This window comes from Pseudomonas sp. GW822-FHT06B12, assembly GCF_058799675.1.
This window is the reverse complement of the sequence record NZ_JBXALR010000005.1, coordinates 284,430-397,661: the sequence shown is the minus strand read 5'-3', so window position 1 is coordinate 397,661 and position 113,232 is coordinate 284,430. Positions and strand designations below refer to the sequence as shown.

General features: G+C 59.3%; 102 protein-coding genes and 1 pseudogene (2 of these 103 running past the window's edge). 51 read left to right on the top strand and 52 right to left on the bottom strand.

Features of this window, described 5'->3' with window-relative positions; translation table 11 throughout:
• The 4 genes from ptsP to AC1RKH_RS14170 all read left to right on the top strand — a co-directional run.
• Positions 1–1,927, top strand: the 3' portion of a protein-coding gene (gene ptsP / locus AC1RKH_RS14185) for a phosphoenolpyruvate--protein phosphotransferase (RefSeq protein WP_493062499.1). 935 nt of this gene lie to the left of the window's left edge; 1,927 of the gene's 2,862 nt are visible here — the last part of the coding sequence; the start codon falls outside the window, past its left edge; it ends in the stop codon at positions 1,925–1,927.
• A complete protein-coding gene (pfkB, locus tag AC1RKH_RS14180) occupies positions 1,927–2,868 on the top strand; it encodes a 1-phosphofructokinase (protein ID WP_493062498.1) in 942 nt (313 codons plus the stop codon). The genes ptsP and pfkB overlap by 1 nt, the downstream gene beginning before the upstream one ends.
• 11 nt (positions 2,869–2,879) lie before the next feature.
• Positions 2,880–4,619: a PTS fructose-like transporter subunit IIB gene (locus AC1RKH_RS14175; RefSeq protein WP_493062497.1), complete on the top strand. Its 1,740-nt coding sequence runs from the start codon at positions 2,880–2,882 to the stop codon at positions 4,617–4,619.
• A gap of 184 nt (positions 4,620–4,803) precedes the next feature.
• Positions 4,804–6,345 (top strand): alkaline phosphatase D family protein, encoded by a 1,542-nt coding sequence (locus tag AC1RKH_RS14170; RefSeq protein WP_493062496.1) that lies wholly within the window; start codon positions 4,804–4,806, stop codon positions 6,343–6,345.
• A 115-nt stretch (positions 6,346–6,460) separates the two neighbouring features.
• Here AC1RKH_RS14170 and AC1RKH_RS14165 read toward each other — a convergent pair whose 3' ends face one another.
• A complete protein-coding gene (locus AC1RKH_RS14165) occupies positions 6,461–8,992 on the bottom strand; it encodes a PepSY domain-containing protein (protein ID WP_493062558.1) in 2,532 nt (843 codons plus the stop codon).
• Between the two features lie 144 nt (positions 8,993–9,136).
• Positions 9,137–11,461: a TonB-dependent receptor gene (locus tag AC1RKH_RS14160; protein WP_493062495.1), complete on the bottom strand. Its 2,325-nt coding sequence runs from the start codon at positions 11,459–11,461 to the stop codon at positions 9,137–9,139.
• A 207-nt stretch (positions 11,462–11,668) separates the two neighbouring features.
• On the opposite strand from AC1RKH_RS14160, the gene AC1RKH_RS14155 reads away from it, so the two are divergent.
• The 4 genes from AC1RKH_RS14155 (at position 11,669) to AC1RKH_RS14140 (ending at position 16,617) form a co-directional block, all read left to right on the top strand.
• Positions 11,669–12,349, top strand: a complete 681-nt coding sequence (locus AC1RKH_RS14155; RefSeq protein ID WP_493062494.1) for a Fe2+-dependent dioxygenase — start codon at positions 11,669–11,671, stop codon at positions 12,347–12,349.
• Positions 12,350–13,108 carry a tetratricopeptide repeat protein gene (locus AC1RKH_RS14150; RefSeq protein ID WP_493062493.1) on the top strand — a complete coding sequence of 253 codons (759 nt, stop codon included), beginning with the start codon at positions 12,350–12,352 and terminating at the stop codon, positions 13,106–13,108.
• Positions 13,109–13,474: 366 nt separating this feature from the next.
• Positions 13,475–15,694 carry an alpha-xenorhabdolysin family binary toxin subunit A gene (locus AC1RKH_RS14145; protein WP_493062492.1) on the top strand — a complete coding sequence of 740 codons (2,220 nt, stop codon included), beginning with the start codon at positions 13,475–13,477 and terminating at the stop codon, positions 15,692–15,694.
• Between the two features lie 44 nt (positions 15,695–15,738).
• Complete coding sequence (locus tag AC1RKH_RS14140) at positions 15,739–16,617, top strand: hypothetical protein (protein ID WP_493062491.1); 879 nt, start codon at positions 15,739–15,741, stop codon at positions 16,615–16,617.
• A gap of 43 nt (positions 16,618–16,660) precedes the next feature.
• Here the strand turns inward: AC1RKH_RS14140 and AC1RKH_RS14135 are convergent, their stop codons facing one another.
• From AC1RKH_RS14135 to AC1RKH_RS14115, 5 genes are all read right to left on the bottom strand, one after another.
• The gene (locus AC1RKH_RS14135; protein ID WP_123584808.1) at positions 16,661–17,824 is read right to left on the bottom strand and encodes a type III PLP-dependent enzyme; all 1,164 of its coding nucleotides are present in this window, start codon (positions 17,822–17,824) and stop codon (positions 16,661–16,663) included.
• Between the two features lie 470 nt (positions 17,825–18,294).
• The gene (locus AC1RKH_RS14130; RefSeq protein WP_493062490.1) at positions 18,295–19,452 is read right to left on the bottom strand and encodes an osmoprotectant ABC transporter ATP-binding protein OsmV; all 1,158 of its coding nucleotides are present in this window, start codon (positions 19,450–19,452) and stop codon (positions 18,295–18,297) included.
• Positions 19,449–20,102: an ABC transporter permease gene (locus tag AC1RKH_RS14125; protein WP_493062489.1), complete on the bottom strand. Its 654-nt coding sequence runs from the start codon at positions 20,100–20,102 to the stop codon at positions 19,449–19,451. Before AC1RKH_RS14125 ends, AC1RKH_RS14130 begins: the two co-directional genes overlap by 4 nt.
• A gap of 9 nt (positions 20,103–20,111) precedes the next feature.
• Positions 20,112–21,005, bottom strand: coding sequence for a glycine betaine ABC transporter substrate-binding protein (locus AC1RKH_RS14120; protein WP_493062488.1), 894 nt, complete (start codon positions 21,003–21,005; stop codon positions 20,112–20,114).
• A gap of 23 nt (positions 21,006–21,028) precedes the next feature.
• On the bottom strand, positions 21,029–21,745 hold the full coding sequence (locus AC1RKH_RS14115; protein ID WP_493062487.1) for an ABC transporter permease: 717 nt from the start codon (positions 21,743–21,745) through the stop codon (positions 21,029–21,031).
• Between the two features lie 352 nt (positions 21,746–22,097).
• Between AC1RKH_RS14115 and AC1RKH_RS14110 the strand changes: the two genes are divergently transcribed.
• Positions 22,098–23,681 carry a peptide chain release factor 3 gene (locus AC1RKH_RS14110; protein ID WP_123424238.1) on the top strand — a complete coding sequence of 528 codons (1,584 nt, stop codon included), beginning with the start codon at positions 22,098–22,100 and terminating at the stop codon, positions 23,679–23,681.
• A gap of 323 nt (positions 23,682–24,004) precedes the next feature.
• On the top strand, positions 24,005–24,235 hold the full coding sequence (locus AC1RKH_RS14105) for a hypothetical protein (RefSeq protein ID WP_493062486.1): 231 nt from the start codon (positions 24,005–24,007) through the stop codon (positions 24,233–24,235).
• Between the two features lie 120 nt (positions 24,236–24,355).
• Here AC1RKH_RS14105 and AC1RKH_RS14100 read toward each other — a convergent pair whose 3' ends face one another.
• The 10 genes from AC1RKH_RS14100 to AC1RKH_RS14055 all read right to left on the bottom strand — a co-directional run bounded on the left by AC1RKH_RS14100 (position 24,356) and on the right by AC1RKH_RS14055 (position 37,963).
• On the bottom strand, positions 24,356–25,327 hold the full coding sequence (locus AC1RKH_RS14100) for a peptide ABC transporter ATP-binding protein (protein ID WP_123424242.1): 972 nt from the start codon (positions 25,325–25,327) through the stop codon (positions 24,356–24,358).
• Complete coding sequence (locus AC1RKH_RS14095; RefSeq protein ID WP_493062485.1) at positions 25,327–26,295, bottom strand: ABC transporter ATP-binding protein; 969 nt, start codon at positions 26,293–26,295, stop codon at positions 25,327–25,329. Before AC1RKH_RS14095 ends, AC1RKH_RS14100 begins: the two co-directional genes overlap by 1 nt.
• 10 nt (positions 26,296–26,305) lie before the next feature.
• Positions 26,306–27,217, bottom strand: coding sequence for an ABC transporter permease subunit (locus AC1RKH_RS14090; RefSeq protein WP_123424243.1), 912 nt, complete (start codon positions 27,215–27,217; stop codon positions 26,306–26,308).
• Between the two features lie 10 nt (positions 27,218–27,227).
• A complete protein-coding gene (locus tag AC1RKH_RS14085; RefSeq protein ID WP_054594031.1) occupies positions 27,228–28,238 on the bottom strand; it encodes an ABC transporter permease subunit in 1,011 nt (336 codons plus the stop codon).
• 74 nt (positions 28,239–28,312) lie between these two features.
• Positions 28,313–29,908, bottom strand: coding sequence for an ABC transporter substrate-binding protein (locus tag AC1RKH_RS14080; protein WP_493062484.1), 1,596 nt, complete (start codon positions 29,906–29,908; stop codon positions 28,313–28,315).
• A 78-nt stretch (positions 29,909–29,986) separates the two neighbouring features.
• Positions 29,987–31,399 (bottom strand): OprD family porin, encoded by a 1,413-nt coding sequence (locus tag AC1RKH_RS14075; RefSeq protein WP_493062483.1) that lies wholly within the window; start codon positions 31,397–31,399, stop codon positions 29,987–29,989.
• Positions 31,400–31,569: 170 nt separating this feature from the next.
• The gene (locus tag AC1RKH_RS14070) at positions 31,570–33,171 is read right to left on the bottom strand and encodes an ABC transporter substrate-binding protein (RefSeq protein ID WP_493062482.1); all 1,602 of its coding nucleotides are present in this window, start codon (positions 33,169–33,171) and stop codon (positions 31,570–31,572) included.
• Positions 33,172–33,473: 302 nt separating this feature from the next.
• Positions 33,474–35,099 carry an ABC transporter substrate-binding protein gene (locus tag AC1RKH_RS14065; RefSeq protein ID WP_493062481.1) on the bottom strand — a complete coding sequence of 542 codons (1,626 nt, stop codon included), beginning with the start codon at positions 35,097–35,099 and terminating at the stop codon, positions 33,474–33,476.
• Positions 35,100–35,357: 258 nt separating this feature from the next.
• On the bottom strand, positions 35,358–36,959 hold the full coding sequence (locus AC1RKH_RS14060; RefSeq protein ID WP_493062480.1) for an ABC transporter substrate-binding protein: 1,602 nt from the start codon (positions 36,957–36,959) through the stop codon (positions 35,358–35,360).
• Positions 36,960–37,246: 287 nt separating this feature from the next.
• On the bottom strand, positions 37,247–37,963 hold the full coding sequence (locus AC1RKH_RS14055) for an SIMPL domain-containing protein (RefSeq protein ID WP_493062479.1): 717 nt from the start codon (positions 37,961–37,963) through the stop codon (positions 37,247–37,249).
• A gap of 209 nt (positions 37,964–38,172) precedes the next feature.
• On the opposite strand from AC1RKH_RS14055, the gene AC1RKH_RS14050 reads away from it, so the two are divergent.
• The 4 genes from AC1RKH_RS14050 to AC1RKH_RS14035 all read left to right on the top strand — a co-directional run bounded on the left by AC1RKH_RS14050 (position 38,173) and on the right by AC1RKH_RS14035 (position 42,750).
• Positions 38,173–39,435, top strand: a complete 1,263-nt coding sequence (locus AC1RKH_RS14050) for an ATP-binding protein (RefSeq protein ID WP_123424250.1) — start codon at positions 38,173–38,175, stop codon at positions 39,433–39,435.
• Positions 39,428–39,988, top strand: coding sequence for a response regulator transcription factor (locus AC1RKH_RS14045; protein ID WP_103315781.1), 561 nt, complete (start codon positions 39,428–39,430; stop codon positions 39,986–39,988). Before AC1RKH_RS14050 ends, AC1RKH_RS14045 begins: the two co-directional genes overlap by 8 nt.
• 96 nt (positions 39,989–40,084) lie before the next feature.
• Positions 40,085–41,812, top strand: coding sequence for an ABC transporter ATP-binding protein/permease (locus tag AC1RKH_RS14040; protein ID WP_493062478.1), 1,728 nt, complete (start codon positions 40,085–40,087; stop codon positions 41,810–41,812).
• Between the two features lie 188 nt (positions 41,813–42,000).
• Positions 42,001–42,750 (top strand): FadR/GntR family transcriptional regulator, encoded by a 750-nt coding sequence (locus AC1RKH_RS14035; RefSeq protein ID WP_493062477.1) that lies wholly within the window; start codon positions 42,001–42,003, stop codon positions 42,748–42,750.
• A gap of 166 nt (positions 42,751–42,916) precedes the next feature.
• On the opposite strand, the gene AC1RKH_RS14030 is transcribed toward AC1RKH_RS14035, so the two are convergent.
• On the bottom strand, positions 42,917–43,108 hold the full coding sequence (locus AC1RKH_RS14030) for a hypothetical protein (RefSeq protein ID WP_493062476.1): 192 nt from the start codon (positions 43,106–43,108) through the stop codon (positions 42,917–42,919).
• 14 nt (positions 43,109–43,122) lie between these two features.
• Positions 43,123–44,742 carry a phospholipase gene (locus AC1RKH_RS14025; RefSeq protein WP_493062475.1) on the bottom strand — a complete coding sequence of 540 codons (1,620 nt, stop codon included), beginning with the start codon at positions 44,740–44,742 and terminating at the stop codon, positions 43,123–43,125.
• 236 nt (positions 44,743–44,978) lie between these two features.
• Here AC1RKH_RS14025 and kdgD point away from each other — a divergent pair, with 236 nt between their 5' ends.
• The 5 genes from kdgD (at position 44,979) to AC1RKH_RS14000 (ending at position 51,540) form a co-directional block, all read left to right on the top strand.
• Positions 44,979–45,890 carry a 5-dehydro-4-deoxyglucarate dehydratase gene (gene kdgD, locus AC1RKH_RS14020; RefSeq protein ID WP_493062474.1) on the top strand — a complete coding sequence of 304 codons (912 nt, stop codon included), beginning with the start codon at positions 44,979–44,981 and terminating at the stop codon, positions 45,888–45,890.
• Positions 45,891–45,950: 60 nt separating this feature from the next.
• Positions 45,951–47,396 carry an aldehyde dehydrogenase family protein gene (locus AC1RKH_RS14015; protein ID WP_493062473.1) on the top strand — a complete coding sequence of 482 codons (1,446 nt, stop codon included), beginning with the start codon at positions 45,951–45,953 and terminating at the stop codon, positions 47,394–47,396.
• Positions 47,397–47,490: 94 nt separating this feature from the next.
• Complete coding sequence (locus AC1RKH_RS14010) at positions 47,491–48,849, top strand: MFS transporter (RefSeq protein ID WP_493062472.1); 1,359 nt, start codon at positions 47,491–47,493, stop codon at positions 48,847–48,849.
• 11 nt (positions 48,850–48,860) lie between these two features.
• A complete protein-coding gene (gene garD / locus AC1RKH_RS14005) occupies positions 48,861–50,414 on the top strand; it encodes a galactarate dehydratase (protein ID WP_493062471.1) in 1,554 nt (517 codons plus the stop codon).
• A 184-nt stretch (positions 50,415–50,598) separates the two neighbouring features.
• Entirely contained in the window at positions 50,599–51,540 is a 942-nt protein-coding gene (locus AC1RKH_RS14000) for an AEC family transporter (RefSeq protein ID WP_493062470.1), read from the top strand.
• A 142-nt stretch (positions 51,541–51,682) separates the two neighbouring features.
• On the opposite strand, the gene AC1RKH_RS13995 is transcribed toward AC1RKH_RS14000, so the two are convergent.
• The 6 genes from AC1RKH_RS13995 to gatC all read right to left on the bottom strand — a co-directional run bounded on the left by AC1RKH_RS13995 (position 51,683) and on the right by gatC (position 56,923).
• Positions 51,683–52,075, bottom strand: coding sequence for a carboxymuconolactone decarboxylase family protein (locus tag AC1RKH_RS13995; RefSeq protein ID WP_493062469.1), 393 nt, complete (start codon positions 52,073–52,075; stop codon positions 51,683–51,685).
• Positions 52,072–53,139, bottom strand: coding sequence for a calcium/sodium antiporter (locus AC1RKH_RS13990; RefSeq protein ID WP_493062468.1), 1,068 nt, complete (start codon positions 53,137–53,139; stop codon positions 52,072–52,074). Before AC1RKH_RS13990 ends, AC1RKH_RS13995 begins: the two co-directional genes overlap by 4 nt.
• Positions 53,140–53,188: 49 nt before the next feature.
• Positions 53,189–53,563 carry a septal ring lytic transglycosylase RlpA family protein gene (locus AC1RKH_RS13985; protein ID WP_123424261.1) on the bottom strand — a complete coding sequence of 125 codons (375 nt, stop codon included), beginning with the start codon at positions 53,561–53,563 and terminating at the stop codon, positions 53,189–53,191.
• Between the two features lie 148 nt (positions 53,564–53,711).
• A complete protein-coding gene (gene gatB, locus AC1RKH_RS13980) occupies positions 53,712–55,157 on the bottom strand; it encodes an Asp-tRNA(Asn)/Glu-tRNA(Gln) amidotransferase subunit GatB (protein ID WP_123424262.1) in 1,446 nt (481 codons plus the stop codon).
• Positions 55,158–55,167: 10 nt separating this feature from the next.
• The gene (gene gatA, locus AC1RKH_RS13975; protein WP_493062467.1) at positions 55,168–56,619 is read right to left on the bottom strand and encodes an Asp-tRNA(Asn)/Glu-tRNA(Gln) amidotransferase subunit GatA; all 1,452 of its coding nucleotides are present in this window, start codon (positions 56,617–56,619) and stop codon (positions 55,168–55,170) included.
• A gap of 16 nt (positions 56,620–56,635) precedes the next feature.
• Positions 56,636–56,923 carry an Asp-tRNA(Asn)/Glu-tRNA(Gln) amidotransferase subunit GatC gene (gene gatC, locus AC1RKH_RS13970; RefSeq protein ID WP_019691880.1) on the bottom strand — a complete coding sequence of 96 codons (288 nt, stop codon included), beginning with the start codon at positions 56,921–56,923 and terminating at the stop codon, positions 56,636–56,638.
• Positions 56,924–57,133: 210 nt separating this feature from the next.
• Between gatC and mreB the strand changes: the two genes are divergently transcribed.
• The 8 genes from mreB to tldD all read left to right on the top strand — a co-directional run bounded on the left by mreB (position 57,134) and on the right by tldD (position 68,340).
• A complete protein-coding gene (mreB, locus tag AC1RKH_RS13965; protein ID WP_002555108.1) occupies positions 57,134–58,171 on the top strand; it encodes a rod shape-determining protein MreB in 1,038 nt (345 codons plus the stop codon).
• A 143-nt stretch (positions 58,172–58,314) separates the two neighbouring features.
• Positions 58,315–59,421 carry a rod shape-determining protein MreC gene (mreC, locus tag AC1RKH_RS13960; RefSeq protein WP_259740216.1) on the top strand — a complete coding sequence of 369 codons (1,107 nt, stop codon included), beginning with the start codon at positions 58,315–58,317 and terminating at the stop codon, positions 59,419–59,421.
• Complete coding sequence (gene mreD / locus AC1RKH_RS13955) at positions 59,421–59,903, top strand: rod shape-determining protein MreD (RefSeq protein ID WP_123424265.1); 483 nt, start codon at positions 59,421–59,423, stop codon at positions 59,901–59,903. Before mreC ends, mreD begins: the two co-directional genes overlap by 1 nt.
• Positions 59,904–59,950: 47 nt before the next feature.
• Entirely contained in the window at positions 59,951–60,568 is a 618-nt protein-coding gene (locus AC1RKH_RS13950; RefSeq protein ID WP_493062466.1) for a Maf family protein, read from the top strand.
• A gap of 45 nt (positions 60,569–60,613) precedes the next feature.
• Positions 60,614–62,071, top strand: coding sequence for a ribonuclease G (gene rng / locus AC1RKH_RS13945; protein WP_123424267.1), 1,458 nt, complete (start codon positions 60,614–60,616; stop codon positions 62,069–62,071).
• A gap of 69 nt (positions 62,072–62,140) precedes the next feature.
• On the top strand, positions 62,141–65,944 hold the full coding sequence (locus tag AC1RKH_RS13940; protein ID WP_493062465.1) for a YhdP family protein: 3,804 nt from the start codon (positions 62,141–62,143) through the stop codon (positions 65,942–65,944).
• Positions 65,945–66,032: 88 nt separating this feature from the next.
• Complete coding sequence (locus AC1RKH_RS13935) at positions 66,033–66,893, top strand: carbon-nitrogen hydrolase family protein (protein WP_493062464.1); 861 nt, start codon at positions 66,033–66,035, stop codon at positions 66,891–66,893.
• Positions 66,894–66,897: 4 nt separating this feature from the next.
• Entirely contained in the window at positions 66,898–68,340 is a 1,443-nt protein-coding gene (tldD, locus tag AC1RKH_RS13930) for a metalloprotease TldD (protein ID WP_493062463.1), read from the top strand.
• Between the two features lie 93 nt (positions 68,341–68,433).
• On the opposite strand, the gene yjgA is transcribed toward tldD, so the two are convergent.
• Complete coding sequence (gene yjgA / locus AC1RKH_RS13925; protein WP_123424271.1) at positions 68,434–68,958, bottom strand: ribosome biogenesis factor YjgA; 525 nt, start codon at positions 68,956–68,958, stop codon at positions 68,434–68,436.
• A 108-nt stretch (positions 68,959–69,066) separates the two neighbouring features.
• Here yjgA and pmbA point away from each other — a divergent pair, with 108 nt between their 5' ends.
• Positions 69,067–70,413: a metalloprotease PmbA gene (pmbA, locus tag AC1RKH_RS13920; protein ID WP_493062462.1), complete on the top strand. Its 1,347-nt coding sequence runs from the start codon at positions 69,067–69,069 to the stop codon at positions 70,411–70,413.
• A gap of 69 nt (positions 70,414–70,482) precedes the next feature.
• Here the strand turns inward: pmbA and AC1RKH_RS13915 are convergent, their stop codons facing one another.
• The 10 genes from AC1RKH_RS13915 to AC1RKH_RS13870 form a co-directional block, all read right to left on the bottom strand.
• Complete coding sequence (locus AC1RKH_RS13915; RefSeq protein ID WP_123424273.1) at positions 70,483–70,761, bottom strand: HPr family phosphocarrier protein; 279 nt, start codon at positions 70,759–70,761, stop codon at positions 70,483–70,485.
• Positions 70,762–70,776: 15 nt separating this feature from the next.
• Positions 70,777–71,634, bottom strand: a complete 858-nt coding sequence (gene rapZ / locus AC1RKH_RS13910; protein WP_493062461.1) for an RNase adapter RapZ — start codon at positions 71,632–71,634, stop codon at positions 70,777–70,779.
• Positions 71,635–71,636: 2 nt separating this feature from the next.
• Entirely contained in the window at positions 71,637–72,101 is a 465-nt protein-coding gene (gene ptsN, locus AC1RKH_RS13905; protein ID WP_123424275.1) for a PTS IIA-like nitrogen regulatory protein PtsN, read from the bottom strand.
• Between the two features lie 12 nt (positions 72,102–72,113).
• Complete coding sequence (gene hpf, locus AC1RKH_RS13900) at positions 72,114–72,422, bottom strand: ribosome hibernation-promoting factor, HPF/YfiA family (RefSeq protein WP_123424276.1); 309 nt, start codon at positions 72,420–72,422, stop codon at positions 72,114–72,116.
• A gap of 109 nt (positions 72,423–72,531) precedes the next feature.
• A complete protein-coding gene (locus AC1RKH_RS13895) occupies positions 72,532–74,025 on the bottom strand; it encodes an RNA polymerase factor sigma-54 (RefSeq protein WP_493062460.1) in 1,494 nt (497 codons plus the stop codon).
• 183 nt (positions 74,026–74,208) lie between these two features.
• Positions 74,209–74,934, bottom strand: a complete 726-nt coding sequence (lptB, locus tag AC1RKH_RS13890) for an LPS export ABC transporter ATP-binding protein (RefSeq protein WP_123424278.1) — start codon at positions 74,932–74,934, stop codon at positions 74,209–74,211.
• Positions 74,934–75,479: a lipopolysaccharide transport periplasmic protein LptA gene (gene lptA / locus AC1RKH_RS13885; protein WP_123424279.1), complete on the bottom strand. Its 546-nt coding sequence runs from the start codon at positions 75,477–75,479 to the stop codon at positions 74,934–74,936. The genes lptB and lptA overlap by 1 nt, the downstream gene beginning before the upstream one ends.
• Positions 75,466–76,038, bottom strand: a complete 573-nt coding sequence (gene lptC, locus AC1RKH_RS13880; RefSeq protein WP_123424280.1) for an LPS export ABC transporter periplasmic protein LptC — start codon at positions 76,036–76,038, stop codon at positions 75,466–75,468. Before lptC ends, lptA begins: the two co-directional genes overlap by 14 nt.
• A gap of 7 nt (positions 76,039–76,045) precedes the next feature.
• The gene (locus AC1RKH_RS13875) at positions 76,046–76,570 is read right to left on the bottom strand and encodes a KdsC family phosphatase (protein WP_123424281.1); all 525 of its coding nucleotides are present in this window, start codon (positions 76,568–76,570) and stop codon (positions 76,046–76,048) included.
• On the bottom strand, positions 76,570–77,544 hold the full coding sequence (locus tag AC1RKH_RS13870; protein ID WP_123424282.1) for a KpsF/GutQ family sugar-phosphate isomerase: 975 nt from the start codon (positions 77,542–77,544) through the stop codon (positions 76,570–76,572). Before AC1RKH_RS13870 ends, AC1RKH_RS13875 begins: the two co-directional genes overlap by 1 nt.
• 276 nt (positions 77,545–77,820) lie before the next feature.
• On the opposite strand from AC1RKH_RS13870, the gene AC1RKH_RS13865 reads away from it, so the two are divergent.
• From AC1RKH_RS13865 to hisC, 10 genes are all read left to right on the top strand, one after another.
• Entirely contained in the window at positions 77,821–78,630 is an 810-nt protein-coding gene (locus AC1RKH_RS13865; RefSeq protein ID WP_071551801.1) for an ATP-binding cassette domain-containing protein, read from the top strand.
• Positions 78,630–79,427: a lipid asymmetry maintenance ABC transporter permease subunit MlaE gene (mlaE, locus tag AC1RKH_RS13860; RefSeq protein WP_123424283.1), complete on the top strand. Its 798-nt coding sequence runs from the start codon at positions 78,630–78,632 to the stop codon at positions 79,425–79,427. Before AC1RKH_RS13865 ends, mlaE begins: the two co-directional genes overlap by 1 nt.
• Positions 79,427–79,894, top strand: coding sequence for an outer membrane lipid asymmetry maintenance protein MlaD (mlaD, locus tag AC1RKH_RS13855; protein WP_123424284.1), 468 nt, complete (start codon positions 79,427–79,429; stop codon positions 79,892–79,894). Before mlaE ends, mlaD begins: the two co-directional genes overlap by 1 nt.
• Before the next feature lie 11 nt (positions 79,895–79,905).
• Positions 79,906–80,565: an MlaC/ttg2D family ABC transporter substrate-binding protein gene (locus AC1RKH_RS13850; RefSeq protein WP_493062459.1), complete on the top strand. Its 660-nt coding sequence runs from the start codon at positions 79,906–79,908 to the stop codon at positions 80,563–80,565.
• Entirely contained in the window at positions 80,562–80,867 is a 306-nt protein-coding gene (locus AC1RKH_RS13845) for an STAS domain-containing protein (RefSeq protein ID WP_493062458.1), read from the top strand. The genes AC1RKH_RS13850 and AC1RKH_RS13845 overlap by 4 nt, the downstream gene beginning before the upstream one ends.
• 114 nt (positions 80,868–80,981) lie before the next feature.
• Positions 80,982–81,233, top strand: a complete 252-nt coding sequence (locus AC1RKH_RS13840; protein WP_019691904.1) for a BolA family protein — start codon at positions 80,982–80,984, stop codon at positions 81,231–81,233.
• A gap of 22 nt (positions 81,234–81,255) precedes the next feature.
• Positions 81,256–82,521, top strand: a complete 1,266-nt coding sequence (gene murA / locus AC1RKH_RS13835) for a UDP-N-acetylglucosamine 1-carboxyvinyltransferase (protein ID WP_123424287.1) — start codon at positions 81,256–81,258, stop codon at positions 82,519–82,521.
• Positions 82,522–82,645: 124 nt separating this feature from the next.
• On the top strand, positions 82,646–83,281 hold the full coding sequence (gene hisG, locus AC1RKH_RS13830; RefSeq protein WP_071551796.1) for an ATP phosphoribosyltransferase: 636 nt from the start codon (positions 82,646–82,648) through the stop codon (positions 83,279–83,281).
• 126 nt (positions 83,282–83,407) lie between these two features.
• Positions 83,408–84,733, top strand: a complete 1,326-nt coding sequence (gene hisD / locus AC1RKH_RS13825) for a histidinol dehydrogenase (protein ID WP_493062457.1) — start codon at positions 83,408–83,410, stop codon at positions 84,731–84,733.
• A 2-nt stretch (positions 84,734–84,735) separates the two neighbouring features.
• Complete coding sequence (gene hisC / locus AC1RKH_RS13820) at positions 84,736–85,788, top strand: histidinol-phosphate transaminase (RefSeq protein ID WP_493062456.1); 1,053 nt, start codon at positions 84,736–84,738, stop codon at positions 85,786–85,788.
• A 123-nt stretch (positions 85,789–85,911) separates the two neighbouring features.
• Here hisC and AC1RKH_RS13815 read toward each other — a convergent pair whose 3' ends face one another.
• Together AC1RKH_RS13815 and algW are read right to left on the bottom strand one after the other, a co-directional pair.
• The gene (locus tag AC1RKH_RS13815; protein WP_493062455.1) at positions 85,912–86,652 is read right to left on the bottom strand and encodes a DUF4198 domain-containing protein; all 741 of its coding nucleotides are present in this window, start codon (positions 86,650–86,652) and stop codon (positions 85,912–85,914) included.
• Positions 86,653–86,790: 138 nt separating this feature from the next.
• Positions 86,791–87,945, bottom strand: a complete 1,155-nt coding sequence (gene algW / locus AC1RKH_RS13810) for a Do family serine endopeptidase AlgW (protein ID WP_493062454.1) — start codon at positions 87,943–87,945, stop codon at positions 86,791–86,793.
• A gap of 102 nt (positions 87,946–88,047) precedes the next feature.
• Between algW and AC1RKH_RS13805 the strand changes: the two genes are divergently transcribed.
• The 3 genes from AC1RKH_RS13805 to cysN all read left to right on the top strand — a co-directional run bounded on the left by AC1RKH_RS13805 (position 88,048) and on the right by cysN (position 91,918).
• Complete coding sequence (locus AC1RKH_RS13805) at positions 88,048–88,806, top strand: Nif3-like dinuclear metal center hexameric protein (protein WP_123424290.1); 759 nt, start codon at positions 88,048–88,050, stop codon at positions 88,804–88,806.
• A 286-nt stretch (positions 88,807–89,092) separates the two neighbouring features.
• Positions 89,093–90,010, top strand: a complete 918-nt coding sequence (gene cysD / locus AC1RKH_RS13800) for a sulfate adenylyltransferase subunit CysD (protein ID WP_493062453.1) — start codon at positions 89,093–89,095, stop codon at positions 90,008–90,010.
• Between the two features lie 9 nt (positions 90,011–90,019).
• The gene (gene cysN, locus AC1RKH_RS13795; protein ID WP_493062452.1) at positions 90,020–91,918 is read left to right on the top strand and encodes a sulfate adenylyltransferase subunit CysN; all 1,899 of its coding nucleotides are present in this window, start codon (positions 90,020–90,022) and stop codon (positions 91,916–91,918) included.
• 185 nt (positions 91,919–92,103) lie between these two features.
• Here the strand turns inward: cysN and yihG are convergent, their stop codons facing one another.
• The 3 genes from yihG to AC1RKH_RS13780 all read right to left on the bottom strand — a co-directional run bounded on the left by yihG (position 92,104) and on the right by AC1RKH_RS13780 (position 95,509).
• A complete protein-coding gene (yihG, locus tag AC1RKH_RS13790; RefSeq protein ID WP_493062451.1) occupies positions 92,104–93,009 on the bottom strand; it encodes a 1-acylglycerol-3-phosphate O-acyltransferase, YihG family in 906 nt (301 codons plus the stop codon).
• The gene (gene pta / locus AC1RKH_RS13785) at positions 93,010–95,109 is read right to left on the bottom strand and encodes a phosphate acetyltransferase (protein ID WP_493062450.1); all 2,100 of its coding nucleotides are present in this window, start codon (positions 95,107–95,109) and stop codon (positions 93,010–93,012) included.
• Positions 95,110–95,170: 61 nt separating this feature from the next.
• On the bottom strand, positions 95,171–95,509 hold the full coding sequence (locus AC1RKH_RS13780) for a DUF3565 domain-containing protein (RefSeq protein ID WP_493062449.1): 339 nt from the start codon (positions 95,507–95,509) through the stop codon (positions 95,171–95,173).
• Between AC1RKH_RS13780 and AC1RKH_RS13775 the strand changes: the two genes are divergently transcribed.
• The 3 genes from AC1RKH_RS13775 to AC1RKH_RS13765 all read left to right on the top strand — a co-directional run bounded on the left by AC1RKH_RS13775 (position 95,478) and on the right by AC1RKH_RS13765 (position 97,847).
• Positions 95,478–95,963, top strand: coding sequence for an FKBP-type peptidyl-prolyl cis-trans isomerase (locus tag AC1RKH_RS13775; RefSeq protein ID WP_123424295.1), 486 nt, complete (start codon positions 95,478–95,480; stop codon positions 95,961–95,963). The two genes, AC1RKH_RS13780 and AC1RKH_RS13775, sit on opposite strands and share 32 nt — an antisense overlap.
• Positions 95,964–96,088: 125 nt before the next feature.
• Positions 96,089–96,571 (top strand): glutathione peroxidase, encoded by a 483-nt coding sequence (locus tag AC1RKH_RS13770; protein WP_123424296.1) that lies wholly within the window; start codon positions 96,089–96,091, stop codon positions 96,569–96,571.
• A 172-nt stretch (positions 96,572–96,743) separates the two neighbouring features.
• Positions 96,744–97,847 (top strand): NADH:flavin oxidoreductase, encoded by a 1,104-nt coding sequence (locus tag AC1RKH_RS13765; RefSeq protein ID WP_493062448.1) that lies wholly within the window; start codon positions 96,744–96,746, stop codon positions 97,845–97,847.
• A 137-nt stretch (positions 97,848–97,984) separates the two neighbouring features.
• Here the strand turns inward: AC1RKH_RS13765 and AC1RKH_RS13760 are convergent, their stop codons facing one another.
• Positions 97,985–99,184, bottom strand: a complete 1,200-nt coding sequence (locus AC1RKH_RS13760; RefSeq protein WP_493062447.1) for a glycosyltransferase family 4 protein — start codon at positions 99,182–99,184, stop codon at positions 97,985–97,987.
• 40 nt (positions 99,185–99,224) lie between these two features.
• Positions 99,225–99,980 (bottom strand): sulfate transporter CysZ, encoded by a 756-nt coding sequence (gene cysZ / locus AC1RKH_RS13755; RefSeq protein WP_493062446.1) that lies wholly within the window; start codon positions 99,978–99,980, stop codon positions 99,225–99,227.
• Positions 99,981–100,311: 331 nt separating this feature from the next.
• On the opposite strand from cysZ, the gene trxB reads away from it, so the two are divergent.
• Complete coding sequence (gene trxB / locus AC1RKH_RS13750) at positions 100,312–101,274, top strand: thioredoxin-disulfide reductase (protein ID WP_145022184.1); 963 nt, start codon at positions 100,312–100,314, stop codon at positions 101,272–101,274.
• A gap of 186 nt (positions 101,275–101,460) precedes the next feature.
• On the opposite strand, the gene AC1RKH_RS13745 is transcribed toward trxB, so the two are convergent.
• The 6 genes from AC1RKH_RS13745 to AC1RKH_RS13720 all read right to left on the bottom strand — a co-directional run bounded on the left by AC1RKH_RS13745 (position 101,461) and on the right by AC1RKH_RS13720 (position 104,748).
• Complete coding sequence (locus AC1RKH_RS13745; RefSeq protein ID WP_493062445.1) at positions 101,461–101,799, bottom strand: HopJ type III effector protein; 339 nt, start codon at positions 101,797–101,799, stop codon at positions 101,461–101,463.
• Positions 101,792–102,088, bottom strand: coding sequence for a DUF1244 domain-containing protein (locus AC1RKH_RS13740; protein ID WP_123424303.1), 297 nt, complete (start codon positions 102,086–102,088; stop codon positions 101,792–101,794). Before AC1RKH_RS13740 ends, AC1RKH_RS13745 begins: the two co-directional genes overlap by 8 nt.
• Before the next feature lie 97 nt (positions 102,089–102,185).
• Positions 102,186–102,557, bottom strand: coding sequence for a dihydroneopterin triphosphate 2'-epimerase (folX, locus tag AC1RKH_RS13735; protein ID WP_123424304.1), 372 nt, complete (start codon positions 102,555–102,557; stop codon positions 102,186–102,188).
• Between the two features lie 2 nt (positions 102,558–102,559).
• Entirely contained in the window at positions 102,560–103,135 is a 576-nt protein-coding gene (gene folE, locus AC1RKH_RS13730) for a GTP cyclohydrolase I FolE (protein WP_123424305.1), read from the bottom strand.
• A 23-nt stretch (positions 103,136–103,158) separates the two neighbouring features.
• Positions 103,159–103,869, bottom strand: coding sequence for a dihydromonapterin reductase (folM, locus tag AC1RKH_RS13725; RefSeq protein ID WP_493062444.1), 711 nt, complete (start codon positions 103,867–103,869; stop codon positions 103,159–103,161).
• Between the two features lie 75 nt (positions 103,870–103,944).
• Positions 103,945–104,748: a SirB1 family protein gene (locus AC1RKH_RS13720; protein ID WP_493062443.1), complete on the bottom strand. Its 804-nt coding sequence runs from the start codon at positions 104,746–104,748 to the stop codon at positions 103,945–103,947.
• Between the two features lie 184 nt (positions 104,749–104,932).
• On the opposite strand from AC1RKH_RS13720, the gene AC1RKH_RS13715 reads away from it, so the two are divergent.
• From AC1RKH_RS13715 to AC1RKH_RS13700, 4 genes are all read left to right on the top strand, one after another.
• Positions 104,933–105,952: a Glu/Leu/Phe/Val dehydrogenase family protein gene (locus AC1RKH_RS13715; protein WP_493062442.1), complete on the top strand. Its 1,020-nt coding sequence runs from the start codon at positions 104,933–104,935 to the stop codon at positions 105,950–105,952.
• A 101-nt stretch (positions 105,953–106,053) separates the two neighbouring features.
• On the top strand, positions 106,054–107,148 hold the full coding sequence (gene pdhA / locus AC1RKH_RS13710; RefSeq protein WP_493062441.1) for a pyruvate dehydrogenase (acetyl-transferring) E1 component subunit alpha: 1,095 nt from the start codon (positions 106,054–106,056) through the stop codon (positions 107,146–107,148).
• A complete protein-coding gene (locus tag AC1RKH_RS13705; protein WP_493062440.1) occupies positions 107,141–108,130 on the top strand; it encodes an alpha-ketoacid dehydrogenase subunit beta in 990 nt (329 codons plus the stop codon). The genes pdhA and AC1RKH_RS13705 overlap by 8 nt, the downstream gene beginning before the upstream one ends.
• A gap of 16 nt (positions 108,131–108,146) precedes the next feature.
• Positions 108,147–109,256 carry a dihydrolipoamide acetyltransferase family protein gene (locus tag AC1RKH_RS13700; protein ID WP_493062439.1) on the top strand — a complete coding sequence of 370 codons (1,110 nt, stop codon included), beginning with the start codon at positions 108,147–108,149 and terminating at the stop codon, positions 109,254–109,256.
• A gap of 163 nt (positions 109,257–109,419) precedes the next feature.
• Here the strand turns inward: AC1RKH_RS13700 and AC1RKH_RS13695 are convergent.
• Positions 109,420–109,659 (bottom strand): annotated as a pseudogene (locus AC1RKH_RS13695) (YebG family protein); the annotation flags it as partial.
• A gap of 273 nt (positions 109,660–109,932) precedes the next feature.
• On the opposite strand from AC1RKH_RS13695, the gene AC1RKH_RS13690 reads away from it, so the two are divergent.
• Positions 109,933–110,433, top strand: coding sequence for a phosphate-starvation-inducible protein PsiE (locus tag AC1RKH_RS13690; protein WP_054595739.1), 501 nt, complete (start codon positions 109,933–109,935; stop codon positions 110,431–110,433).
• Here AC1RKH_RS13690 and AC1RKH_RS13685 read toward each other — a convergent pair.
• Both AC1RKH_RS13685 and AC1RKH_RS13680 read right to left on the bottom strand, forming a co-directional pair.
• Positions 110,430–110,747, bottom strand: a complete 318-nt coding sequence (locus tag AC1RKH_RS13685) for a DUF3509 domain-containing protein (RefSeq protein WP_493062438.1) — start codon at positions 110,745–110,747, stop codon at positions 110,430–110,432. The two genes, AC1RKH_RS13690 and AC1RKH_RS13685, sit on opposite strands and share 4 nt — an antisense overlap.
• A gap of 244 nt (positions 110,748–110,991) precedes the next feature.
• Complete coding sequence (locus AC1RKH_RS13680; RefSeq protein WP_493062437.1) at positions 110,992–112,368, bottom strand: L-serine ammonia-lyase; 1,377 nt, start codon at positions 112,366–112,368, stop codon at positions 110,992–110,994.
• A 135-nt stretch (positions 112,369–112,503) separates the two neighbouring features.
• Here AC1RKH_RS13680 and AC1RKH_RS13675 point away from each other — a divergent pair, with 135 nt between their 5' ends.
• Positions 112,504–113,232: the 5' portion of a LysR substrate-binding domain-containing protein gene (locus tag AC1RKH_RS13675; RefSeq protein WP_123424317.1), read on the top strand. The gene runs 219 nt beyond the window's last position; 729 of the gene's 948 nt are visible here — the first part of the coding sequence; it begins with the start codon at positions 112,504–112,506; its stop codon lies beyond the right edge, outside the window.

Here is a 113,232-nt window from a genome sequence, read left to right as displayed (position 1 = left end):
CGAGATCCGCGTACGCATTGTCGATGGTCAGGACAGCGCGGTGTCGGTGAAGAGCTTGAGCAAACTGCTCAGCCTCGGCGCCCGTCGGGGCCAGGTGCTGGAGTTGATCGCCGAGCCGAGCATTGCCGCCGATGCCTTGCCAGCGTTGCTGGCGGCTATCGAAGAAGGTCTGGGCGAAGAAATCGAACCCTTGCCGACTGCGAGTGCACCGAGCGAGGTCATCGCCGAAATCACTGACGTCGTGGTTGCTCCAGCCTCGGGCAGTGTGATTCAGGCCATCGCCGCTGCACCGGGGATTGCCATTGGCCCTGCGCATATCCACGTGCTGCAACCGATCGATTACCCATTGCGTGGCGAGTCCACGGCCATCGAGCGCGAGCGTCTGAAAGCTGCCCAGGCCGATGTTCGTCGCGATATCGAAGGGTTGATCCAGCGCAGCAAGGCCAAGGCCATTCGCGAGATTTTCATCACCCACCAGGAAATGCTCGACGACCCGGAACTGACCGACGAAGTCGACACTCGCCTCAAGCAAGGCGAGAGCGCTGAAGCGGCGTGGATGGCAGTGATCGACGCGGCAGCCAAACAACAGGAATCCTTGCAGGACGCCTTGCTCGCCGAACGTGCAGCGGACTTGCGCGATATCGGTCGGCGGGTGCTGGCGCAGCTGTGCGGGATCGAAACCCCGAGCGAACCGGATCAACCGTACATTCTGGTGATGGATGAAGTCGGTCCATCGGATGTCGCCCGTCTTGACCCGACGCGGGTGGCCGGCATTCTCACCGCGCGTGGTGGCGCCACCGCTCACAGCGCGATCGTCGCTCGGGCTCTGGGCATTCCGGCGCTGGTCGGTGCGGGCGCGGCGGTGTTGCTGCTGGCGCCGGGCACGCCGTTGCTGCTCGATGGTCAACGCGGTCGGCTGCATGTCGACGCCGATGCTGCGACGTTGCAGCGTGCCGTCGAAGAACGTGACAACCGCGAACAACGTCTGCAAGCGGCAGCGGCCCAGCGTCACCAACCGGCGCTGACCACGGACGGCCACGCGGTCGAAGTGTTCGCCAACATTGGCGAAAGCGCCGGTGTGGTCAGCGCGGTGGAGCAGGGCGCTGAAGGTATTGGTCTGCTGCGCACCGAACTGATTTTCATGGCCCATCCGCAAGCGCCGGACGAAGCCACTCAAGAGACCGAATACCGTCGGGTGCTCGATGGCCTGGCCGGGCGGCCGCTGGTGGTGCGGACCCTCGATGTCGGCGGTGACAAGCCGTTGCCGTATTGGCCGATTGCCAAGGAAGAAAACCCGTTCCTCGGCGTACGCGGGATTCGCCTGACCCTGCAACGTCCGCAGATTATGGAAGCGCAGTTGCGTGCCTTGCTGCGTGCCGCCGACAACCGTCCGTTGCGGATCATGTTCCCGATGGTCGGCAGCATCGATGAATGGCGTCAGGCGCGGGACATGACCGAGCGGCTGCGTCTGGAAATCCCCGTGGCCGACCTGCAACTGGGGATCATGATCGAAGTGCCGTCGGCGGCCTTACTGGCGCCGGTCCTGGCCAAAGAAGTCGATTTCTTCAGCGTCGGCACCAACGACCTGACCCAATACACCCTGGCCATCGACCGTGGTCACCCGACCCTGTCGGCTCAGGCCGATGGCTTGCATCCTGCGGTCTTGCAACTGATCGACATCACCGTGCGTGCCGCCCATGCCCATGGCAAATGGGTGGGGGTGTGCGGGGAACTGGCGGCGGACCCGCTGGCTGTGCCGGTGTTGGTTGGCTTGGGTGTGGACGAATTGAGCGTTTCGGCGCGCAGTATCGGCGAGGTCAAGGCACGGGTCCGTGAGCTGAGTCTTGCGCAGGTAAAACATCTGGCCCAGCAGGCTCTGGCCGTGGGCAGCGCGAATGAAGTGCGCGCATTAGTGGAGGCTTTGTAATGGCCAAGATCCTAACCCTGACCCTTAATCCGGCGCTGGACCTTACCGTTCAGTTACCGCGTCTGGAACCTGGTCAAGTCAACCGCAGCGACGCCATGCACACCCATGCCGCCGGCAAGGGCGTGAATGTGGCGCAGGTGCTTGCGGACCTCGGGCATCAGCTGACGGTCAGCGGCTTTCTCGGTGAGGACAATCTTCAGGCGTTCGAAGCGTTGTTCGCCCGCCGTGGTTTTGTCGATGCGTTTATCCGCGTGCCGGGGGAAACCCGCAGCAACATCAAACTGGCGGAAGCCGACGGGCGCATCACCGACCTCAACGGGCCGGGGCCGCTGGTCAATGAGGTCGCGCAGCAGGCGTTGCTCGATCGTCTGGATCAGATTGCTATGGGCCATGATGCGGTGGTGGTCGCCGGCAGTTTGCCACGAGGCGTCAGTGCGCATTGGTTGCAGGGGCTGTTGCTGCGCCTCAAGTCCAAGGGTTTGAAAGTCGCCCTGGACACCAGCGGCGAAGCCTTGCGCGCAGGTCTGGCGGCTGGCCCGTGGCTGATCAAACCCAACACCGAAGAGTTGGCCGACGCGCTGGACTGCGAGGTGGTTTCGGTAACCGCCCAAGCCGAAGCGGCGAGCCGCTTGCATGCTCAAGGTATCGAACACGTGGTGATTTCCCACGGTGCCGACGGCGTGAACTGGTTCAGTGTCGGTTCGGCGATGCACGCCACGCCACCCAGAGTCAGCGTTGTCAGCACGGTGGGCGCAGGCGATTCGTTGCTGGCGGGCATGCTCCACGGTTTGCTCAGTGCCGATACGCCTGAGCAGACCTTGCGCACCGCCACGGCGATTGCCGCGATGGCGGTCACCCAGATCGGTTTCGGTATCGGCGACGCCGCGCAACTGGCGCAGCTCGAACAGGGCGTGCGTGTGCGCCTCCTGACAGAACAATAAGAGGGTTGGTCATGAAGTTAGCCATTGTTACTGCCTGCCCGAATGGCATGGTCACGAGTGTGCTGTGCGCCCGTTTGCTCGACGCAGCGGCGCAGCGTCAGGGCTGGATGACGTGTGTTGAAGTGCACGACGCCGCGCACCCGGAACGCCAATTGTCCGCCGCGACGCTCGAGGATGCCGAGTGGGTGCTGCTGGTCAGCACCGGAACTGTGGAGATGTCGCGGTTTGTCGGCAAACGGGTGTTCCAGAGCACGCCGTCCCAAGCCCTGCAAGACGTCGATGCGGTGCTGCGCCGTGGTGCGGAAGAAGCTCAGGTGTACGTCGCACCGCAAGCCGTCGTCGAGCCAGTAGCCGTCAGCAAAACCGCGCCGCGCCTGGTGGCGGTCACCGCCTGCCCGACCGGTGTCGCTCACACTTTCATGGCTGCCGAAGCCTTGCAGCAAGCAGCCAAGCGTCTGGGTTATGACTTGCAAGTGGAAACCCAGGGCTCGGTCGGTGCGCGTAATCCATTGAGCCCGCAAGCCATCGCGGATGCCGACGTGGTGTTGTTGGCGGCGGACATCGAAGTCGCTACCGAGCGTTTCGCCGGCAAGAAGATTTACCGCTGCGGCACTGGCATCGCCCTGAAGCAGGCCGAAGCCACACTCAACAAGGCCTTGGCCGAAGGCACGCAAGAAACCGCGTCGACCGGCGCCAAAGGCCCGGCCAAGCAAGAGAAAACCGGGGTCTACAAACACCTGCTGACGGGCGTCTCGTTCATGCTGCCGATGGTGGTGGCCGGTGGTTTGATGATTGCGCTGTCGTTTGTCTTCGGCATCACTGCGTTCAAGGAACCGGGCACGTTGGCGGCGGCACTGATGCAGATCGGTGGCGATACCGCGTTCAAGTTGATGGTGCCGCTACTGGCAGGTTACATCGCCTACTCGATTGCTGACCGTCCGGGCCTGGCGCCGGGGATGATCGGCGGTCTGTTGGCGAGTACGTTGGGCGCCGGTTTTATCGGCGGGATCATTGCCGGTTTCATCGCCGGTTACGCGGCACAAGCGATCAATCGTTATGCGCGCTTGCCGCAAAGTCTGGAAGCGCTGAAGCCGATCTTGATCATCCCGTTGCTGGCGAGTTTGTTCACCGGTCTGGTGATGATTTATGTGGTCGGTAAACCGGTCGCTGGACTGCTCGAAGGCCTGACTCATTTCCTCGACAGCATGGGCACCACCAATGCGATTCTGCTGGGGGTATTGCTCGGCGGCATGATGTGCGTCGACCTCGGTGGGCCGATCAACAAGGCCGCTTACGCGTTCTCGGTAGGACTGTTGGCGTCGCAAAGTTATGCACCGATGGCCGCGACCATGGCTGCCGGCATGGTGCCGCCAATTGGCCTGGGCATCGCCACCTTCATCGCCCGTCGCAAGTTTGCCCAGACCGAGCGTGAAGCCGGCAAGGCAGCCTTGGTGTTGGGGTTGTGCTTTATCTCCGAAGGGGCGATTCCGTTCGCCGCCAAGGACCCGTTGCGGGTGATCCCGGCGAGCATCGCCGGTGGTGCGTTGGCCGGTGCGCTGTCGATGTATTTCGGCTGCAAACTGATGGCGCCTCACGGTGGGCTGTTCGTCATGTTGATCCCGAATGCGATCAATCATGCGTTGCTGTACTTGCTGGCGATTGTTGCCGGGAGTTTGCTGACGGCGGTGGTCTATGCGCTGGTCAAGCGTCCGGAAGTCGTCGAGTTGGCATTGGAACCGGCCAACGCCTGACATCTACCCCTGTGGGAGCGAGCTTGCTCGCGATAGCGGTCTAGCAGGCAGCATCCCTTCTGAATGTGATGGCCTCATCGCGAGCAAGCTCGCTCCCATAAGGGGACCAGTGGCACTGGTGGACTTTTGTGTCATGCCTGATTCACACAGCCATGTTTAAGTTTTCCTTTTCAGGGAGAACACCATGAGCGAATTCGACTTGGGACGCCGTCGAGTGATGCAGGCCGTCGGTGCCGGGTTGTTGTTACCCGGCCTGGCTCCGGCGGTGATCGCCTCGGTCAAGGATCGTCCACAGCTTACCGATGGCGTGCAGTCCGGCGATCTGCTGGGCGACCGGGCGATGATCTGGAGCCGCAGCGATCGCCCGGCGCGGATGGTCGTGGAGTGGGACACTCGCAGCCTGTTCAGCAACCCTCGGCGTTTTGTCTCACCGTTGGCCGATGCCCGCACCGACTTCACAGCCCGGGTCGAGCTGAGCGGATTGCCCGCCGATCAGGCGATTTTCTATCGCGTGTACTTCGAAGACGCTCAAAGCGGTGTGGCCAGCGAACCTTGGTTCGGTCACCTGCGCAGCGTGCCGCAGACCCGTCGCGACATCCGTTTTGTCTGGAGCGGCGACACTGTCGGTCAGGGTTTCGGAATCAACCCGGACATCGGTGGCATGCGGATCTACGAAGCCATGCGCCTGCGCCTGCCGGACTTTTTTATCCACAGCGGCGACACCATCTACGCCGATGGCCCGGTGCCGGCGCAACTGACCACCGAAAACGGTCGGGTGTGGCGCAACATCACCAGCGAGGCCAAGAGCAAAGTTGCGGAAACCCTCGACGAGTATCGCGGCAATTATCGCTACAACCTGATGGACGAAAACATCCGCCGCTTCAACGCCGAAGTGCCGCAGATCTGGCAGTGGGACGACCACGAAGTGGTGAACAACTGGTCGCCGGGCAAGCAGCTCGACGAGCGCTATCAAAGCAAAGATATCCACAGCCTGGTCGGCCGCGCACGGCAAGCCTGGCTCGAATACGCGCCGATGCGCTTGCAGGCTGCCGACAACGGTGGGCGGATCTATCGCAAGCTCGGTTACGGGCCGCTGCTGGATGTGTTCGTGCTGGACATGCGCAGCTATCGCGAGGCCAACGATGACAACCTGGGCGGCGAAAAAGCCTTCCTGGGGCGCGAGCAACTAGAGTGGCTCAAGCGTGAACTGAAGAACTCCGGCGCGCAGTGGAAAGTCATCGCCGCCGACATGCCGATTGGCCTCGGCGTGCCGGATGGCGAAGTCAGCCCCGGCGTACCGCGCTGGGAAGCAGTGGCCAACGGTGACCCTGGCCCGGCTCAGGGCCGCGAGCTGGAAATCGCTGAATTGCTGGGTTTCTTGCGGGCGCAGCAAGTGCGCAACTTCGTCTGGCTGACGGCTGATGTGCATTACTGCGCCGCTCACCATTACCACCCGGATCGCGCCGCGTTTCAGGATTTCGAGCCGTTCTGGGAGTTCGTCGCAGGGCCGTTGAATGCCGGCAGCTTCGGACCCAATCCACTGGATAAAACCTTCGGCCCCGAAGTGGTATTCGAGAAAGCCCCGCCGGCGCAGAACACTTCGCCGTTTGCCGGATTTCAGTTTTTTGGTGAAGTACAGATCGACGGCCAGACCGCCGAAATGAGCGTCATTCTGCGTGATCTGGATGGGGTGGCAGTGTTTGAGCAGAAGTTGCAGCCGGTTTGAGAGCGGGTTGGTGTGGGAGCGAGCTTGCTCGCGATAGCGGTCGGACAGACAACATCAATGTTGAATGTTGAACCGTCATCGCGAGCAAGCTCGCTCCCACATTGGGTTTGTGTTGTCAGTAAACGTCGCGTCGGTAGCGGCCTTGCTCGATCAACCGCTCGACTTCATCAACACCGAGCACCTCGTTGAGCACCTGATCCACCCCCGAGGCCATCCCTTTCAGGCTGCCGCAGATGTAGATCGATGCACCGTCCGCCAACCACTTTTTCAGCTCGATGGCTCTTTGGCGCAGGCGATCCTGAACGTAGATCTTCTCGGCCTGATCCCGCGAAAACGCCAGATCCAGGCGCTCCAGGTCTCCGGCGATCAACCATTCCACCAGTTCATCACCGCAGAGGAAGTCATGCTCGCGATTGCGTTCACCGAACAGCAGCCAGTTGCGTGTCTGGCCCTCGGCTATTCGCGCCTTGAGCAAGCTGCGCAGGCCTGCCAGCCCGGTGCCGTTGCCCAGCAGAATCATCGGCACGGGCGTTGTCGGTAGATGGAAACCGCTGTTGCGCCGCACCCGCAGACTGATGGCGCCACCGAGTTGCGCGTATTCGGTCAGCCAGCCGGAGCCGACGCCCAGATTGCCATCCGCATGACATTCCTGACGCACCAGCAGTTCGAGCACGCCGTCGGCGGCAATCGAGGCGATCGAGTATTCGCGCATGGCCAATGGCACCAGCGCGTCGACCAACGCCTGAGCGTGCAAGCCGACCAGATGCACACGATTCTCCGGCAACTGACGGCTGGCCAAGGCGTGTTCCAGGGGTTCCTGCAAGCCATCGAGTTGCACCCGACTGTTGCCGGCGATGCCCAGCCCTTCAAGGAACTGTTCAATCGCTCCCCGGCAGTTGCGCGGCAGCACTTCAACCAGGTCGCCGGCCAGCCAACTGCTGGTGTCGGGCGCCGTCAGGCCCAGCAGGTAAACGTCGGCGCCGCTGCTGTCGGGGTTGAGCAGTTCACGCTTGCTCAAGGTCCAGTTGCTGTAGCTGGGGGCTTTCCAGGTATCGACTGGCGGCTGTCCGGTCAGTTGACCGAGTTGCTGTTGCCAATGGCGCAGGGCGTAAGGGTCGCCGCTGTCGACTTCCACCGGGGCAAACAGCGTGGTGCCACCGTGTTCCGCTAGCCAGGTGTGCAGGCGTTTGGCGAAGCCGCAGAAGTGTTGATACTGCCGATCACCGAGGCCAAGCACCGCGTAGTTCAGGCTCGAAAGGCTCAGAGCCCGACCGAGCACCTTGCGCTCGAAACCACGGGCGCTGTCCGGTGCTTCGCCGTCGCCAAAGGTGCTGACCACAAACAGCGCGTTGCTCGACTCATGCAGATCCTGCTCGCTCACAGCCGCCAGCGGTTGAACCTTTACCGGCAACCCGGCAGCTTGCAACTGGCTGGCGGTCTGCCAGGCCAACTGTTCGGCAAAACCGCTCTGGCTGGCGAAACCGATCAGCCATGCCGGGGTATCGCTGGTGGTGTGCACCAGGTCCTTACGGGCGTTTTTGATCTGATGTTTCTTGCGCCGACGATCCAGGTACAGCAACCAACCGGTGATGAAAAACAGCGGCATGCTCAGCGCCGCGAGCATCAGCACAATTCGCCCGACGAGGCCGAAATAACTGCCGACGTGCAGCGCGTAGATACTGGTCAGCAGTTGCGCCTTGAAGCTCTTGTCGCTGTAACGGTCATGGCGGCTGATAACACCGGTGGCCGGGTCGAGGGTGATCTGGTTCAGCGCCCGGTCGTGGGGCGAGTTTTTCAACAGATAGAACACGGTCGCCGGTTGTCCGGCCACCGGTGGCATGCGCACGTTGTAGGCGCTCAGGCCTGGGCCGGCGGTGCTGTAGATACTGCTCCAGATCGCGTTGTAATCGGCGGTCGGCGCGGGGCCGGCCGGTGGCGGGGCACCACGACCCTGCCTGACGCGCTCGTTTTGCGGCGCGTCGGACAACAGTTTGCTCAGGCCCTTGTTGTACCATTCATAGGACCAGGACAACCCGGTCAGCGCTGCCAGCAAATACACCAGCAAGCACCAGGTACCGGCGACCGAGTGCAAATCCCAGTTGAAGCTGCGACCTTTCTTCGCCCAGTCGAGGGTCAGCCAGGCACGCCAACTCGCGACCTGACGCGGCCAGCGCAGGTAGAGCCCGGACAGGCAGAAGAAAATCAGAATCAGTGTGCAGGCACCGGTGATTTGCCGGCCGGTGTCGCCCATCGCCAGAAAACGGTGCAGTTGCAGCATCAGACCAAAGAAATCCTGGCCGACGGCGTCGCCCATGTAATCGCCGGTGTACGGATCGACGTAGCGCATCTGGCCACGGCGCTCGCCCGGCGGCGGGGTGAAGAACACGCGTGCAGCAAAGCCGCTCTCGGTTTCGACCCAGAGCATCGCGACTTTCTTGCCTTCAGTGGCTTCGACCCTGGCCACCAGATCGGCCGGCGGCAGCACGCCGGCGACCTGCTTCTCAACCTGCAGGACCTGCGGGTTCAGCGCCCGCAGGATCTCATCCTGAAACGACACCGCCGCACCGGTAATGCCCATCAAGGCCAGCACCAGACCCGCGCTGATGCCGAAGAACCAATGCAGCTGGAACAGGGTTTTCTTCAACACGTCGACCGCCTTGTTCGTCTGAAACTGTTTGTTCAATAAAATCTCAAGGCGCGCATTATGCCGTGAGTTGTCGAGAAACATTCCTTTTTACACACAAAAGCCCCGCTCACCTGAATGGGCGGGGCTCGGCGACTTCGTTCTTTATCAGAAGTGGAAGTTGGTGCTCAGCAATGCCGTGCGGCCCGGCGCCTGGTTGGCGAAGTGAGTCGCGAAGGCTTTGTCGTAGTAGGTCACGTCGGTCAGGTTTTGCAGGTTCAGTTGCAGGTCGACGTTTTTGCTCAACTTGTAGCTGGCCATCGCGTCGTAACGAACGTAGGAATTGACCATGGTGGTGTTGGCCACACTGCCGAACACGTCATCGACGTAGAACGCACCGCCACCCAGGGTCAGCTTCGGCGTGACGTTGTAAGTCGTCCACAGGCTGGCGCTGTTTTTCGGGGTGTTAGGCAATTGGTTGCCATCGGTGGCGTGGTTCAGCGGGCCGCCATCGACTTGCTCGCTGTCCATGTAGGCGTAGCCGGCGAAGACTTGCCATTTGTCAGTGATCTTGCCGTTTGCCGACAGTTCGATACCTTGAACGCGGGTTTTGCCGGCGTTTGCGTAGGAAGTGGTATCAACCTGTACGCGTGCATTCTCTTTCTCGGTACGGAACAGGGCGGCGGTCAACGACAGACGATCGTTGAGCAGGTCCCACTTGGTGCCGACTTCGTAGTTCTTGGTGGTTTCCGGCTCCATGTCGCTGCTCAGCAGGTTGCCGTTGCGATCCGTGGTCCCCGACAGCGGGTTGCCGTCCATGCCTTCGCCCAGGGTGTTGCCCGGTGGTGTGGCCGAGGTTGCGTAGGACGCATAGATGCTGCCGTTTTCAGCCGGTTTGTAAACGACGCCCAACTGACCGGTGACGAACTCGCTGGTGTCAGCGCCTTTGGCAGTGGTGGCACCTGCCGCAGTGAAGGTCTTGTATCGGGTGTCGAAGTGGTCGTAACGCAGGCCCATGTTCACCAGCCATTGCGGCGACAGTTCCAGGGTGTCGAACACGTACAGGGCACGGGTGTTGGCGGTGGTGTCAGTGCCGGCGTAGTTGCGTGAAATCGCGCCGTTCCACGGATCATTCGGGTTCGGGTTGGCCAACGAGGTGCAGTTGTAGCCGCTGGACGCGCCGATCATCGACGGCGTGCAGTTGCTGCTCGATGTAGCGGGCGATCCCGGCGTGGTATCGGTATTCACGTTGTACGAGGACTTCTCGCCTTCTTCACGGGTGAACTCGACACCGGTGGAGAAGCTGTTCTTGAAGCCGGCGATGTAGAAGTTGCCAAACAGATCGGTCTGGTTGGTGGTGGTCGCCACGTTGCTGACACGGGTGTTGGCACGACGCCAGACGCTGCCGTTGTTCACGTTACCCTTGCTGTCGTCCGGCTGGGTCAGGATGTAATCCTGCATGCTGGTGCCGTGGCGCAGGGTGTTCTTGATGGTCAGCGCGTCGGTCAGGTCGTGCTCGATGGCGAAGGTCGCGGTGTCAGTACGGGTCTTGCGGAAGTCGCGGTCGGTCAAGCCATAGAAGTTGCTGCTGTCGCCGCCAGCGTAAGGTTTGTCCGGGTTGCTCTTGGTGCGATCAGCGGTCTTGCCCGAAGCGGGTACGGTGTACGGAATACCCGAATCCGGCAGGTCATTGCTTTGCAGATGGTAGTAGTCGAGGTTGACGCGGGTGTCGGTGCCCAGGCCGAAGGCCAGCGAGGGCGCGATGCCCCAACGGTCGTAGTCGACTTTGTCGCGGCCGGCGACGTTGCTTTCGTGGCTCAACAGGTTCAGGCGGCCAGCGGCGGTATCGCTGAACTGGTAGTTGCTGTCCAGGGTGTAGCGCTGGGTCTGGTCCGAGCCCCAGGTGAAGCCACCGTCGAATGAATCGCCCAAGTGCGCTTTTTTGCTGACCAGGTTGATGCTGCCACCGGCTGCGCCACGACCGCCAATCGCGGAGTTCGGGCCTTTGCTGACTTCGATCGACTCAACGGCAAAGATTTCACGGCTCTGGGAGCCGGTGTCACGCACGCCATCCAGGTACGTATCACCCTGAGCGTCGAAGCCGCGAATGAACGGACGATCGCCTTGCGGGTTGCCGCCTTCACCGGCACCGAAAGTGATGCCTGGAACAGTGCGCAGCGCATCCTGCATGTTGAGGGCGCCAGTGTCCTTGAGGACCTGTTGTGGAATCACGGTCACCGAACGCGGGGTATCAATCAGCGGCGCGGTGTACTTGGGCGAAGAAGCTTTTTCGACCTGGTAGGAGGTTGAGTCCTGGGCTTCACCGGTAACGCTGGTGGCATCCAGGGAAATCGCATTGCGCGGCGCTTTTTCGTCAGTCTTTTCTGCGGCGAATACCATGTGTGCTGCAGAGCTGGCAGTGATTGCCACACCCATTGCAGAAGCGAGTAAACGCGGTGAACTGACCGTTGATTGTGGTAGCTGGCGTGACATTGTGAATTCCCCTCCCCAAGGATTTGAGGCCGCGGAATATAGGGTAAACACGTATTTGTATCAATTGAGATATATTGCTATTTGCATCAAATTTACATTCTTTACAATTTTTCCTTACGGTTTTTGCGGACTCGTTCGTCATGCCGATTTTACATAGTCAATAAGAATCAATACCATTGGCGTCCCTTTGCCCTCAGGTATCGCCCCATGCTGCTGCATATTCCCGGCTTGTTCTCCCGTGAAGAGGTGCAGCGCATTCGCGAGGCTCTGGAGCAGGCTGACTGGGCGGATGGCAAGATCACCGCAGGCTTTCAATCGGCCAAGGCCAAGCACAACTTGCAGTTGCCGGAAGGCCACCCGCTGGCCCAGGAAATCGGCGCGGCGATGCTTGAGCGGTTGTGGAAACATCCTCGATTCATGTCAGCGGCGTTACCGCACAAAGTCTTCCCACCGCTGCTCAACTGCTACACCGCAGGTGGTAGTTTCGATTTTCATATCGACAACGCCGTGCGTCAGCCCAAGGGCAGCATCGAGCGCGTTCGCACCGACCTGTCGTCCACGTTGTTCTTCAGCGACCCGGACGAGTACGACGGTGGCGAGCTGGAAATTCAGGACACCTTCGGTACCCAACGAGTGAAATTGCCGGCCGGCGATCTGGTGCTCTATCCAGGCACTAGCCTGCACAAGGTCAACGCAGTCACTCGCGGTACACGTTATGCCTCGTTCTTCTGGACCCAAAGCCTGGTTCGCGAAGATAGCCAGCGCGCCTTGCTGTTCGAGATGGACGAGGCGATCCAGCAATTGACTCAGGACCTGCCGGATCATCCGTCGTTGATCCGCCTGACCGGCACCTATCACAACCTGCTGCGCCGTTGGGTCGAGGTGTAAGTGACGGACTTTCGTTTGCACCGCGAGGAAGTCCTCGACGGCGAGCGGCTCAGCGCCATGCTCGAAGAAAGCCCGGCCCGTGCGGCACAGGCGATTCTGCTGGCGGCTGGCGAGGGTGAGGTTGAGGCGCAAGCGTTGCTTGGGCAGATCCTGCTCGACGGCCGGGGCATCGCCCAGGATCAACCGCTGGCCGTACGCTGGTTTGGAATCGCTGCCGGTCAGGGGCACCTGATGGCGCGCAACATGCTGGGTCGTTGCCTTGAACATGGCTGGGGCTGTGCAGCGGATGCTTCAGTGGCTGCGCGGCATTACCGGATGGCGGCGCTAGCGGGGCTGGATTGGGCGATGTACAACCTTGCCAACCTGCTCGCCACCGGACGCGGGATAACAGAGAACCAAGCGCAAGCCCTGGCGTTGTATCGTCACGCCGCAGAGCAGGGCCACGCCAAATCCATGAACTTGTTGGGTCGCTATCTGGAAGAGGGACATCACTGCCCGCAGGATCAGTTTGCGGCTCGGGAATGGTATCGACGCTCGGCCGAGGGTGGGGATTTTCGTGGTCAGTTCAGTTATGCAGCAATACTGGCCGATGAAGGGCGGATCGAAGATGCGCTGGGCTGGTTGCGCAAGGCACTGGCCGGGGGAAACGTGAGCTTCTTGCGGGTGAGCATTGAATCATTGCTCAGCGCAAATCATCCACACATCCGCGGGATGGCTGATGCTTATCGGCAGCGGCTATCTCAGGTGCTTGCGTTTTAACGGTAGAGGGTTGCTACTCACTGTCTGGGTAGCGAAATTTCGCTTTATCAAGAATATTGCACGATAGAGAGCGTTACCCGAACAGGTTAACGCAGTCGTCGGCTGTGCGTAATGTTTGGCGATAAGCCTGCGGTTGTCGCTAACTTAACTGAGTCGGCGTCGTTAAACGAATTCAATTGCCCTGAGTTGAAATTCGATCGTTGTATTGGTTGTCTTGAATTTTAATATTTATAGGCTTGTTGGTGTTCGTTGCGGTGAACTAAGGTGGGTGTTCGCGATGTGCGTATTGGCTCGGAGGAACCGGCTAATTAGCGTCGTGAATAAAGTGAACTTAAATTAAATTCCGAAGAAGACAAGGAGTCTCTGATGGAGCTAAAAACCGATAACAAGGTGGTCGAGGCCGCGGCCAAAGCGCCCCTGGTATTTGTAAACGCATCGCTGGGTGAGGGTGGGGAATACAACCGGGAACCCGGAATGCAGTTGACCAAAGAGCAGATCATCAGTTTAAGGAAGTATGAAACCTTAGGTCTGTCTCTTCCCGTTAAGCTATCAGATGTCGTTGCCTATTTAAATTATGGTGTGGGTGATGGGGGCGGCACGGGGCTTACTGCCAGTGATTTTCTACACACATTCACCACGACATATAACCATGCCAAGCGCTGGTCGCCATTGCGCGAGCAAATAATGCTGACAGGCACCGACCTCAAGATTTTTGCCGGCAGCATTATCCGGACGGGTAACGGAATTGTAGAGGTTTATGACGACCTCAAAGCGTCGAAATACCTGGATGATTATGATATCAATACGCCGGAGGAGTACCTGAAGCTGAAACTCCGGATTCCGGATCTTCCCGATCTTGCTTTGCCTCCGGGAGATGTTCCGGAAATCAAGGACTACCTCAATGACTTGCTGGCGAAGGTCAGGCAATGCCATGAAAAGGCCGAGCGTGTCAGAAAACAATTGGACAGTTTTGGCACCGACATGCGCGAGAAAGTACTGCCGGAAATAAAGCTGAGATTGGAATTTGTTTCAAGGAATACGTATCAGGCCGATATTAAAGTTCTGCAAAAAGAGATCGATCAGCGCTCGGCGGAAATAGACGAACTCAACAAACAATATGATCAACTGGTTCAGGAAGCGATTAAGGCGGCAGCGACCCTCAATATTGGCGGGTTGATTCTCGGCATCTATCAGGGTGTCAAGGCTGAGCAGATACGCAGTCAACGTAATAAACTGAAGGAATTGCAAAAAGCCGCTAATCAAATTATGGCCAGCAAAAACCAGACGCTGAGTTCCTTGAACAAGGTGCGTGATGATCTTCAAAACCTGAGTTACGTTGCAATCGAAGCTGAGGTCGCGACTCAAAATCTTATGTTGGTGTGGAATGCATTGAGTACCTACATCACTGCCTCCGTAAAAGAGGTCGATATGCTGGATGAAGCGACTTCTTTGAGACGGTTTAAAAATCAGATAATCAGTATCGTTGCTCCGTGGGAGCAAATAAAGGTGAGCTCGGATCAATTGCTTGCTGTGTTCGCAGAGGCTGATAAGGAGCATGCGGGTAATTCTTTAGATTTTTGGAGCAAGATGGTCATGAGTTTGCTATTTAATGATTCGTATCACGCCGCTTTCAATATGGAGAGCTTGCGTGGTCATAATGCCGGGGTGCAACGAACGAACACGTCTGCGCAAATGCTCTTCGAACAATTCGATTACCTGCCCGGCACAGTCGGAGTCATGAATGATCTGACGCTCGCTATCAACAGGACAACATTCGAACTGCGTAATCAGGCTCAGACAACCCACATCCATTTGGAGCGTGCCGAGAAAAAACTCAAAGCCTATCAGGCGGAGCTGGATTATCCGGACGATGTGGAGGAGGTTCATGAGGATATGGAGGCGGAGCTCAAAAATGTATTCAATAAAATATCCGCACAAGCGGAAGATTTAAAAAGTATTCATAAGAGTGTTAGCGTCCCCTATGACAGGGACGCCTCGCAAGGATGGGTCGTTACACTGCAGCAGGATCGGGCATTTACTGAAGAACTCAAGATTAAAGCCGATGAAAAGCTAGCTGAACTGAGCGAGCAGATGAAGTCCGTTTCCGAAGCGATTGACTTGATCGGAAAAGCCGGTGTCGAAAAAATCGGTGAGGAGGCGAAGTTATCGCTGGAAAATTTGAAAGCCCTGGGCTTGGCGCCGCCGCAAATTCAAATCGCCTTGTTGGCCATTGATACGCTTAAAAAATTGATCTCTGGTATTGGGGAGGCCATTTCTTATCTCAACATGCTGGCGGCGTACAGCCGTCTCACGGAGAGAGCGGGTGACCTGAGGGTGCAGTTGCAAAAACACACCAAAGATATCGCCCAGGTTGATGGGAAGATTGAATTGGTAATGACGCTGGACAAGCTGGACGATGAGCGCTGGGGATACGTGAATGAATTCTCGAATCTGATTGGCGACTTTGAAAAGCTCACCCGCGACTTCAAGCAAGACACGTCGCTGCCCGTCGAAGAGCGGACGGAGACGGCGATCGCCCGGATCGTAGACACTATTAAATACCTGAAGTCCATTCATCAACAATAAGGAGTCGGGGAGGTGGGTGTACGCCCACCTCCCCAAGAGGGAGTATGAATACACGTGTATATGAGTTTACGGTGGCGCAGCGGCGCGTGTTAGATCGTTACACCCATTTCCTTGCTTCCCTGCACCCGACATTCAACGGTATACCGGTTGTGTTTGAGCGCCGTAGAAGGAGCGGCCATCAACTTGCGGTTCTGGCCAAGGATTCGCGTTTGAGCAATGCTCAGTTTAATGAACGATATCTGCAAGAATTTTGGGGGCGTACTGAAGAAGCCTGGCGTCTATACAAAGATTATGTTGAAGACCTCGAAACGTTCACTCGAGAGTCTTTGGAATTAACCGGGAAGACCTCCAGGAATGAACCGGTTGGCCAAGTGGATTTCCAGTTGTACAGTTTGTCCAGATCCACGATCTGGAAGTTGTTTCCGCCCAAAAATGTACCGGACTTGATTCACGAGTTGGCGCTTCGATTTTATGATCTGAGATCTGCAGTACGACAACTGAAGTATACAATCGTCGAAACGTATAACGAGTCATTTGGACTCAAGTCGGTATTCACGAGTGCAATGGACCATCGATCCTGTCTTTGCCATTCAACGCCGACTGTCGTGCAGGAGTTGTTTCGCGAGTCTGACACTACACCTGCCTGGGACATCAATTATTCTTCCAGGGATGCTTCGGTCAGGGCGGCAGAATATAAGGCCGATATTGCAGCGTTATTCCATGGATTCGTTTCTGTGAGCTCGCAGATGGGGCTGTTCATTGAAGAGCTCTATCAACGTATCGATGGTGCAATCAATGAGCTCTTGCGAGCAAAGGGTGTATCCAGACTCGGCGAATTAAATTTCAAGCTGGGCGCTGCTATGGAGGGCGCTAATGAAGGTATGGCAATGATGAGTCACTTGGAAGCATGGCTACGTAAATAAAAAAAAGGCCCATGTTTTCATGGGCCTTTTTTTACGGTATCGCTTATACGTAAAACGACTTCAACGGCGGGAAGCCATTGAACTCAACAGCGCTGTAGCTGGTGGTGTACGCGCCAGTGGACAGCCAGTACAGGCGGTCACCGATGGCCAGGTTCAATGGCAGGCCGTACTTGTAGTTTTCGTACATGATATCGGCGCTGTCGCAGGTTGGGCCGGCAATCACCACTTCTTCCATCTCGCCTTTCTTTTCGGTCCAGATCGGGAACTTGATGGCTTCGTCCATGGTTTCGATCAGGCCGGAGAACTTGCCCACATCCGTGTACACCCAGCGCTCGACGGCAGTGCGGGATTTGCGCGCGACCAATACCACTTCGCTGACCAGGATGCCGGCGTTGGCGATCAGCGAACGGCCTGGCTCAAGGATGATTTCCGGCAGGTCGTCACCGAAGTCTTCCTTGAGGAAACGGATGATTTCTTCGGCGTAGGTTTCCAGGCTGTTGGTGCGGGTGATGTAGTTGGCCGGGAAGCCGCCGCCCATGTTGATCAGCTTGAGGTGGATGCCGTCTTCTTCTTTCAGACGCTCGAAGATCACTTTGACCTTGGCGATTGCCGCGTCCCAGACGCTGATGTCGCGCTGCTGCGAGCCAACGTGGAAGGAGATGCCGTAAGGCACCAGGCCCAGATCGCGAGCGAGGATCAGCAGGTCCATGGCCATGTCGGTCTGGCAGCCGAATTTACGCGACAAAGGCCAATCGGCGGTGGTCGAGCCTTCGGTCAGGATACGCACATAGACTTTCGAACCCGGTGCAGCCTTGGCGATGTTGCGCAGGTCGGCTTCGGAGTCGGTGGCATACAGGCGCACGCCCTTCTCGAAGAAGTAGCGAATGTCCTTGGATTTCTTGATGGTGTTGCCGTAGCTGATGCGGTCCGGAGTCACGCCGCGACCCAGCACCTTGTCCAGCTCGTAAATCGAGGCGATGTCGAAGCTCGAACCTTTCTCTTTCAGCAGGTCGATGATCTCGACGGCCGGGTTGGCCTTGACCGCGTAGTAAACCTTGGCAAATTCGAAACCGGCGCGCAGGTCGTCATAGGCCTGGGCGATCATCGCGGTGTCGATAACCACGAACGGGGTTTCTTGCTTGTCGGCGAAAGCCTTCATTTTCTGAAAGGTTTCACGCGCGAAATAGTCTTCGACATTGATCGACATACTTGGGAGCTCCTAATGGCAAACGGGTAAAAACAATGGGTGCAAATGAACGTCCTCCGTATCCCCACTTTGGTTCGCCTACTTCCCAAGGCATGTCGCCGAAAGCAAAAAGGTCAACCTGGCGCTGCGCCGCGGGTGACCTTGCTGTCTCGTCGTCAGTACTTGAGCCGGATGGATCGTTTCCAGCATGGACGTTCGGCGCGAACTTTAGGACTTGAGCGGCTTGAGATCAACAAAAAATGTCGCGTTTTTGCACGCTTCCGTCGTGCGGTCCTGGTCAGTCACTTGTGTAACCGACCTGGATGACAGTGTGATGTTCCCGTTGGAGGGATATTTTGGGTGTTTCGGTGAGAGTTGTGGTGCCCCTAATCGCGAGCAAGCTCGCTCCCACACTGGATCTGTGGTGTGCATGCAATCTGTGCATCAACACACATCTCCTGTGGGAGCGAGCTTGCTCGCGATGGCGTCCGTCAGGCCAACGCTACTTCGGCAGGCGACACAATGCTGGTCTTGCCGCCACGCGAACGCCCGGAACTCAAGTACTCGGCAATCGACTCCTGCGTGACTTCACCGAGGAACACCCGCTCGGCGTCCATCACCGGCAGCCACGAGCGGTTGAACTCGTACATGCGCGACAGCAGGATCCGCAAGTGCTCGTCATAGGCCGCCGTGGCGTTGAACTCGCGCAGGTATTGCGCGCAGGTGCCGGTCTGACGATGCAGATCGCGGCGGCGCACGTAGCCCAGGGCCTTGTTGTCGGCGCAGGTGACCACCACGTAGCGGCGGTCGAGTTCGTCCATCAACTCCAGCGCTTCGGCCACCGGTGTTTCCGGGCTGACCGACGGTGCGTTGTCCGCCGCGTCTTCGGCCTTGACCAGCAGCAGGCGCTTGAGCGTGCTGTCCTGACCGACGAAGTTGCTGACAAAGTCATCCGCCGGGTGCGCGAGCAGGGTGTCCGGGTGGTCGATCTGGATCAGCTTGCCGCCACGGAAGATCGCGATCTTGTCGCCGAGCTTGATCGCTTCGTCGATGTCGTGGCTGACCATGATCACGGTCTTGCCCAATGCCCGTTGCATCTCGAAGAACTCGTTCTGGATCATCTCGCGGTTGATCGGGTCGACCGCGCCGAACGGTTCATCCATCAACAGCAGTGGGGCGTCTGCGGCCAGAGCGCGGATCACACCGATCCGCTGTTGCTGACCACCGGACAGCTCACGCGGGTAGCGACTCAGATACTGCTTGGGTTCCAGCTTGATCATGCTCATCAACTCGCGGGCGCGGTCGTGGCATTGCTGTTTGTCCCAGCCGAGCAGGCGCGGAACGATGGTGATGTTTTCCTCGATGGTCATGTTCGGAAACAGACCGATCTGCTGGATCACATAACCGATGTTGCGGCGCAGGGTTACGGCGTCCAGGTCAGTGGTGTCTTCGCCGTTGATCAGGATCTTGCCCGAGGTCGGTTTGATCAACCGGTTGATCATCTTCAGCGTGGTGCTCTTGCCGCAACCCGATGGCCCGAGGAACACGCAAATCTCGCCTTCATTGACGGTCAGGTTTACCGAGTCCACGGCTTTGATGTCTTTGCCGTTGCTGTGAAAGGTTTTACTGAGGTTTTGAAGTTCGATCATTTGAGTAATCCTTTTGGAGTCAGCGAGCGTTGCAGCCATTGCAGAAGCAGGTCGGCGAAGATCGCCAGAAGACTGACCAGCACTGCACCGACGATCAGCATCGACATGTCGCTGCGGCTGATGGCAGCGAGGATGAGTACGCCCAGACCACCGGCGCCAATGGTTGCGGCGATGGTCATCACCCCAATGTTCATCACCACGGCGGTGCGTACACCCGCGAGGATCACCGGCACCGCAATCGGCAACTCGACCCTGCGCAGGCGCTGGCCGAAGGTCATGCCGATACCGCGCGCGGCTTCGCGAATACCGGGTTCGACGCCAGTCAGCGCCAGGTAGGTGTTACGCATGATGGGTAGCAGGGAATACAGAAACACCGCGGTGATCGCCGGCATCGGCCCCAGGCCCTGGCCGAATTTCGAGTAGAACGGCAGCAGCAGACCGAACAGCGCAATCGACGGAATGGTCAGCAGCACCGTGGCGCTGGCTTGCAGAGGACCGGCCAGCGCTGGGAAGCGTGTCATCAGAATGCCCAGCGGCACACCGACCACAATTGCCAGAGTCACGGCAATGCCGACCAGGGTGATGTGTTGCCAGGTCAGGTGCAGGACGAGTGGCCAGTCCAGGTGGGAAAAGGCGTTGAGAAATTCCATGGCTTTTCCTCAGTTGATGGGGTGCTGGCGCAAGAAATCTGCGGCCACGGCGGAAGGGCTTTCGTGGTCGACGTCGACCCGCGCATTGAGCTGGCGCATGGTTTGGTCGTCGAACAGTTGGGCCAGCGGTTTGAGTTGTTCGGCCAATTGCGGGTGGGCGTCGAGGTAGGTTTGACGCACGACTGGCGCGGCGGTGTAGTCCGGGAAGTAATGCTTGTCGTCTTCCAGCAGTTTCAGCTTGAAGGCGTTCAAGCGCCCGTCGGTGGTGTAGACCAGGCCGGCAAATACCTGGCCATTGCGCAGCGCCGTGTAGACCAGCCCGGCGTCCATCTGGCGGATGTTGTTGCGGGTCAGGTTCATGCCGTAGAGCTTGACCATGCCTTTGAGGCCGTCGGAACGGTTGGCGAACTCGGTGTCCAGCGCCACCAGGTGGTTGGTCTTTGCCTCAGCGCTGAGCACGTTGTTCAAGTCGCTGATGCTGTTGATTTGCGGATACTCATCGGCAACGTTCTTCGGCAACGCGAGTGCATACGTGTTGCTGAATTTCGACGGAGCGAGCCAGACCAGCCCCTTTTTTGCGTCGAGTTCCTTGACCCGCGCGTAGGACTGTTCGCTGTCGAGCTTCTCAGTGACATGGTTGTAGGCCACCAGCGACACGCCGGTGTATTCCCACATCAGGTCCAGTTGGCCGTTTTCATGGGCACTGCGGGCCAGACTGCTGCCCAGACCTCCCGTCACCTGGACGTCGTAACCCTGGGTGCGCAGGTATTGGGAGGTGATTTCCGCGAGCAGGGTTTGTTCGGTGAACACCCGGGCACCGATGCGAATCAGCGGCTTTTCGGCGGCTTGGGCAAATCCTGCGCACAGCAGGACGCAGCCTAGTAACAAGCTAAATGTCTTCATGATTATTCCTTCGCTCAGCCGGATTAGGACTGAGGTAAACCGCGTTCCAGCCAGAGGCGGCTGGCCAGTGTCACCAGACCGTCGAGCAGCAATGCCAGCAGGGCGGTGCAGACTGCGCCGAGTATCAGTTGCGGCTGATTGTTCAAGGCAATGCCGGGGAAAATCAGGCTGCCCAGGCTATTGGCGCCGATCAGGAACGCCAGCGGTGCGGTGCCGACATTGATCGCCAATGCCACGCGCACGCCGCCGATGATGATCGGCACGGCGTTCGGCAGTTCGACCCGCCAGAGCACCTGACTCGGGGTCATGCCGATGCCGACGGCCGCTTCCTTGAGTGAACCCTGAACGTTTTTCAGGCCTTCGTAGGTGTTGCGCACGATGGGCAACAGGGACGCGAGGAACAACGCGAAGATCGCAGGGCCGCTGCCGATCCCGAGAATCCCCAGGGCAATGGCCAGTACGGCGAGAGGCGGGACAGTGTTGCCGATGTTGAAGAGTTGCATGAAGCGTTCGGCGCGTCCGACCATGGTCGGGCGGCTGAGGAAGATACCGGCGGGGATGCCCACAACGAGGGCGGCCAGCATGGAAGCGAGGACTAGAATCAGATGAGCTTGCAGGTAAAACAACAAATCGTCGCGGTACAGTTCGATCGTGTTGATGCCGATCCAGTGGATCAGCAGGGCCAGAAGGGCGACGACAACCGCTCCTCCTGTCAGCCCTTTGCCATAGCGAATAGCCACAGGCGGACTCCTTTATTTCAGTCGGCGAACAGTTTTTCGTGTGGCAACGCCATGCCTGGCTGCCGAAAAATGATCGCGAAAAGCAGCTCGTTCAATACCGGTAAAACGGCATCGGATCGAGCCATAAGCGCAGCCTTGTCAGGCTGACTTGCTGATATTTCAGCCCCTGACGACAGGTCGTAACAGGGGAGTGGACGCCTCCACGGTTTAAAAGGTTCCCACGTTAGACACTATTTAGCCACCCCGGCCGCCTCACCTCTCGGCAGCTGCTACAGGGCGAACGGTGGTCCGTAGATGTCGTTTTGAGCTATACTCGCCGCCCTTTTTTGAATCACCTGCCAGGCGATTTCCCATGACCAAACAGGCCGCCGAAGTCGCGAAACGCCGCACTTTCGCCATTATTTCCCACCCCGATGCGGGTAAGACCACCATCACCGAGAAGCTCTTGCTGATGGGCAAGGCGATTGCGATTGCTGGTACGGTGAAGTCTCGCAAATCCGACCGCCATGCCACCTCCGACTGGATGGAAATGGAAAAGCAGCGTGGTATTTCCATTACCACGTCGGTCATGCAGTTCCCGTATCGCGATCACATGATCAATCTGCTCGACACCCCGGGCCACGAAGACTTCTCCGAAGACACCTACCGCACCCTGACGGCGGTCGACTCGGCATTGATGGTTCTCGACGGCGGTAAGGGCGTAGAGCCACGGACCATCGCCCTGATGGACGTTTGCCGTCTACGTGACACGCCGATCGTCAGCTTCATCAACAAACTCGACCGCGACATTCGCGACCCGATCGAACTGCTCGACGAAATCGAAGCCGTCCTGAAGATCAAGGCTGCGCCGATCACCTGGCCGATCGGTTGCTACCGCGATTTCAAAGGCGTGTATCACCTCGCCGACGACTACATCATTGTGTACACCGCGGGCCACGGCCACGAGCGGACCGAGGTGAAAATCATCGAGAAGCTCGATTCCGATGAAGCCCGCGCGCACTTGGGTGACGAGTACCACCGCTTCGTCGAACAGCTGGAACTGGTGCAGGGCGCCTGCCACGAATTCAATCAGCAAGAGTTCATGGACGGCCAACTGACCCCGGTGTTCTTCGGTACCGCATTGGGCAACTTCGGGGTCGATCACGTGCTCGACGCCGTGGTCAACTGGGCGCCGAAGCCGCTGGCCCGTGTCGCCAACGAGCGTACCGTGGAGCCGGTGGAAGAGAAGTTCGCCGGTTTCGTGTTCAAGATCCAGGCGAACATGGACCCGAAACACCGCGACCGCATTGCCTTCATGCGTATCTGCTCCGGCAAGTACGAAAAAGGCATGAAGATGCGCCACGTGCGCACCGGCAAGGACGTACGGATCGGTGATGCGCTGACCTTCTTCTCCTCTGAGCGTGAGCAACTGGAAGAAGCGTTTGCCGGCGACATCATCGGTCTGCACAACCACGGCACCATCCAGATCGGCGACACCTTCACCGAAGGCGAAACCCTGGGCTTCACCGGTATCCCGCACTTCGCCCCGGAACTGTTCCGCCGCGTACGCCTGAAGGATCCGCTGAAATCCAAGCAACTTCGCCAGGGCTTGCAGCAGCTGGCCGAAGAGGGCGCGACCCAGGTGTTCTTCCCGGAACGCAGCAACGACATCATCCTCGGCGCCGTCGGTGTGCTGCAGTTCGATGTGGTCGCCAGCCGCCTGAAAGAGGAATACAAGGTCGAATGCGCCTACGAGCCGATCACGGTCTATTCTGCGCGCTGGATCGATTGCAGCGATAAGAAGAAGCTCGAAGAGTTCAGCGTCAAGGCTGTGGAAAACCTTGCGATTGACGGCGGCGGTCACCTGACCTACCTGGCCCCGACCCGGGTCAATCTGGCGCTGATGGAAGAACGTTGGCCGGACGTGAAATTCCGTGCGACGCGTGAGCATCACTAAGCACTGAACAGCTACGCCGAAAGCCCCGATGCGAAAGCTTCGGGGCTTTTTTATGAGAGAAAAGATCGCAGCGTGCCGCAGCTCCTGCGAAACGTGCGTACATCCGAAGGCTGCGATCTTTTGATTTTCAATCCAGCCGAAATAGCTTTTTGGCCTAACCATTATTCCAAACCTGTCTTTTGGCAAAAGGCAATTGGCGACCATCGTTAGTGTCCTATCTGGTCAATCCCGTCTATCCAGACTAGATTTCAGACAGCGCTGCGGTCGTTGGAACTACGATCCGCAGCTATCCGTGATTCACCTACGAAAGGATGGAATCAGCTATGAGCATTTTTCAACGCATGGTGTTACTGATCAAAGTGCTGGTGTTGCTGTCGGTGGGCACTTCGGCAGCGTGGGCGAGCAGCGGCGCGGTGCAGGACCAGGGTTTTTGGGCCGCAAAAAGTGTGCAGGGCAGTGGCTTGATGGTCGCCACTGGTGATCAGAGTCAGGGTGACAGTAAAGGCGATGAGGACCCGTCCTCCGACGATTCCGAAGACGATACCCAGGGTTAAGGATTCTTAAGGATTCAGGCAAAAGAAAACCCCTCTTTCCGGACTGATGCGCAATCGGAGAAGGAGGGGTTTGGTTAACACATTGAAAGCGCCCCGAGAGGGCGCTTTTTCATGCCCGGCTTAGACGACGAATTGCTCGGCGTAATGGCAGGCCACCTGGCGGCTGTCGAGTTGGCGCAGGGCCGGCTCTTCTTTGCTGCACCGTTCAGTGGCGTACGGGCAGCGCTTGTGGAAAGCGCAGCCGGACGGCGGGTTCAGCGGGTTCGGCAGTTCGCCGACGATCTTGATTTTCGGCTTGGTCGGATCCGGGTGGATCGTCGGTGTGGCCGACAGAAGGGCCTGGGTGTACGGGTGCAGAGGACGGGTGTAGATGTCTTCTTTCGGGCCCATTTCCACCGGACGGCCGAGGTACATCACCAACACTTGGTCGGCGACGTGACGCACCACCGCCAGGTTGTGGGAGATGAACACGTAGGCGGTGTTGAACTCTTGTTGAAGATCCATGAACAGGTTCAGCACCTGAGCCTGGATTGACACGTCCAGCGCCGAGGTCGGTTCGTCCGCGACCAGCACTTTGGGTTGCAGCATCATGGCGCGTGCCAGGGCGATCCGCTGGCGCTGACCGCCCGAGAACATGTGCGGATAACGCTGGTAGTGCTCAGGACGCAAGCCGACCTGTTTCATCATCGCCTGGACTTTTTCACGGCGCTCGGCCGCGGAAAGCTTGGTGTTGATCAATAATGGCTCTGCAAGCTGATCGCCGATTTTCTGCCGTGGGTTCAGCGAGGCGTAAGGGCTCTGAAAGACCATCTGCACATCTTTGCGCAGTTGTTTGCGTTCGGCCTTGTTGGCACCGGTGACTTCTTGCCCGGCGATTTTCAACGAGCCCGAAGACGGCTCTTCGATCAACGTCAGGGCACGGGCCAGGGTCGACTTGCCGCAACCGGACTCGCCTACAACAGCGAGGGTCTTGCCGGCTTCGAGTTCGAACGACACGCCATTGAGTGCGCGTACCAGCGCGGTGCCTTTGAACAGGCCGCGGGAGACTTCGTAGTGACGGGTCAGGTCACGGGCGGTGAGAACGACGGCCATTACGCCACCTCCTGATTCAAAGGATAGAAGCAGCGGGCGAGGCTGTTGCTTTTCGGGTCCAGGCCTGGACGTTGTTGACGGCAGCGGTCCTGCACGTACGGGCAGCGCGGCGACAGCAGGCAGCCTTGCGGACGGTCATAACGGCCGGGAACGATGCCCGGCAGCGTGGCCAGGCGCGAGGAACCCAGGCTGTGCTCGGGAATGGCCTTGAGCAGCGCTTCGCTGTACGGGTGCGCAGGGATGTCGAATAACTGCGGCACCTGACCGACTTCTACTGCTTGGCCGGCGTACATCACGCACACGCGCTGAGCGGTTTCGGCCACCACGGCGAGGTCGTGAGTGATCAGCACCAGACCCATGTTCTGCTCTTTTTGCAGCGCCAGCAGCAGGTCCATGATCTGCGCCTGAATCGTCACGTCCAACGCTGTGGTCGGTTCGTCGGCGATCAGCAGTTTCGGTTCGCCGGCAATCGCCATGGCAATCGCCACGCGTTGGCTCATACCGCCGGACAGTTGATGCGGGTAGGCATCCATACGGCTTGCGGCGCCCGGGATTTCGACTTTTTCCAGCAGCTCGATGGCGCGCTTACGGGCGGCCTTGCTGGACATTTTCAGGTGCAGACGTAGCACTTCTTCGATCTGGAAACCGACGGTATAGCTCGGGTTCAGTGCGGTCATAGGGTCCTGGAAGACCATGGCCAGGTCTTTGCCGACGATTTGCCGACGCTGACGGTTGCTGAGCTTGAGCATGTTCTTGCCGTCGAAATTCAGGGCGTCAGCGGTGACGATCCCTGGATGTTCGATCAGGCCCATCAGCGCCATCATGGTCACGGACTTGCCGGACCCCGACTCGCCAACGATGGCCAGGACTTCGCCCTTGTCCACGGAAATGTCGAGGCCATCGACCACCGGAACGGCGTTCTTGTCGCCGAAGCGAACGTTGAGATTCTTGATTTCTAACAGTGACATTTGAATCTCCTCAGGCGGCGTTCTTGAGTTTCGGGTCCAGCGCATCGCGCAGGCCGTCGCCCATCAAGTTGATTGCCAGCACGCTGAGCAAAATGGTCAAACCAGGCAGGCTGACGACCCACCAGGCGCGTTCGATGTAGTCGCGAGCCGAAGCCAGCATGGTGCCCCACTCAGGGGTTGGCGGTTGTACGCCAAGGCCGAGGAAGCCCAGTGCCGCGGCATCGAGAATCGCCGAGGAGAAGCTCAGGGTCGCCTGAACGATCAGTGGTGCCATGCAGTTGGGCAGCACAGTGACGAACATCAGACGTGGCAGACCGGCACCGGCCAGGCGTGCGGCGGTCACGTAGTCGCGGTTCAGTTCGCCCATCACCGCGGCGCGGGTCAGACGAACATAGGACGGCAACGAAACCACGGCGATGGCGATAATGGTGTTGATCAGGCCAGGGCCGAGGATGGCGACGATCGCCACAGCCAGCAGCAGGGATGGCAGGGCCAGCATGATGTCCATCAGACGCATGATGGTCGGGCCCAGCAGGCGCGGGAAGAACCCGGCGAACAGACCCAGCAGGATCCCCGGAATCAGCGACATGACCACCGACGACAGGCCGATCAACAAGGACAGGCGCGAACCGTGGATCAGACGCGACAGCAGGTCGCGACCCAGTTCATCGGTGCCGAGCAGGAACTGCATCTGCCCATTTGCCAGCCAGGCTGGCGGGGTCAGCAGGAAGTCGCGGAACTGCTCGCTCGGGTTATGCGGAGCTACCCATGGGGCGAAAATCGCGCAAAAAATAACCAGCAGCATGAAGAACAGGCCGGCAACGGCACCCTTGTTCTTGGAGAAGGCTTGCCAGAACTCTTTGTACGGGGACGGGTAAAGCAGGCTTTGATCGACTGCTACGGTAGACGTTGGAGTACTCATTCGTAGGGTCTCAGCGCTGGTGACGGATGCGTGGGTTTGCGAAGCCATAAAGAATATCCACTACAAAGTTGACCAGAATCACCAGGCAGGCGATTAACAAGATTCCGTTTTGCACCACTGGGTAGTCCCGGGCGCCAATGGCTTCGATCAGCCATTTGCCGATACCGGGCCAGGAGAAGATGGTTTCGGTCAGAACCGCACCGGCCAGCAATGTGCCGACTTGCAAGCCGACCACGGTCAGTACCGGGATCAAGGCGTTGCGCAGGCCGTGAACGAACACCACGCGCGACGGCGACAGGCCTTTGGCCCGGGCGGTGCGGATGTAGTCTTCACGCAGGACTTCGAGCATCGAGGAGCGGGTCATCCGGGCGATCACCGCCAACGGGATAGTGCCGAGCACGATGGCCGGAAGAATCAGGTGGTGCAGGGCGTCGAAGAACGCGCCAGTGTCATTGGCCAGCAGGGTGTCGATGAGCATGAAGCCGGTTCTTGGCTCGATGTCGTAAAGCAGGTCGATCCGTCCGGACACCGGGGTCAAGCCCAGGGAGACCGAGAAGAACATGATGAGGATCAGACCCCACCAGAAGATCGGCATCGAATACCCGGCAAGGGAGATGCCCATTACCCCATGGTCGAATAGGGACCCTCGCTTCAGCGCCGCGATCACCCCGGCCAATAGCCCGAGAACGCCAGCGAACAGCAAGGCCGCCATGGACAGTTCCAGAGTTGCCGGGAACAGCGAGGTGAACTCGGTCCATACGCTTTCACGGGTACGCAGGGATTCACCCAGGTCACCGTGGGCCAGTTTGCCGATGTAGTCCAGATACTGGGCGTACAGCGGTTTGTTCAGACCAAGGCGTTCCATTGCCTGAGCATGCATTTCGGGATCGACCCGACGTTCTCCCATCATGACTTCCACGGGGTCGCCGGGAATCATGCGAATCAACGCGAAAGTCAGCAGGGTGATGCCGAAGAACGTGGGGATCAATAATCCCAATCGGCGGGCAATAAAACTAAACATCTTCTGGTGTACCTCATCAGCCGGTTAGGCGTTCCCGGCAGCGTTGGGGTCAACGTTGCCGGGCGTTTTCTTATCTACTTCACCTGGGTGGTGGCGAAGTTATTAGTGGTAAGGGGGCTAATGTGGTAGCCCTCTACGTTGTTGCGCATTGCGGTGAACATGCGGGTGTGGGCCATGCTGATCCATGGCTGGTCCTGATTGAAAATCAGTTGGGCCTGTTCATAGAGCGCTGTGCGTTCGGCAGGGTTTACTTTAGCTCGGGCTTCATCGATTAGCGTCTGAAACTTCTCATTGCACCAGCGGGCGTAGTTTTCGCCGTTCTTCGCTGCTTCGCAACTGAGGTTAGGCGTCAGGAAGTTATCCGGGTCGCCGTTGTCGCCCGCCCATCCGGCAGAAACCATGTCGTGCTCGCCGTTTTTGGCGCGCTTGAGCATTTCGCCCCATTCCATGACGCGAATGTCGAGCTTGATCCCGACCTTGGCCAGGTCCGCTTGCATCATCTGTGCGCCGAGCATCGGGTTCGGGTTGGTCGGGCCACCACCGTTACGGGTGAACAGGGTCAGCACAGTACCCTCCGGCACGCCCGCTTCCTTGAGCAGGGCGCGGGCCTTGTCGAGGTCACGGGGTGGGTTTTTCAGGTCGTGGTTGTAGCCCAGCAGCGTCGGCGGGTACGGGTTGACCGCCACCGTGGCGTTATTTTTGCCGAACAGCGCGTTGACGTAGGCTGCCTTGTCGAAAGCGATGTCGATCGCCTTACGGACCCGCACGTCGCTCATGTATTTATGCTGGGTGTTCATGGCGATGTAGGAGACGGTCATCGCGTCCATTTCATCGACGTTCAGGTTGGTGTCTTTCTTGATGCTCGGGATGTCATCGGGCTTGGGATACAGTGCGACCTGGCATTCGTTGGCCTTGAGCTTTTGCAGGCGCACGTTGTTGTCGGTGGCGATGGCCAGGATCAGCGCGTCTGCCGGTGGCTTGCCGCGGAAGTACTCCGGGTTGGCCTTGAAGCGGACCTGAGCGTCCTTGGCGTAACGCTGGAAGATGAACGGGCCGGTGCCGACCGGTTTGCTGTTCAGGTCGCCGGTCTTGTCGGCCTTGAGCAGTTGGTCAGCGTACTCGGCGGAGTAGATCGAGGCGAACGCCATGGCAACGTCTGCGAGGAATGGCGCTTCGCGGCGGGTCAGAGTGAATTTGACCGTGTTGTCGTCAACCTTCTCGACACTTTTGAGCAGTTCCTTGAAACCCATGCTTTCAAAGTACGGGAAGCCCACGCTCGACTTGGTGTGCCACGGGTGTTTCGGGTCCAGCTGACGCTGGAAACTCCAGACCACGTCGTCGGCATTCATGTCGCGGGTCGGCTTGAAGTAATCGGTGGTGTGAAACTTGACGCCTTTGCGCAAGTGGAACGTGTAGGTCAGACCGTCCTCGCTGATGTCCCAAGAGTCGGCCAGTGCCGGAATCACCTCAGTGGTACCGGGCTTGAAGTCCGCCAGTCGGTTGAAGATGGTTTCAGCCACCGCATCGGCTGTGACTGCAGTCGTGTACTGGACCATATCGAAGCCTTCCGGGCTGGCTTCGGTACAGACCACCAAGGGTTTGGCCGAGGCGCCGATAGCGACACTCAGCAGCGCGGCGGCGATGGCCGCACGTAGGGGAAGCATTTTCATCAAGAGCCCTCTGCAATCGGTTGAACAGGAAAAAACCAGACGGCCAACTCGTCATGAGTCAGCCGTTTGGCAGCGTTTTTACAAAATGTTGAACGGGATGGTGGTCACGAGACGGAACTCGTTGAGACTGCCGTCAGCCTGGTTTTCGCTCGCACGGTGCGCGGTGTAGGTCGCGCGAACTGTGGTGGCCTTGAGTGGACCGCTCTGTACGGCGTACGAAGCACCGATGCCGTATTCATAGTGGTGCTCGCCATCCATGTTTTTCACGTCATAGGCGGTGCCGGTGTAGTGCGTACCGTCGATGCCCCAGCCGCGAGCCTGGTAGATGTTGAACTTCAGGCCTGGCACACCGTATTCAGCCATGTTCAGGCCATAGGCGATCTGGAAGGACTTCTCGTTCGGGCCGTTGAAGTCCGAGAGCAGAGAGTTAGCCAGGTAAATGCCGTTGGTTTCGTGCAGGTAGTCGAAGTACTCGTCACCGGCAATTTGCTGCCAGGAGAACGTCAGGCTGTGAGCCTGGTGGGTCAGACCGAACGACACGGAGTAGGCATCGTTGTTGATGTTGCCCATTTCCTTTTTGCCGGTGTCGAGGGTCTTGTAGTAGTTCAGGCCGGTGGTCAGGCCCAGCACCGAGCTATCGCCCAGTTCGTGGGTGGCGCCGAAGTAGTACTGATTCCAGAAGTCCTCGACGTTCGCGACGTACAGGCTGGTCTTCAGGCTTTTGAACGGCTGATAGTTGAGACCAGCGGTGTTCACGCGATCGGTTTCGGCCTTGTTGTTGGTGTACTCGGTACGGAATTTCGACAGGCTCTCTTCGGTCCGCGGGGATACGCGGTCAAAGGATCCTGCGTCGAACGACAGGTTGTTCAGCTCTTCGCTGTGCAGGCTCACACCCTCAAAGCTCGAAGGCAATGCACGGTTACCGATGGTGTCGACAATCGGAGTGCTGAAATTCTGGCGACCGGCGGTCAGCGTCGTGTTCGATACGCGGAACTTGACGTTGGCCAGGCCCAGTTTGCTCCACTGGCCTTGGGCATCGCCGCCTTCTTTGGTCAGGGTACGGTTGTTGCCTGCGCCTGGACGAGAGCCCGGTGCACCGCCGTTGTTGGACGCCAGGTCCTTGTGATCACGATCCAGTGCCACGGCGTTGTAGGCAGCCACTTCAGTGCTGACACCGATGGTGCCCTGAGTGAAGCCGGAGTTGTACTTGACGATCGTGCCCTGAACCCAGTTGATACGGCGGTCGGTTGGCGTCGCCACACCGTCTTTGAGGTAGGTGAACTTGCCGCCACGTTTCAGTTGTTCGTTGGCGTACCAGTTACGCGTGCTGCCGTCGATCTTCTGACCTTCGACAAAGCCTGTTGCATCGGCTTGCGCGCTGCTGGTGTTGACCGTAACCGGGGTGAATTCCTGGCTCTGGGTTTCTGCGTAAGCCGTGGCGGTGACGCTGCTGATGGCCAAGGCCAATATCGCGGTGCTGCTCAGTCTCATGGGTGAAGCTCCTTTCTTTCTTTTTTTAATGCCGGTCTTTTTTGGTGATCCGGCTATTTGGTTTTGAACTCATTCACGCATCGCAAACGTTTGCATTTGGCGTGTTCGCCGAATTCAGGCAACACCTTTGCGCGAGGGCGAAAATCGCCCTCAGGGTTCTGGTTAATCAGTTATTGGTCGATGCTGACACCCGAGAAAACGTTACGGCCGAAGGGGCTGACCTTGAATCCTTCGACTTTGGCGCTCAACGGCTGGTTAACCGTCGAGTGGGCGACAGGGGTGATCGGCACTTGCTGCTTGAGCAATTGCTGAGCCTGTTTGTAGAGCACCGTGCGTTGCTCGCGGTCGGTGACAATCTTGGCCTGCTTGATCAGCTTGTCGTATTGCGGGTCACACCACATGGAGTAGTTGTTGCCGCCAATCGCGTCGCAGCTGTACAGGGTGCCCAGCCAGTTGTCCGGGTCCCCGTTGTCGCCGGTCCAGCCGATCAGGCTGACGTCATGCTCGCCATTCTTGGTGCGCTTGATGTACTCGCCCCATTCGTAGCTGACGATCTTCACTTTCAGGCCGATTTTCGCCCAGTCCGACTGAAGCATCTCAGCCATCAGCTTGGCGTTCGGGTTGTATGGACGCTGCACGGGCATCGCCCACAGGGTGATCTCGGTGCCTTCCTTGACCCCGGCAGCCTTGAGCAATTCCTTGGCTTTTTCCGGGTTGTAGGCGGCGTCTTTGATGGTTTCGTCGTAGGACCACTGGGTCGGTGGCATGGCGTTGACCGCCAGTTGGCCGGCACCTTGGTACACCGCCTTGAGAATCCCTTGCTTGTTCACCGCCATGTCCAGCGCCTGGCGCACTTCGAGCTGGTCGAAGGGTTTATGCCGCACGTTGTAGGCGATGTAGCCGAGGTTGAAACCAGGCTTCTCGATGAGCTGCAGCTTGGGGTCGTTTTTCAGCGCGTCGACATCGGCCGGGCGTGGGTGCAGGGTGATCTGGCATTCGTTTTTCTTGAGCTTCTGCACGCGCACCGACGCATCGGTGTTGATGGCGAAAATCAGTTGGTCAAGCTTGACCCGGCTCGGGTCCCAGTAGTGTTTGTTGCCGGTGTAGCGGATGTTGGAATCTTTCTGGTAGCTCTTGAACACGAACGGCCCGGTGCCGATCGGCTTCTGGTTGATATCGCTCGGCTTGCCGGACGCGAGCAACTGGTCGGCGTATTCGGCAGAGAGAATCGAGGCGAAACTCATGGCGATGTTCTGAATGAACGCGGCGTCTACCGAGTTCAGGGTCATGACCACGGTCAGCGGCCCGGTCTTCTCGACCTTGGCGATGTTCTTGTTCAGGCTCATCCCGTTGAAGTATGGAAACTCGGTCGGGTAAGCCTTACGGAATGGATGCTCGGCATCGAGCATGCGATTGAAGGTGAACAACACGTCGTCGGCGTTGAAATCGCGGCTCGGCGTGAAGTACTTGGTGCTGTGAAATTTCACCCCTTCGCGCAGGTGGAACGTGTACTTGAGACCATCCTCGGAAATATCCCAACGGGTGGCCAGGCCCGGTACGACACTGGTAGCGCCTTTTTCGAACTCGGCCAGCCGGTTGTACAACGGTTCGGCGGCATCGTTGTCGGTTGCAGTGGTGTACTGCGCGGTGTCGAAACCTGCCGGGCTGCCTTCGGAGCAAAACACCAGGCTGTTGTTGGCGGCCTGGCTGATTGACGTGGCGGCCAACAGGCTAGTGCCCAGCAATGCGGATAAAACCAAGGTATGACGCATGACGCTCCCTCTCTTTTTAGGTGTTAAACAGTGCGTCATCGTCCCGTCCTGGGACGTGCAGACATCACTGATCCAAAGCCATGGGTTCAGCAGTTGCCAGCCGCAGCGAAAAAACGGCCGTACCCCGACGGTATGAGTCGAAGGTCAGGCGGTAAATGCGTAAGGCCTGAAAAACAGGTAGGAAAAGGCGACACGTCCTAAACCCGCTGCAGTAGTCCGCAGTGGTTTGGGAAGTAGGCGAATTCCAGCTGTCTTGGCAGATAAGGCAGCGGCGACGTCAAGGACGTCGCCGTTGCAAAACCCTATTTGCTGACGCTGACGCCGTAGAAGGAGTTCAAGCCAAATGGGCTGATCTTGAAGTCCTGCACGTTGTCGCGCATGGGTTGGAACACCGTCGAGTGAGCGATAGGTGTCATTGGAACGGCGTCTTTGAGGACGTGTTGCGCCTGTTTGTACAGTTCGGTGCGCTTGGCCTGATCGGTAGTGCGCTTGGCTTCTTTCACGATGCCGTCAAACTTCTTGTCACACCACTTGGAGAAGTTGTTGCCCTGCAGCGAATCGCAGCCGAACAGCACGTTCAGCCAGTTGTCCGGGTCACCGTTGTCGCCGCTCCAGCCAATCAGCATCGCGCCGTTTTCGCCGCCTTTGGAGCGCTTGATGTACTCGCCCCACTCATAGGTCACGATCTTGGCCTTGATACCGATCTTGGCCCAGTCGGACTGCAGCATTTCAGCCATCAGTTTGGCGTTCGGGTTGTAAGGACGCTGCACCGGCATCGCCCACAGGTTGATCTCGGTGCCTTCCTTGATGCCGGCTTCCTTGAGCAGCTCTTTAGCTTTCTCAGGGTTGTACGGCGCATCCTTGATGGTGGTGTCGTAAGACCACTGGGTTGGCGGCATGGCGTTGACCGCCAGTTGACCCGCACCCTGGTAAACCGAGTCGATGATCTGCTGTTTGTTGACAGCCATGTCCAGTGCCTGACGCACTTTCAGTTGAGCCATCGGGTTCGGCTGATCGCTGCCCTTGATCTTGTCCATCACGTTGTAGGCGATGTAACCCAGGTTGAAACCAGCCTGGTCAGGCACCTTCAGAGTCTTGTCTTCTTTCAGCGCCTTCAGGTCGGCCGGGCGTGGGAACAGAGTGATCTGGCACTCGTTCTTTTTCAGCTTCTGAATACGCACCGACGGGTCGGTGGTGATGGCGAAGATCAGGTTGTCGATCTTGACGTCGTCAGGCTTCCAGTAGTCCTTGTTCCCGGTGTAGCGGATGTTGGAGTCTTTCTGGTAGCTCTTGAACACGAACGGACCAGTGCCGACCGGCTTCTGGTTGATGTCGGCGGCTTTGCCTTCCTTGAGCAGCTGGGCAGCGTACTCGGCGGACTGGACCGAAGCGAAGCTCATGGCCATGTTCTGGATGAACGCGGCATCAACTTCTTTGAGGGTGAACTTGACGGTGTGCTCGTCGACTTTGTCGATCTTGGTGATGTTGGTGTCCATCCCCATGTCGGTGAAGTACGGGAATTCGGTCGGGTAGGCCTTACGGAACGGGTCATCCTTGTTAATCATGCGATTGAAGGTGAACAGCACGTCGTCGGCGTTGAAGTTACGCGTCGGCTTGAAATACGGTGTGGTGTGGAACTTGACGCCTTCACGCAGATGGAAGGTATAGGTCAGGCCATCCGGGGAAATGTCCCAGCTGGTGGCCAGGCCAGGAACAACGGCGGTGCCGCCACGTTCGAACTGGCTCAAACGGTTGAACATGGTTTCTGCAGAGGCGTCGAAGTCGGTTCCGGTGGTGTACTGACCAGGGTCGAAACCGGCCGGGCTCCCTTCGGAGCAAAACACCAGGTTAGTCGCAGCTTGGGCGAAAGGTGCGCTAGCTAACAAGCTTGCGCCGACTAAAAACGGAATGACCGCGTGTTTAAGCATGGTGGCCTCATGATTTGTTGTCATTTTTGGAATTAGAGGACGACCTCGTGAGTCGACCTGCGGATACTTATGCAGGGCCCATACCCAATGCAAGATGCCGAATGGCTACAAGCCTTAAACAGTGGCACGAACGTACCTTAATGTCGCATATGTATAAATGTTGACGCATTTGACCGTTTGCAGTCGTTTTTTTCGGTGCAAACGACGCACCATAGAGGTGCGTCCTGGGCGCTTGGCGCACCCGGCCGGAGCGTGGTGTTACTTATTTATACCTACGCCATAAAAGGGTGTGAGGCCAAACGGGCTGATCTTGAAGTCCACGACTTCCTTGCGCAGTGGCTGGAACACCGTCGAGTTCGCAATCGGGGTGATGGGCACCTGTTGCTTAAGGATTTTCTGTGCCTGTTGGTACAGATTGACCCGTTGCTGTTTGTCAGTGGACACCTTGGCGTTCTGGATCAATTTGTCGTAAGCCGGGTCGCACCACTTGGCGTAGTTGCTACCTTTCACCGCGGCGCAGCTGTAGAGCACGCCAAGCCAGTTATCCGGGTCACCGTTGTCGCCGGTCCAGCCGTAGATCATCGCGTCGTGCTCGCCGTTCTTGGCGCGCTTGATGTACTCGCCCCATTCATAGCTGACGATGTTGGCCGTGATGCCGACCTTGGCCCAGTCCTGCTGGATCATCTGCGCCGACATCCGCGCATTCGGGTTGGAGGCGCGTTGCACGGTCATCGCCCACAAATTGATGGTGGTACCGGGTGCAACCCCTGCTTCTTTTAGTAGCGCACGGGCTTTGGTCGGGTCGTAGGGGGCGTCCTTGATGTTCGGGTCATACGACCATTGCGCCGGCGGCAGGGCGTTCTGCGCCAGTTGCCCGGCGCTTTGGTAGACGGCCTTGATGATTGCGGGCTTGTCGATCGCCATGTCCAGCGCCTGGCGAACCTTGAGCTGATCCAGCGGCGGGTGGGTCACGTTGTAGGCGAGGAAACCGAGGTTGAAGCCGGCTTGCTTGAGCACCCGCAGATTCGGGTCCTGCTCCATCACTTCGATGTCGGCCGGGCGCGGGTAACCGCTGACCTGACATTCGCCGGTCTTGAGTTTTTGCAGGCGCACGGCGGCGTCCGGGGTGATCGAGAAAATCAGGTTGTCGAGTTTCACGTCCTCGGGTTTCCAGTAGGCGCGGTTGGCGCTGTAACGGATCTGCGAGTCCTTCTGATAACGCTTGAACACAAATGGCCCGGTACCGACCGGCTTCTGGTTGAGGTCAGCGGCCTTGCCCTCTTTGAGCAACTGCGCGGCGTACTCGGCGGACTGGATCGACGCGAAGCTCATCGCCAGGTTCTGCACAAACGCGGCGTCAATGTTGTTCAGGCGAAAGCGCACCGTGTGCTCGTCGACCTTGTCGACACTTTTGATCGTGGTGTTCAGGCCCATGTCGGTGAAGTACGGCGACTCGGCGGGGTAGGCCTTGCGAAAGGCATTTTCGGGGTCGAGCAAGCGCTGGAAGGTGAACAGCACATCGTCCGCGTCGAAATCGCGGCTCGGCGTGAAGTAGTCGGTGGTATGAAACTTCACCCCTTCGCGCAGGTGGAAGGTGTAGCTCAGGCCATCGCTGGAAACCTCCCAACTCGTCGCCAGCCCCGGCTCGACTTCGGTGCCGCCACGTTTGAATTGGGTGAGACGGTTGAACACTGTTTCGGCCGACGCATCGAAATCCGTGCCGCTGGTGTACTGGCTGGGGTCGAAGCCGGCAGGGCTGGCTTCGGAGCAGTAGACCAGGGTGGTTGTAGCCTGGGCGAATGGGGCGATGGTGGCGAGGATGAAGGCAAGCAGAAGCGGTTTGACGGTGATTCTATCCATGGAGTCCCCGAGGGTTTGGCGGCGGCTTTTTCTGGAGAGTAGCGTTGTTGATGGGGGACGCGGAAATATCCGTTTGTTAGGGGGACCCCTCTGTTATGGCATACACAGCGAGGCACTGGTCTTGTAGTCGACTGTGGCGCTATCGGTATCTACGCACCTCTGATGAGCGCCAAATCTCCCGTAGGAGCTGCCGCAGGCTGCGATCTCTTGATCTTCGGCATCCTTGCAAACGCCAAAAGATCAAAAGATCGCAGCCTGCGGCAGATCCTACAGGTGATCTGAGCGGATTACGGCATCAACACTTCAATCGAACCATCGGCGGTCATGCTGACCTGGCTGGTGCCGGCTTCGACTTCCGGGGTCACCGGTGCCGAGTCCATGCCCGCGGCTTTCATCATCATTGGCGCGCGCAAGTAAGGCTGTGGATATCCGTTGCTGTTGAGGTTCAGGTTGACGATTTTGTAACCCTTGCCGCCCAGTGCATCGGTGGCCAGTTGGGCGCGGGCCTTGAAGGCAGTGACGGCTTCTTTGAGCAACGCATCTTCGCTGGCCTTGCGGGTCGGGGTGGCGATGGCGAAGTCCATGCCGCCCATTTTCAGGTCGGTCAGCAGTTCGCCGGTGAGCTTGGACAGCGCAGCGAAGTTCGAGCTTTCCAGGCGCAGTTCGGCGCGTTCACGCCAGCCAGTGATTTTCTGGCCCTTGGTGTCGTAGATCGGGTAGCTGTGACGGCTGCCCTGACGCAGAGTGATGTCTTTGACCTGTTTGGCCTGGCCTAGCGCTTTGTTCATGGTGGTGCTGACGTCGGCGGCGAGTTTCGCCGGGTCGGTGTTTTGTTCTTCGGTGTAGAGGGTCACGATCATCAGGTCGCGGGCCACTTCCTGGCTGACTTCGGCGCGCAGGGAAATCTGGTTGTAGTGAAGTTCGTCGGCGGCCAATGCCGGCAGGCTGGCGAGGGTACCGGCACTGAGGGCGAGAAGGGCGGCGCTGCGGCGCAATGTGTTCATGAAAGCTCCTTGGATGATGCGCAGGGGTTGTGGTCCGAACCTGCGTGAAACCATCAGACTCTAGCTTTTATTGTCGGGTTCAGCCGGTTACAACTTCTATACAGATGATCCGGGCCGAAGCTGTGGCGCTTTGCCGCACTTTTGCCTGTCGGGGCCCTCGCTTGGTTATACTCGACGCGATCCGCCTGGAGCGCTCATCAGGAGAGCTCATGCTCGCCCCCGTACAACTGCTTTCCGCGACTCGCCAGAACCTCTGGCGACTGACATTCATCCGCACCCTGGTGCTGGCCGCCCAGGCCGGTTCGGTGGGGCTCGCCTACTGGTTCAACCTGCTGCCGCTGCCGTGGTTTCAATTGGCGGCGACCCTCGGTTGTTCGATGCTGCTGTGTGCCTTTACCGCGATCCGCTTACGCACCTCGTGGCCGGTGACCGAGCTCGAATACGCCGTGCAACTGGCCTGCGATCTGTTTATCCACAGCGCGCTGCTGTATTTCTCCGGCGGTTCGACCAACCCGTTCGTGTCCTATTACCTGGTGCCGCTGACCATCGCCGCCGTCACGCTGCCGTGGCGCTATTCGGTGGTTCTCTCCGGCATTGCACTGGCGATGTACACCTTGTTGCTGGCGCAGTTTTACCCGCTGGAAACGTTCCCGATGTACCGGGAAAAGATGCAGATCTACGGCATGTGGCTGAGTTTTGCCCTGGCCGCGGCGGTGATCACTTTTTTCGCCGCGCGGATGGCTGAAGAGCTGCGTCGTCAGGAAGAACTGCGGGCGATTCGCCGTGAAGAAGGCCTGCGCGACCAGCAACTGCTGGCCGTTGCGACTCAGGCTGCCGGTGCCGCCCACGAATTGGGTACGCCACTGGCGACCATGAGCGTGCTGCTCAAGGAAATGCAGCAAGACCATCACGACCCGTTGCTGCAAGATGACTTGAGGGTGCTGCAGGATCAGGTGAAGCTGTGCAAAGAGACCTTGCAGCAGCTGGTTCGCGCTGCCGAAGCCAATCGTCGGCTCGCGGTGGAGATGCAGGGCGTCAGCGTCTGGCTCGATGAAGCCCTCAACCGCTGGCACCTGATGCGTCCCGAAGCGACCTATCGCTTACGGCGTCTGGGGCTTGGCGATGAACCACGTCTGGCGCCGCCGCCGGACCTGACCCAGGCCTTGCTGAATTTACTGAACAACGCCGCCGATGCCTGCCCCGAAGGGCTGGAAGTGACGCTGAACTGGGATGCCTTCGAGCTGACCATCAGTATTCGCGACCATGGCGCCGGTGTGCCGCTGGCGATAGCCGAACAGATCGGCAAGCCGTTTTTTACCACCAAGGGCAAAGGTTTCGGCCTGGGCCTGTTTTTGAGCAAGGCCAGCGTGACACGCGCTGGCGGCTCAGTGAAACTCTACAGTCATGAGGAAGGCGGTACGCTCACCGAGCTGCGCCTGCCCCGTGTCGCCCGAGGAGACGAACATGAGTGACGAGATTCAAGTCGAAGGCGAAGACCTGCCGCATTTGTTGCTGGTAGACGACGACGCAACATTCACCCGCGTCATGGCCCGCGCCATGAGCCGCCGTGGCTTTCGGGTCAGCACCGCAGGCTCTGCCGAAGAAGGCCTGACCATCGCTCAGGCCGATCTGCCTGACTTTGCCGCGCTGGACCTGAAAATGGACGGCGATTCGGGCCTGGTGCTGCTGCCCAAGCTGCTCGAACTCGACCCGGAAATGCGCGTGGTGATCCTCACCGGTTACTCGAGCATCGCCACCGCCGTCGAGGCGATCAAGCGCGGCGCCTGCAACTACCTGTGCAAACCGGCCGACGCCGACGACGTGTTGGCGGCGCTGCTGTCCGAGCACGCCGACCTCGACACCCTGGTGCCGGAAAACCCGATGTCGGTGGACCGCCTGCAATGGGAACACATCCAGCGCGTGCTCACCGAGCACGAAGGCAACATCTCCGCCACTGCCCGCGCCTTGGGCATGCACCGGCGCACTCTGCAGCGAAAACTGCAGAAACGCCCCGTTCGCCGCTGAACCGGCGCTGAACGGTTATCAGCAGACCTCGCGATAACCCGGGCCGATCATCTATGATCGGTTCGTGCCTGTTCTTTTCTTTATCGAGTCTGAACCATGAATCAGAACGCTGAATATTCCGCGGTCAACGACGCTGTGCGCGGGCAGTTTTTTCGCCGTGTCTGGCAGATGATCACGCCGTACTGGCACAGTGAGGAGAAGGGCAAGGCCTGGACGCTGCTGATCGCGGTGATTGCGCTATCACTAATCAGCGTGGGGATCTCGGTGTGGTTCAACACCTGGTACAAGGATTTCTACAACGCCCTGCAAAAAAAGGACGAAGCGGCCTTCTGGCAACTGATCCTGTATTTCTGCGCGATTGCGGCGGTGGCGATTGTCGGCGCGGTGTACCGGCTCTACCTGACTCAGATGCTGACGATTCGCTGGCGGGCCTGGCTCACCGAGAAGCACTTCGCCCGCTGGCTCGGCGACAAGAATTACTACCAGCTGGAGCAGGGCGGTTACACCGATAACCCGGACCAACGGATTTCCGAAGACCTCAACAACTTCACTTCCAATACCCTGGCTTTGGGGCTGGGCCTGATCCGCAATATCGTCAGCCTGGTGTCGTTCTCGATCATCCTGTGGGGCGTGTCGGGCAGCATCGAAGTGTTCGGTTTGACCATTCCCGGCTACATGTTCTGGTGCGTGGTGGTCTATGCGGCAGTCGGTAGCTGGCTGACGCATTTGATCGGTCGCCGTTTGATAGGTCTGAACAACCAGCAACAACGCTTCGAAGCCGACCTGCGTTTCTCCATGGTGCGGGTTCGTGAAAACGCCGAGAGTATCGCCTTGTACAACGGCGAACAGAACGAACAGCAGCGCTTGAGCACACGGTTCGGCAAGGTCTGGCACAACTTCTGGGACATCATGAAAGTGTCCAAGCGCCTGACCTTCTTTACTTCCGGTTACAGCCAGATCGCGATTATCTTCCCGTTCATGGTCGCGGCGCCGCGCTACTTCGCCGGCAAGATCGAACTCGGTGAACTGATGCAAATCAGTTCGGCCTTCGGCAACGTCCAGGAGAGCTTTAGCTGGTTTATCAGCGCGTACTCGGAGCTCGCCTCGTGGCGCGCCACCTGCGACCGTTTGCTGAGTTTCCGTCAGGCCATGAGCGAAAATGAAGAGCGCCAGCCGGCCATTGATGTGCAGCATCAGGGCGATGAGCTGAAGGTGCAGCATGTGGGCCTCGACCTGGCCGACGGTCGTCATTTGTTGACCAACGCCGACATGACCGTGGAACAAGGCGACCGGCTGATGCTCAGTGGTCGTTCCGGCAGTGGCAAAAGTACCTTGCTGCGGGCGATGGGCGGGCTCTGGCCTATGGGTCACGGCAATATTCGCCTGCCGGCCGCGCGCTATCTGTTCCTGCCGCAAAAGCCGTATCTGCCGATTGGCAGCCTGCGTGAAGCCCTGAGTTATCCACTGTCTGGCGACACCTACCCGCACGAGCGCTATGTGCAGGTGCTGGAGGCCTGCCGTTTGCCGCATCTGGTGTCGCGTCTCGACGAAGCCAATCACTGGCAACGCCTGTTGTCGCCGGGCGAGCAGCAACGTCTGGCCTTTGCCCGTGCGCTGCTTTATGCGCCGCAATGGCTGTACATGGACGAAGCGACCTCGGCGATGGATGAAGAAGATGAAGCGTCGCTGTATCAGGCGTTGATCGATCACTTGCCAGGCCTGAGCATCGTCAGCGTCGGGCATCGCAGCAGTCTGAAACGCTTCCATCCACGGCATGTGCGCATCGACAGCGGCCATCTGCTGGAGCAGACCGTTACCGCCTAAACACCATAAACCCCTGTGGGAGCGAGCTTGCTCGCGATGACGGTCTGACATCCAGCATCAAAGTGTCTGACACTCCGCTATCGCGAGCAAGCTCGCTCCCACAGGAGATGATGTTCTCAGGCAGTGATCGTACAACCGCGCTGCGCTATGATGCGTGCTTAACCGTTTGCTTGAGATAGACGTTCACCATGGAAAACCCGATCGACGCCCCTCGCTTACCCCGCAAGCGCCGCAGCCTCGCGCAGGAACTGGTGACGGTGCTGTCCGAGCAGATTCGCGACGGCATGCTCAAGCGTGGCGACAAGTTGCCCACCGAGTCGGCGATCATGGAGGCTCATGGCGTCAGCCGCACCGTGGTGCGCGAAGCGATATCGCGTTTGCAGGCGGCAGGGCAGGTTGAAACCCGTCACGGCATCGGCACGTTTGTGCTCGACACGCCGAGCCCAAGCGGCTTCCGCATCGATCCAGCCACCGTGGTGACCCTGCGTGATGTGCTGGCGATTCTGGAGTTGCGCATCAGCCTCGAAGTCGAGTCCGCGGGCCTTGCTGCACAACGCCGTAGCCCCGAGCAGTTGGCCTTGATGCGCGCAGCGCTGGATGCCTTGAACGAAAGCGCAGCCCACGCAGGCGATGCGGTAGCGTCGGACTTCCAGTTCCATTTGCAGATTGCCCTGGCCACCGGCAACCGCTACTTCACCGACATCATGACCCACCTGGGCACCAGCATCATTCCGCGCACCCGGCTCAATTCCGCGCGTCTGGCCCATGACGACCAGCAGCACTACATGAGTCGTCTGGCCCGCGAGCACGAAGAAATCTACGACGCCATCGCCCGCCAGGATTCGGATGCAGCCCGTGCAGCCATGCGTTTGCACCTGACCAACAGCCGTGAACGACTGCGCCACGCCCATGAAGAGGCAGAGGCGCAGCGCGGGTAGGTTTTGGAGGTCCAGGCGGAAGGAATTTGTCGCCCGACAGACTGCTATCGCGAGCAAGCTCGCTCCCACATGAGATTTTTTGTGAACACATTATTTGTGAACACCGGAGATCAAATGTGGGAGCGAGCTTGCTCGCGATGGGGTCGGCAGCCCGTTCGCTATAACTTCAGCCAGTCTTGAGGATCGAACGATCCACCCTCACCGCCAGTTTCGCGGCTCCAGGTTTGGCGTTAAACGCTACGTTCCCCTTGTCATCCGCAACCGCCCGCGCAATCGATACGCCATTGGCCAGCAGTTCCAGCGGGGCGCCGTTGAGGGATTGGCCCGAGGCCAGTTCGAGTGTCAGATTGATAGTCATCAGTGATTTCCTTATCAGGCGTTACGGTCAATGAAGGTGGTGGCTGGGGCGTCGATCGAGCCGATCAGCTCCGGCGAGCCGCCACGGAACTGGCGGAAGATGTTCCGAGAGGCGCCGTTACCCGGCACGTTCAGCGTCGGCTGGAAGCGTTCGCTCAGCTCAAGGTAAACCGACCAGGGGCCGATGTAGGACTCGTTCAAACCGTTGATGTAGCTGAAGGCGTAACGCACGGCGTTGCCTGGCAACCAGTTGGGTTCGCCGGGCGTGTGGCTCTGCCAGCCGTCGGCCTGGATCGTCGGTGCTGCGGAGGGGGATTCCAGGTAGCCGGCGGGTTTGTTCGGTGTGTAGTCCTTGAGCAACAGGTAGGTGCTCCAGCCCCACCAGTTGTCGATTCGGTTGCTGTCGTTGAGGTTGTTGACGTCGCTGCGGCGCAACACCTTGTTGCCGTCCAGAACAAATAACCCGGAGAAGTTACCCGCCGGTTTTTTCACGGCGTTGAGGTCTGGCAGGTATTTCAGCGCAATGTAGTTGGAAGGGGCAGGCATCACGCCGCTGAGGAAGGTTTCGAAGACTTCGTCGGCCGAGCGTTGTACCGCAAGTTTGACCTGTTTGCGATTGGCGCTGTCGACCGAATCGAAATAGCGTTTGTCGCCGTAGGCATGCCACTGATCACCGTTGGCGTTGTTCACGTTGAGGCCGTATTTGCTGTCCTCATCGTGCATGAAACGGGTAATCAGCGAACCCAGGTCACTCGGCGTCACCACCGCCGCCAGTTGTTTGCGCGGGATCCGCAGATGTCCGGCAGAGAACAGGTCGGTCAGGTAGTGGTCGGCAAAAGCGTTCATCGCGTAGGCCAGTTCCAACTGCTTGTCATCGCCACTGTTACGCGCCAGAACGGCCTGTTGCAGGGCGGCGGTGTGCCCGGCGATGTACGCCAGCAAGGCCCATTCGCCAAAATGGTCGGCGTTGTTCGCTGCCAGCTTCAGATAACGCCCCAAGGGAAACAGCGCCGAGACGAAACTGCCGCCACCGGTGATCTTGTTCCACTCTTCGGACAACGTATCACCGAGGGCGTCGTAGACCTCATGAGGTTGTTTGCCGTCTCTGATTGCCTGATTGGCTGCGCTGATTTCCTTCTGCATCACGCCGAGAATCAACCCGGCTTCTGCTCGCGACGCCGGCAGCACGGCCAGCGAGTTGAATGCAGCGGTGAAACGCTGAATGCGATCAACCGGAGTCGCGCCATCGCAAATTGGCTGGTCGGGAATGCCGTAGAAATCACCGCCTAACGAAACGATCTGGCCGTAGGTCAGCGCCAGGCCGTTGGGCAGGTGCAATGGCACTTGCCAGGCCGCAATTGCCGGTGCGTCCTTGACGAAGCGCAGCAGGGTGCCATCGCCGATGGCGGTGTGTTCGCCGCCTTCGAAACGAGGTGCAGGCTCGGTTTTCGGCGATTTTCCAGGCGCTCCAAGTACGTGATGTTTGAGGCTGTGATGACTGTGAGTCATCAGCGTCAGGTGATCGCCGTCACCGGAAACGGCAATCCCGTGTTCGGTAAAAAGGTCATCCAGATCGGCAATGATCCGGCCGTCGTGCTTGAGGTTTTCCTGCGATTGGGTGTGTAGACCTGACATTTCTAGCTCCTTGATATGTCGTAGGTTGAATCTCGAATAACTGTATGTATATACAGTTGTTGCCGAGTTTAGCTGTAAACTTTCCTACGTCAAGGAAGTGTTTTTTCTTATTCTGATTTTCCATCTGGCGATGAAATGCAGTTGACGGTTGTATTTTAAGTTGTACGATGACTTACAACTTCGGCCAAGGCTGAACGAGCTTTCTCATCACAACGTGCGTCCAGGGTGTTCGAATAATGAATCCACAAGAACTGAAGTCCATCCTCTCTTCCGGCTTGCTGTCCTTCCCGGTCACCGACCTCAATGCTCAGGGCGATTTCCATCGCGCGGGCTATATCAAACGTCTCGAATGGCTGGCCCCGTACGGCGCCTCGGCCTTGTTCGCCGCGGGCGGCACCGGTGAGTTCTTCTCCCTGGCGGCCAGTGAATATTCGGAAATCATCAAGACCGCGGTCGACACCTGCGCCAGCAGCGTGCCGATCCTTGCCGGTGTCGGCGGCTCTACACGCCAAGCCATCGAATACGCTCAGGAAGCCGAGCGTCTGGGCGCCAAAGGCCTGTTGCTGTTGCCGCATTACCTGACCGAAGCCAGTCAGGACGGCGTTGCCGCTCACGTTGAAGCGGTGTGCAAATCGGTGAAAATCGGCGTGGTGGTTTACAACCGCAACGTCTGCCGCCTGACCGCGCCGTTGCTGGAACGCCTGGCCGAGCGCTGCCCGAACCTGATCGGCTACAAGGATGGCCTGGGCGATATCGAGTTGATGGTGTCGATCCGTCGCCGCCTCGGTGATCGCTTCAGCTACCTCGGCGGCCTGCCGACTGCCGAAGTCTACGCCGCTGCTTATAAGGCGCTGGGCGTACCGGTCTACTCCTCGGCGGTGTTCAACTTCCTGCCGAAAATGGCGATGGATTTCTACCACGCCATCGCTCGCGACGATCACGCTACCGTTGGCAAACTGATCGATGACTTCTTCCTGCCGTACCTGGACATCCGTAACCGCAAGTCGGGTTACGCGGTGAGCATCGTCAAGGCGGGCGCGAAAATCGCCGGCTACGACGCAGGTCCCGTACGTACCCCGCTGACTGACCTGACGCCAGAAGAGTTCGAAATGCTCGCGGCGCTGATGGACAAGCAAGGCGCGCAATAACCCGCTGAATCAACCAGGGCCGCTGAGCAGTCAGCGGCCTCCTGCGTAAGGAGAGGCTTCGTGGCAGACGTAAAACGATTCGACAACTTCATCGGCGGCCAATGGGTTGCCGGTGCCGACTACTCGACCAATATCAACCCGTCCGAGTTGTCCGATGTCATTGGCGAATACGCCAAGGCTGACCCGGCTCAGGTGAACGCCGCCATCGACGCTGCTCGTGCCGCGTTCCCGGCCTGGTCGACGTCGGGCATTCAGGCGCGCAGCGATGCGCTGGATAAAGTCGGCAGCGAAATCCTCGCGCGTCGCGAAGAACTCGGCACCTTGCTGGCACGGGAGGAGGGCAAGACTCTGCCCGAAGCCATCGGCGAAGTGTCCCGCGCTGGCAACATCTTCAAGTTTTTCGCTGGCGAATGCCTGCGTCTGTCCGGCGATTACCTGCCGTCGGTGCGTCCGGGCGTCAACGTTGAAGTCACCCGCGAAGCCCTTGGCGTGGTGGGTCTGATTACTCCGTGGAACTTCCCGATTGCCATTCCCGCATGGAAGATCGCCCCGGCGCTGGCCTATGGCAACTGCGTGGTGCTCAAACCGGCGGAACTGGTGCCGGGTTGCGCCTGGGCATTGGCCGAGATCATCTCCCGCGCCGGTTTCCCGGCCGGGGTGTTCAACCTGGTAATGGGCAGCGGTCGAGTGATCGGCGATGCCATGGTCAACAGCCCGAAAGTCGACGGCATCAGCTTCACCGGCTCGGTCGGCGTGGGTCGGCAGATTGCGGTCAACTGTGTGTCGCGTCAGGCCAAGGTGCAGTTGGAAATGGGCGGTAAGAACCCGCAGATCATTCTCGACGATGCCGATCTCAAACAAGCCGTCGAGCTGTCGGTGCAGAGCGCGTTTTATTCCACCGGTCAGCGTTGCACGGCCTCGAGCCGCTTGATTGTCACCGCCGGGATTCACGACAAATTCGTCGAGGCCATGGCTGAGCGGATGAAGTCGATCAAGGTCGGGCATGCCTTGAGGAGCGGCACTGACATCGGCCCGGTGGTCTCGCAAGCGCAATTGGAACAGGACTTGAAGTACATCGACATCGGCCAGTCCGAAGGTGCACGACTGGTCAGCGGTGGCGGCCTGGTGACCTGCGACACCGAAGGCTATTACCTCGCGCCAACGCTGTTTGCCGACAGTGAAGCTGCCATGCGTATCAGCCGCGAAGAGATCTTCGGCCCGGTGGCGAATATTGTGCGGGTGGCCGATTACGACGCGGCGCTGGCCATGGCCAACGACACCGAATTCGGTTTGTCGGCGGGTATTGCCACCACCTCGTTGAAGTACGCCAACCATTTCAAGCGCCACTCCCAGGCCGGGATGGTGATGGTCAATCTGCCGACCGCCGGTGTCGATTACCACGTGCCCTTTGGCGGGCGAAAAGGTTCATCCTATGGATCGCGGGAGCAAGGTCGCTACGCGCAGGAGTTCTACACCGTGGTGAAGACTTCCTATGTAGGTTCGTAACACGCAACACCGCGGCATCCGGTTTTACCGGATGCCGCCAACCGATATAAATGATTCACCCGCGCATAAAAATAATCAGTGGGAGTACATCTACATGCAAGCGACCAAGCCGACCCACGTCCGCTATTTAATCCTGCTCATGCTGTTTCTGGTGACCACGATCAACTACGCCGACCGTGCCACCATCGCCATTGCGGGCTCCAGCCTGCAAAAGGACCTGGGCATCGACGCCGTCACCCTCGGCTACATCTTCTCCGCATTCGGTTGGGCCTACGTCGCCGGTCAGATCCCTGGTGGTTGGCTGCTCGACCGCTTTGGCTCGAAAAAAGTCTATGCCCTGAGCATCTTCACCTGGTCGCTGTTCACTGTGCTGCAAGGCTATGTCGGTGAGTTCGGCGTCTCCACCGCCATCGTCGCGCTGTTCATGCTGCGCTTTCTGGTGGGGCTGGCCGAAGCGCCGTCCTTTCCTGGTAACGCACGCATTGTCGCGGCCTGGTTTCCGACGGCTGAGCGCGGCACCGCCTCGGCGATTTTCAACTCGGCGCAGTACTTTGCCACGGTGATCTTTGCCCCCCTGATGGGCTGGATCGTCTACACCTTCGGCTGGCAGCACGTGTTTGTGGTGATGGGCGGGATCGGCATCGTGTTCTCGCTGGTCTGGCTGAAAATTATCCACAGCCCGCGCCAGCACCCGATGATCAATGACGCCGAGTTCAAGCATATCGCCGACAACGGCGGCCTGGTCGATATGGATCAGGACCAGGGCAAACGCGCCGATGGGCCGAAGTGGGATTACGTGCGCCAACTGCTGAGCAACCGCATGATGCTCGGCGTGTACCTGGGCCAGTACTGCATCAACGGCATCACCTATTTCTTCCTGACCTGGTTCCCGGTGTACCTGGTGCAGGAACGCGGCATGACCATTCTCAAGGCCGGTTTCATCGCCTCGTTGCCGGCGATCTGCGGCTTCATCGGTGGTGTGCTGGGCGGGATCATTTCCGACTACCTGCTGCGCAAGGGCCACTCGCTGACCTTCGCCCGCAAGGCGCCGATCATCGGCGGGCTGTTGCTGTCGACCAGCATCGTGGCCTGCAACTACGTGGATATCGAATGGATCGTCGTGGGCTTCATGGCCCTCGCATTCTTCGGCAAAGGCGTGGGTGCGCTGGGTTGGGCGGTGGTTTCCGACACCTCGCCAAAACAGATCGCCGGCTTGAGTGGCGGGCTGTTCAACATGTTCGGCAACATCGCCTCGATTACCACACCGATCGTGATTGGCTACATCATCAGTTCTACCGGTTCGTTCAAATGGGCGCTGGTGTTTGTCGGCTGCAACGCGCTGGTCGCGGTGTTCAGCTACCTGGTCATCGTCGGGCCGATCAAACGCGTGGTGCTCAAAGAGCCGCCGAGCAAAAGCCCTGAACTGAACAAAGTGTCTCAAGCGCATTCCTGAGGAGCGGCGTCATGCAGTTGATTGAACATTCCGACTCACCGCGCTACATCCGGCTGCACGAGCGCGATAACGTGGTGATCGTGGTCAATGACCAGGGCGTACCGGCCGGCACTGAGTTCCCGGACGGCTTGGTGACCGTGGAGTTCGTGCCGCAAAGCCATAAGGTGACGCTGGAAGATATCCCCGAAGGTGGCCGGGTGATTCGTTACGGCCAGACCATCGGTTACGCCTTGCAGCCGATCCCGCGTGGCAGTTGGGTCAAGGAAGATCAACTGCGCATGCCCACCGCGCCACCGCTGGACAGCCTGCCGCTGTCCACTGAAGTACCCGCCGCACAAGCACCTTTGGAAGGCTTTACGTTCGAGGGTTATCGCAACGCCGATGGCACTGTCGGCACGCGCAATATTCTCGGGATCACCACCACGGTGCAATGCGTGACCGGCGTGCTCGATCATGCGGTCAAGCGCATCAAGGACGAGTTGTTGCCCAAGTATCCGCATGTCGATGACGTGATCGCGCTGACCCACAGCTACGGCTGCGGGGTGGCGATTACTGCCACCGACGCCTACATCCCGATCCGCACTGTGCGCAACCTGGCGCGCAACCCGAACCTGGGCGGCGAAGCATTGGTGATCAGTCTGGGCTGCGAGAAATTGCAGGCCGGGCAGGTGATGCACGAGAACGACAGCTCGGTGGACCTCAGCGAGCCGTGGTTGTATCGCTTGCAGGATTCCAGTCACGGTTTCAGCGAGATGATCGAGCAGATCATGGCGTTGGCTGAAATCCGTTTGAAGAAACTCGATCAGCGCCGCCGCGAAACGGTGCCGGCGTCCGAGTTGATCCTCGGCATGCAGTGCGGCGGCAGTGATGCGTTTTCCGGAATCACCGCCAACCCGGCACTGGGTTATGCCTCGGATTTGTTGCTAAGGGCTGGGGCGACGGTGATGTTTTCCGAAGTGACGGAGGTGCGCGACGCGATCTATCTGCTGACTTCGCGGGCACAAACCAAGGAAGTCGCCCAGGAACTGGTGCGTGAAATGGACTGGTACGACCGTTACCTGGCCAAGGGCGAAGCGGATCGCAGTGCCAACACCACGCCCGGTAACAAGAAGGGCGGGTTGTCGAACATTGTCGAGAAATCCCTGGGCTCAATCGTCAAGTCCGGCAACAGCGCGATCAACGGCGTGCTTGGGCCGGGCGAACGGTTCAAGCGTAAAGGGCTGATTTTCTGCGCAACGCCGGCCAGTGATTTTGTCTGCGGCACCTTGCAACTGGCGGCCGGGATGAACCTGCACGTGTTCACCACCGGGCGTGGCACGCCTTACGGTCTGGCGATGGCGCCGGTGGTCAAGGTCTCGACCCGAACCGAGCTGGCGCAACGCTGGCCGGATCTGATCGACATCGATGCCGGGCGGATTGCCACGGGACGCGCTTCCATCGAGGAATTGGGCTGGGAGTTGTTCCACTTCTATCTGGACGTGGCCAGCGGCAGGAAGCAGACGTGGGCGGAGCAGCACAAGCTGCATAACGACATTACCTTGTTCAACCCGGCGCCCATCACCTGAGACCGCGTCGCCTGCATCGCGAGCAAGCTCGCTCCCACATTGGTTATTTGTCGATCACAAACAGTGTGACCAACACCAACCTACTGTGGGAGCGAGCCTGCTCGCGATGGCGGTCTACCAGACGCCAGCGTCCTCGGTGGCTTATCATTAGCCCCCTAACGACGCCCCTCAAGGTTCACCCGGCATGCTGGCAATCTTTCTCGAAACGCTGAACATCACTGCGCCGGTCTTTGCCATGCTGTTTTTGGGCGTGCTGCTCAAGCGCATCAACTGGATCAACGACGACTTCATTCACACCGCCTCGTCGCTGGTGTTCAACGTCACGATGCCAGCGCTGCTGTTTCTCGGCATCTTGCACGCCGACCTGCACGCGGCCTTGAAACCCGCGCTGCTGATCTACTTCGCACTGGCAACTCTGGCGTCGTTCGCTATTGCCTGGGGCTGGGCGATCTGGCGTTGCCCGCGAGAGGATCGCGGGATCTACACCCAAGGCGCGTTTCGCGGCAATAACGGGGTGATCGGCCTGGCGCTGGCGGCGAGCATGTACGGCGCTTACGGGATTTCCCTCGGGGCGATTCTCGCGGCGCTGGTGATCCTGTTTTACAACACGCTGTCGACCATCGTGCTGGCGGTGTACAGCCCGGTCATCAAGTCCGATCCATGGAGCATCTGCAAAAGCGTGGTCAGCAATCCGTTGATCATCAGTGTGATTTCTGCGGCGCCGTTCGCTTACTTCAAGATTGGCTTGCCTGGCTGGCTGGAGACTTCCGGCAACTACCTGGCGCAGATGACCTTGCCGCTGGCGTTGATCTGCATTGGCGGCACGCTGTCGCTGGCGGCGTTGCGCAAGAGCGGTGATCTGGCGTTGAGTTCAAGCCTGGTGAAGATGATCGGCTTGCCGATTCTGGCCACGCTGGGCGCCTGGCTCTGGGGTTTTCGCGGGGCGGAGTTGGGGATTTTGTTCCTGTACTTCGGCAGCCCGACCGCGGCGGCCAGTTTTGTCATGGCCCGTGCGGCCAATGGCAATCATGAACTGGCGGCGGCGATTATCGTCATTACCACGTTGATGGCGGCGGTGACCACCAACCTCGGGATCTTTGTGTTGCAGTGGGGCGGGTGGATCTGACCCCGAGGTTTTCAGTGTTCTTCAGGGCCAATCGCGAGCAAGCTCGCTCCCACATTTGATCTGTGTGGAACACAAAATCTGCGTACACCAAAATCCACTGTGGGAGCGAGCTTGCTCGCGATAGCTATCTAACTGTCACCACTCATTCAGGCTTCTGGTAGCTATCGATCACTTCCTGCGCCGCCCGAAACGCTTCCATCGCCGCTGGCACGCCGGCGTAAACCGCGCAGTGCATCAGCGTTTCGCGGATCTCGTCGACCGTGCAGCCGTTGTTCAGCGCGCCACGCACGTGGCCCTTGAGTTCTTGCGGGCACTTGAGCGAGGTCAGGGCCGCGAGGGTGATCAGGCTGCGGGTTTTCAGTTCCAGGCCATCGCGGTTCCACACCGCGCCCCACGCGTGTTCGTTGACGAACTCCTGAAACGGTCGGGTCAGCTCGGTGGCATTGCCCATGGAGCGGTCGACGAAGGTGTCGCCCATGACCTGTCGACGCACTTCAATGCCGGTCGGTTTGCTGGAGGCGGGTGTGTCGGTCATGGCGATTCCCTCTTGTGGTGTTGGCGGCGCCAGGCGCGCAGTGACGTAAACAGCAAAAACGCCATCAGCGCCGGCAGGACGAAAAACAGCATCAGGTGTTCAAGCTTGCCGGCCAGTGGCATGCCCGTGGTAAACGACACGACGTGCAGCCCGTAAGCCAGGTACAAAGCCAGAAACAGCAGGCCTTCGGCGCGGGTAATTCGGTAGCCTGAATAGAACATCGGCAAGCACAGCACGCTGACCGCCAGCAGCACCGGCAAGTCGAAATCCAGTGCGTTGGGCGATACCGACAGCGGCGTCGGCGCAATCAGCGCGGTGATGCCCAGCACACCGAGCAAGTTGAACAGGCTGCTGCCGACCACGTTACCTACGGCGATGTCGCGCTGGCCACGCAGGGCGGCGATCAGCGAAGTCGCCAGTTCCGGCAGTGACGTGCTGACGGCAATGATGGTCAGGCCGATGATTCGCTCCGACAAGCCGAGTTCAGTCGCCACCTCGACCGCCGCGCTGAGCAGCAAATGTCCGGCAAACACCAGCAGTACCAGACCGGCGAGCATCAGCAGCACGCTGCTCAGCCACGGTACGCGGGATTTGCCGTCATCTGTCTGAGTGCTGTGCGGGCGCACCGAGTGCCGCGACTGGCGCAGCAGCAACCCGAGGTAAAGCACCAGCGCGGCTAACAGAATCGTACCGTCGAGCGGTGTCAGTCGTTCATTCCAGGCCAGGGCGAACACCAACAGGCTGGCGCCGATCATCACCGGGATGTCCAGCCGCACCAGTTGCCGGGAGACCCGCAACGGGATAATCAGCGCCGAGAGGCCGAGGGTGACCAGGATGTTGAAGATGTTGCTGCCAATCACGCTACCGACAGCGATGTCGGTGTTTTGCATGAGGGTTGCTTGCAGGCTCACCGCCATCTGCGGCGCGCTGCTGCCCAGCGCCACGACGGTCAGGCCGATGATCAGCGGGCGCACTTTCAAGTGTGCGGCCAGGCGCACAGCGGCGCGGACCAGCAACTCGGCGCCGGCGATCAGCAGTACCAGGCCACCGAACAGTTGAAGCACGCTGAGCAGGGGTAAATCGGCAAGTCCGAAAATGGCTGGGTTCCGTCTGTCAGTTGTCGAGAGATTGCACGCGAACCCGTGCGGTGCCGCTGCCCAGCATGCCCAACCGCTGGGCCGCTTCGCGAGACAGATCGATCAGACGCCCACGGGTGTGCGGTCCGCGATCGTTGATGCGGACCACGCAGGATTTGTCGTTGTTCAGGTTGGTGACCTTCACCCGGGTACCAAATGGCAACTGACGATGGGCAGCGGTCAGGGAATTGGCGTTGAAACGCTCGCCACTGGCGGTGCGTTTACCTTGGTGTTTGGCACCGTAGTACGAGGCCACGCCGGTCTTGTCGTAGCCGTGTGGATCGATGATATCCGTGCTGGCGCAACCGGCCAGCAGAGAGAGCAGGGCGCACGCGCCAAGTAGACGTTTCATAAAAGGCTTCCCTGAAACAAATGTGGGAGCGGGCTTGCTCGCGAATGCATTCTGACAGTCAACTTTGTATTGAGTGCCGAATCGCCTTCGCGAGCAGGCTCGCTCCCACAGGGGGTTGAGCCAGGCTTTAAATCTGGCTCCATTCCGGTCAGCCTTCGAGCTTGCTTTTCAACAGTTCGTTGACTTGTTGCGGGTTGGCTTTGCCTTTGGAGGCTTTCATCGCCTGACCGACGAAGAAGCCGAACATCTTGCCGCGTTTGGCTTCGTCTGCCGCGCGGTATTGTTCAACCTGTTCGGCGTTGGCTGCGAGCATTTCGTCGAGTACGGCCGAGATTGCGCCGCTGTCGGTGACCTGCTTCAAGCCGCGCTTGTCGATGATCTCGTCCGCGCTGCCTTCGCCGCTGGCCATGGCTTCGAACACGGTCTTGGCGATTTTGCCGGAGATGGTGTTGTCCTTGATGCGCAGCAGCATGCCGCCCAACTGCTCGGCCGAGACTGGAGCTTCGTCGATTTCCAGGCCTTGCTTGTTCAGCAGGCTGCCCAGTTCGACCATGACCCAGTTGGCCGCCAGTTTGGCATCACCGGCGATGCTCACGACTTTTTCGAAGTAATCCGCTTGCTCGCGGCTCGACGCCAATACGCTGGCATCGTAGACCGACAGGCCGAACTGCTCCTGGAAGCGTTCGCGCTTTTGCGGTGGCAGTTCCGGCAGGGTGGCGCGGATGTCATCGAGGAACGAGTCTTCGATGACCACCGGCAACAGGTCTGGATCGGGGAAGTAACGGTAGTCGTTGGCTTCCTCTTTGCTGCGCATGGCGCGGGTTTCGTCTTTGTTCGGGTCGTACAGGCGAGTCTGCTGGATCACCTTGCCGCCGTCTTCGATCAGTTCGATCTGACGACGCACTTCGGTGTTGATCGCCTTCTCGATGAAGCGGAACGAGTTGACGTTCTTGATCTCGCAACGCGTGCCGAACTCAACCTGGCCTTTTGGACGAATCGATACGTTGCAGTCGCAACGCAGCGAGCCTTCGGCCATGTTGCCGTCGCAGATGCCGAGGTAGCGCACCAACGCGTGGATCGCCTTGACGTAGGCCACGGCTTCCTTGGCGCTGCGCATGTCCGGCTCGGAAACGATTTCCAGCAGCGGCGTGCCGGCACGGTTCAGGTCGATGCCAGTGGCGCCGTTGAATTCTTCGTGCAGGCTTTTACCGGCGTCTTCTTCCAGGTGCGCGCGGGTGATACCGACGCGTTTGACCGTGCCGTCTTCCAGCGGGATGTCCAGGTGGCCCTTGCCGACGATCGGCAATTCCATCTGGCTGATCTGGTAACCCTTCGGCAGGTCCGGGTAGAAGTAGTTTTTGCGGGCGAACACGTTGTGCTGGCCGATTTCAGCGTCAATCGCCAGGCCGAACATCACCGCCATGCGCACCGCTTCCTGGTTCAACACCGGCAGTACGCCGGGCATGCCCAGGTCTACCAGGCTGGCCTGGGTGTTCGGTTCTGCGCCAAACGTGGTGGCGCTACCGGAGAAAATCTTCGATTGGGTGGCGAGCTGGGTATGAATCTCCAGCCCGATCACGACTTCCCATTGCATGTGTTTCTCCTCAGAAGCCTGTCGGGGTGCGGGTGTGCCAGTCAGTGTTGAGCTGATACTGGTGGGCGACGTTCAACAGACGGCCTTCCTGGAAATACGGGGCGAGCAACTGCACGCCGACCGGCAGACCATCGACGAAACCGGCTGGCATCGACAAGCCCGGCAGGCCCGCGAGGTTGGCGGTGATGGTGTAGACGTCTTCCAGGTACGCAGCGACCGGGTCGCTGTTCTTGGCACCGAGTTTCCAGGCCGGGTTCGGCGTGGTTGGGCCGAGGATAATGTCGACCTCATTAAAGGCAGCCATGAAGTCGTTCTTGATCAGACGACGGATCTTTTGCGCCTTCAGGTAGTAGGCGTCGTAGTAACCGGCCGACAGCGCGTAGGCGCCGACCATGATCCGGCGCTGCACTTCCGGGCCGAAACCTTCGCCGCGCGAACGCTTGTACAGGTCGGTCAGGTCTTTCGGGTTTTCGCAGCGATAGCCGAAACGCACGCCATCGAAACGCGACAGGTTGGAAGAAGCTTCGGCCGGGGCGATCACGTAGTACGCAGGAATCGCGTGTTGCATGTTCGGCAGGCTGATTTCCTTGACCACCGCGCCGAGCTTTTCCAGCTCCTTGACGCTGTTGTGGATCAGTTCGGCAATGCGTGGGTCGAGCCCGGCGCTGAAGTATTCCTTCGGCACGCCGATGCGCAGACCTTGCAGCGAGCCATTGAGGCTGGCGCTGTAATCCGGCACGGGTTCGTCGATGCTGGTGGAGTCTTGCGGGTCGAAACCGGCCATGCCTTGCAGCAGGATCGCGCAGTCTTCAGCGGTACGCGCCAACGGGCCGCCCTGATCGAGGCTGGAGGCGTAAGCGATCATGCCCCAACGTGAAACACGACCGTACGTCGGTTTCAGGCCGGTGAGGTTGGTCAGTGCTGCCGGCTGTCGGATCGAGCCACCGGTGTCGGTGCCGGTCGCCGCAGGTAACAGACGAGCGGCAACCGCTGCTGCCGAACCGCCGGACGAACCGCCGGGTACGTGTTCGAGGTTCCACGGGTTTTTCACCGCGCCGTAGTAGCTCGACTCGTTGGCCGAACCCATGGCGAATTCGTCCATGTTGGTCTTGCCCAGGGTCACGGCCCCGGCAGCGGCCAGCTTGGCGACCACGGTGGCGTCATACGGCGCCTTGAAGTTGTCGAGCATCTTCGAGCCGCAGCTGGTGCGAATGCCCTGGGTGCAGAACAGGTCTTTATGAGCGATCGGCGCACCGAGCAGGGCGCCGCTCTCACCGTTGGCCCGGCGTACGTCAGCGGCTTTCGCCTGCTGGAGCGCCAGGTCTTCGGTGAGGCTGATGAAACTGTTGAGCTGAGGGTCGAGCTGGGCGATACGCGCCAGCAGGACTTTGGTCAGCTCTTCGGAAGAAAACTTTTTATCGGCGAGTCCGCGGGCGATCTCGGCCAGAGTCAATTGATGCATTGCAGGCTCTTTCCCTTTAGTCGATGACTTTCGGAACCAGATACAGGCCGTTTTCGACCGCTGGTGCGATGGACTGATAGGCCTCGCGGTGATTGGACTCGGTCACGACGTCTGCACGCAGGCGCTGACTGGCTTCCAGTGGGTGGGCCAGCGGCTCGATACCGTCGGTATTGACAGCCTGCATTTCGTCGACCAGCCCGAGAATGCTGTTCAGGGCCGAAGTGATGTGTGGAAGATCGGCATCATTGAGGCCAAGGCTGGCCAGATGAGCGATTTTTTCCACGTCGGAGCGTTCAAGCGCCATGGGATTCTCCAGTGGAAAACAGAACGGACGCTGTCCGTGTGTTAGATTGTCGGAACACTACCGCATTTCTACGGTCATAAGGCCGCGATTGTGGGGGTTGGTGCACAGAAAAGCGTCCAATTTAACATATTGGCGCCTTGCCCAAAATCCCTGTCGTTGTTAGAGTTTGCCGCACTTTTTTACCCACGCGTTGCCTAGGGTCCCTTTCCCATGTTCAAGAAACTGCGTGGCATGTTTTCCAGCGATCTTTCCATTGACCTGGGCACTGCCAACACCCTTATTTACGTGCGCGAGCGCGGTATCGTCCTGAATGAACCATCGGTTGTGGCCATTCGGACCCACGGTAATCAGAAAAGTGTCGTTGCTGTCGGCACCGAGGCCAAGCGCATGCTCGGCCGTACACCGGGCAACATTGCTGCCATTCGTCCGATGAAGGACGGCGTGATCGCCGACTTCAGCGTCTGCGAAAAGATGCTGCAGTACTTTATCAACAAGGTTCACGAAAACAGCTTTTTGCAGCCTAGCCCTCGTGTGCTGATCTGCGTTCCATGCAAATCCACTCAGGTTGAGCGTCGTGCCATCCGTGAATCGGCCCTGGGTGCCGGTGCCCGTGAAGTGTTCCTGATCGAAGAGCCAATGGCTGCTGCGATCGGTGCGGGCCTGCCGGTAGAAGAAGCTCGCGGTTCGATGGTTGTCGATATCGGTGGTGGTACCACTGAAATCGCACTGATCTCCCTGAACGGTGTGGTTTACGCCGAATCCGTACGGGTTGGCGGCGACCGCTTCGACGAAGCGATCATCACTTACGTGCGTCGCAACTACGGCAGCCTGATCGGCGAATCCACCGCCGAGCGCATCAAACAGGAAATCGGTACGGCCTACCCGGGCGGTGAAGTTCGCGAAGTTGATGTTCGCGGCCGTAACCTGGCTGAAGGCGTTCCACGTGCATTCACCCTGAACTCCAATGAAGTGCTGGAAGCTCTGCAAGAGTCCCTGGCAACCATCGTTCAGGCCGTGAAAAGCGCGCTGGAGCAATCGCCGCCGGAACTGGCGTCGGATATCGCCGAGCGCGGTCTGGTACTGACCGGTGGTGGCGCCTTGCTGCGAGACCTCGACAAGTTGCTGGCCCAGGAAACCGGTCTGCCGGTGATCGTCGCCGAAGATCCGCTGACCTGCGTTGCTCGCGGCGGTGGCCGTGCATTGGAAATGATGGATAAACACACCATGGACCTGCTCTCCAGCGAGTGATTTCGCCGGATGCTTCTATGCTGTTCCGCTCACAGGTAGCACTTTGCAGTGCTGCCTGTTGGCGTTTATCTTCTGTCAGTCTGCATCCAGGCCGGTTTGATGCCGTATGAATAAAGAGAACATTTGCCTGGGAGGAGCGGCTTATTAAACCGCTTTTCGCCAAAGGCCCCTCAATGGGCGTGCGCTTTTTGGTGCTGGCCGTGCTATCGGTCGCGCTGATGGTGGTCGATGCCCGCTTTGAAGTGCTCAAGCCTGCGCGCAGTCAGATGTCGCTGGTCTTGATGGACGCCTATTGGATCACCGACCTGCCGGAGCGGTTGTGGCAGGGTGTGAGCAGTCAATTTGGCAGCCGTACCGAACTGGTCGCCGAAAACGAAAAACTCAAGACTGAAAACCTGCTGCTGCAGGGGCGCATGCAAAAGCTTGCGGCCTTGACCGAGCAGAACGTTCGGCTGCGCGAGCTGCTGAACTCGTCGGCCCTGGTCAACGAGAAGGTCGAAGTGGCCGAGTTGATCGGCGTCGATCCCAACCCCTTCACCCATCGCATCATCATCAACAAGGGTGAGCGCGACGGCGTGGTGCTCGGCCAACCGGTGCTCGATGCCCGGGGGCTGATGGGCCAGGTGGTCGAGCTGATGCCTTACACCTCGCGGGTGTTGTTGCTGACCGACACCACCCACAGCATTCCCGTGCAAGTGAACCGTAACGGTTTGCGGGCGATTGCCAGTGGCACCGGCAACCCGGAACGTCTGGAGTTGCGTCACGTTGCGGACACGGCTGATATTAAAGAAGGCGATCTGCTGGTCAGCTCCGGCCTCGGTCAGCGCTTCCCGGCCGGTTACCCGGTGGCGACCGTCAAGGAAGTGATCCACGACTCTGGCCAGCCGTTCGCCATCGTGCGCGCGGTACCGACCGCCGCACTCAATCGCAGTCGTTACATGTTGCTGGTGTTCAGCGATAGCCGCACCCCGGAAGAGCGCGCCAACGAAGCCGCTCAGGCCCAGGATGCCGATCAGCATCCTGGCGGCGCGGCCATCGTGCCAGCCACCGTGCCTAAACCTGCCGCCGCTGTTGCCCCGGTGCCAGCCACCGCGACTCCTGCGCCAGCAACGGCGAGTCCGGCTACACCTGCAGCGGCCAAGCCTGCGAGCAAACCTTCGACCCCGGCCAAGCCTGCTGCCGTGGTCAAGCCGGCTGCGGCCAAACCGCGTGCCACGGCGCCTGAAGCCACCACTCAGGGTAGAGAATAATGGCCAGTACCCGACCTCGTAATGGCTGGATGATCTGGCTGACGTTTGTCATCGCCTTGTTGCTCAGTATCGTACCGTTTCCGCATGTCGAGATTTTGCGTCCAATGTTCCTCGCGCTACCGCTGGCGTATTGGGCATTGGAAGTGCCGCAGAAAGTCGGGATGCTCACGGCCTGGTGTCTGGGGATGGCGCAAGACGTGCTGTTCGGCACCTTGCTGGGACACAACGCGCTGATTCTGACCCTGATCACCTTTTTGATCATGACGCTGCGACCGCGGCTGCGGATGTTTCCGATGTGGCAGCAAAGCCTGGTGATCCTGGTGATCCTGGGGCTCGCACAATTGCTGCAACTGTGGCTCAGCGCCTTGACCGGTAACCGTCAGACGTTGGCGGTGCTTTTACCGGCGCTGATCAGCGCCTTGCTCTGGCCCTGGGTCAGCTTCGGATTGCGTGGGTTGAGCCGCCGCTACAAAATCAATTAATTTATTCGGTCAGGCATTAGCCCGCACCTCGACAGGGAGATGTCTTGATGAATCCGCTTTACCTCGCCTCAGGCTCGCCGCGTCGACGTGAACTGCTCACGCAGATCGGCGTGCCGTTCACCGCCATCAGCGCGGACATCGATGAAACCCCTCTGACTAACGAGTCCCCAGCGGCCTATGTCGAGCGTCTGGCGCGCGACAAGGCCGAGGCCGGTCGTGCATTGCTGGCGCTCAACGAGCCGGGTGCACCCATTTGTGTGTTGGGTGCCGACACCGCCGTGGTGCTTGATGGGAAGATTCTTGGTAAACCGCTCGACGAAGCCGAAGCGCTGAGCATGTTGATGAGCCTGTCGGGGCGTGAACATGAAGTGCTGACCGCAATCGCCGTGCTCGATGGCCAATACTGCGAATCACGCGTGGTGCGCAGCCTGGTGCGTTTTCGCTTCATCAGTCATAAAGAGGCAGCGGCCTACTGGGCCAGCGGCGAGCCACGGGACAAGGCTGGCGGCTACGGAATTCAGGGCCTTGGCGCGGTGTTTGTCGCGGCACTCAACGGCAGTTACTCCGCCGTGGTTGGCCTGCCGCTGTGCGAAACCGCGGAACTGCTCGGCCATTTCGGCATACCCTGTTGGCAAAACCATATCGCGCGCCAAGCGCCGTACTGACTTGATGCGGCCATAATCGTGAATATGCCTGAACGAGACCTTGCCATGAGTGAAGAGATTCTGATCAACATCACGCCGATGGAATCGCGCGTGGCGGTGGTCGAAAACGGTGTTCTGCAAGAGGTTCATGTCGAACGCACCCAGCGTCGCGGGATTGTCGGCAACATCTATAAAGGCAAGGTCGTTCGCGTTCTGCCTGGTATGCAGGCGGCATTCGTCGATATCGGTCTGGACCGGGCAGCCTTTATCCACGCCTCGGAAATCTCCCTGCGTGAAGGCCCTGCGGTGGAAAGCATCAGCGCACTGGTGCATGAAGGCCAGAGCCTGGTGGTGCAGGTTACCAAGGATCCGATTGGCTCCAAGGGCGCGCGTCTGACGACCCAACTGTCGATTCCCTCGCGCTATCTGGTGTACATGCCGCGCACGGCTCACGTCGGTATTTCGCTGAAAATAGAGGACGAAACCGAGCGCGAACGCCTCAAGCAAGTGGTCACTGATTGCGTCGCGAAGGAAGGCATCAAGGAGGCTGGTGGCTTTATTCTGCGCACTGCGGCTGAAGGTGCCGGCGCCGATGAGATCCTGATGGACATCCGTTATTTGCGCCGCCTCTGGGATCAGATTGGCGCGCAGATCAAGACCGTCAGCGCACCGAACGTGATCTACGAAGACCTCGGCCTGGCCCTGCGCACCCTGCGCGATCTGGTCAGCCCGAAGATCGAGAAGATCCGCATCGATTCGCGGGAAACCTTCCAGAAAACCACGCAGTTCGTTGCCGAGCTGATGCCGGAAATCGCTGACCGTCTGGAACACTATCCGGGCGAGCGGCCGATTTTCGATCTGTATGGCGTCGAGGATGAAATTCAAAAGGCACTGGAGCGCAAAGTACCGCTCAAGTCCGGCGGCTATCTGGTGGTCGATCCGGCAGAAGCCATGAGCACCATTGACGTGAACACGGGCGCTTTCGTCGGGCACCGCAATCTTGAAGAAACCATCTTCAAAACCAATCTGGAAGCGGCCACCGCGATTGCCCGGCAACTGCGCCTGCGCAACCTGGGCGGGATCATCATCATCGACTTCATCGACATGGAAGACGAAGAGCATCAGCGCCAGGTGCTGCGTACGCTGGAGAAACAGCTGGAGCGCGATCACGCCAAGACCAACATCATCGGCATCACCGAGCTGGGCCTGGTGCAGATGACGCGCAAGCGCACGCGCGAAAGTCTCGAACAGGTGCTCTGCGAGCCGTGCAGCAGCTGTCAGGGCCGTGGCAAGCTCAAGACTCCGGAAACCGTGTGCTATGAAATCTTCCGGGAGATCTTGCGTGAGGCCCGCGCCTATCAGGCTGAAGGCTATCGTGTACTGGCCAATCAGAAAGTGGTCGACCGGTTGCTCGACGAAGAGTCAGGCAATGTCGCGGAACTTGAAGGTTTTATCGGGCGAACTATTCGTTTTCAGGTAGAAACCATGTACTCCCAGGAACAATACGACGTGGTGCTGCTCTGATCCGCTGTGTTTCATTACTAACGGCTGGCCTCAGCTTGCTGCACGATTTCGCCATGGGAGCCATCTGACATGGACCGTCTGATCCGCATTTTGACCACATTGACCCGCTGGGGGCTGGGGCTTTGTGCGTTATTGCTGGTGCTGGCGGCGCTGTACGTCAGCCTCGGTCGCGAGTTTATTCCGTTGGTGGCCGAATATCGCGCGGACGTCGAAGCCAAGGCCCGTGAAGCATTGGGCATGCCGTTGCAGATCGGTCGCCTGGAAGGGCGCTGGAGTGGCATGGCGCCGATTTTGCTGGCCCATGATGTGGTGGTCGGTGAAGGCGCCAATGCCTTGCACCTGGATCAGGTACGGGCGGTGCCGGATGTCTGGGCCAGCTTGCTGGCGCGTTCGGTGCAGATCGAACACCTGGAACTCAGCGGCCTGAAGATCAGTCTCAAGGAAGGCCCGCAGGGGCAATGGGCGCTCGAAGGCTTGCCGGTGCAGCAGAATCAGCCGCTGGATCCCGAACAACTGCTCAACCGCATGCAGAGGGTGGCGCAGTTGTCGGTGCTCGACAGCCAGATCACCTTGCAGCCGATCGACCACGCGCCGCTGACCCTGACCTATGTCGGCCTGAACCTTAAAGCCGGTGTCGGCCAGCAGCGCCTCGACGCTCGTCTGACCTTGCCCGACGGCCAGCCGTTGGCCATGAGCCTGCGTAGCCGGATTCGTGCCAGTCAGTGGAAAGACGCTGAAATCGATGCCTATCTGAGCCTGCCGCAAAGTGACTGGTCGAAATGGTTACCCGAGAGCCTGACCGGGCAATGGAACTTTTCCGAGATCAAGGCCGGTGGCGAGCTTTGGGTGAACTGGAGCAAGGGTGTCCTGCAACGCGCAGCCATTCGTCTTAACGCGCCGCAACTCAACGGTGCCTACGCCGAACGTGCGCCGATCAAGATCGATAATCTGGCGCTCAATGGGTATTTCCAGCGCAACACCGAAGGTTTCCAGGTGTCCTTCGATTCTCTGGCCATGACCTTGGGGGAAACCCGTTGGGAAACCCATCTGCAACTTCAGCAGACTGCGACCACTGAAAAGACCCCGGAACTCTGGCACCTCCAGGCCGACCGCTTCGACCTCACCCCGATCACACCGTTGCTGAATGCGCTGGGGCCACTGCCCAAAGACTTCGCTACGGTGGTCGAGCGGCTCAAGGTTACCGGTGCCTTGCGCAACGTACTGATCGACGTCCGGCCCGAGGCTACCGACGACAGCAAATTCAGCTTCGCCGCCAATCTTGAGCGTGTCGGGTTTGATGCTTATCACGGTGCTCCGGCAGCGCGTAACGTTTCCGGGAGTATCAGCGGCGACCTCGGCCAGGGTGAGCTGCGCATGGACAGCAAGGATTTTTCCTTGCACCTGGACCCGATCTTTGCCAAGCCATGGCAGTACATTCAGGCGAATGCCCGGCTCACCTGGAAACTCGATCAACAAGGTTTCACCCTGATTGCGCCCTACCTGAAGGTACTGGGCGAAGAGGGCAAGATTGCCGGCGACTTCCTGATTCGCCTGCATTTCGATCACACCCAGGAAGACTACATGGACCTGCGGGTCGGTCTGCTGGAAGGGGACGGACGCTACACCGCCAAGTACCTGCCGAAGGTCTTGAGCCCGGCGCTGGATGAGTGGTTGCGTACGGCGATTCTCAAAGGCGCGGTAGATGAAGGTTTCTTCCAGTATCAGGGGTCGCTGAACCACGATGCTGTCGATGCGGCGCGCAGCATCAGCCTGTTTTTCAAAGTGCATGATGCCGAACTGGCCTTCCAGCCGGGGTGGCCGCATGTTGGCAAGGTCAGCGGTGATGTGTTCATCGAAGACAGTGGTGTGCGCATTCTGGCCAGCAAAGGGCAGTTGCTCGACACTCAGGTGCACGATATCTACGTCAACATTCCTCATGCGCCCGCCGGGCAGAACCCTCACCTGTTCCTCGACGGTACTTTTTCCGGCGGCCTGGGTGATGGCCTGAAGATTCTTCAGGACGCACCGATCGGTACCGGTCCGACCTTTGCCGGTTGGCAGGGCGAGGGTGAATTGCAGGGTAGCCTGAAACTGGATATCCCCTTGGCCAAGGGCGAAGAACCGAAGATTGTGGTCGACTTCAAAACCGCCAAGTCGCGTCTGAAGCTGAGCGATCCTGTGCTTGAGCTGACGCAGCTCAAAGGTGATTTCCGCTTTGACAGTGCCAAGGGGCTCAGTGGCCAGAACATTACTGCGCAGGCGTTCGAACGGCCGATCAGTGCACAGATTTATGCCAATGGCAGCCCCGGCAAATTCAGCACGCGGGTAACCGCCAACGGCCAGGTGGCAGTGAAAAAGCTCACCGATTGGCTGAACGTCACTCAGCCGTTGCCGGTCTCCGGGACGATCCCCTATCAGTTTCAGCTCAACCTCGACGGCCCCGACAGCCAGTTGATGGTCAGTTCCAGCCTCAAGGGCGTAGCCGTCGATTTGCCGGCACCGTTCGGCATGTCCGCCGCGCAAGGTCGCGACACGGTGTTCCGCATGACCCTGCAAGGGCCAGAGCGGCGCTACTGGCTCGACTATGGTGATCTGGCGGACTTCACTTACGCGGCGCCCAGCGGCAATTTTGCCGATGGTCGTGGCGAGTTGTTCCTGGGTACCGGCAACGCACAGTTGCCGGGCGATAAAGGCCTGCGCATACGGGGCGTGCTGTCGGAGCTGGATGTCGAACCATGGAAAGCCCTGATTGATCGATACGCCGGGCAGGATCCGGGCGGTAACGCCAAGCAATTGCTCAGTGGCGCAGACTTCAAGGTCGACAAGCTCACGGGGTTTGGCACCACGCTGGATCAGGCCCGGCTGCAACTGGATCGCAAGCCGACTGCCTGGGCGTTGCAACTCGATAGCCAACAAGCCAAAGGCACTGTGGGGATTCCCGACGCCAAGTCCGCGCCGGTTGCGATCAACCTGCAATACGTGCGGTTACCGGCGCCTGATCCGAAAGTGCAGGCCGACGAGAATGCACCGGACCCGCTGGCGTCGGTCGACCCAACGAAAATTCCTGCACTGGATATCAAGATTGACGAGCTGTATCAGGGCACTGATCTGGTGGGCGCCTGGTCGTTGAAGGTCCGCCCAATCGTCAAGGGCATTGCCTTCAATAGCATGAATCTGGGCCTCAAAGGCATGCAGTTGCAGGGCGCGGGTGGCTGGGAAGGTGTGGCGGGTGCCAGTAGCAGCTGGTACAAGGGGCGTCTTGAGGGCAAGAACCTTGGGGATGTGCTCAAGGGCTGGGGATTTGCGCCGACGGTGACCAGCGAAGAGTTCCATATGGACATCGACGGCCGCTGGCCTGGCTCACCCGCCTGGGTCGGTCCAAAGCGTTACTCCGGCAGCCTGGACGCCACTCTACGCAAAGGGCAGTTCGTTGAAGTTGAAGGGGGCGCGCAGGCGTTGCGGGTGTTTGGCCTGCTCAACTTCAACTCGATCGGCCGTCGCTTGCGCCTGGATTTCTCCGACCTGTTCGGCAAAGGCCTGAGTTACGACCGGGTCAAGGGGCTGCTGGTGGCCAGCAATGGTGTTTACGTCACTCGTGAGCCGATCCTCATGACCGGCCCATCGAGCAACCTGGAGCTCAACGGTACGCTGGACCTGGTGGGTGACCGGGTCGATGCGAATCTGCTGGTGACCTTGCCGTTGACCAACAATTTGCCGATTGCGGCACTGATTGTCGGCGCGCCAGCGGTAGGCGGTGCACTGTTTCTGATCGACAAACTGATCGGTGATCGCGTGGCGCGCTTTGCCAGCGTCAAATACACCATCAAAGGCCCGTGGAAAGAGCCGAAAATCACCTACGACAAACCTTTTTGACTCTCTTTTTCAGAACGCACTCTCCAGGCCTATGGAGTAGCATGGTCGTAAGCCCCTGTATGTGTTGATTCCAGATAAGGAAATGGCCATGTCTTTTGCGGTGATTCAAATGGTCAGCCAGAGCGACGTGCCGGCCAACCTGATCCAGGCTCGGCTCCTGCTCGAGCAAGCGGCGGCGGGCGGTGCGCGACTGGCGGTGTTGCCGGAAAACTTCGCCGCCATGGGCCGTCGCGACATCGCTGACATCGGTCGCGCCGAGGCGTTGGGCGAAGGTCCGATCCTGCCCTGGTTGAAACAGACCGCTCGTGACCTCAAGTTATGGATAGTGGCCGGCACGTTGCCGTTACCGCCGGTTGACCAGCCCCAGGCGAAATCCAATGCCTGTTCGTTGTTGATCGATGAGCACGGCGAGACAGTGGCCCGCTACGACAAGTTGCATTTGTTCGATGTCGATGTGGCAGACAATCGCGGCCGCTACCGCGAATCCGATGACTATGCTCACGGCAGTAAGGTGGTGGTTGCCGATACGCCGGTCGGTCGGGTTGGCCTGACGGTTTGCTACGACTTGCGTTTTCCGGAGCTGTACAGCGAACTGCGCGCAGCCGGGGCAGAGCTGATTACCGCACCGTCGGCGTTTACCGCTGTAACGGGTGCGGCCCATTGGGAAGTGTTGATCCGCGCGCGGGCCATCGAGACCCAGTGTTACGTGCTGGCGGCCGCCCAGGGCGGAATACATCCGGGGCCGCGTGAGACTTTCGGCCATGCGGCAATTGTCGACCCGTGGGGCCGCGTGCTGGCGGAGCAGGATCAAGGCGAGGCCGTGCTGCTGGCTGAACGCGATAGCAGCGAACAGGCGTCCATCCGGGCGCGGATGCCGGTGTCCAGTCACCGGCGCTTTTTCTCGCAGGGCGCGCAGCGACCTGCCTCAGAACGTGGAATTAAGGCGTAAAACCATGAGCGAGTTGTTGTCCTCAGTCAGTGAACATCTGCTAGCGCCGGGCGGCGTGACCATCGAGAACCTGCAAAGCGTGTTGGGTGATCTGGCCGGCCCGGGCATCGATGCAGCCGACCTGTATTTTCAGGGCCAGATTTCCGAGTCCTGGGCTCTGGAAGACGGCATCGTCAAGGAAGGCAGCTTCAACCTCGATCAAGGGGTTGGCGTGCGTGCGCAATCGGGTGAAAAAACCGGTTTTGCCTACAGCAATGCAATCACCCTTGAAGCCCTGGGCCTGGCGGCCCGCGCCGCCCGTTCGATTTCCCGCGCCGGGCAAAACGGTACGGTACAAGCATTCAGCACTCAGGATGTCGCCCGCTTGTACGGGCCGGATAATCCGCTGGAAGTGATGACACGCGCCGAGAAAGTCGAGCTGCTCAAGCGTATCGATGTGGCGACTCGCGCGCTCGATCCGCGTATCCAGCAAGTCACCGTGAGCATGGCTGGGGTCTGGGAGCGCATTTTGGTGGCCTCCACCGACGGTGGTCTGGCTGCCGATGTGCGACCGCTGGTGCGCTTCAATGTCAGCGTGATCGTCGAGCAGAACGGTCGCCGCGAGCGTGGTGGTCATGGCGGCGGCGGGCGTACCGATTACCGCTATTTCCTCGCTGACGACCGTGCCATGGGCTACGCCCGTGAAGCGTTGCGTCAGGCGCTGGTCAATCTGGAAGCCATTCCGGCGCCGGCCGGCACCTTGCCGGTGGTTCTGGGGTCGGGCTGGTCCGGCGTATTGCTGCATGAAGCGGTTGGCCACGGCCTGGAAGGTGACTTCAACCGTAAAGGCAGTTCGGCCTACAGCGGTCGCATGGGTGAAATGGTTGCGTCCAAACTCTGCACCATCGTCGATGACGGCACACTGGCCGGTCGCCGTGGTTCGCTGAGCATCGACGATGAAGGCACTCCGACCGAGTGCACCACGCTGATCGAAAACGGCGTGCTCAAGGGCTACATGCAAGACAAGCTCAATGCTCGCCTGATGGGCTTGGCGCGCACTGGCAATGGTCGCCGTGAGTCTTACGCGCACCTGCCGATGCCGCGCATGACCAATACATACATGCTCGGTGGCGAAAGCGATCCGGCAGAAATCATTGCTTCGGTGAAGAAGGGTATCTACTGCGCCAATCTGGGCGGCGGACAGGTCGACATCACCAGCGGCAAGTTCGTGTTCTCCACCAGCGAAGCGTACCTGATCGAGGACGGCAAGATTACCGCGCCGGTCAAAGGGGCAACGTTGATCGGTAACGGTCCGGAAGCCATGAGCCGGGTGTCGATGGTCGGTAACGATCTGGCGCTGGACAGCGGGGTAGGGACGTGTGGCAAGGATGGGCAGTCGGTGCCGGTGGGTGTCGGCCAGCCAACCTTGAAAATCGATGCGATCACCGTGGGTGGCACGGGCGCATAAAAAGATGCGTAGGAGCTGCCGCAGGCTGCGATCTTTGCTTTTAAAAGATCAAAAGATCGCAGCCTTCGGCAGCTCCTACGGGGGCGAGGTTATTCAGCGCAAACCGCGTTGAGTCTCGTCCAGCTCACGGATGTACTTGAAGATTTTTCGGCTGGAAGCAGGAGGCTTGCTTTGGGCGAGCTCGTGCTGGGCCTGACGGATCATGGAGCGCAGTTGCTGGCGATCCGCTTCCGGGTAGTCGACGACGAACTTTTCCAGTACGGCATCGTCACCGGCGATCAAGCGATCGCGCCAGCGTTCCAGACCGTGGAAACGTTCGTTGTACTGGCGAGTGGAGGCATCGAGTTGGTCCAGCAGCGACAGAACGGCGCTGATGTCCTGATCGCGCATCAGCTTGCCGATGAACTGCAGGTGCCGTTTACGCGCGATGTTCGCGGTGTGCTTGGGCGCGTCGGCCAGAGCCCGGCGCAAAGCGTCGGTCAACGGCAGTTTTGCCAGCAAGTCAGGCTTGAGTGTTGTAAGGCGCTCGCCAAGATCAACCAGAGCATGCAGCTCGCGTTTGACCTGGGTTTTGCTTTTTTCTCCCCCGTCGAGGGAGTCGTCGTAAGAATCAACCATGGTGGCAGTCCGCAAAGAAACGCCGCCATGATAACCAGTCGGGGGCCGCTTGTCCGGCCCGGTCGCTCGATGACCTTAACCGAAAGCAGAATTTGAGTGGAGAACAGCATGAGTGCAGTTGAAAGCGTCGGCCCACAAGCGTTGCCGGCACTGCAAGAGCAAGTCGAGCAGATCATCGCCGAAGCCAGGCGCCAAGGTGCCAGCGCCTGCGAAGTCGCCGTGTCTCTGGAGCAGGGCCTGTCGACCTCGGTGCGTCAGCGGGAAGTTGAAACCGTTGAGTTCAACCGTGATCAGGGCTTCGGCATTACCTTGTATGTTGGCCAGCGCAAAGGCTCGGCCAGCACCTCGGCCAGTGGCCCCGAGGCGATTCGCGAAACCGTCGCCGCTGCATTGGCCATCGCCAGGCACACCTCCGAAGACGAACACTCGGGCCTGGCCGACGCCGCGCTGATGGCCAAGGACTTGCCGGACTTCGACCTGTTCCACGAATGGGACATTACTCCGGAGCAAGCGATCGAGCAGGCGCTGGCCTGCGAAGCGGCGGCGTTTGCCACCGACAGCCGGATCAAGAACGCCGACGGCACCACCTTGAGTACTCATCAGGGCTGCCGCGTATATGGCAATAGCCATGGCTTTATCGGCGGTTATGCGTCGACGCGTCACAGCCTGAGCTGCGTGATGATTGCCGAAGCTGATGGCCAGATGCAGCGCGACTATTGGTACGACGTCAATCGCCAGGGCAATCTGCTGGCCGATCCTGTGAGCATCGGCCAGCGTGCGGCGCAACGGGCGGCCAGCCGCTTGGGCGCGCGTCCGGTACCGACCTGCGAAGTGCCGGTGCTGTTTTCCGCAGAATTGGCCGGCGGTCTGTTCGGCAGTTTCCTCGGCGCGATTTCGGGCGGCAATCTGTACCGCAAGTCTTCGTTCCTCGAAGGCGCGCTGGGCCAGAAGCTGTTCCCTGAATGGTTGACTATCGATGAGCGTCCGCACCTGATGCGCGCGATGGGCAGTTCGGCGTTCGATGGCGATGGTCTGGCAACGTATGCCAAGCCATTCGTCGAGAAGGGCGAGTTGGTGTCTTACGTATTGGGTACTTATTCAGGTCGTAAACTCGGCATGCCGAGCACCGCCAACTCCGGTGGTGTGCACAACCTGTTCGTCACCCACGGTGATGAAGACCAGGCGGCGCTGTTGCGGCGCATGGGACGCGGCTTGCTGGTGACCGAATTGATGGGCCAGGGCTTGAACATGGTCACCGGTGACTACTCTCGCGGTGCGGCGGGTTTCTGGGTCGAGAATGGTGAAATCCAGTTCGCGGTCCAGGAAGTGACCATCGCCGGCAACATGCGTGACATGTTCAAGCAGATCATTGCGGTGGGTAATGACCTGGAATTGCGCAGCAACATTCGCACGGGTTCAGTGTTGATCGAGCGGATGACGGTGGCCGGCAGCTAAACCCTTGCTGTTAAGCAAAAAAAGCGCGCCACCCAATGGGTGGCGCGCTTTTTTAATGGCTGCGATCTTTTACTCGCCTTCGCCGAAATAGTCGTTGATCAGCGCTTTCAACGCATCCAGCGCATCCTGAGCTTGATCACCTTCTGCGTGGAGGTGGATCGTCGTTCCCTTGCCGGCGGCCAGCATCATCATGGACATGATGCTCTTGCCATCGACCATCTTGTTCTGGTCGGGGGAGCGGCCCACTCTGATCTCACAGGGAAACTCCGCAGCTTTGCCCACGAATTTGGCGGAAGCGCGGGCATGCAGGCCCAGTTTGTTGATGATTTCAATTTCCAGAGCGGGCATCGCGGTGTGAATCCTTTAGCTAAGGTCGCGGTGGCGAACCTGGACGTTCTTCAGGGATTGTTGCAGGACCTGACCCAGACGTTCGGTCAGGTAGACGGAGCGGTGATGCCCGCCGGTGCAGCCAATGGCGATTGTGACGTAAGCGCGATTGCTGGCGGCAAAGCGCGGCAGCCATTTGAGCAGGTAAGTGGAGATGTCCTGGAACATCTCTTCGACATCCGGCTGAGCGGCCAGATACTCGGCCACTGGCTGGTCCAGCCCGGACTGTGTACGTAGCTCCGTTTTCCAGTACGGGTTCGGCAAGCAGCGCACGTCGAACACCAGGTCGGCATCCACCGGCATCCCCCGCTTGAAGCCGAAGGACTCCACCAGAAACGCAGTGCCCGGCTCTGGCTGGTTCAGGAGGCGCAACTTGATGGTATCGCGCAACTGATACAGGTTCAGATGGGTGGTGTTGACCTTGAGGTCGGCCAGGTCAGCAATCGGCCCGAGCAGATTGGTCTCGTCTTCGATGGCTTCGGCCAGCGAGCGGTTGGCGTTACTCAGCGGGTGGCGGCGACGGGTTTCCGAGAATCGCTTGAGCAGGGTTTCTTCGTCGGCATCCAGATACAGCACATCGCATTGGATGTGCCGGCTGCGCACTTCTTCCAACAGCTCCGGGAAGCGTGACAGATGGCTCGGCAGATTGCGCGCATCGATGGAAACAGCGACCAGGGGCTGCGCCAGTTCGGTGTGAATCAATGCGCGCTCGGCCAACTCCGGCAACAGGCCGGCCGGCAGATTGTCGATGCAGTAGTAGCCATTGTCCTCAAGTACATCGAGGGCGGTGCTTTTACCTGAGCCTGAGCGGCCGCTGACGATGATCAAGCGCATGGTTAGTGACCGTTCTGCTCGTCGAGGACAACCTGATACAAGGCTTCATTGCTGGTGGCGCTGCGTAGACGATCGCGGACTTCTTTACGATCAAGCATGCTGGCGATCTGGCGGAGCAGTTCCAGGTGCGCATCGGTAGCGGCTTGCGGGACCAGCAAAACGAACAGCAGGTCGACCGGAGCGCCGTCGATGGCGTCGAAATCTATAGGGGCGTCCAGGTGCATCAAGGCACTGATGGGCGACTCGCAACCTTTGAGGCGGCAGTGGGGGATGGCGATGCCGTTGCCAAAACCGGTCGAACCGAGTTTTTCACGGGCAATCAGGCTCTCGAAGACATCTTGCATCTCCAGATCCGGCACTTCGCGGGCGATCAGGTTGGCAATTTGTTCAAGGGCGCGTTTTTTACTGCCGCCCGGCACGTTCACCAAAGAACGGCCGGGGGTCAGGATGTTTTCAAGTCGGATCATGGGTTGGGAGTATTAACGACCGGTTGCGCCTTGGAGCTGGCCCTGGGTCTTTTCCTTATGCTTTTTGAGTTGGCGATCCAGTTTGTCGGTCAGGGCGTCGATCGCGGCATACATGTCGTTATGCTCAGCGTTGGCGACCACTTCTCCACCGGGGATATGCAGCGTGGCTTCGATTTTCTGCAGCAGCTTCTCGACGGTCAACGTGACCTGCACATTGGTGATCTTGTCGAAATGCCGTTCTAATCGTTCGAGTTTTTCGCCGATGTAGATGCGCAGGGGTTCGGTCACTTCCAGTTGGTGTCCACTGATGTTGACTTGCATACAGCTTCTCCTTCGTTGCCAGTGCATAAGGCGGCAGGCTGGTTTGCCTGCCACTAGAGCGTGTCCGAAAAGTTTTCGAACACACCCTGGAACGCTATGGCGTAGCCCGTCACATCAACCGCTTGCGTTCGCTCGAAGGCGCGATCCCCAGGGATTCGCGGTACTTGGCGACGGTGCGGCGGGCCACCTGAATGCCTTGTGCCTCCAGTAAACCAGCGATCTTGCTGTCACTCAACGGCTTTTTCTGATTTTCCGCGGCAACCAGTTTTTTGATGATCGCGCGGATCGCTGTGGACGAGCATTCACCGCCTTCAGAGGTGCTGACGTGGCTGGAGAAAAAGTATTTCAGTTCATAAATACCGCGTGGGGTATGCATGAATTTTTGCGTGGTTACCCGTGAAATCGTCGACTCGTGCATGCCGACCGCTTCGGCGATGTCATGCAGGACCAACGGCTTCATTGCCTCATCGCCGTACTCAAGGAAGCCGCGCTGGTGTTCGACGATCTGGGTAGCGACTTTCATCAGGGTTTCGTTGCGGCTTTGCAGGCTCTTGATGAACCAGCGTGCTTCCTGCAACTGATTGCGCATGAAGGTGTTGTCGGCGCTGGTGTCGGCGCGACGGACGAAACCGGCGTATTGCGGGTTGACGCGCAGACGCGGAACCGACTCCTGGTTCAGCTCCACCAGCCAGCGCTCGTTATCTTTGCGCACGATGACGTCGGGAACCACGTATTCGGCTTCGCTGGACTCGATTTGCGAGCCCGGACGCGGGTTGAGGCTCTGTACCAGCTCGATGACCTGGCGCAGTTCATCTTCCTTGAGCTTCATGCGGCGCATCAGCTGGCTGTAGTCGCGGCTGCCCAACAGGTCGATGTAGTCGATGACGAGGCGCTTGGCCTCGGCCAGCCAAGGGGTCTTGACGGGCAGTTGGCGCAGTTGCAGCAACAGGCATTCGCCGAGGTTGCGTGCGCCGATGCCGGCCGGCTCGAATTGCTGGATGCGATGCAGGACGGCTTCGATCTCGTCCAGCTCGATGTCCAGTTCCGGATCGAAGGCTTCGAGGATTTCCTCGAGGGTTTCGTCCAGGTAGCCCTGATTGTTGATGCAGTCGATCAGGGTCACCGCGATCAGTCGATCGGTGTCGGACATCGGCGCCAGGTTCAATTGCCAGAGCAGATGGCTCTGCAGGCTCTCGCCGGCGGAGGTGCGAGTGGTGAAGTCCCATTCGTCGTCATCGTTGCTCGGCAGGCTGCTGGCGCTGGTCTGGTAAACGTCTTCCCAGGCGGTGTCGACTGGCAGTTCGTTAGGGATACGCTCGTTCCAGTCGCCTTCCTCGAGGTTATCCACCGTGGGGGCGGTTTCCTGGTAGGAGGGTTCCTGGATGTCGGTGTTGGGTTTCTGCTCGATGTTGTCCGCCATCGGGTCGGCGTTATCGAAGTCGTCGCCTTCTTCCTGGCGTTCGAGCATTGGATTGGACTCCAATGCCTCCTGGATTTCCTGTTGCAGGTCCAGGGTCGACAATTGGAGCAGGCGGATGGCCTGTTGCAGCTGCGGTGTCATCGTCAGCTGCTGGCCCATTCTCAAGACTAGCGATGGTTTCATGGCAGGGGCTTAACACCTTATTCGCCGGCGCACATGCGCCATCCACTACAGGGCGCCGGAGCGCCAAACATAAGCAAATTATATGCCTGAAACTGAAGTGTTTGCCTAGAGCGCTGTAACAATAAATACGTATAGATTTTTATTGGGACAAGCGCTCCAGCGACTGACCAGGCACCTCAGTGCTTACAGGCGGAACTCATGGCCCAGGTACACTTCCTTGACCAGGTCGTTGGCCAGGATGGTTTCGGCGTCGCCTTCGGCGATCAGTTGGCCGTCGTTGACGATGTAAGCGGTTTCGCAGATGTCCAGGGTTTCGCGGACGTTGTGGTCCGTGATCAGCACGCCAATGCCCTTGGCCTTGAGGTGATGAATGATCTGCTTGATGTCACCCACCGAAATCGGGTCCACGCCAGCGAAGGGTTCGTCGAGCAGGATGAATTTCGGTGCCGTGGCCAGGGCGCGAGCGATTTCCACGCGGCGACGTTCGCCACCGGAAAGGCTCATGCCGAGGTTGTCGCGGATGTGGTTGATGTGGAATTCCTGCAGCAGGCTTTCCAGCTCCTTGCGACGACCGGCCTTGTCGAGTTCCTTGCGGGTCTCGAGGATGGCCATGATGTTGTCGGCGACCGAGAGTTTGCGGAAGATCGACGCTTCTTGCGGCAGATAGCCGATACCCGCTTGTGCACGACCGTGCATTGGCTGGTGGCTGACGTCCAGGTCGTCGATCAGTACGCGCCCCTGATCGGCTTGGACCAGGCCTACGATCATGTAGAAGCAGGTGGTCTTGCCGGCGCCGTTCGGGCCAAGCAGGCCGACGATCTGGCCGCTGTCGATCGACAGGCTGACGTCACGCACGACCTGGCGGCTCTTGTAGCTCTTGGCCAGATGCTGAGCTTTCAGAGTTGCCATTACTGGGCCTTCTGCTCGTCGGTTTTCTTTTTCGGCTGGATAACCATATCGACCCGTGGGCGCGGCGCAGTAACCGAGGCACCGGTGGCACGGCCTGCGTTAGCAACCTGCTTGACGGTGTCATAGACGATTTTCTCGCCTTCGGTGGTGTTGCCTTCGTTGATCACTTTGGCGCGGTCAATCAGTACGATGCGGTTTTGCGCGGCATGGTACTGGATAGTCACCCCATAGCCCTTGACCGGCTGTGGATCGCCTACCTTCTGCAACTGCTCGAAATACGCCAGGTTGCCCACCGAGGTCACGACATCGATATCGCCGGCTTTGGTGCGGGTGATGGTCACGGTGTTGCCTTTGATGATCATCGAGCCCTGGGTAATGATCACGTCACCCTTGTAGGTGGCCACGCCATTCTTGTCGTCCAGCTGAGCGTCGTCAGCCTGAATGCGAATGGGTTGCTGGCTATCGTTCGGCAGAGCCCAGGCGCTCACGCTTCCCAGTGCTGCGCCCAGACTGAGCAAAATAGGGAGAGTTTTAACGAGCCTCATACTGTCCTCTTACGTTCGATAGCAGGTGTATCCTGCTGTCTTTCAAATACGCTTTCATTCCGTTACCAGTCGATACACCACCAGCGCCGTCGATTCTAACGGCTTGCTCGGTCTGCGCATATTGCTGTTGCGGGAATACAGTCATACGACTACTGGTAATAAGCATCGGACGGTTCTGCTCATCGGTCCGTGCGATACGAACCGAGTCGATCAGCTCGACTTCAGTGCCGCCCGAATTGACTTCGCCACGCTCGCTCTGGACGTGCCAGGGGAAGGCGGTGCCCCGATACATGTTCAGGTCGGGGTTGGTCAGCAGGGTTATATCGGTAGCTTTGATGTGTTCGACCTTGTCGGACGTCATGTCGTACTGCAATTTGCCATCGGGCAGGTACTGCACGCTGTGGGCGTTGATCGCGTAATAGTCGATCTGGCTCTCGTCGACGTGCGCTACCGGCTTCTCGAGGAAGCGTTCCGGGCTGATGTTCCAGTAGCCAACGGCCGCGAGTAGTGCGGCTATGACCCCGAAAAACAGTATGTTGCGAATCTTTTTGCTCAGCATAGGTGGCTCACAGGTACGCGGCGTTAGCCGCTTCAAGGTTGCCCTGGGCACGCAGGATCAGTTCACAGAACTCGCGAGCAGCACCTTCGCCGCCACGGGCCTGAGTGACGCCGTGAGCGTGTTCGCGGACGAAGCTGGCGGCGTTGGCCACTGCCATGCCCAGGCCCACGCGGCGAATTACCGGCAAATCCGGCAGGTCATCGCCCAGGTAGGCAACCTGCTCATAGCTTAGGCCCAGTTGTGCCAGAAGCTCGTCGAGTACCACCAGTTTGTCCTCGCGACCCTGATACAGGTGAGGAATACCGAGGTTTTTGGCTCGTCGCTCGACCACCGGGGTCTTGCGTCCGCTGATAATGGCAGTCGTCACGCCGGAGGCCATCAGCATCTTGATACCCTGGCCGTCGAGGGTGTTGAACGTCTTGAATTCGCTGCCGTCCTCGAGGAAGTACAGGCGACCGTCAGTCAGCACGCCGTCGACGTCGAAAACCGCGAGTTTGATGTTTTTGCCGCGTTGCAGCAGGTCCGTGCTCATTACATTACTCCCGCACGCAGCAAATCGTGCATGTTCAAGGCGCCCACCGGACGGTCCTCGCTATCGACCACGACCAGTGCGTTGATCTTGTGGTCTTCCATGATTTTCAGGGCCTCGGCGGCGAGCATCTCGGCGCGCGCGGTCTTGCCATGAGGGGTCATGACGTCATCGATGGTGGCTTGATGGATGTCGATGGTCCGGTCCAGCGTGCGGCGCAGGTCGCCGTCCGTGAAAATGCCGGCGAGTTTACCGTCTGCTTCCAGTACTACGGTCATGCCGAGACCCTTGCGGGTCATTTCCATCAACGCGTCTTTGAGCAGCGTGCCGCGCACGACTTGCGGCAGCTCCTGGCCCGCGTGCATGACGTTTTCGACCTTCAGCAACAAGCGGCGACCCAGGGCACCGCCTGGGTGTGAAAACGCGAAATCTTCGGCGGTAAAGCCGCGGGCTTCCAGCAAGGCAACGGCCAGTGCGTCCCCCATCACCAGCGCCGCCGTGGTGGAGGAGGTCGGCGCCAGGTTCAACGGGCACGCCTCGTGCTCGACATGAACATTGAGGTTCACCTCGGCAGCCTTGGCCAATGGCGAATCAGGGTTGCCGGTCAGGCTGATCAGTTTGATGCCCAGACGCTTGATCAGTGGCAGCAGCGTGACGATTTCATTGGTGGAGCCGGAGTTCGACAGCGCGAGGATGATGTCGTCGCGGGTGATCATGCCCATATCGCCGTGACTGGCTTCGGCCGGGTGCACGAAAAAAGCCGTGGTGCCGGTGCTGGCAAGGGTCGCTGCAATCTTGTTGCCGATGTGCCCGGACTTGCCCATGCCGACCACGACCACGCGGCCTTTGCTGGCCAGAATCATCTCGCAAGCGCGTACGAAATCCGCGTCGATATGGGCCAGCAAGCCTTCTACGGCTTCAAGCTCGAGGCGGATGGTGCGTTGTGCAGATTGAATCAGGTCGCTGGATTGGCTCATGTCAGAAATCGTATAGCCTGATGAAAAGGCGGCGATTATAGCGGTAATGAGCAAATCCCTCACGTTAGTTCGTCGTGCTTTGTTCAGGCTGCTCCCCTAAACGATGAAACTTGCGGCTTTTTGCCTGTCTTGATGCTGAACACTGCGGGCTTCGGCCTTGGGCGCTTTGTATTAGCAGTGATATAGTTCGTCGCCAGTTCGGCCCGCCCAGGATGTATGTGCTCTCGGCAGGGAGCGCGGCGTCCGAGTGAGAGGCTTGCATCGCAAGGAGTTTAGATGAGTGCCGATAACGCCTACGCGGTCGAGCTGAAGGGAGTCTCCTTCAAGCGCGGCGCGCGCAGCATTTTCAATAACGTCGATATTCGCATTCCGCGCGGTAAGGTCACCGGTATCATGGGACCTTCCGGTTGCGGAAAAACCACACTGTTGCGCCTGATGGGCGCGCAGTTGCGCCCTTCAAGTGGCGAGGTGTGGGTCAACGGGCAGAATTTGCCCACGCTGTCGCGCAGCGATCTGTTTGATGCGCGCAAGCATATGGGCGTGCTGTTTCAGAGCGGTGCACTGTTCACGGACCTCGATGTTTTCGAAAACATCGCTTTTCCGCTGCGTGTTCATACCCAGCTTCCGGATGAAATGATCCGTGACATCGTCTTGCTCAAGTTGCAGGCGGTAGGGTTGCGCGGTGCCATCGACCTGATGCCCGATGAGTTGTCCGGCGGCATGAAGCGTCGTGTCGCGCTGGCACGGGCGATTGCCCTCGATCCGCAGATTCTGATGTACGACGAGCCTTTTGTCGGTCAGGACCCGATCGCCATGGGCGTTCTGGTGCGCTTGATCCGTCTGCTCAACGACGCCTTGGGCATCACCAGTATCGTGGTGTCCCATGATCTGGCCGAAACCGCGAGCATTGCCGATTACCTGTATGTCGTGGGCGATGGGCAGGTGTTGGGGCAGGGGACCCCCGATGAGCTGATGAACTCCGATAATCCGCGGATTCACCAATTCATGAAGGGTGATCCAGACGGGCCGGTACCGTTCCACTTTCCAGCGACGGATTACCGCGCAGATCTTCTGGGGAAGCGCTGATGCGCAAGATTTCACTAATAGAGAGAGTTCGTCGATTCGGCCAGGCCGCCATCGACAGCGTCGCGGTGCTCGGTCGTTCATCGCTGTTCCTGTTTCACGCCTTGCTGGGACGTGGTGGCATCACTGGCGCATTTGGCTTGCTGGTCAAGCAACTGCACTCGGTCGGCGTGATGTCCCTGGTGATCATCGTGGTCTCCGGGATATTCATCGGGATGGTGCTGGCGCTGCAAGGCTTCAACATTTTGTCCAGTTATGGTTCGGAGCAGGCGGTCGGGCAGATGGTTGCGCTGACGCTGTTGCGTGAACTGGGACCGGTGGTGACCGCGTTGCTGTTCGCCGGGCGTGCCGGTTCTGCGTTGACCGCTGAAATTGGCAACATGAAATCCACCGAGCAGTTGTCCAGTCTGGAAATGATTGGCGTCGACCCGCTCAAGTACATCATTGCCCCCCGGCTGTGGGCCGGCTTCATTTCCCTGCCGCTGCTGGCGATGATTTTCAGCGTGGTCGGGATCTGGGGCGGCTCCTGGGTGGCCGTCGACTGGTTGGGTGTGTATGAAGGTTCCTACTGGTCGAACATGCAAAACAGCGTGACGTTCGATGGAGACGTGTTCAATGGCATCATTAAAAGCATCGTCTTTGCCTTTGTCGTGACCTGGATCGCCGTATTCCAAGGCTATGACTGCGAGCCCACTTCAGAAGGGATCAGTCGTGCCACCACCAAGACTGTGGTGTATGCCTCATTGGCCATTCTCGGCCTGGACTTTATTTTGACTGCCTTGATGTTTGGAGATTTCTGATGCAAAACCGCACCCTGGAAATCGGTGTCGGCCTTTTCTTGCTGGCTGGCATCCTGGCTTTAGTGTTGCTTGCCCTGCGGGTCAGTGGACTGTCCCCTGTTTCGAGCACCGACAGCTATAAGCTTTATGCGTATTTCGACAATATCGCCGGTTTGACGGTCAGATCAAAAGTGACCATGGCCGGTGTGACTATCGGCAAGGTCACGGCTATCGATCTGGATCGCGACAGTTTCACCGGTCGGGTGACGCTGCAGCTGGAAAAGCGTGTAGATAATCTGCCGACTGACTCCACTGCATCTATCCTCACGGCAGGCTTGTTGGGCGAGAAGTACATCGGTATCAGCGTGGGCGGGGAAGAGACCCTGCTCAAGGATGGTGGAACTATCCATGACACGCAGTCATCGCTGGTGCTCGAAGACCTGATCGGTAAATTCCTGCTCAATACCGTTAGCAAAGACGCTAAATAAGGAGTTTGTTCATGATCTCTACCTTGCGACGTGGCCTGTTGGTACTACTTGCGGTCTTGCCTTTTATGGGCAACGCCGTGGCTGCGCAGTCCGCGCACGATATCGTGCAGGACACCACCAATCGGTTGCTCGCCGATCTGTCGGCCAATAAAGCGAAGTACAAGCAGGATCCGAATGGCTTTTACGACTCCTTGAACAGCATCGTTGGGCCTGTGGTGGATGCCGAGGGCATTTCCAAGAGCATCATGACGGTCAAGTACTCGCGCAAAGCCACGCCTGAGCAAATGAAAACCTTTGAAAATAACTTCAAAAGGGGCCTGTTCCAGTTCTATGGCAATGCCTTGCTCGAGTACAACAATCAAGGCATCACCGTTGATCCAGCCAAGGATGAGTCGGGAGACCGTACAAGCGTTGGCATGACGGTCAAAGGCAGCAATGGCGCGATTTATCCTGTGTCTTACACACTGGAAAAGATCAATGGCGAGTGGAAGCTGCGTAACGTGATCATCAACGGCATCAACATCGGCAAGCTGTTCCGTGATCAGTTCAGCGATGCAATGCAGCGCAATGGCAATAACCTGGACGCGACCATCAATGGTTGGGCCGGTGAAGTCGCCAAAGCCAAGGAAAAGACCGAAGCTGAAACGACTCAGAAGAAGCCCGCCCAATGAGTGAGTCGGCTGTCAGCATGGGCGAGGCCGGTGAGCTGATGCTCAGTGGCGTACTCGATTACCGCACCGGGCCGGATCTGCGCAAGCAGGGCCAGGCGTTGATCAAGTCGAGCACCGCGCCAGCATTGGTGCTTGATTGCTCGGGTGTGCAAAAGTCCAGCAGCGTCGGTTTGTCGTTGTTGCTGTGTTTCATGCGTGACGCGCAAGCGGCGGGCAAGGCGCTGAGCATCCGTGCCCTGCCTGACGACATGCGTGAAATCGCTCAGGTCAGCGAGTTGACCGAGCTGTTGGCGCACCCATAACTACCATCTATAAAGAAGCCCCCCGTCAGAGTCCTGCTATGCGGGGTTCGCAGGCGCGGGGCTTTTTTGTATGATGTCCGACCCGCGCGCACAGGGCGCCGATTGAGGTTGAGCATGCAGGCCAACGAAGTGAAGAGCTTTCTTGAGGGAAAGCTGTCCGAGACTCTTTTATCAGTACAGGTAGAAGTTGAGGGCGAAGGCTGCAACTTTCAGCTGAACGTGATTAGCGATGAACTGGCGGCATTGAGCCCGGTCAAGCGTCAGCAGCAGATCTATGCCCATTTGAACCCATGGATCACCGATGGCAGCATCCATGCGGTCACTATGAAATTTTTCAGCAGCGCGGCCTGGGCCGAGCGCACCTGAGCCCAAGGGCGTCGAGATTCTTATGGATAAATTGATTATTACCGGTGGCGTTCGTCTTGATGGCGAAATCCGCATTTCCGGGGCAAAGAACTCTGCCCTGCCGATTTTGGCTGCAACGCTGCTGTGCGATGGCCCAGTAACGGTCGCCAACTTGCCGCACCTGCACGACATCACCACCATGATCGAGCTGTTCGGTCGCATGGGCATCGAGCCGGTGATCGACGAGAAACTCAGCGTCGAAATCGACCCGCGCACCATCAAGACCCTGATCGCGCCGTACGAACTGGTTAAAACCATGCGTGCGTCGATTCTGGTGCTGGGCCCGATGGTCGCGCGTTTCGGTGAAGCTGAAGTCGCACTGCCTGGCGGTTGCGCCATCGGTTCGCGTCCGGTCGACCTGCACATCCGTGGCCTTGAAGCCATGGGTGCGACCATTGACGTGGAAGGCGGTTACATCAAGGCCAAGGCGCCAGAAGGCGGCTTGCGCGGTGCACACTTCTTCTTCGATACCGTCAGCGTGACCGGTACCGAGAACATCATGATGGCAGCCGCTCTGGCCAAGGGCCGCAGCGTTCTGGCAAACGCCGCTCGCGAGCCTGAAGTCGTCGACCTGGCGAACTTCCTGAACGCCATGGGCGCGAAGGTTTCCGGTGCCGGCACCGACACCATCACCATCGATGGTGTCGAGCGTCTGCACACGACCACTTACAAAGTCATGCCGGACCGTATCGAAACCGGTACTTACCTGGTGGCTGCTGCCGTGACTGGCGGCCGCGTGAAGGTTAAGGACACCGATCCGACCATCCTTGAAGCCGTTCTGGAAAAACTCAAGGAAGCGGGCGCCGAAATCACTACCGGCGAAGACTGGATCGAGCTGAACATGCACGGCAAGCGGCCGAAAGCCGTCAACGTGCGTACCGCTCCGTACCCGGCGTTTCCGACCGACATGCAAGCGCAGTTCATCTCCCTCAACGCGATTGCCGAAGGCACTGGCGCGGTGATCGAGACGATCTTCGAAAACCGCTTCATGCACGTCTACGAGCTGCACCGCATGGGCGCTCATATCCAGGTCGAAGGCAACACCGCGATCGTCACCGGCATCGAAAAGCTCAAGGGCGCGCCAGTCATGGCCACCGACCTGCGGGCTTCGGCCAGCCTGGTGATTTCGGCGCTGATCGCCGAAGGCGACACGCTGATCGATCGCATCTACCACATCGACCGTGGTTACGAGTGCATCGAAGAGAAACTGCAGATGCTCGGCGCGAAAATCCGCCGCGTACCGGGCTAGTTTCTGCTTCATGGGCACAGGGACGTGCCCGTTGATTTGTTGAAATCGAGGGTGTAACCCTCGATGTGTGTCCGGCGCCGTTTGCGACCGGGCATGAGTACCTTGATAAGGACTGACGTTTCCCATGTTGACCATCGCACTGTCCAAGGGCCGCATCCTTGACGACACCCTGCCGCTTCTGGCTGAAGCGGGCATCGTGCCGACCGAGAATCCGGACAAGAGCCGCAAGCTGATCATCCCCACGACCCAGGCCGATGTGCGCTTGCTGATCGTGCGCGCCACCGATGTGCCGACCTACGTCGAGCACGGTGCCGCTGACCTGGGCGTCGCCGGTAAAGATGTGCTGATGGAATACGGCGGCCAGGGTCTGTACGAGCCACTGGATCTGCAGATTGCCCAGTGCAAGCTGATGACTGCCGGTAAAATCGGCGCGGTCGAGCCCAAGGGCCGTCTGCGCATCGCCACCAAGTTCGTCAACGTTGCCAAGCGTTACTACGCCGAGCAGGGCCGTCAGGTCGACATCATCAAGCTTTATGGCTCGATGGAGCTGGCACCGCTGATCGGTCTGGCGGACAAGATCATCGACGTGGTCGATACCGGTAACACGCTGCGGGCCAACGGCCTGGAGCCACAGGATTTCATTGCTGCCATCAGCTCCCGGCTGATCGTCAACAAAGCTTCGATGAAAATGCAGCACGCCCGTATCCAGGCGTTGATCGACACCCTGCGCAAGGCAGTGGAGTCTCGACACCGCGGCTGATTCACCTGCGCGACGTTAAGTCGCGCCCGTCTATCCGCCTCATAGCCAGAATTCTCAGGTGCCCAAGCGGAAACGACTGCTAGTTTAGGGCGCCTGAGTTTTTGCCAATCCTATGAGGCTCTCGCTATGACCGCACCGACTGCAATTCGCCGACTCAACGCTGCTGACCCGGATTTCGCGCATCATCTGGATCATCTGCTGAGCTGGGAAAGTGTGTCTGACGACTCGGTCAATCAGCGAGTGCTGGACATCATCAAGGCTGTGCGCGAACGCGGCGATGCGGCGCTGGTTGAATTCACCCAGAAGTTCGACGGCCTGCAAGTGGCGTCGATGGCCGAGCTGATTCTGCCGCGCGAGCGTCTGGAACTGGCACTCACCCGGATCACCGTGCCTCAGCGCGAAGCCCTGGAAAAAGCCGCGACCCGGGTGCGCAGCTACCACGAAAAACAAAAGCAGGACTCCTGGAGCTACACCGAAGCCGACGGCACGGTGCTCGGCCAGAAGGTCACGCCGCTGGATCGCGCCGGTCTGTACGTACCGGGCGGCAAGGCTTCTTATCCTTCTTCGGTGTTGATGAACGCGATTCCGGCCAAGGTTGCCGGTGTGACCGAAGTGGTCATGGTGGTGCCGACGCCACGGGGTGAAGTCAACGAGCTTGTGCTCGCGGCAGCGTGCATCGCTGGCGTCGACCGGGTGTTCACCATTGGTGGCGCGCAAGCGGTTGCCGCGCTGGCCTATGGCACCGAAAGCGTGCCGAAGGTCGACAAAGTCGTCGGGCCGGGCAACATCTATGTGGCGACTGCCAAGCGTCACGTGTTCGGCCAGGTCGGTATCGACATGATCGCCGGCCCATCGGAAATCCTCGTGGTGTGCGACGGCCAGACCGATCCGGACTGGATCGCCATGGACCTGTTCTCTCAAGCCGAGCACGACGAAGACGCCCAGGCGATTCTGGTCAGTCCCGACGCCGAGTTCCTCGACAAAGTGGCGGCAAGTATCGCCAAACTGCTGCCGACCATGGAACGCGCCGAAATCATCGAAACCTCGATCAATGGCCGTGGTGCGTTGATCCAGGTGCGCGACATGCAGCAGGCCATCGACGTGGCCAACCGCATTGCGCCGGAACACCTGGAACTGTCGGTGGCCGATCCGCAAGCCTGGCTCCCGCAGATCCGCCACGCCGGTGCGATCTTCATGGGCCGCCACACCTCTGAAGCTTTGGGCGATTACTGCGCCGGACCCAACCATGTGCTGCCGACTTCCGGCACCGCACGCTTCTCCTCGCCGCTGGGGGTTTATGACTTCCAGAAACGTTCGTCGATCATCTTCTGCTCCGAGCAGGGTGCCTCCGAACTGGGCAAGACCGCATCCGTGCTGGCCCGTGGCGAGTCGCTGACCGCTCACGCCCGCAGTGCCGAATACCGCATCGTTGACGACAAGAAGGTGAACTGAAGATGAGCAAATTCTGGAGTCCATTCGTCAAGGATCTGGTGCCGTACGTGCCGGGCGAGCAGCCGAAACTGGCGAAGCTGGTCAAGCTCAACACCAACGAAAACCCTTACGGTCCATCGCCCAAAGCACTGGCGGCGATGCAAACCGAACTGAACGACAACCTGCGTCTGTACCCGGACCCCAACAGCGACTTGCTCAAGCAGGCGGTGGCCAGGTATTACGGGGTGCAGGGCAATCAGGTGTTCCTCGGCAACGGTTCCGATGAAGTGCTGGCGCATGTTTTTCATGGTCTGTTCCAGCACGGTCAACCGCTGCTGTTCCCGGACATCAGCTACAGCTTTTATCCGGTGTATTGCGGCTTGTACGGCATTCCATTCGACGCGGTGCCGCTGGACGAGCAGTTCCAGATTCGCGTCTCGGACTACGCCAAGCCGAATGGCGGGATCATTTTCCCCAACCCCAACGCACCCACCGGTTGCCTGTTGGCGCTGGATGCCGTGGAACAAATCCTCAAGGCCAGCCCTGATTCGGTGGTGGTCGTCGACGAAGCCTATATCGACTTCGGCGGTGAAACGGCGATCAGCCTGGTCGACCGTTACCCGAACCTGCTGGTAACTCAGACCCTCTCCAAGTCGCGTTCGCTGGCCGGTTTGCGCGTGGGTCTGGCGGTGGGGCATCCGGACCTGATCGAGGCGCTGGAGCGGATCAAGAACAGCTTCAACTCCTATCCACTGGATCGCCTGGCAATCGTCGGTGCAGCGGCAGCGTTTGAAGATCGCGAGTACTTCGACAAGACCTGTCAGTTGGTAATCGACAGCCGTGAGCGCGTGGTCGAGCAATTGCAGGAGAAGGGTTTTGAAGTGCTGCCATCGGCGGCGAACTTTATCTTCGCTCGTCACCCGCAGCATGACGCGGCAGGCCTGGCAGCGAAGTTGCGCGAGCAAGGCGTGATCGTCCGGCACTTCAAGCAGGAACGGATTGCCCAGTTCCTGCGCATCACCATCGGTACGCCAGAGCAGAATCAGGCGCTGATCGACGGCCTCGGCGACCTCTAAACCGCTGTTGATTCTGTGGGAGCGAGCTTGCTCACGATAGCGGTCCGGCATTCAACATAAATGCTGAATGTTATGGCCTCTTCGCGAGCAAGCTCGCTCCCACAGGTGTTGTGTGGTGGCTTTTTACTCGTGATGCGCCTCACCGAGGAACGTCAACGAACTGAACACCCCCCGCGTCGCCACATCCGGATTGTCCTTCAGCGGGATTTCCACCTGCGCGGCAATCACATTCAACCCTTCATTGCGCACCAGCACCTGCGCCCGGCCTTCAGCATCGGTTTCCGTGCTCAAGGTGTTCGGCGCATTGCGATAGTCGCCAATCAACTTGATCCCCGCCGCCGGTTTGCCATCGAGCAACACCCGCACCGGCAATGATTTGCCCGGGCCAACGGTCAGCGGATCAACCTCCGGCAAAATCAGCAATTTGATCTGATTCAGCGCAGGCAGCTTCGCCCCCGGCTGATAAATCGCCAGGCTGTACTTGAAGGTCTGGGTCGACTCAATCGCCCCCGGCACCTTGCTGCGTCCCTGGTTGATCCACTTCTTGTCGGCGGTCTGCGACCACATGCCATTGTCCAGCGCCACGGCGAGCACTGCTGGCGATTTTAGCGGTTGCAGGCGAGCATGGTCGGCCAGGCGTTCTACGGTGACCGGGATCATTTTACCGGCGCCGTCGTAGGCCCAGGCGCCACTGACTTTCTGTGCCTTGAAGGCATTGTCTTCGGCGCCGTGGCCGTAAATTACTTCAATGTTGCCGCGGCGTTGTTCGGTCCACAGACCATGGGCCGACACTTGAGTGGCGAACAGCGTACCAAGCAGGCCCAGCGCCAGGCCTGCCAGAGGAGCAATTTTTCGAGACGGCATGAGAGTGTTCCAATAGTGTTGTTGAAACAATATAACATGCCTAATGAGAATGTATGCTTTTAGGGTGCGTGCGGCAGCAGAGGCATTCGGTGTTGCCGAAGGTGCCAAAAGATCGCAGCCTTTGGCAACTCCTACGATTTATTCTTCTTCTTTGACGGGTGCAGGCGGTGGGCGCAGACCGATTTCTGCGGTCAGCTTGAGCTCCTTGCCATTGCGCATGACCTGAACAGTGACTTTGTCGGTCGGCTTGATCCGCGCCACCTGGTTCATCGAGCGGCGACCATCGCCGGCCGGCTCGCCGTCAATGCTGAGGATCACATCGCCCAATTGCAGGCCGGCTTTTTGTGCCGGGCCGTCGCGGAAAACCCCCGCAACGACAATCCCCGGACGCCCTGACAGGCCGTACGACTCCGCCAGTTCCTGGCTTAACGGCTGCACTTCAATCCCGAGCCAGCCGCGAATCACCTGACCATGCTCGATAATCGACTTCATCACCTCCATCGCCAGCTTGATCGGGATCGCGAAACCAATGCCTTGGGAACCGCCGGACTTGGAGAAAATCGCGGTGTTGATCCCGGTGAGGTTGCCGTTGGCATCCACCAGCGCACCGCCGGAGTTGCCCGGGTTGATCGCGGCGTCGGTCTGGATGAAGTCTTCGTAATTGTTCAGCCCCAGTTGATTGCGCCCGGTGGCGCTGATGATGCCCATGGTCACGGTCTGACCGACACCAAACGGGTTGCCGATGGCCAGCGCGACATCGCCGACGCGAATGCTTTCCGAGCGGCCGACGGTGATCGACGGCAGGTTCTTCAAATCGATTTTCAGCACCGCGAGGTCGGTTTCCGGGTCGCTGCCGATCACGCGGGCCAGGGTTTCACGGCCATCCTTGAGCGCGACAACAATCTGGTCGGCGCCAGTGGTCACGTGGTTGTTGGTCAGCAAATAACCTTCCGGACTCATGATCACCCCGGAACCGAGGCTCGATTCCATGCGCTTCTGCTTGGGTGAGTTGTCGCCAAAGAACCGCCGAAATTGCGGGTCTTCAAATAGCGGATGGCTGGTTTTGTTGACCACTTTGGTGGTGTAGAGGTTGACCACCGCCGGTGCGGCGATGACCACGGCGTCGGCGTAAGACACCGGCCCCTGTTGGGTCTGAGTGGTTTGTGGGGCTTGCTGCAGGTTCACATCCAGGCTTGGCAGCCCGACCCATTGAGGGTAACGCTGGATGATCAGCAACGCGATAAGCACGCCGGCCAGCAGCGGCCAGCCAAAGAAACGCAGACCCTTGAGCATTAAGCAAATCCTGGGAGGTTACGGAGAGCCGTCTACGGCCCATAATGTCGCGCATTATACGAGGCCGCGCGCGCCTCTGAACGGGATATTTAGGAGTCTTTTATGGCCGTTGCCCTGAGCACCCTGGTAGAAGAAGCGGACCGTTACCTTGCCAGCTCGCGGATCGCCGACTATTGCCCCAACGGCCTGCAAGTCGAAGGCCGGCCGCAGGTCATGCGCATCGTCAGCGGCGTTACGGCCAGCCAGGCATTGCTCGATGCAGCGGTCGAAGCCAAGGCCGATCTGGTGCTGGTACACCACGGCTACTTCTGGAAGGGCGAGAACCCCTGCATTACCGGTATGAAGCAGCGTAGGCTCAAAACCCTGCTCAAGCACGACATCAGCCTCCTGGCCTACCACTTGCCGCTGGATTTGCATCCGGAAGTGGGCAACAACGTGCAACTGGCCCGTCAGCTGGACATTACCGTCGAAGGTCCGCTGGACCCGGAAAACCTCAAAGTGGTCGGGCTGGTCGGCTCCCTCGCGGAACCCATGACCGCGCGCGACTTTGCCCGTCATGTGCAAGAGGTCATGGGCCGTGAACCGCTGCTGATCGAGGGCAGCGAGATGGTCCGGCGCGTCGGCTGGTGCACGGGCGGCGGCCAGGGTTATATCGATCAGGCGGTACTGGCCGGCGTTGACTTGTACCTGAGCGGCGAAGCGTCCGAGCAAACTTTCCACAGCGCTCGGGAAAACGACATCAGCTTCATCGCCGCCGGACATCACGCCACCGAACGCTACGGCGTGCAGGCGCTGGGGGACTATCTGGCGCGACGGTTTGCCCTTGAACACATCTTCATCGACTGCCCGAACCCGATCTGATGGCAGGGGATTTTCTGTAAGCACATTATTTGTGAGCATTGCGCATCAAATGTGGGAGCGAGCTTGCTCGCGATAGCGGTGTATCAGCCAACATCACTGTTGAATGTGAGTCAGCAATCGCGAGCAAGCTCGCTCCCACAATGGACTCGCATTGCCCTAACGCGGAGGTATATTCATATGCTCTTTCGATCTAGTCGGCGTCCTGATTAGAAGAGGTCGCTGTGCTAGCATTCGCCGCTCGAACACGGCCCGCTGGCCGTTCATAAGAAAGCTTTCGTGAGTAGCCATGGTCGACAAACTGACGCATCTGAAACAGCTGGAGGCGGAAAGCATCCACATCATCCGCGAGGTGGCCGCCGAGTTCGACAACCCGGTGATGCTGTACTCCATCGGTAAAGACTCCGCCGTGATGCTGCATCTGGCACGCAAGGCGTTCTTCCCGGGCAAGCTGCCGTTTCCGGTGATGCACGTCGACACCCAGTGGAAATTCCAGGAGATGTACAGCTTCCGCGACAAGATGGTCGCAGAGCTGGGCCTCGACCTGATTACCTACGTCAACCCGGAAGGCGTGGCACAAGGGATCAACCCCTTCACCCACGGCAGTGCCAAGCACACCGACATCATGAAGACCGAAGGCCTGAAACAGGCTTTGGACAAGTACGGCTTCGACGCTGCCTTCGGTGGTGCGCGCCGCGATGAAGAGAAATCCCGCGCCAAAGAGCGCGTGTACTCGTTCCGCGACAGCAAGCACCGCTGGGATCCGAAAAACCAGCGTCCCGAGCTGTGGAACGTCTACAACGGCAAGGTCAACAAAGGCGAATCGATCCGCGTATTCCCGCTGTCGAACTGGACCGAACTGGACATCTGGCAGTACATCTACCTTGAAGGCATCCCGATCGTTCCGTTGTACTTCGCCGCCGAGCGCGATGTCATCGAGAAGAACGGCACGCTGATCATGATCGACGACGAGCGCATCCTCGAGCACCTGAGCGACGAAGACAAAGCCCGCATCGTCAAAAAGAAAGTGCGTTTCCGTACCCTTGGCTGCTACCCGTTGACGGGCGCGGTGGAGTCCGAGGCCGAAAGCCTCACGGACATCATTCAGGAAATGCTCCTGACGCGAACTTCCGAGCGCCAGGGCCGAGTCATCGATCACGATGGCGCCGGCTCGATGGAAGACAAAAAACGTCAAGGTTATTTCTAAGGGGCTGTCATGTCGCACCAATCTGATTTGATCAGCGAGGACATCCTCGCCTACCTGGGCCAGCACGAACGTAAAGAGCTGCTGCGCTTTCTGACCTGCGGTAACGTCGACGACGGCAAGAGCACCCTGATCGGGCGCCTGCTGCACGACTCCAAGATGATCTACGAAGACCATCTGGAAGCCATTACCCGCGACTCGAAAAAAGTCGGCACCACCGGTGACGACATCGACCTGGCGTTGCTGGTCGACGGCCTGCAGGCCGAGCGCGAACAAGGCATCACCATCGATGTCGCGTACCGCTATTTCTCCACCGCCAAGCGCAAATTCATCATCGCCGACACCCCTGGCCATGAGCAGTACACCCGCAACATGGCCACCGGTGCATCCACCTGTGACCTGGCGATCATCCTGGTCGACGCCCGTTACGGCGTGCAGACCCAGACCCGTCGCCACAGCTTCATTGCCTCGTTGCTGGGCATCAAGCACATCGTAGTCGCCATCAACAAGATGGACCTCAAGGACTTCGATCAGGGCGTGTTCGAGTCAATCAAGGCCGACTACCTGAAGTTCGCTGAAGGCTTGAAGATGAAGCCTACCAGCATGCACTTCGTGCCGATGTCGGCGCTGAAGGGCGACAACGTGGTGAACAAATCCGAGCGCTCGCCGTGGTACACCGGCCAGTCGCTGATGGAAATCCTTGAAACCGTGGAAGTGGCGGGCGACCGTAACTTCACCGACCTGCGTTTCCCGGTGCAGTACGTCAACCGGCCGAACCTGAACTTCCGCGGTTTCGCCGGCACCCTGGCCAGCGGCATCGTCAAGAAGGGTGACGAAGTCGTGGTGCTGCCGTCGGGCAAGAGCAGCCGCGTGAAATCCATCGTCACTTTCGACGGTGAGCTGGAACACGCAGGCCCGGGTCAGGCCGTAACGCTGACCATGGAAGACGAGATCGACATCTCCCGCGGCGACCTGCTGGTGCATGCCGACAACGTGCCGCCGGTCACCGACAGCTTCGAAGCGATGCTGGTGTGGATGGCTGAAGAGCCTCTGCTGCCGGGCAAGAAATACGACATCAAACGCGCCACCAGTTACGTGCCGGGCTCGATCGCCAGCATCGTCAACAAGGTCGACGTGAACACCCTGGAAGAAGGCCCGGCCAGCGCCTTGCAGCTGAACGAGATCGGTAAGGTCAGGATCAGTCTCGACGCGCCGATTGCCCTCGACGGTTATGAAAGCAACCGCACCACCGGTTCGTTCATCATCATCGACCGCTTGACCAACGGCACCGTCGGCGCCGGCATGATCGTCGCCCAGCCTTTGGCTCATGGCAACTCCACGCACCATGGCAAGTTGGCCCATGTAGCCACCGAAGAGCGTGCCCAGCGCTTTGGCCAGCAACCGGCTACCGTGCTGTTCAGCGGCCTCTCGGGCGCGGGCAAAAGCACCCTGGCCTATGCGGTCGAGCGCAAGCTGTTCGACATGGGCCGTGCGGTGTTTGTACTCGATGGCCAGAACCTGCGTCACGACCTGAACAAAGGTCTGCCACAGGATCTCGCCGGGCGCACCGAGAACTGGCGTCGTGCGGCTCACGTCGCACGTCAGTTCAACGAAGCCGGTTTGCTGACCCTGGCGGCGTTTGTCGCACCGGACGCCGAAGGCCGCGAGCAGGCCAAGGCACTGATTGGCAGCGACCGCTTGCTGACCGTTTACGTGCAGGCGTCGCCGCTGGTCTGCGCTGCGCGTGATCCGCAAGGTTTGTACGCCGCTGCTGGTGACAACATTCCGGGCGACTCCTTCCCGTATGACGTGCCGCTGGACGCTGACCTTGTGGTCGACACCCAGACGCTGTCGCTGGAAGAAAGCGTCAAGCAAGTGCTGGATCTGCTGCGTAAACGCGGCGCGATCTAAGCTCTCGCTTCCAACAAAATGCCCGCAGATGAGCAATCATCTGCGGGCATTTTCATGTCTGGTCGGACGCCATCGCGAGCAAGCTCGCTCCCACATGGGATCTCTATGGAATACAAATTTTGTGTTCACCAACGATCAACTGTGGGAGCGAGCTTGCTCGCGATGGAGTCGGTACAGACACCTGATTACTTCGCGGGATACTCCCGATGCATCTGCGCAAGCAGCGCATCCTTGTCCTGCCACAACTGGTTGATCCAGCCCTGGAACTCCAGGCGGTACACGCCGTCCTGGTCGTAGTTTTTGCCGATGAACTGCGGCGGGATCTTCAGTTCCTGAAAGTGCACCACCACGTCTTTCACATTGCCACAGAGCAGGTCCCAATAACCGGGGCGCCCGGCCGGGTAGTGAATGGTCACGTTGACGATGGATTCCAGTTGCTCGCCCATGGCATCCAGCACAAACGCGATGCCACCGGCCTTGGGCTTGAGCAGGTAGCGCAAGGGTGATTGCTGCTGCGCATGCTTGCCTTCGGTGAAGCGCGTGCCTTCGACGAAGTTGAAAATCCCCACCGGGTTATTGCGAAACTTGTCGCAGGTCTTGCGAGTGGTTTCCAGGTCTTTGCCTTTCTTCTCCGGATACTTCTCCAGATAAGCCTTGGAGTAGCGCTTCATGAACGGAAAGCCCAACGCCCACCACGCCAGACCAATGACCGGCACCCAGATCAGCTCTTGCTTGAGGAAGAACTTCAGCGGGCGAATCCGTCGGTTGAGCACGTATTGCAGCACCATGATGTCGACCCAGCTCTGGTGGTTGCTGGTGATCAGGTACGAATGCTGATAGTCCAGGCCTTCGAGCCCGCTGAGCTTCCAGCGCGTGTGTCCGAGCAAGTCCATCCAGGCTTTGTTGTTGCTGATCCAGGCTTCATGGATGTGGCTCATCAGCCAGTCGGTGAAGCGCTGTTCGATGGGGAAGGGCAGCAGTAATTTGAAGATCGCCACGACAAACAGCGGTGTGCAGCAGACGATCGTGTTCAGCGCCAACAACAGCGAGGCGATCACGCCTCGCAAGGGTGCAGGTAGAGAATCCAGCATTTAAACATCCATAGGTCGGTTGGCGGCTTGAATCGCAGTCAGGGCAATGGTGTAGACGATGTCGTCGACCTGAGCGCCGCGCGGCAAATCATTGACCGGTTTGCGCAGGCCTTGCAGCATCGGTCCGAGGCTGACGCAGTCGGCGCTGCGTTGCACGGCTTTGTGAGTGGTGTTGCCGGTGTTCAGGTCAGGGAAAATGAACACCGTTGCCCGACCGGCAACCTGGCTGTTCGGTGCCAGTTGCCGGGCCACGACTTCGTTGGCGGCGGCATCGTACTGCAATGGCCCGTCGATCAGCAGTGCGTTCTGTGCTTCATGGGCGAGCAAGGTGGCCTCGCGGACTTTCTCGACCTCTTCGCCGCTGGCCGATTCACCGCTGGAGTAGCTGAGCATCGCCACCCGTGGCGTGATTCCGAAGGCTGCGGCAGAGTCGGCGCTTTGCAGGGCGATTTCGGCCAGTTCGCTGGCGCTCGGGTGCGGGTTCATGACGCAGTCGCCGTAGACCAGCACTTCCTCCGGGAACAGCATGAAAAACACCGACGACACCAGCGTGCAGCCAGGTGCGGTCTTGATCAGTTGCAGCGCCGGGCGAATGGTATTGGCGGTGGAGTGAATGACCCCGGACACCAGCCCGTCGACTTCGTCCAGCGCGAGCATCATGGTGCCGATCACCACGGTGTCTTCCAGTTGTTGTTCGGCCATTGGGGCGTTGAGGCTTTTGGTCTTGCGCAGCGCGACCATCGGCTCGATATAGCGCTGACGGATCAGGTCCGGATCGAGAATTTCCAGCCCCTCAGGCAACTCGATGCCATGGGCGCGCGCGACCGCTTGCACGTCCTCGGGTTTGGCCAGCAACACGCAACGAGCAATGCCGCGCGCCTGGCAGATCGCTGCCGCCTGCACGGTCAACGGTTCGCTGCCTTCGGGCAGGACGATGCGTTTGTTGGCAGCCTGGGCGCGCTGGATCAGTTGATAGCGGAACACCGCCGGCGACAGGCGCATCTCCCGTGGCGTGCCGCAGCGCTGGTGCAGCCAGTTGGCGTCGAGGTGGCTGGCGACGAAGTCGGTGATGATTTCCGCACGCTCGCGGTCGTCGATCGGGATTTCCTTGTTCAAACCGTTCAACAGGTTGGCGGTGTCGTAGGAGCCGGTGCTCACTGACAACATTGGCAGGCCGGCCTGCAAGGCGCCTCGGCAGAGGTCCATGATCCGTGGGTCGGGCAGGGTGCCGCTGGTCAGCAACAGTCCGGCCAACGGTACGCCATTGATCGCCGCGAGGCTGACGGCGAGGATGATGTCGTCGCGATCGCCGGGGGTCACCACCAGCACGCCGGGCTTGAGCAGTTCGACCGTGTTGCGCATGGTGCGGGCGCAAATGATGATCTTGCTCATGCGCCGGGTTTCGTAGTCACCGGCGTTGAGCACCTGAGCGCCCATCAGGTCTGCCACGTCGCGGGTACGCGGGGCGTTCAGCTCTGGCTGGAACGGAATGCAGCCGAGCAGCCGGAAGTCACCGCTGCGCAGCAATGGCGAGTGTTCCTTCAAGCGGGCGGCGAAAGCCTCCATGCTTTCATCGGTTTTGACCTTGTTGAGGATCACGCCGAGCACTTTCGGGTCTTTCGGACCGCCGAACAATTGCGCTTGCAACTCGACCCGGCCGGAGAGTTCGGTGAGCACTTCGTTTTCTGGTGCCGAGACCAGAATCACCTCGGCATCCAGGCTTTTCGCCAGGTGCAGATTGACCCGTGCGGCGTAGCTGGCGCTACGGGTCGGGACCATGCCTTCGACGATCAGCACGTCTTTGCCAATGGCGGCTTGCTGATACAGGGTGATGATTTCTTCGAGCAGTTCATCCAGTTGACCGTCGCCAAGCATCCGCTCGACGTGAGCCAGGCCCAGTGGTTGCGGCGGCTTCAGGCCGTGGGTGCGGGCCACCAGTTCGGTGGAGCGTTCAGGGCCGGTGTCGCCAGGGTGTGGCTGGGCAATCGGTTTGAAGAAGCCGACTTTCAGCCCGGCTCGCTCAAGGGTACGCACCAGCCCGAGGCTGATGGAGGTCAGACCCACACCAAAATCGGTGGGCGCGATAAAAAAAGTTTGCATGCGGATTCTCTGGGGGTGCATGGCAAGGGTGAACGCCTATGACTGGCCTTCTACCGATATTTCAGACGTCAAGGTTATCGCTAACCGAGCCCTGAGCGCACCAACCGCAATCAAAGGGTTGGCCTATTTTTTCAATACGTTTGGCAGGGTCCAACACCCAGGTTCGTGATTGCCATGGTGGCTGGTGGCGCAGATGCTGGGTATGGCCGCAGGAAAGCTCGACAACCCAGTGTCCATCCTCGTCCTGATGGAAGCCCTGGATCGTCGACCCGGTCGAAGCGACCCGTCTGTCCGGGTTCTGTTCGCTTTCGGGCGATTGCTTCGCTAAACTTGGTCTTTCTATATTCTTATGCAAAAGGTCTCGCCCCATGCTGATCGCCGCCAATAAGGCTGTCTCCATCGACTATACCCTGACCAACGACGCTGGTGAGGTCATCGACAGCTCTGCCGGCGGCGCACCGCTGGTCTACCTGCAAGGCGCAGGTAACATCATCCCGGGCCTGGAAAAAGCCCTGGAAGGTAAAGCAGTCGGTGAAGAACTGAAAGTCTCCGTAGAACCTGAAGATGCCTACGGCGAATACGCTGCCGAACTGGTCAGCACCCTGAGCCGCAGCATGTTCGAAGGCGTCGACGAACTGGAAGTGGGCATGCAGTTCCACGCTTCCGCGCCAGACGGCCAGATGCAAATCGTCACCATCCGTGATCTGGACGGCGACGACGTAACCGTTGACGGCAACCACCCGTTGGCCGGCCAGCGTTTGACCTTCCAGGTCAAAATCGTCGACATCCGTGATGCCAGCCAGGAAGAAATCGCTCATGGTCACGTCCATGGCGAAGGTGGCCATCACCACTGATTTTCTGCGCTAAGCTTTCGAGAACTGGAGAGGCGCCCGAGGGGCGCCTTTTTAGTCCGCGGCTGTCCTTGGCGATATCGCCAAGTGGCTGTTTCGAGAAGAACACGGGAAATTTGGAGTCCGTCATGAGTGCTTTTCACGACCTTACATTGAAAGCTTTGGATGGCCAGGAGTTGCCTCTGGCGCCCTTCAAAGGGCACGTCGTGCTGGTGGTCAACGTCGCCTCCAAGTGTGGATTGACCCCACAGTACGCCGCTCTGGAAAACCTCTACCAGCAATACAAGGGCAAAGGTTTCAGTGTGCTGGGTTTGCCGTGCAATCAGTTCGCCGGGCAAGAGCCGGGAACAGAAAACGAGATCAAAGAGTTCTGCAGCCTCAACTACGGCGTGACCTTCCCGCTGTCCAGCAAGCTGGAAGTCAACGGTCATGATCGCCATCAGCTGTACCGGTTGTTGGCAGGTGAGGGCGCGGAATTCCCGGGTGACATCACCTGGAACTTCGAGAAGTTCCTCCTCGGTAAAGATGGTCGCGTGCTGGCGCGTTTCTCGCCACGTACCGCGCCGGATGATCCGACGATCGTTCAGGCGATCGAAAAAGCCCTGATCTGAATATCAAAAGATCGCAGCCTGCGGCAGCTCCTACGCCAACCTCGTAGGAGCTGCCGCAGGCTGCGATCTTTTCGCTTCTACCCTTTAATCACCCAAATCAATAGTGCTTCGCAAAACTGTTCACACTCCATATTATCACCGTCATAAACCTCGCCTCTCCATGGAGTGTCGCATGCCCGTCAAAGCCTTGTTCAAACCGTTTAACCTCGGTGCCCTGGAGTTGCCGACCCGTGTGGTCATGGCGCCGATGACCCGCTCGTTTTCCCCGGGCGGTGTGCCGAATTCGAAAGTCATCGAGTACTACCGCCGCCGTGCCGCCGCAGGTGTGGGCCTGATCATCACCGAGGGCACCACGGTGGGCCACAAGGCGTCCAACGGTTACCCGAACGTCCCGCACTTTTACGGCGAAGCGGCGTTGGCCGGCTGGAAAAAAGTCGTTGATGCGGTGCACGCCGAAGGCGGCAAGATCGTTCCGCAGTTGTGGCACGTCGGCAGCGTACGGCGCATCGGCACCGAACCGGATGCCAGCGTGCCGGGTTACGGACCGTCGGAAAAACTCAAGGACGGTCAGGTCGTGGTTCACGGCATGACTAAACAGGATATCCAGGACGTGATCGCGGCCTTCGCCCAGGCCGCCAAAGATGCGCAGAGCATCGGCATGGACGGCGTCGAAATCCACGGCGCTCACGGCTATCTGGTCGACCAGTTTTTCTGGGAAGGCAGCAACCAGCGCACCGACGAATACGGCGGCAGCCTGGCCAATCGTTCACGCTTTGCCGTTGAACTGATCCAGGCCGTGCGTGCGGCAGTCGGTCCGAACTACCCGATCATCTTCCGGTTCTCCCAGTGGAAGCAGCAGGACTACAGCGCACGCCTGGTACAAACCCCAGAGGCGTTGGGCGAGTTTCTCCAGCCGCTGTCCGATGCCGGCGTGGATATTTTCCACTGCTCGACGCGGCGCTTCTGGGAGCCGGAGTTCGACGGTTCCGAGCTGAACCTGGCAGGCTGGACCCGCCAACTGACCGGCAAGCCGACCATCACCGTCGGCAGCGTAGGGCTGGACGGTGAGTTCCTGCAGTTCATGGTCAACACCGACAAAGTCGCGCAACCGGCCAGTCTGGAGAATCTGCTGGAGCGTTTGAACAACCAGGAGTTCGACCTGGTGGCCGTGGGTCGCGCCTTGCTGGTCGACCCGGACTGGGCGCAGAAAGTCCGCGAAGGTCGCGAGCAGGACATCCTGCCATTCAGTCGTGAGGCGTTGATGACGCTGGTTTAAACGGCGCTCGGGCGGACGCCATCGCGAGCAAGCTCGCTCCCACACTGGATCTGCTGTGAACACACAATATGTGAACACCAAAGATCAAATGTGGGAGCGAGCTTGCTCGCGATGGCTTACTCAAGAGCACCGAAGGTTCAGGGAAAAGTCGGTGCATTCAGTATCAACTGTTCCCCTGCGCAGGCCTCGCGCAACTGCCCTTCAAACTGCTCGATGATTGCCCCCCAACCCTGCCGACTGGCGTGCTGACGCGCGTTGAGTCGTATGCAGCGCAAGGTTTCTGCTGCCTCCAGCAGCCAACGGGCGGCATCGCAAAACGCTTCTTCGTCCCCCGGCATCGCCAGCACGCCGTTGTAACCATGGCGAATGTGTTGAGCTGCCGCTGCCTGATCATAGGCCACCACACCCAACCCTGAGGCCAGTGCTTCCAGCACCACGTTGCCGAAGGTTTCGGTCAGGCTCGGAAACAGAAACAGATCCCCGGACGCGTAGTGACAAGCCAGGGCTTCACCGCGCTGTGAGCCGCAGAAGATGGCCTCGGGCAGCTCCTGTTCCAGCAGCGCACGCTGCGGGCCATCACCGACCACAATCAGCTTTATCCGTCGCTGTGGATAAGTCGACTGCAAGGCCTGGTAACAACGCTTGAGCAGCCCCAGATTCTTTTCCTGAGCGAGCCGGCCGACGTGAATCAGCGCGACATCGTCGTTATCCAGTCCCCAGCTTTCACGCAGCGAACCCAGCCGTTTGGCCGGGTGGAACAGTTGACTGTCGACGCCACGGGACAGCAATGCCAGGCGCTCGAAATGCCGACGCTCCAACTCCATTCGTTGGCTGGCACTGGGCACCAGGGTCAACGTGGAGCGGTTATGGAACCAGCGCAGGTAATGCGTCAGTAGCCGGGTCAACAGCCCGAGACCGTACTGGTTGGAATACTGCTGGAAGTTGGTGTGAAAACCGCTCACCACTGAAATGCCCAGCCGCCGTGCCGCGCGCAAAGCCGACAACCCCAGCGGTCCTTCGGTGGCGATGTAGAGCACATCCGGGCGATGACGCTGCCAGCGCCTGAGCAACTTGTGCATCGACGACTGACCCCATTGCAGCCCTGGATAACCCGGCAGCGGCCAGCCGCGGCAGAGCAGCAGCTCATCATCGCTGAGGCGGGTTTGATCGCTGCCCTGGCGCGGTCGCACCAGTTCTACCAGATGCCCGCGCGCGCGCAGACCCTCGCACAAGCGGCCAAGGGTATTGGCCACGCCGTTGATTTCCGGAGGGAAGGTTTCGGTGATCAGAGTGATATGCAGAGCTGTCGTCATGACCTCAGTGTCGGCTGAGGCCATGTCGTCATTGTGTCAGCGCGATGATGGATTTGTGACGCAGTCAGGCCGGCTTGGCCACCAGGTTTTCCGCGCCACGCTCGCGCACCCAAAACAACGTCGCGCCAGCCACCGCCGCCGGCATCATCAGGATGTTCACCACCGGTATCAGCAGCGCCAGATAGACGATTCCACCAAAGCTCATGCTCTGCCAGCGCTTCTTGCGCAGCCAGGCAAGCATCTCGTTCCAGCCCAACTGGTGGTTGTCCGCCGGGTAGTCGATGTACTGGATCGCCATCATCCACACACCGAACAGCAACCACAGCGGCGCTGCGATCAGGTTGACCACCGGGATGAACGAAAGGATCAGCAGCGCGAGGGCTCTGGGCAGGAAGTAGCCGAGCTTGCGCATCTCCCGGGCGAGCGTGCGCGGGATCATCGCGATCAGTTCGCCCCAGCTGAAGGTCGGGAAGTCGTCGGTGCCGCGCACCACCACTTCGACTTTCTCTGCGAGAAAACCGTTAAAAGGTGCGGCGATCACGTTGGCGAGCATGGTGAAGGTGAAGAACACCATCAACGCCACCAGAACGACGAACAGCGGCCAGAGCACATAACTGAGAAAACTCAGCCAGCTCGGCAGTGAAGGCATCAGGGTGTCGACCCACAGGCTGAACTGATGGCCGGCGAAGTAGATCAATCCGACGAACAGCACCAGGTTGATGGCCAGCGGCAACAACACGAACAAACGCAGGCCGGGACTCAAGACCAGCTTCAGGCCTTCGCGCAGGTATTGTGGGCCGGACAGAACGGGGGCGGGCATAGTGGGCTCCGAGCAATGAGAAAACGCGCCGACCTTACCGGCTTTGCCACACAGGCGAAAGCGCGGTAACGGCATCGACACTAGCTATAACAACAAAGAGACTGTAACAAAGGCGTCTTTAAATCAGCCTCTAAGGGATAGAGACCGCCTATGAGCTGGATTGTTATTCCGTATTTCCTTAATCTTCGCCTCCTCGATACGCTGCACCCAATATTTTTCAGGGCTGTCCAGCTACGGCACTTCCCCAAGTGCTTGCACAGCCCTTTTTTATTCCAGCCGGTCATCCGGCATTCCGCGCCAGGTAGTACCGGCCGGTCGATAGGAGTGAGTCATGTCTGATGTACGTCATTCGCGAGTGATTATTCTCGGTTCCGGCCCTGCCGGTTACAGCGCTGCGGTCTATGCCGCCCGCGCTAACCTGAAGCCGTTGCTGATCACCGGCATGCAGGCTGGCGGTCAACTGACCACCACCACCGAAGTCGACAACTGGCCAGGTGACGTGCACGGTCTGACCGGCCCGGCACTGATGGAACGGATGAAAGAGCACGCCGAGCGCTTTGAGACCGAAATCGTTTTCGACCACATCAACGCCGTCGACTTCGCTGCCAAGCCGTACACCTTGACGGGTGACAGTGCCACTTACACCTGCGATGCACTGATCATTGCGACCGGCGCCAGCGCCCGTTACCTGGGCCTGCCGTCGGAAGAAACCTTCATGGGCAAAGGTGTATCGGCCTGCGCAACCTGCGATGGTTTCTTCTACCGCAACCGTGAAGTGGCCGTGGTCGGCGGCGGTAACACCGCTGTTGAAGAGGCGCTGTACCTGGCCAACATCGCCAGCAAAGTGACCCTGATTCACCGTCGCGAAACCTTCCGCGCCGAGAAAATCCTGATCGACAAGCTGCACGCACGGGTTGCCGAAGGCAAGATCGTCCTGAAGCTGAACTCGACGCTGGACGAAGTGCTGGGCGACAACATGGGCGTGACCGGTGCACGTTTGAAGAACAACGACGGCAGCTTCGACGAGCTGAAAGTCGACGGCGTGTTCATCGCCATCGGCCACACCCCGAACACTTCGCTGTTCGAAGGCCAACTGACCTTGAAAGACGGTTATCTGGTAGTGCAGGGCGGCCGTGAAGGCAACGCGACGGCGACCAGCCTTGAAGGCATCTTTGCTGCCGGCGACGTGGCTGACCACGTTTACCGTCAGGCGATCACCTCGGCTGGCGCTGGTTGCATGGCCGCACTGGACGCCGAGCGTTACCTGGACGACCTGCAGAACGCCAAGTTCTGAAATCGTTGAAATGAAAAAACCGGCCTCGGCCGGTTTTTTTGTGCCCGCGATTTCACGGGCGATGCGCAACTCATGTGGGAGCGAGCTTGCTCGCGATAGCGGTGTATCAGTCAACATCAGTGTTGAATGTGAAGCAGCCATCGCGAGCAAGCTCGCTCCCACAGGGGATTGCATTCAAGCAGGGGATTAGCGGCGAGTCAGTGGCTGAGCTTCGAACTTCACCCCGGCTAATCCATGCGCAATCAACGCCCGGATATTGCCGTGATCACTGCCTTCAGGCGTAGCAACCACCGAGCGGTAATGCTCACCAAACGCCAGCAGCGTTTCTTCATCGCTCAAGCCTTCCAGCAGCGCCAGGCCGAGGGTTTTGCACGAGCCTTCGTTCTGTCCCGCGGCGTTTTCCACGCCACCGTTGTTGAACGCCTGTGGCTGGTAATCGTAGCCGGTGGCGATGAACGCCAGGGTGTCGGCGAAAGCGTGTTCGCCGCTCTTGAGGCTGGCGCGCAGGGTGTTCAGGTCAGTCATGGGTTTTTCCTTTGGCGAACGCCGCTTGCTGGTCGGCGCTGGCTTCTTGCTGGTATTGGGCTTTCCACTCGGCGTACGGCATGCCGTAAACCACTTCACGGGCATCATCGAGGCTGACCTCGATCTGGCGATCGTCGGCGGCGGCCTTGTACCACTTGGACAGGCAGTTGCGGCAGAAACCCGCGAGGTTCATCAGGTCGATGTTCTGCACATCCTTGCGGCTGTCCAGGTGCGCGACCAGCCGGCGGAAGGCGGCAGCTTCAAGTTCCAGGCGTTGTTGTTCGGTCATAGGTCTCTCTGGGACAGCTTCAAGCGGTAAGCTTCAAGCTGCAAGATGTGGGTTGCGGTGGCTTCTAGCTTAAAGCTTGTGGCTTGCAGCTTAAAGCTTAGCGGCTTGCCGCGAGCGTAATCGATACCGACTCGGCAAAACGCAGGGCGTGGGGTTTGTCGACTTCGACTTCGGCGTAGAGCACGCTCTGGTTGGCCATGATCAGGTCGAGCAGCTCCTGGGTCAGGCGTTCGAGCAGCGCAAACCGATTGCCCTCCACGTGGGCGATGATCGCCTTGGTGATGGTGCGGTAATTGAGCGCATGATCGATGTCGTTGTCGCGCACCGCATCGTGTGCTGCATAGAGGATGGTCAGGTTGATCAGCACATCCTGCTTGTTGAGGATTTCGTCCTCATTGATTCCGATGAAGGTCCGCAGGCACAGGTCCTTGACCCGAATGCGGGCCATTCCTGGTTGAAGTTGTGGCATTGCTACTTGCTCCGTCCAATCAATTGCAGGAACTCCTGGCGGGTGTTGCTCGAGTCGCGGAAGGCGCCGAGCATCACCGAGGTGTTCATGGTCGAATTCTGTTTCTCGACGCCGCGCATCATCATGCACATGTGCTGGGCCTCGATCACTACCGCAACACCAGCAGCCTGGGTTACGCGCTGCACCGCCTCGGCGATTTCCCGGGTGAGGTTTTCCTGGATCTGCAACCGCCGGGCGAACATGTCGACGATTCGCGCGATCTTCGACAGACCCAGCACCTTGCCGGTAGGAATATAAGCCACATGGGCCTTGCCGATGAAGGGCAGCATGTGATGTTCGCAGAGCGAGTAGAGCTCAATGTCGTCGACGATCACCATTTCATCGTTGTCAGAGGCGAATAGCGCGCCATTGACGATCTCGTCGACGCTCTGCTCGTAACCATGACACAGGTACTGCATGGCCTTGGCCGCCCGCATCGGGGTGTCTTGCAGACCTTCGCGGTCGGGGTCTTCACCAACGCCGATAAGGATCTCGCGGTAGCTCTGGGACAGGGAGTTCTGGGGCAGGAATAAGGTCATGGAACATCCTCGCGGGGGACGGCTTACTTGACGTGCCGTCCGCCGTTGACGGTCAGGGTCGTGCCGGTGACATAAGGGTTGTCCAGCAAATAGCGCAGGCTCTGGTAGACAACCTCGCTGCCGGGCTCGATACCCAGCGCGGATTTGGCCAGGGCCTTGGCGCGGTATGCCGCGTCGTCGTCGGGGTTAAACAGTAGCAGGGCCGGAGCGATACCGTTGACCTTGATTTTCGGAGCGTATTTCGCGGCGAAGGACAGGGTCAGGCTGTCGAGCCCGGCTTTGCTGGCGCAGTAGGCGATGTGCTTGCTGCTACCCTTGCGCGTGACATCGTCGCTGATATGCACGATGTCGGCAGGCGTCGAGCGCTCCAGCAAGTCGGCACAATGCAGGTTGATCAGATAGGGCGCAAGCATGTGCACGCTGAACATCTGGGTGAAGGCGGCCACTTCGGTGTCAGGCGTTTCGGCCAGCCATGCGGAGGCGTTATGCACAATCGCCCGCAGGCTTTGGGTATGGGCTTTCAGTTGCGCGATGAACGCCAGAATCCCGGCCTCGCTGGAGAAGTCGGCAAACAGTGCTGTCGCGCCAAGGTCGCGCAGGGTTTGCACGCCAGGGCGTTCGCTGCGGTAGCTGATGATCACGCGGTGACCTTCTTCCAGCAACCGTTGGGCACAATGCAGGCCGACGCGCTGGCTGGCGCCCGTGATGAGGATCGGAGCAGGGGATGAGGTCATGAACGGCTCGGTTCGCGGGTATGGCAAAACTATACCAGCGATCCCGGCTGCCAAGACCGGTAATCCATTGCGCTGTCAGTGCACCACACGGTTGGGCGGCAAATGTCCCAGCCGTTCGGTCAGGCGAATTCGCTGGATCGGATCGTCGCAGAGCAACAAGGCGTGCTCCAGGTCGAAACGCTCGGCGTTGGGGCAGTCCAGCCGTTGATAGAGGCTGGCACGGGCCAGGTAGTCGCTGGTGCTGGCATTGCCGAGCTCCAGTACCCGCTCGGCGTCGATCAGCGCGCCGATGTTGTCGTCGTTGGCCAAATGCAGCTGGCGCAAGTTGCGCGACAGTCGCTGGAGCATGTGGATCGGTTCGCTCGTGAGCAGATGCTCGGCGTTGAGCGGCATGTTCGGGCCGTACTGGCGTAGCAGCAGCTCGCGGCAATCGTTGGGGTATAACCGCCGACCGCCACACGGGTCGAGCAAATGATCGGCCCCCGGCACTTTCAACAGGAAATGTCCGGGGAAATTGACCCCGACCATCGGAATCTCCAGGCGTCGGGCCAACTCCAGCGCAATCAACCCGAGTGCCAGCGGTTGCCCGCGTCGGCGTTCCAGCACCTTGTTGAGTAGCGCCGCCTGCGGACGTAGCGGGGTGGATTCGTCCTGTTGATAGCCCATGTCGTTGAGTCGCCGCAACAATGGTTGAGCCAACTCGCTGACCGGCAACATCGGCAAACCGGCGCTGACCCGTTGTTGCAGATCCTTGAATTGCTCCAGCAGCACCTCGGGCTTCACCTCCGGATCGTGCTCGGCAGCGATCCACAGCGCCGCTTCGAAGAGCGCCGGTGGCGAGCGTTGCAGACAGGCGAAAAAAGCTTGGCGCGGGTTCATCAAAATCTCCGGCGGATGCCTCGTTTTAGCCCCGTCGCAGGCATTCGTCCAGTGCTGTACACAGGGTGTTGCAGGTTATGTCTTTAAGGTTGCAAAGCGCCCTTTGCTTATTCCGGTGCGCTTCAGCAATTTTCAGCCGCAAGCCTATACTGGCGACTACAAGAAGTGATTCGGGAGCCCTACGATGTTCGCTCTCATGCAAAGCACTCGCCTTGAATCGCTGCACCTTAGCGTTGACCCGGTGACCGGGTTGAAGGCGGTCATTGCTATTCATTGCAGCCGTTTGGGCCCAGCCCTCGGTGGCTGCCGTTACCTTGCCTATCCCGACGATGAAAGCGCCGTGATGGATGCTGTGCGCCTGGCGCAAGGCATGAGTTACAAGGCCGCGCTGGCCGGGTTGGCGCAGGGTGGTGGGGTGGCGGTGATCATTCGCCCACCTCACGTAGAAAACCGCGCTGCCTTGTTCGAGGCCTTCGGACGCGTTGTCGAACAGCTCGACGGTCGTTACATCACGGCCATCGACAGCGGCACCTCGGTTGCCGACATGGACTGCATTGCCCAGACAACCCAGCATGTCACCAGCACCACTGCCGCCGGCGATCCGGCGCCGCATGCCGCCATGGGTGTGTTCACCGGTATCCGCGCCACCGCCATGGCCCGCTTGGGCAGCGATAACCTTGAAGGCCTGCGGGTGGCGATCCAGGGGTTGGGCAATGTCGGTTATTCCCTCGCCGAGCAACTGCATGCCGCCGGGGCCGAATTGCTGGTCAGCGACATCGACGCCGGCAAGGTGCAACTGGCGATGGAGCAACTGGGCGCCCATCCGATTGCCAACGATTCGCTACTCAGCACCCCGTGCGACATCCTCGCGCCTTGCGGGCTGGGCGGCGTACTCAACAGCCACAGCGTTGCGCAATTGCGCTGCGCCGCGGTGGCCGGGTCGGCGAATAACCAGCTAACCAACCTGCACGTTGCCGACCAGTTGGAGAAGCGCGGCATTCTTTATGCGCCGGACTACGTGATCAATTCCGGCGGATTGATTTATGTATCGCTCAAACACCGTGGCGAGGCGTTGTCGAGCATCACCGCGCACCTCTCGAAAATCAGCTCGCGGCTGACCGAAGTCTTCGCCCATGCCCAGGCTGAAAAACGCTCGCCGGCCCGGGTCGCGGATGAGCTGGCGGAGAAAGTGTTGTACCGATGAAGGAGTGAGGGCCTTACCCGGTCGACTTGCTCCCTGAGCCCGGCGCCACAAGCGTCGGGCCCGACAACTGCACGCTGACCCCGCGTGCCAGGAGCCAAGCGATGCTCAACAAGCTCGACCTTTCCTACACCCGCTATTTATCCCCCGACGGCCAGGCATTGAGTGAACTTCCCGCTTGGGCCGACGACTTCAATCTGCTGACCCGCCTCTACCGGCAAATGGTTCTGACCCGACTCTTCGATCAAAAAGCCGTCGCCCTGCAACGCACCGGGCGCATCGGTACTTACGCGCCCACTCTCGGCCAGGAAGCGATCGGGGTGGCGGTCGGGAGCCTGATGCATCCTGAAGACGTGCTGATCCCGTATTACCGCGACACTGCCGTGCAATTGATGCGCGGGGTGCGCATGGAAGAGATTTTGCTGTATTGGGGCGGTGATGAGCGCGGCAGCGACTTTGCCGAACCGTCGGCGGCCGAGGACTTCCCGATCTGTGTGCCGATCGCCACCCAGGCGCTGCACGCGTGCGGAGTCGCCAGCGCGTTCAAGATTCGCGGTGAACACCGGGTTGCCGTGACCACCTGCGGCGATGGCGCCACCAGCAAGGGCGACTTCCTCGAAGCCTTGAACGTCGCGGGTGCCTGGCAGTTGCCGGTGGTGTTCGTGGTCAACAACAATCAATGGGCGATTTCGGTGCCACGGCGCATTCAATGCGCCGCGCCGACCCTGGCGCAGAAGGCCATAGGCGCCGGTTTCCACGGCGAGCAGGTCGATGGCAACGACATACTCGCGGTCTATGACCGGGTGCAAATTGCCCTCGAACGAGCGCGTCACGGTAAAGGTCCGGTGTTGCTGGAGTGTGTGAGTTATCGCCTCGGCGATCACACCACCGCAGACGATGCGACCCGCTATCGCCCGGCGGATGAGGTCAAACAGGCCTGGCTTGAAGAGCCGGTCAAGCGCTTGCAACGTTTTCTGGCCGGGCAGGGCGTGTGGGACGAGGGGCGCGAACAGGCGTTGATCGCCGAGTGTCAGGCTCTGGTGCAGGGCGCTGTGGATAACTTCGACGCGGCCGGCCAGCAATCAGCCGAATCGGTGATCGATCACGTTTATGCCCAGTGGCCGGCCGCACTGGCCGAACAGCGCGAATGGTTGCTCGAACGGGCGGCGCGCCGTGCGGGAGGGCCAGCCCATGAGTAACGGCAAAGTCACGTTGCTGGAGGCGGTCAACCTGGCGATGCACCGGGCCATGCGCGAGGACGAAAACGTGATTGTGCTCGGTGAAGACGTCGGCGTGAACGGTGGCGTGTTTCGCGCCACGCAAGGGCTGCGCGACAGCTTTGGCTTCAAGCGGGTGATCGATACGCCGCTGGCCGAAACCATGCTCGGTGGACTGGTAATTGGCATGGCGGCCCAAGGCTTGAAACCGGTGCTGGAAATCCAGTTCATGGGGTTCATCTACGCCACCATGGAGCACCTGGTGTCCCACGCCAGCCGCATGCGCAACCGCACGCGCGGGCGGATCACTTGCCCGATGGTGCTGCGCACGCCGATGGGCGCGGGGATTCGTGCGCCGGAACATCACAGCGAAAGCACCGAGGCGCTGTTTGCCCATATCCCGGGGCTGCGCGTAGTGATTCCTTCATCGCCGGCGCGGGCTTATGGCCTGTTGCTGGCGGCCATCGACGACCCGGACCCGGTGCTGTTCCTCGAACCGACGCGGCTCTACCGGATGAACCCGCAACCGTTGATCGACGATGGCAAGCGCCTGCCGCTGGACAGCTGTTTCACCTTGCGTGAGGGCAGCGATATCACCCTGATCAGCTGGGGTGCCAGCGTCATGGAAACCTTGCAGGCGGCCGATGTGTTGGCCGCGCAGGGGATATCGGCCGAGGTGATCGATGTCGCCTGTATCAAGCCGCTGGACCTCGACACGCTGGAAGCCTCGGTGCGCAAGACCGGTCGGTGCGTGATTGTCCATGAAGCTCCACGCACCTGTGGCGTCGGCGCGGAAATCGCCGCCAGCCTCTACGAACGCGCATTGCTGGATTTGCAGGCGCCGATCCTGCGGGTCACCGCGCCGGACATTCCGCCACCGCTGTATCGGCAAGAGTTGCTGTACATGCCAAACGTCGAAGACATCCTTCACGCCTGCGACAGCGTGCTGCTGCACCACTTCTAAGGCTTGGGAGGCTGCGATGAAGTACTTCAAATTGCCCGACCTGGGCGAAGGGCTGCAAGAAGCGGAAATCGTCCAATGGCACGTCAAGGTCGGCGATACGGTGAAGGCCGATCAACTGCTGGTCTCGGTGGAAACCGCCAAGGCTCTGGTGGATATTCCCTCGCCCTACGACGGGGTGGTAGCGAAAACCTACGGCGCTGAAGGCGATATTCTGCACGTTGGCGAACCGTTACTGGGGTATGAAGGCGAGTCGGATGCCGGCACGGTGGTGGGCCGGCTTGAAGGGGGTGGCGGCAGTCAGGACGACCGGTTTTTTGTCGGCGCCGCACCCTCGACCCGCGAACACATGAGTGCCCGTGCCACCCCGGCGGTGCGGCAACTGGCCCGGCAATTGGGCGTCGAGCTGAGTGGGTTGAGCGGTTCAGGCCCCGATGGGCTGATCACCCGTAGCGACGTCGAAAGTGCTTCGCAGACCGAGCGCGACAAATTCGGTGGTGAGAAGCTGCGCGGAGTGCGCCGCAGCATGGCGCTGAACATGGCCAGGTCCCACGCCGAGGTGGTGCCGGTGACCATCTTCGCCGATGCCGATCTGCATCGTTGGGGCAGTGCGCGTGAGCCACTGATTCGTCTCGCCAAAGCCATGGCGGCAGCCTGTGCCGTGGAGCCGGTGCTCAACAGCGGGTTTGATGGCAAGACCTTGTCGATCAAACACCACAGCACATTGGACCTGGGCATTGCTGTCGACACCCCGGACGGTTTGTTCGTGCCGGTGTTGCGCGATGTTGGCAATCGCACGTCAGCCGATTTGAAAGAAGGCGTGACCCGCTTGCGCGTAGACGTGCAGGCGCGTTCGATTCCGCCGAGGGAAATGATGGGCGCGACCCTGACCTTGTCGAATTTCGGCACCTTGTTCGGGCGCTACGCCAACCCGGTGGTGGTGCCGCCACAAGTGGCGATACTGGCCGCTGGGGCCATTCGCGATGAGCCGGTGGCGATGGAGGGCAAGGTTGTAGTGCACCCGATATTGCCGCTGTCGCTGACCTTCGATCACCGGGTAGTGACGGGCGGTGAGGCGGCGCGGTTCTTCAAGGTGTTGGTCGAGGCATTGGAACAACCGGACGCTTGAAATCCAGGCATGAAAAAGGCCCTGACTCAGTGACTCAGGGCCTATTCAATTCGGGCGTTGCTTACTTGGCAGCCTTGGCGGGCTTTGCGGGTTTGGCAGGCTCGGCTGATTCCGTTGGCTCAACGGGCTTAACGGCTTCAACGGTTTCAGCAGGCACGTTGAGCAATTCGGACAAAGCGTCCGGTTGGCTCTTGAATGCCTTGGCGAATACATCGCGATTTTTCGCCATGTAGATCCCGGCTTCTTCCACCTGTTGCTCGGTCAGCGACGGAACCGCTTTTTGCAACACTTCAGCCAGCAATTCGGCCAGTTCGAGCATTTTGTCATGACGGTCAGCTTCGGCTTTATCCATGAACAAGCGCTCCAGATCTCGGCTGCTGCGGTATACCACTTCGACGGCCATTCACCACCTCACATGCCTTCACGATAGTTGTCTTTTGCGACTACTGTATTTATATACAGCCAAAAGGATAAGCGAATCCCTGCGCTTTGGGTAGTGGCTTTTTAATGTAGACGGGTTTCTGCGTTTGTCAGCAGCGCCGATCGCTTCTGCAGAAGTGTCCAGTCGGACCCGATCGCCATCTCATTCCATGCCGCTGGCCTTTTTTCTGCATGCAGAACAACCGTCACGTCGAACCCGCATCATCGGTCGAGCCGACCTAAGGAAAGAACTACCGTGAATATCAATTGGGCTGAAAAGCTTCGCCAGAGCGTCCATGAGCTGGCCGGATCGCTGGGCAACCTGTTCGTTGAGACGTTCCATTACCTGGCGCTGTTCGCCATCGGCGCAGTCACCGCCTGGGCGGCGGTGGCGGAGTTTTTGCTGATGATCAAGGAAGGTGACATCAAGATCGATGACATCTTGCTGCTGTTCATCTACCTCGAGCTGGGGGCGATGGTCGGGATTTACTTCAAGACCAACCACATGCCGGTACGCTTTCTGATCTACGTGGCGATCACCGCGCTGACGCGCCTGCTGATCTCCAACGTGTCGCACCACAACCCGCCGGATATCGGGATCATTTACCTGTGCGGCGGGATTCTGCTGCTGGCGTTTTCGATTCTGGTGGTGCGCTATGCCTCTTCGCAATTCCCGTCGGTGAAGATCGCACACCCGCAACGCAAGACCGGTGCGGGCTCCGGCGAACATCCGGAAGTCGAGAAGGGCGAGCTTTAATACCTTGTCGGCAGGGGGCGTTGACCCTTGCGTGACGGCGGTGGCAACTTGAGGTTGTCGCCGTCGGTCATGGCTTCGAGGATCGCCATGGCGCACTGACCCTGTTGGATAGCGATGCCAAACTGAATACTTTGCACCAGCCGTTTCAGGCGTTGCGGGTCATTGCGTTGTTCGGCGCTGATCATCCGTTTGGCGACGATTCGGCCGGCGTTGGAAAGGGTCAGCATGATGCTGCCATCGAGCCCCTGAATACTCAGGTTGATCTGATAATCCGGCGCAAAAGCGTCGGTAATTAGCTGAAAAGGGTTATCCATAATGCGTCACCGCTTGATTGGATCGTGCAGTTGTTGACTGGCCGTGATCAGGATTGGTTCGTTTTTCCAGACCACCGGCAATCCTCCGTAACGTTTGCTCCTCTACTCCTACGGACAAAGCAAGGGGCATGCCGGCCCTGTTTTGGGCCAATAAAAAGGCGAGCTCAATGGCTCGCCTTTTTCATTCATGGTCGGTTTCAGGGCATGACGGAGTAGATGATCGCTGACAGTGCGATCAGCCCGATCAACATTCCACCCAGCTCACAGCCAGGCCGCCCCGTGAAGTCTCTTTGTATTTGTCGTGCATATCGGCGCCGGTATCGCGCATGGTGCGGATCACCCGGTCCAGGGAAATGAAGTGTTTGCCGTCGCCGCGCAGGGCCATTTGCGTGGCGTTGATCGCCTTCACGGCGGCAATCGCGTTGCGCTCGATGCACGGCACCTGAACCAGCCCGCCGACCGGATCGCAGGTCAGGCCGAGGTTGTGTTCCAGGCCGATTTCGGCGGCGTTTTCCAGTTGCTCGGGCGTCGCGCCCAAGACGTCGGCAAGCCCGGCAGCCGCCATGGCGCAGGCAGAGCCGACTTCGCCCTGGCAGCCGACTTCGGCGCCGGAGATCGAGGCGTTTTTCTTGCAGAGGATGCCCACTGAGGCGGCGGCGAGGAAGAAGTCCACGACATCGTCGTCGGACGCGTCGGGGTTGAACTTCATGTAGTAATGCAGCACCGCCGGAATGATTCCCGCCGCACCGTTGGTCGGTGCGGTGACCATGCGTCCACCGGCAGCGTTTTCTTCGTTGACCGCGAGGGCGAACAGGTTGACCCATTCCATCGCCGAGAGGGTCGAGCTGATCACGTTCGGTTTGCCGATTTCCAGCAGGCTGCGGTGCAATTTCGCGGCGCGGCGCGGAACATCCAGACCACCCGGCAGGATGCCTTCGTGGCGCAAGCCTTGTTCGACGCACTCACGCATCACCGACCAGATATGCAGCAGGCCTTTACGGATTTCCGCATCGCTGCGCCAGGCCCGTTCGTTGGCCATCATCAGCTCGGAAACCCGCAGGCCGTGCTGGTTGCACAGCGACAGGAGTTCGACGGCGGTGGAAAAGTCGTACGGCAACACCACGTCGCTGGCCGTCGGCACGCCCGACTCGGCTTCGGCCGCTTCAACGATGAAACCGCCGCCAACCGAGTAATAGGTTTGTTCCCATAGCTGGCCGTTTTCGTCAAAGGCTGTCAGCGACATGGCGTTGGGGTGGTAGGGCAGGCTTTCGTCGAGCAGCAGCAAGTCGCGCTGCCAATCAAAGGCAATGTTCAGGCGGCCGGCCAGCAACAATTCGCCGTTTTCACGCAACTGCTGGATTCGCGGACCGATGCAGCTCGGGTCGATGCTGTCAGGCCATTCGCCCATCAGGCCCATGACGCAGGCGCGATCGGTGGCGTGGCCGACGCCGGTGGCGGAAAGCGAGCCGTAGAGACGGACTTCCACACGCCGGACTTGCTCCAGCAAACCCTGGTCAAACAACGCTTGGGCGAAGGTCGCGGCGGCGCGCATCGGGCCGACGGTGTGGGAACTGGACGGGCCGATACCGACTTTGAAGAGATCGAAAACACTGATAGCCATGCTAAAGCCTTACAAGTAATGGAGTAGGAATCGCTGCCATTTTTTGTAGGACGAGCGCAATGTCGGCGATACTGCCTACCTCGGTCAGCCCTGACCAACGAAACTTCCTAAGACAGGCTTTAGTAGGACTAAACGATGAGTCGTCAATTTCATGCCCAGACCTACGTCTGGCTGCATGTGTTTTCCTGTGCGGCACGCCACTTGTCGTTCACCCGCTGTGCCGAAGAACTGCACATCACCCCCGGCGCCGTCAGCCAGCAAATTCGCCAGTTGGAAGAACGCTTGGGTTTTCGCCTGTTTCACCGCCGCGCCCGGGGTGTCGAATTGAGTGCCGAAGGCCAGCGCCTGGCGATCACCGTCAACGAGGCCTATGGCAGCATCGACGCGGAATTGCGCCGGCTGGACGCGGGGATGATCAGCGGCATCCTGCGCTTGCGCTCAATCCCATCGTTTCTCGGCAAATGGCTGACGCCGCGCCTGCCGCGTTTGCAGCAGCGCTTTCCGGATATCCAGTTGCGGCTGGTGGCCGAGGACAGCAGCGTGGCGCTGCACGAAGGTGACTTCGACCTGGCCATCGATCTGAACGACGGGAGCTACCCGGGATTGTTATCCACAGCCTTGCTCGATGAGCAGATTTTCCCGGTCTGCGCGCCGAGCCTGCTGCGTGGCCGACCACCGCTGCATGGGCCGGCGGATCTGGTGCATTTTCCGTTGTTGCACGACATCACCGCCTGGCGCGGCAGTTATGAATACGCGGAATGGGAGTTTTACCTGAACGCCATCGGCTTCGACGGCGCCGACGTGCGGCGCGGGCATACCTTCAACCGCAACCACCTGACCATCGAGGCGGCGATTGCCGGAATG

Excerpts from the sequence above, each read along its gene's own strand:
- mreB (WP_002555108.1), top strand. The coding sequence starts at position 57,134 with ATGTTCAAGAAACTGCGTGGCATGTTTTCCAGCGATCTTTCCATTGAC.
- AC1RKH_RS14095 (WP_493062485.1), bottom strand. The coding sequence starts at position 26,295 with ATGTCACTGTTAGAAATCAAGAATCTCAACGTTCGCTTCGGCGACAAG.
- lptB (WP_123424278.1), bottom strand. The coding sequence starts at position 74,934 with ATGGCAACTCTGAAAGCTCAGCATCTGGCCAAGAGCTACAAGAGCCGC.
- AC1RKH_RS14045 (WP_103315781.1), top strand. The coding sequence starts at position 39,428 with ATGAGTGACGAGATTCAAGTCGAAGGCGAAGACCTGCCGCATTTGTTG.
- AC1RKH_RS14075 (WP_493062483.1), bottom strand. The coding sequence starts at position 31,399 with ATGAGACTGAGCAGCACCGCGATATTGGCCTTGGCCATCAGCAGCGTC.
- AC1RKH_RS14000 (WP_493062470.1), top strand. The coding sequence starts at position 50,599 with ATGCTGGCAATCTTTCTCGAAACGCTGAACATCACTGCGCCGGTCTTT.
- AC1RKH_RS13720 (WP_493062443.1), bottom strand. The coding sequence starts at position 104,748 with ATGAACCCGCGCCAAGCTTTTTTCGCCTGTCTGCAACGCTCGCCACCG.
- AC1RKH_RS13740 (WP_123424303.1), bottom strand. The coding sequence starts at position 102,088 with ATGACCGAACAACAACGCCTGGAACTTGAAGCTGCCGCCTTCCGCCGG.
- AC1RKH_RS14010 (WP_493062472.1), top strand. The coding sequence starts at position 47,491 with ATGCAAGCGACCAAGCCGACCCACGTCCGCTATTTAATCCTGCTCATG.
- gatA (WP_493062467.1), bottom strand. The coding sequence starts at position 56,619 with ATGCATCAATTGACTCTGGCCGAGATCGCCCGCGGACTCGCCGATAAA.
- AC1RKH_RS14040 (WP_493062478.1), top strand. The coding sequence starts at position 40,085 with ATGAATCAGAACGCTGAATATTCCGCGGTCAACGACGCTGTGCGCGGG.
- gatC (WP_019691880.1), bottom strand. The coding sequence starts at position 56,923 with ATGGCGCTTGAACGCTCCGACGTGGAAAAAATCGCTCATCTGGCCAGC.
- pmbA (WP_493062462.1), top strand. The coding sequence starts at position 69,067 with ATGAGTGCAGTTGAAAGCGTCGGCCCACAAGCGTTGCCGGCACTGCAA.
- AC1RKH_RS13685 (WP_493062438.1), bottom strand. The coding sequence starts at position 110,747 with ATGGATAACCCTTTTCAGCTAATTACCGACGCTTTTGCGCCGGATTAT.
- AC1RKH_RS13745 (WP_493062445.1), bottom strand. The coding sequence starts at position 101,799 with ATGACTGACCTGAACACCCTGCGCGCCAGCCTCAAGAGCGGCGAACAC.
- AC1RKH_RS13815 (WP_493062455.1), bottom strand. The coding sequence starts at position 86,652 with ATGCCGTCTCGAAAAATTGCTCCTCTGGCAGGCCTGGCGCTGGGCCTG.
- AC1RKH_RS14090 (WP_123424243.1), bottom strand. The coding sequence starts at position 27,217 with ATGAGTACTCCAACGTCTACCGTAGCAGTCGATCAAAGCCTGCTTTAC.
- AC1RKH_RS14035 (WP_493062477.1), top strand. The coding sequence starts at position 42,001 with ATGGAAAACCCGATCGACGCCCCTCGCTTACCCCGCAAGCGCCGCAGC.
- AC1RKH_RS14025 (WP_493062475.1), bottom strand. The coding sequence starts at position 44,742 with ATGTCAGGTCTACACACCCAATCGCAGGAAAACCTCAAGCACGACGGC.
- cysN (WP_493062452.1), top strand. The coding sequence starts at position 90,020 with ATGTCGCACCAATCTGATTTGATCAGCGAGGACATCCTCGCCTACCTG.
- AC1RKH_RS14105 (WP_493062486.1), top strand. The coding sequence starts at position 24,005 with ATGAGCATTTTTCAACGCATGGTGTTACTGATCAAAGTGCTGGTGTTG.
- AC1RKH_RS13985 (WP_123424261.1), bottom strand. The coding sequence starts at position 53,563 with ATGAAACGTCTACTTGGCGCGTGCGCCCTGCTCTCTCTGCTGGCCGGT.
- yjgA (WP_123424271.1), bottom strand. The coding sequence starts at position 68,958 with ATGGTTGATTCTTACGACGACTCCCTCGACGGGGGAGAAAAAAGCAAA.
- AC1RKH_RS13705 (WP_493062440.1), top strand. The coding sequence starts at position 107,141 with ATGAGTAACGGCAAAGTCACGTTGCTGGAGGCGGTCAACCTGGCGATG.
- folE (WP_123424305.1), bottom strand. The coding sequence starts at position 103,135 with ATGACCTTATTCCTGCCCCAGAACTCCCTGTCCCAGAGCTACCGCGAG.
- lptA (WP_123424279.1), bottom strand. The coding sequence starts at position 75,479 with ATGAGGCTCGTTAAAACTCTCCCTATTTTGCTCAGTCTGGGCGCAGCA.
- AC1RKH_RS13895 (WP_493062460.1), bottom strand. The coding sequence starts at position 74,025 with ATGAAACCATCGCTAGTCTTGAGAATGGGCCAGCAGCTGACGATGACA.
- tldD (WP_493062463.1), top strand. The coding sequence starts at position 66,898 with ATGAGCGAGTTGTTGTCCTCAGTCAGTGAACATCTGCTAGCGCCGGGC.
- hisG (WP_071551796.1), top strand. The coding sequence starts at position 82,646 with ATGTTGACCATCGCACTGTCCAAGGGCCGCATCCTTGACGACACCCTG.
- lptC (WP_123424280.1), bottom strand. The coding sequence starts at position 76,038 with ATGCTGAGCAAAAAGATTCGCAACATACTGTTTTTCGGGGTCATAGCC.
- AC1RKH_RS14125 (WP_493062489.1), bottom strand. The coding sequence starts at position 20,102 with ATGGAATTTCTCAACGCCTTTTCCCACCTGGACTGGCCACTCGTCCTG.
- gatB (WP_123424262.1), bottom strand. The coding sequence starts at position 55,157 with ATGCAATGGGAAGTCGTGATCGGGCTGGAGATTCATACCCAGCTCGCC.
- kdgD (WP_493062474.1), top strand. The coding sequence starts at position 44,979 with ATGAATCCACAAGAACTGAAGTCCATCCTCTCTTCCGGCTTGCTGTCC.
- mlaE (WP_123424283.1), top strand. The coding sequence starts at position 78,630 with ATGCGCAAGATTTCACTAATAGAGAGAGTTCGTCGATTCGGCCAGGCC.
- AC1RKH_RS13995 (WP_493062469.1), bottom strand. The coding sequence starts at position 52,075 with ATGACCGACACACCCGCCTCCAGCAAACCGACCGGCATTGAAGTGCGT.
- folM (WP_493062444.1), bottom strand. The coding sequence starts at position 103,869 with ATGACCTCATCCCCTGCTCCGATCCTCATCACGGGCGCCAGCCAGCGC.
- AC1RKH_RS13760 (WP_493062447.1), bottom strand. The coding sequence starts at position 99,184 with ATGGCCTCAGCCGACACTGAGGTCATGACGACAGCTCTGCATATCACT.
- AC1RKH_RS14155 (WP_493062494.1), top strand. The coding sequence starts at position 11,669 with ATGCTGCTGCATATTCCCGGCTTGTTCTCCCGTGAAGAGGTGCAGCGC.
- AC1RKH_RS14140 (WP_493062491.1), top strand. The coding sequence starts at position 15,739 with ATGAATACACGTGTATATGAGTTTACGGTGGCGCAGCGGCGCGTGTTA.
- AC1RKH_RS13845 (WP_493062458.1), top strand. The coding sequence starts at position 80,562 with ATGAGTGAGTCGGCTGTCAGCATGGGCGAGGCCGGTGAGCTGATGCTC.
- AC1RKH_RS14055 (WP_493062479.1), bottom strand. The coding sequence starts at position 37,963 with ATGAACACATTGCGCCGCAGCGCCGCCCTTCTCGCCCTCAGTGCCGGT.
- pta (WP_493062450.1), bottom strand. The coding sequence starts at position 95,109 with ATGCAAACTTTTTTTATCGCGCCCACCGATTTTGGTGTGGGTCTGACC.
- AC1RKH_RS14160 (WP_493062495.1), bottom strand. The coding sequence starts at position 11,461 with ATGTCACGCCAGCTACCACAATCAACGGTCAGTTCACCGCGTTTACTC.
- hisC (WP_493062456.1), top strand. The coding sequence starts at position 84,736 with ATGAGCAAATTCTGGAGTCCATTCGTCAAGGATCTGGTGCCGTACGTG.
- AC1RKH_RS14135 (WP_123584808.1), bottom strand. The coding sequence starts at position 17,824 with ATGTCGATCAATGTCGAAGACTATTTCGCGCGTGAAACCTTTCAGAAA.
- AC1RKH_RS13870 (WP_123424282.1), bottom strand. The coding sequence starts at position 77,544 with ATGAGCCAATCCAGCGACCTGATTCAATCTGCACAACGCACCATCCGC.
- cysD (WP_493062453.1), top strand. The coding sequence starts at position 89,093 with ATGGTCGACAAACTGACGCATCTGAAACAGCTGGAGGCGGAAAGCATC.
- rapZ (WP_493062461.1), bottom strand. The coding sequence starts at position 71,634 with ATGCGCTTGATCATCGTCAGCGGCCGCTCAGGCTCAGGTAAAAGCACC.
- yihG (WP_493062451.1), bottom strand. The coding sequence starts at position 93,009 with ATGCTGGATTCTCTACCTGCACCCTTGCGAGGCGTGATCGCCTCGCTG.
- rng (WP_123424267.1), top strand. The coding sequence starts at position 60,614 with ATGAGTGAAGAGATTCTGATCAACATCACGCCGATGGAATCGCGCGTG.
- AC1RKH_RS14110 (WP_123424238.1), top strand. The coding sequence starts at position 22,098 with ATGACCAAACAGGCCGCCGAAGTCGCGAAACGCCGCACTTTCGCCATT.
- AC1RKH_RS14120 (WP_493062488.1), bottom strand. The coding sequence starts at position 21,005 with ATGAAGACATTTAGCTTGTTACTAGGCTGCGTCCTGCTGTGCGCAGGA.
- AC1RKH_RS14100 (WP_123424242.1), bottom strand. The coding sequence starts at position 25,327 with ATGGCCGTCGTTCTCACCGCCCGTGACCTGACCCGTCACTACGAAGTC.
- AC1RKH_RS14030 (WP_493062476.1), bottom strand. The coding sequence starts at position 43,108 with ATGACTATCAATCTGACACTCGAACTGGCCTCGGGCCAATCCCTCAAC.
- hisD (WP_493062457.1), top strand. The coding sequence starts at position 83,408 with ATGACCGCACCGACTGCAATTCGCCGACTCAACGCTGCTGACCCGGAT.
- AC1RKH_RS13915 (WP_123424273.1), bottom strand. The coding sequence starts at position 70,761 with ATGCCCGCTCTGGAAATTGAAATCATCAACAAACTGGGCCTGCATGCC.
- AC1RKH_RS13935 (WP_493062464.1), top strand. The coding sequence starts at position 66,033 with ATGTCTTTTGCGGTGATTCAAATGGTCAGCCAGAGCGACGTGCCGGCC.
- trxB (WP_145022184.1), top strand. The coding sequence starts at position 100,312 with ATGTCTGATGTACGTCATTCGCGAGTGATTATTCTCGGTTCCGGCCCT.
- pfkB (WP_493062498.1), top strand. The coding sequence starts at position 1,927 with ATGGCCAAGATCCTAACCCTGACCCTTAATCCGGCGCTGGACCTTACC.
- cysZ (WP_493062446.1), bottom strand. The coding sequence starts at position 99,980 with ATGCCCGCCCCCGTTCTGTCCGGCCCACAATACCTGCGCGAAGGCCTG.
- AC1RKH_RS13950 (WP_493062466.1), top strand. The coding sequence starts at position 59,951 with ATGAATCCGCTTTACCTCGCCTCAGGCTCGCCGCGTCGACGTGAACTG.
- hpf (WP_123424276.1), bottom strand. The coding sequence starts at position 72,422 with ATGCAAGTCAACATCAGTGGACACCAACTGGAAGTGACCGAACCCCTG.
- folX (WP_123424304.1), bottom strand. The coding sequence starts at position 102,557 with ATGCCACAACTTCAACCAGGAATGGCCCGCATTCGGGTCAAGGACCTG.
- AC1RKH_RS13680 (WP_493062437.1), bottom strand. The coding sequence starts at position 112,368 with ATGGCTATCAGTGTTTTCGATCTCTTCAAAGTCGGTATCGGCCCGTCC.
- murA (WP_123424287.1), top strand. The coding sequence starts at position 81,256 with ATGGATAAATTGATTATTACCGGTGGCGTTCGTCTTGATGGCGAAATC.
- AC1RKH_RS14065 (WP_493062481.1), bottom strand. The coding sequence starts at position 35,099 with ATGCTTAAACACGCGGTCATTCCGTTTTTAGTCGGCGCAAGCTTGTTA.
- AC1RKH_RS13840 (WP_019691904.1), top strand. The coding sequence starts at position 80,982 with ATGCAGGCCAACGAAGTGAAGAGCTTTCTTGAGGGAAAGCTGTCCGAG.
- AC1RKH_RS14060 (WP_493062480.1), bottom strand. The coding sequence starts at position 36,959 with ATGGATAGAATCACCGTCAAACCGCTTCTGCTTGCCTTCATCCTCGCC.
- AC1RKH_RS13765 (WP_493062448.1), top strand. The coding sequence starts at position 96,744 with ATGCCCGTCAAAGCCTTGTTCAAACCGTTTAACCTCGGTGCCCTGGAG.
- AC1RKH_RS14170 (WP_493062496.1), top strand. The coding sequence starts at position 4,804 with ATGAGCGAATTCGACTTGGGACGCCGTCGAGTGATGCAGGCCGTCGGT.
- algW (WP_493062454.1), bottom strand. The coding sequence starts at position 87,945 with ATGCTCAAGGGTCTGCGTTTCTTTGGCTGGCCGCTGCTGGCCGGCGTG.
- AC1RKH_RS13775 (WP_123424295.1), top strand. The coding sequence starts at position 95,478 with ATGCTGATCGCCGCCAATAAGGCTGTCTCCATCGACTATACCCTGACC.
- AC1RKH_RS13805 (WP_123424290.1), top strand. The coding sequence starts at position 88,048 with ATGGCCGTTGCCCTGAGCACCCTGGTAGAAGAAGCGGACCGTTACCTT.
- AC1RKH_RS13715 (WP_493062442.1), top strand. The coding sequence starts at position 104,933 with ATGTTCGCTCTCATGCAAAGCACTCGCCTTGAATCGCTGCACCTTAGC.
- ptsN (WP_123424275.1), bottom strand. The coding sequence starts at position 72,101 with ATGATCCGACTTGAAAACATCCTGACCCCCGGCCGTTCTTTGGTGAAC.
- AC1RKH_RS14130 (WP_493062490.1), bottom strand. The coding sequence starts at position 19,452 with ATGATCGAACTTCAAAACCTCAGTAAAACCTTTCACAGCAACGGCAAA.
- AC1RKH_RS13940 (WP_493062465.1), top strand. The coding sequence starts at position 62,141 with ATGGACCGTCTGATCCGCATTTTGACCACATTGACCCGCTGGGGGCTG.
- AC1RKH_RS13700 (WP_493062439.1), top strand. The coding sequence starts at position 108,147 with ATGAAGTACTTCAAATTGCCCGACCTGGGCGAAGGGCTGCAAGAAGCG.
- AC1RKH_RS14085 (WP_054594031.1), bottom strand. The coding sequence starts at position 28,238 with ATGTTTAGTTTTATTGCCCGCCGATTGGGATTATTGATCCCCACGTTC.
- AC1RKH_RS14050 (WP_123424250.1), top strand. The coding sequence starts at position 38,173 with ATGCTCGCCCCCGTACAACTGCTTTCCGCGACTCGCCAGAACCTCTGG.
- mreD (WP_123424265.1), top strand. The coding sequence starts at position 59,421 with ATGGCCAGTACCCGACCTCGTAATGGCTGGATGATCTGGCTGACGTTT.
- AC1RKH_RS14080 (WP_493062484.1), bottom strand. The coding sequence starts at position 29,908 with ATGAAAATGCTTCCCCTACGTGCGGCCATCGCCGCCGCGCTGCTGAGT.
- AC1RKH_RS13770 (WP_123424296.1), top strand. The coding sequence starts at position 96,089 with ATGAGTGCTTTTCACGACCTTACATTGAAAGCTTTGGATGGCCAGGAG.
- AC1RKH_RS13875 (WP_123424281.1), bottom strand. The coding sequence starts at position 76,570 with ATGAGCACGGACCTGCTGCAACGCGGCAAAAACATCAAACTCGCGGTT.
- AC1RKH_RS14070 (WP_493062482.1), bottom strand. The coding sequence starts at position 33,171 with ATGCGTCATACCTTGGTTTTATCCGCATTGCTGGGCACTAGCCTGTTG.
- AC1RKH_RS13850 (WP_493062459.1), top strand. The coding sequence starts at position 79,906 with ATGATCTCTACCTTGCGACGTGGCCTGTTGGTACTACTTGCGGTCTTG.
- AC1RKH_RS14175 (WP_493062497.1), top strand. The coding sequence starts at position 2,880 with ATGAAGTTAGCCATTGTTACTGCCTGCCCGAATGGCATGGTCACGAGT.
- AC1RKH_RS13780 (WP_493062449.1), bottom strand. The coding sequence starts at position 95,509 with ATGGAGACAGCCTTATTGGCGGCGATCAGCATGGGGCGAGACCTTTTG.
- mlaD (WP_123424284.1), top strand. The coding sequence starts at position 79,427 with ATGCAAAACCGCACCCTGGAAATCGGTGTCGGCCTTTTCTTGCTGGCT.
- AC1RKH_RS13865 (WP_071551801.1), top strand. The coding sequence starts at position 77,821 with ATGAGTGCCGATAACGCCTACGCGGTCGAGCTGAAGGGAGTCTCCTTC.
- AC1RKH_RS14145 (WP_493062492.1), top strand. The coding sequence starts at position 13,475 with ATGGAGCTAAAAACCGATAACAAGGTGGTCGAGGCCGCGGCCAAAGCG.
- pdhA (WP_493062441.1), top strand. The coding sequence starts at position 106,054 with ATGCTCAACAAGCTCGACCTTTCCTACACCCGCTATTTATCCCCCGAC.
- garD (WP_493062471.1), top strand. The coding sequence starts at position 48,861 with ATGCAGTTGATTGAACATTCCGACTCACCGCGCTACATCCGGCTGCAC.